Origin of the sequence: Tenggerimyces flavus, assembly GCF_016907715.1 — a bacterium.
Classification (GTDB): domain Bacteria; phylum Actinomycetota; class Actinomycetes; order Propionibacteriales; family Actinopolymorphaceae; genus Tenggerimyces; species Tenggerimyces flavus.
The window spans coordinates 2,042,299-2,156,921 of record NZ_JAFBCM010000001.1 but is presented as its reverse complement, the minus strand read 5'-3'; the positions used below and the strand labels follow the sequence as shown (position 1 = coordinate 2,156,921).

Below are 114,623 nucleotides of genomic sequence, written 5' to 3'. Positions count from 1 at the left end.
GCCGCGAAGATCCCGCTGTGGACGTACCAGGGGCAGTATCCGGGCTACATGGTCTCGGTGTTCTGGCCGATGGTGCAGAAGCTCGGCGGCAACGAGGTCCTGAAGAACGTCGACAACCTCGAGGACGGCGCCTGGTCGCAGGACGCGGTGAAGGTCGTCGCGGAGAAGTTCTTCGAGCTGAAGACCAAGGGCTACATCCTGCCGGGCACCGCCGGTCTCACCCACATCCAGTCGCAGGCGGCGTGGGCGCAGCACAAGGCCGCGATGATCCCCTGTGGCTCGTGGTTGAAGAGCGAGCTCGGGTCGCAGCTTCCGGCGGACTTCAAGATGGCGATCCAGCCGACGCCGTCGGTCGACGCGAGCGACAAGCTGCCGTACGACGCGGTGCCGTGGAGCCCGGGTGAGACGTTCATCGTTCCCTCCAAGGCGAAGAACGGTCCCGGTGGTCTGGAGTACCTGCGGATCATGCTCTCCAAGGAGGGCGCGCAGAAGTTCGCCGAGCTGACGTACACGCTCACCGTGGTGAACGGCGCGCACGACGACCAGGAGCTCGACAGCGTGCTCAAGTCGTCGCTCGAGGTGCACCAGGCGGCGCTGAAGGTCGAGCGGATCGACCCGGTGAAGTACTCCGGTTGGTACGTCTCGCTCAAGGACGAGGTCGAGGGCGCGATGGGCCAGCTGCTCACGGGCAACCTCGACGCGGCCGGCTTCATCGCGCGGGCGCAGAAGAAGGCCGACGCGGTCAAGAAGGACCCGAAGATCAAGAAGTTCCAACGCTGAAACACAATGAGGCCGTGGGCGACGTAAGGCTGCACCGGGCGGGACCGCAGGGACATCCCTGCGGTCCGCTCTGGCGCTTGGAGCAGACTTCGCCCACGGGCTGTCCATCGAACGGGAGTTGGGGGACATGAGCGAGGACCAGGTGTCGAGCCGGCTCGGTCGCAGGGGATTTCTCGGGTCGGCGGCGACACTAGGCGCGGTGGCAGGCAGCCCAGCGCTGCTGGCCGCGTGCGCGACCGGAGGTGGCGGTACGCCAACGGGCACGGAGAACAAGCCGACGCCAGCGGTGTCGGAGAGCGCGGACAACCCGTTCGGTGTCGACCCGAAGGCGCCCCTCGACGTGGTCATCTTCAAGGGTGGCTTCAGCGACGAGTACGCCAAGTACCACCAGACGATGTACAAGAAGCGCTTCCCCGACGCCGCGGTCAAGCACACCGGGACGCAGGACATCACCCCGCAGCTGCAGCCGCGCTTCGTGCAGGGCAGCCCACCGGACGTCGTCGACAACTCCGGTGCCCAGGCGCTCGACACCACGACGCTCGCCACGACGGGCCAGCTCACCGTCATCGACGACCGCTTCCTCGACGCGCCGTCCCTGGACTTCGAGGGCAAGAAGATCCGCGACACCCTGGTCGACGGGGCTCTGGACCAGCTCACCATCGAGGGCAAGGTGTACGGCCTTCCGTACGCCCTGAACATCAACGGCATCTGGCACAACGCCGCGCTGTTCGAGAAGAACGGCTGGGAACCGGCGAAGACCTGGGACGACCTGATGGCGCTCGGCGTCAAGACCAAGGCGGCCGACCTGCCGCTGTGGACGTACCAGGGTCAGTACCCCAACTACATGGTCACCGTGTTCGCCGCGATGGTCACCAAGCACGGCGGCAACGACGTGATGAAGAACATCGACAACCTCGAGGACGGGGCCTGGTCGCAGGACGCGGTGAAGGCGGTCGCGGAGGCGTTCTTCGAGCTGAAGTCCAAGGGCTACATCATGCGTGGCACCGCCAGCCTGACGCATGTCCAGGCACAGGCGCAGTGGGCGAGCGGCAAGGCCGCGATCATCCCCTGCGGCTCGTGGCTGAAGAGCGAGCTCGGGTCGCAGCTCCCGGCGGACTTCAAGATGGCGATCACGCCGACGCCGTCGCTCGATGCGGGCGACAAGCTCGGCTACGAGGCGATCCCGTACGGCACGACCGAGTCGTTCGTCGTTCCCAGCAAGGGAAAGAACGTCAATGGCGGCCTGGAGTACCTCCGCACCATGCTCTCCAAAGAGGCCGCGCAGAAGTTCGCCGAGCTCACCTACACGCTGACCGTGGTCAAGGGTGCGCACGACGACCAGGACGTCGACACCGTGCTGAAATCCTCGCTGGACGCGTACGACGCCGCGCAGGCAGCCGAACGCATCCAGCCCTGGAGATACACGGGCTGGTACGTGCCGATGAAGGACGACATCGAGGGCGCGATGGGCCAGCTGCTCACCGGCAATCTCGACGCCAACGGGTTCGTCGCGCGGGCGCAGAAGGTCGCGGACCGCGTCAAGAAAGACCCGAAGATCAAGAAGCTCTCGAGGTAAGGACGGTCGACGATGCGTAAGGGACGATGGCCGTTCATCATCACGTTCCTGACTCCGCCACTCGCCCTGTATCTGGTGTTCGTGCTTTCGCCGTTCATCCAGGGCGTGCAGATTTCTTTGACGGACTGGACGGGGTTGACTCCGACGTTCAACTACGTCGGCCTGCAGAACTACATCAGCCTTTTCCAGGACGCCGAGTGGTGGCACGCGGTCTCCAACAACGTGAAGTTGTTGATTGTCATTCCGATCGTGACACTCACGTTCTCGTTGGTCCTTGCCGCCTTGCTCACACGAGGCGGAACGGGCGGCGCCCGGTCCGGCCTGGCGGGTTCGAAGTTCTACCGAGTGGTCTATTTCTTCCCACAGGTGCTGCCGGTCGTGATCATCGCGATCATGTTCCAGTTCATCTACGCACCGCAGGGCGGACTGCTGGAGAAGTTCCTGAGCTGGATCGGGATCGACATGCTGTCGATCATCCCGAACGGACCACTCGGCAACCAGGGCATCATCTTGTGGGCGATCGCCTTCGTGGCGATCTGGGCCGGCGTCGGTTTCTTCATGGTGCTGTTCATCGCCGGCATGCAGCAGATCCCTCGGGAGCTGTTCGAGGCCGCGGCGATCGACGGCGCGAGCCGGACTCGGATGTTCTTCCATCTGACGTTGCCGTTGCTCTGGGGGCACGTACAGACGGCGATCGTCTTCATCGGCATCGGCACGCTGGACATGTTCGGTCTGCTGTCGGTCATGGCGCGGAACGGCCTGTCCGCCGACAGCGGCGCGGACGTGATGGCGACGCAGCTCTATCGCACCGCGTTCCAGGGCAACTCGCTGTTCGGCTACGCGTCGGCGATGGCGACGATGCTGTTGATCTTCTCCTTGATTCTCGCGGTCGTGACGTTCCGGATCACGCGACGCGAGAAGATCGAGTACTGAGTGACGGACGGAGATAGCCAATGACCACCATGCCGACCGCCGCTCCTCCGACGGAGCCGTCCGGCGAGCCACCGTCCGAGCCCGGTCTCGAGGCCGTGGGTACGCGCCGCTTCGGCGGCGCCCGCATCCTGTCCGACGGCGTTCCGCAGATCTTCCTGGTGGCTTGGGCGTTGCTCGTCCTGCTGCCGATGCTGTGGGTGCTGCTGTCGTCGTTCAAGAACAACACCGAGATCTTCTCGTCCCCGTTCGCGTTGCCGGCGAAGTGGCAGTTCGGCACGTACGCGCGGGCCTGGGAGACGGCGAACATCGACCAGTTCTTCCTCAACACCGTGATCGTCGTGGTGTTCGGTGTGCTGTTCACGTTGCTATTCTCGTCGATGGCGGCGTACGTTCTGGCGCGGTACGAGTTCCCGGGCAGCCGGATCGTCTACTACGTCTTCCTTGCTGGCATGACGTTCCCGCTGTTCCTGGCGATCGTTCCGCTGTTCAAGGTGACGCAGTCGCTAGGGCTGTTCCAGAACCTGCAGGGTCTGATCGTCGTGTACGTGGCGTTCTCGCTGCCGTTCTCGGTGTTCTTCCTGACGGCGTTCTTCCAGTCGTTGCCGAAGGAGCTGGCGGAGTCGGCGTTCATCGACGGGGCGGGACACTTCCGGACGTTCTTCCAGATCATGCTGCCTTTGGCCAAGCCTGGTTTGATTTCCATTGGTGTGTTCAACTTCCTCGGGCAGTGGAACCAGTACCTGCTCCCGGTGGTGTTGAACCCGCAGAAGGACGATCAGGGCTCCAACCTGCTGCTGACACAGGGGTTGGCGGACCTGGCGTTGAAGATGCGGTACGAGTCCAGCCCAACGTCGGTGGCGGAGATGTTCGCGGGCCTGATCATCGCGATGATCCCGGTACTCGCGGTCTACATCGTCTTCCAGCGCCGCGTGGAGGAAGGCCTCACCGCGGGCGCGCTGAAGTAGCTAGAGCTTCTTGACGTAGCGGTTGCAGGGCACCGGGAAGGTGCCCTGCTCCGTGACGGCGGGGTAGTCGAACGGGCCTTCGTCCTTCCAGCCTTGACGTTCGTAGAACCGCCGCGCTCTCGCGTTGCCGCCGGCGACGGCGAGCCAGGCCCGGTCGTGGCCGTTCGCTTTGACCTGGCGTTCGGCCTCTTCGAGCAGAGCGCTTGCGACGCCGGAGCCGCGGTGGGTGGTGTCGACGTACACCTGCTCGACCTCGTCTTGGACCACCATCACGAAGCCCGCTACGTTGCCGTCGACGGTCGCGACGGTGGTGTCGCCGACGCGGTCGGCGGCGCGGGTGTGGAACGTCTCCTCGGTACGGATCGCGACCAGCTCGTCGGGAACGTTGCCGAGGTGGCCGTCCTGCCAGCCGCGGTACCAGATGTCGGCCACTTCCTCGGCGTCGCCGTTGGTGGCTGGGCGCAGGTCCATGGCAGGGGAGCCTATTCGAAGGCGGACGGGTCGACGGTGATCCAGACGTGCTTGGCCCTTCCGAGCACGCGGCCGGTCTCGTCGTACAACGTCGACGCGGTGAAGAGCTTCCTGCCGTCCTCGTTCAGCATGCGGCCCATCACCACGCAGCGCTCGCCGGTGACGGGGAGCGCGTCGATCTGGGCGGTCATCCGGCCGAGGACGCACGGGCGGCCGGTGACGTCCGCGGTCCAGCCGCCGGAGCAGTCGAGCGCGGCCCAGACGACGGGCACCGACGGGCTGTCGCCTCGCGCGAACGCCTGGTGCGGCACCCACGTACACGCCGCGCGGCCGTCGCCAATCGGACCGGGCCGCAGGCACAGGCCGTCGCCGTCGGTGCGGCTCGTTCCGCAGCCGAAGCAGTAGGGGAACGGGTGCCCGGCGAGGCCGCCGTACCTCGCCTCCGCCTGCTTGGCCTCGACGAACGACACCGGGTCGATCGGGTCGTCCTCGAACGTCACCTGCCTCGACGTCGCGATCGTCGCCCCTGCCTCGGCTTCTGCCGATCTGAGCTCGCCGTCGACGACGTTCAGCGGGGTCTCCAGCGGCGGCGGCTGCCGCAGCGTCACCTCGACGGCCGCGCCCTCGGGGTGGGCGGTGGACGCGAGCAGGCCTGCCGAGTAGCCACCGTTCCCGCTCCGGCTGGGCCCGCGGAAGGTCGACTCGATCACCACGACGTTCATCTGCTCGATGCTGTCATTTCTCCCTCGCGCCTGGCCACCTCTGCGCGCCGTGGAGTTGTGGGATCTCCACAACTGGCCGGGTTTTCGTCCCCAGGCAGCTCTTTCGGGAAGTTCTCCACAGGTTGGCGCCGGCCCTCGCGGTGGCGTCGCTGACCAGCGAAGATCGAGGCATCGCGTTTTGCGATACCGGTTGGATAGGCGGGGGCGGGACCTCCAACCCGGGGTAGGGGGGCGGGTACCCACCTCGGTGGGCCGGCCGTTCGCGGAAGGGTCGCAGAGGTCGGCGTGGGGGGTGGGAGCGACGAGTTCGAGGGTGCGCTCTCACTTCACTGGAGGTGGGAGCGTCGACCGTTGCCGCCTATGCGAGCAGTTCCTGCAGGCAGGCTTGGGCCGCGGCCCGTCGGGTGGCTTGCCACTCTGCGCTCTTCTGCCAGTAGTAGTGGCTCTGCGTCTCGGGTGCCAGCGCAACGATGTCGAACGCGGTCAGTGCCAGGTGGACCTGGTTCCAGCTCGGCAGCGGCGCCGACCTGCGTTCGGCGTACGCCGTCCAGAGGTGCCGACGGAGGTCACCGTAGGAACGTTCGGCGGCCCAACTCGCGCTGTCCCACTGGCAGCACGTGAAGTCGACCAGGGGAGACAGCACACCTCCGAACCCCCAGTCGAGAATCCCGGCCAACGTCCCGGAGGCGTCGAGCAGCAGGTGGCGCTCGTAGAGGTCGCTGTGGGCAAGGACCGGGTCCATCGCGTCGACAGTTTCGAGGGCGTCGAGCAACGTCGTTCGCGCCGCCGGGCCGACGAGAGGTGCGACCTGCTCCGCAACGCCCAGGTCGCGGAGAGGGGTGTAGCACTCGGCTGCGGTCGGCGGCGCCGCCGGCGGTTCCGACCAGGGGTTGGCCCACAGGCGCGGTGGAACGCGCTCGAGACTGATGTCATGGCACGCCGCAAGGGCCGCGCCGAGCTGTCCCGCCACTGCTTCTAGACGTTCGGGCGACAGGTCGCCCGGCACGGAACCCCGGAGCCGAGTCACGGCAAAGAACGGGTACGGCGAGATCGCCGGGTCGTCCCAGCGGCCGAGCAGCCTCGAGACGAGCGGGTGGTCGACAGTCGCGTAGACGTCGCATTCGCGCTCGAGCTGCCCGACGATCGTGTGGTTGCGAGGAAACAGAAAGGCACGATCGTCGGCGAGCAGAACGTGCTTGGTGGCACCGTCGAACCGCGGCTCGATCGGCCCGGCTACCTCGCAGACCTCCCTGAATCGCTTGAGTTGCGTCGCAACGAGGACAGCGCCGACGGCTGTTTCGTCATCCATGTGCTGTCGTCTCCTGTCGACTGCCTGCGATGCGCGTCGATCGACAGCGTAGGCCCCTCGAATCGCGGGTCAGGCGAGGTAGGGAGCGACGAGCGCGAGGTAGCGCTCGCACATCGTGGACACCACCCGAGACGGATCGGCCGCCCAGACGTCGGCGTTGAAGATCTCCACCTCGACGTCCCCCGCGTACCCCGTCGCGGCCACGGCGGCGGTCATCGGGGCGAAGTCGATCACGCCGTCGCCCATCATGCCGCGGGCGAGCAGGTTGTCGGCCGGCATCGGGACGAGGAAGTCGCACACCTGGTACGTCAGGATCCGCTCCCCCGCTCGCGCGATCTCGGCCGCGACGTTCGGGTCCCACCACAGGTGGAACGTGTCGACGGCGACACCGACGTCGGGGAACGTCAGGGCCAGGTCGAGTGCCTGGGTGAGCGTCGAGAGGACGGCGCGGTCGGCGCAGTACATCGGGTGCAGCGGCTCGAGCGCGAGCCGCACCCCGCGCGACGCCGCGTACGGGACGAGCTCCGCCACCGCGTCGGCGACCCGCTGGCGCGCGCCGGCGAGGTCCTTCGACCCGGCGGGCAAACCTCCGACCACCAGCACCAGACAGGGTGCTCCCAGCTCCGCCGCTTCGTCGATCGCGAGCCGGTTGTCCGCGACCGCCGCCGTCCGTTCGTCGGGGTCGGAGGCGGTCAGGAAGCCGCCCCGGCAGAGCGACGAGACCCGCAGGCCGGCGTCCCGTACGAGCTTCGCCGCGGCTGCCACGCCGACGGCCTGGACGGGCTCGCGCCAGAGCCCGATCGCGGGGATGCCGGCACGGACGCAGCCGTCTACGGCCTCGGCGACCGACCAGCTGTTCGTGGTCTTCTGGTTGAGCGACAGCCGTTCCAACCCCTGCGTCACAGGGAAACCTCGGGAACGACCACGCGCCGCCCTTCGGCGTTCGACTGGATGCCGAGCTCGGCGAGCTGCACGCCGCGCGACGCGGCCAGGAAGTCGTGCTGGTACGGCGTGTCCTCGGCCACGTGCAGCAGGAACTCCTCCCACTGCGTCTTGAAGCCGTTGTCGAAGACCTGGTTGTCCGGAACGTCGAGCCACTGGTCGCGGAACCGCTCGGTCGCCGGCAGGTCCGGGTTCCAGACGGGCTTCGGCGTCGCTCCGCGATGCTGGATCCTGCAGTTGCGCAGGCCGGCGACCGCCGAGCCCTCGGTCCCGTCGACCTGGAACTCGACGAGCTCGTCGCGGTAGACGCGGACGGTCCACGACGAGTTGAATTGCGCGACCGCGCCGCCGGCGAGCTCGAAGATCGCGTACGCGGCGTCCTCGGCGGTGGCCTCGTACGGCTGACCGTTCTCGTCCCAGCGCCGCGGGTGGTGGACGAACGACCGGTTCGTCACGGCTTCGACGCGTCCGGCCAGGTGCTCGAGCACGTAGTTCCAGTGGCTGAACATGTCCAGAACGATGCCGCCGCCGTCTTCCGCGCGGTAGTTCCAGCTCGGCCGCTGCGCGGGCTGCCAGTCGCCCTCGTACACCCAGTAGCCGAACTCGCAGCGCACAGTGAGAATGCGGCCGAAGAAGCCGCCGTCCACCAGCCGCTTCAGCTTCCGCAAGCCAGGCAGGTAGATCTTGTCCATCACGGCGCCGTTCTTCACACCGGCCTCGCGCGCGGCGCGGGCGAGCTCGAGCGCGCCGGCGAACGAGTCCGACGTCGGCTTCTCGCAGTAGACGTGCTTGCCGGCGGCGATCGCCTTGAGCACGGCCTTCTCGCGGGCCTGCGTGGTCTGGGCGTCGAAGTAGATCTCCGCGGACGAGTCGGACAGAGCGTTGTCCAGGTCGGTCGTCCACGCGGTGAGCCCATGCCGGGCGGCGATGTCGGCGAGCTTCTGCTCCGAGCGGCCGACCAGGACGGGCTCGGGAACGAGCCGCGAACCGTCCTTCAGCTCCAAGCCGCCCTGCTCGCGGATGGCCAGAATGGAACGGACCAGATGCTGGTTGTAGCCCATCCGCCCGGTCACGCCGTTCATGACGACCCCGATGTGCCGCGTGGTCATGAATTCCCCTCTAGCCGCCGTCACCCCTGACGTGGGATGGAAAACGCTTTCCAGCCTAGCGGCGGGGTTTGCGACTAGCAAGCCGGCCTCCGGCGGCGGCCAAGGTGGTCAGATGTTTCCGCCGCGTTGCCTCAGCGGTCCTCCGCAAAGCGACAGCTGGCCGACGCCGAGTTCCGGTAATGATCCGATAACCGTGCCGGATCTGGCCGATCCTCTCGGCCGACGTCCTGAAAGTTTCGGAGCCTGAGCCTCTCTAGCCTCGATCTTTCGTCCGCGGCTGGTTCGCCCTGTCCGGCCCCGCCCTGGGGCCAATGATCATGTAAACATGATCAGCGGCCGCTTTACGTGGGGTGGGCGCCAGGTAAAGAGGCCATTGGCCGTGTAAGGCGCGCACCAACACCTGAAACCCCGAGGCTAGGCGCCCAGTACTCCGAGTAGGCGGGTGACCTCGGTGGCCACGGCGTCGCGGCCGGGCGCCAGGTACTTCCTGGTGTCGACGACCTTGGGGTTCGCGTCGAGATACGCGCGGACCGCTCCGGTGAACGCCTGGTTCAACGCCGTCGCGATGTTGACCTTCGTCATGCCCGCTTTCACAGCTCGCGTCAGATCCTCGTCGGGCACTCCCGACGAGCCGTGCAGCACGAGCGGTACGGAGACGGTCTCGCGATGACGGGTGATGAGGTCGAGATCCAGCGCCGCGGTCTTCTCCAGCATCGCGTGCGACGTCCCGACCGCGATCGCCAACGCGTCGATGCCCGTGGCCTGGACGAACGCCTCGGCCTCGTCCGGGTCCGTACGTGCTCCGGGCGCGTGAACGCCGTCCTTGCCGCCGACCTCGCCGAGCTCGGCCTCGACGAAAACTCCACGCTCGTGGCAGAAACTCACCACTTCGCGCGTCAAGGCCACATTGTCGTCGTACGGCAACGCCGAGCCGTCGAACATGACCGAACCGAAGCCGAGCTCCGCGGCTTCGTGTACGAGCTCGACCTTCGTCGCATGGTCGAGGTGCACGGCGACAGGAACGGAGCCGCGACGCGCGACGGCCAAGGTGGCAAGGGCGATCGGCTCCAACGTGCCGTGATACTTCACCGCGTTCTCGCTGACCTGCAGGATGACGGGCGCACCGGCAGCCTCGGCGCCGGCGACGAGCGCGGTGGCGTGCTCGAGCTGGATCACGTTGAACGCACCGACGCCGCGGCCGGCCGCCGCGGCCGAGCGCACGATGTCCCCGGTGGGCGTGAGCGGCATCTCAGCGCAGCCCTTCCTCGTAGACGAACTCCCCACGCTGCATGACCGCGACCCGGTTCAGCGCCGGGTCGAGGATCACCAGGTCCGCGCGCAGCCCGTCGCGCAACGCACCCACGTCGGAGAACCCGAAGACCCGCGCGGGCGTCGTCGCCGCGCACTTCGCGGCGTCGACCAGGGACAGACCGACCTTCTGCACCGCGAACCGGAACGCCGCGTCCATCGTCAGCGTGCTGCCCGCGATCGTGTTCTGCTCCGGCAGCATCACCAGCCCGCCCTCGACGACCACCGTGCGACCGCCGAGGTCGTACGTGCCGTCACTCATCCCCGCCGCGGTCATCGCGTCGGTCACCAGCGCGACGCGATCCGGGCCGGCAGCGTTGACCGCGACCGCGATCACGCCGTGGTGCAGGTGGTGCCCGTCGGCGATCAGCTCGACCGTCGCGCGCGGGTCCTCCAGCAGCGCGACGACCGGACCGGGCTTGCGGTGGTGGACGGGCGGCATCCCGTTGAACAGGTGCGTCGCCACCGTCGCGCCCGCGTCGATCGCCTCGCGGACGACCTCGTACGAGGCGTCGCTGTGCCCGACCGCCACGACCGCGTCGGCATCGATCACCTGGCGCACGGCGTCCATCCCGCCGGGCAGCTCGGGCGCGAGTGTGACCATGCGTACGTGGCCGCCGCCGAGCTTCAACATCCGGCCGACCTCGTCGCGGGTCGGCGGGCGCACGATGTTGGGGTCATGCGCGCCGCGGCGTTCGACCGAGATCCACGGGCCCTCGAGGTGGATGCCGGCGACGAGCCCGTCCTTCGCGACGTCGACCAGCGCGCCGAGCTGCCGTTCGAGCACATCGCCGGGTGCGGTGACGAGGCTCGCGATCGTGGTCGTGGTGCCGTGCGAACGATGGAACAGAGCGGCCCGCGCGGCCTTCTCCGGGTCGCCGTCCGGGTACGACGTACCGCCGCCGCCGTGGGTGTGGATGTCGACGAAGCCGGGCACGACGACCTTGCCCGCGAGGTCGACGTCAACGGCGCCTTGCGGCTGCCCTTCGCCGAGCCCGGTGATGCGGTCTCCGGACACCTCGATCCAGCCCGGCTCGAGCACGCCGTCCGGCGTGACGATCTTGCCGTTCGCGAACACAGTCATGCTCCCCCCGATCGTGATACTGCCACCGTTCGCCACGCCAGCAGCGCGGCTCCGAGGCAGCCCGCCTGGTCGCCGAGCGATGCCCGGACGACGCGCGGACGCCGTTGAAACGAGAGGGACTTGTCCAAGGCGGTGCGGACCGGATCCATCAGCAGGTCCTGCGCTTCGGCGAGCCCGCCGCCGAGTACGACGATCTCCGGACCGAGCATCGTCACGCACATGGTGAGGACGCGAACGAGAGCGTCGACGCCCTCGTCCCAGACCTGGATGGCGATCTCGTCGCCCGCGCGTACGCGGTCGGCCACCTCCGCGGCGCCGGCGACCTGCGTGCCGGAGCGCTGCGAGTACCTGCGCGCGATCGCGGCGGCCGAGGCGACCCGTTCGAGGCAGCCTCGCTGGCCACACGGGCACTGTTCGCCGCCGGGCTCAACGACGACATGCCCGGCCTCGCCCGCGTACCCACCGGCCGACAGCGTGTTGCCGTCGACGATGCAGCAGGCGGCGATGCCGGTGCCGAGCGCGAGGAACAGCGAGTTCCGCGCACCCGCCGCCGCGCCCATCGTGCTCTCGGCGAGCCCGCCGCCGCGGACGTCGTGGCTGAGCGCGACCGGCACGCCGAGCCGCTCCGACACGATCTGGACGAGCGGCGCGTCGTGCCACCCGATGTTCGCCGCGTTGACGGCGACACCGCGTACCTCGTCGACCACGCCGGGCACGACGAGACCGGCCGCCACCGGCGTGTTCAGGCCGAGTCCGGTGGCCTGCGCCGAGACCTCTTCGAGCGCGTCTCCGATGGCCCGGACGACCGCGTCGGGCCCGTCGGGCACCGGCGTGGGGTACGTGCGCTGGAACCGTACGGTGCGCGAGGCATCGACCAGCGCACCCTTCATCGACGTACCGCCGACGTCGAGGGCGACGACGCAGTCAGCCACTGGCGATCCTTGTCAGCTTGGCAGGATGACGGAGCGGGAGAGGTTGCGCGGCTGGTCGGGGTCGAGCCCCTTCGCCGCGCCGATCTCGATCGCGAGCCGCTGGATGCGGACGAGCTCGGCCATCGGGTCGCGGTCCGGAACGTGAACGACGAGCGCGCCGATGCGCTCGACGTCCTCGGCGAGACCGGTCGGCGGCTCCCCCAGGAACCAGACGACGGAACTCTCGTCGGTGATGCTCATAGGGCCATGACGGTACTCCATCGCGGGGTACGCCTCGGTCCACGACAGCGAGGCCTCGCGCATCTTCAGCGCGGCCTCGTTGGCGAGCCCGATCGTCCAGCCGGAGCCGAGATAGGTGAACTGCTGCTTGCCCGTCGCGCCGTCCGGCAAGGGCTCCTTGACAGTCTGCTCGACGTCGGCGAGCGCGTTGGTGAGGTCCTCGCCGAGGTGCGTACGCAGCAGCGCGAGCGCGGACGTGGCGAACCTCGTCTGCACGACCGAACGCTCGTCGGCGAAGTCGAGCACGACGTTCTGGTCGGCGAGCTCCATCACCGGAGTCGTCGGGTCGGCGGTGATGCCGAGCGTCTTGACGGTGCCCTTGAGATCGCGCAGGACACCGAGCACCTCGGTCGTCGTGCCGGATCTGGTCAGCGCGACGACCCGGTCGTACGCGCGACCGCGCGGGAACTCGGAAGCGGCGAACGCGTCGGTCTCACCCAGGCCGGCGCGCTCGCGGAGCGTGGCGTACGCCTGGGCCATGAACCACGAGGTGCCGCAGCCGACGACGGCGACGCGTTCCCCCTTCCGCGGGAGGGCCTCGGCGCTGGCGGCGGCCAGGTCGATGGCCTGGCGCCAACTGGTCGGCTGGCTGGCGATCTCCTCGGTGGCGAACTCCACGGGATCCCTCCCCCTCGGTGGGCTGGCGCTTGATGGGGCCGAGCATAGTGCACCCGAGAGTTCGTTAGTGATTGGTCTAGTCGAAGTTTGAGCATAGATGTGCACTTACGGGCAGATCTCCCGCAGGCGTGGCCGGTTCGGTCCAGTGCGCGGCGAGTTCGGATGGTGCAGAATGCGCACACTCTATGATCGGTTCTCCAGCTGCATGCGCAGCTTCGAGCAGTACGTGGGCCGGGACGGTGACGGATGAATCGGTACGAACGGCTGAACGCCATCCTGGAGCTCGTCGCCGAACGCGGTCGGATCGACGTCGACACACTCGCCTCGGAGCTCGAGGTCTCGACCGCGACGATCCGGCGCGACCTCGACCACCTCGCCCAGCAGCAGTTCCTCACCCGTACCCGAGGCGGCGCGGTCGCCCACAGTGTGGCGTACGACCTCCCGCTTCGCTACAAGACCGCGCGGCAGGCGACCGAGAAGCAGCGGATCGGCAAGGCGGCGGCGGATCTGGTCGGCACCGGCATGGTGGTCGGCCTCAACGGCGGCACGACCGCGACCGAGGTGGCGCGCGCGATCGCGACCCGGACCGACCTGCGCACCGGCCCCGGCGGGCGGCGCGCGGTGACGCTGGTGACGAACGCGGTGAACATCGCGAACGAGCTGACGGTGCGCCCGCACGTGAAGATCGTCGTGACCGGCGGAGTGGCGCGGCCGCAGTCGTACGAGCTCGCCGGCCCGCTCGCGACGCACATCCTCGAGGGCGTCTCGCTGGACCTCGCGATCCTCGGCGTGGACGCGATCGACCCGGTCATGGGCGCATCGGCCCACCACGAGGGCGAGGCGAACATCAACCAGCTGATGGCCTCGCGCGCCCGTTCGGTCGTGGTGGTGGCGGACTCCTCGAAGATCGGCGGCCAGGCGTTCGCCCGCATCCGGCGGACGGAGGAGATCGACGTGCTGATCACCGACGCCGGCATCCCCGACGACGCTGCGCGCAAGTTCGAGGAAGCCGGCGTGAAGGTGATGATCGTCTAGCTCACGTGCGAGGGCTAGGACTGGTCGATCGTGCTGCGCACGTCCACGGGCTGGAGGCGGATGAGGACGCGCTGGCGGCTGCGGTCCCGGTAGTCGGTGCCGAGGTAGCGGTTGGACAGCCGGTCGATGCTCGCCTCGCCGCCCGGGTCGTCGGTCTCGATCAGCGTCGCCCGTACGACCACCCGGCGCCACATGTTGGTCGGGTCGACGAAGAGCAGCTCGGCCTTGCCGTCGCGCTCGATGTGGCCGAGCCAGTCCGAGCCGCGCCAGCTGTTCAGCCAGAACTCGCCGTCTCGATACTCGTACCAGGCCGTCGTGAGCTTCGCGGTCCCGTCCTTGCGGGTCGTGCCCACGGTGACCGGGATCTTCTCCGCGAGGAACGCGACCGTGGCCGCGGAGATCTCTGAAGTAGCTGACATGCATAAAGAATGCATGCATAATAAATGCATGTCCAACAACACGTCTCAGTCCTCGGACACTGTCCCGAGCGCACTGGTGACGGTGGAGTACGTGATGTTCGCGGCGCACTACCTGCGGACCACGTTGAATGCTCAGCTGGCGGAGGCGCGTACGTCCGTGCCCCGGACCCGGCTGCTCACGGCCCTCCGCGGCGACGAGCCCCGCCGGATGGGCGACGTCGCGGCCATGCTCGGCGTCACGGGCCGGACGCTGACCGTTCTGACCGACGCGCTCGAGCAGGAGGGCCTGCTGACCAGGCTGGCCGATCCCAACGATCGCCGCGCCACCCTGCTCGCGCTCACCGGCGCCGGCCGCGAGCAGCTGACGTGCTCGCACCAGGTGCGGATGGACCAGAGCGAACGGGCAGTCGAGAACCTCACCGAGAAGGAACGCCAGACCCTCGTACGTCTCGTGGGCAAGCTCACCGGAGGCCGCACCCCCGACTGCTGCTGACCTCGTGCTCGGCGCGTTCGGCCAAGAGCAGGCCAAGACCAGAAATTCTCGTTGCCGCGTTTGCCACCTCCCAGTAAGTTTCAAGTACACGTGAAAGGAGGTGGTCCAGCAGATGCATAGCTCTGGGACTCGTGAGGTGGCTACCCGTTAGCTGCCGTCCTTGCAAAGGGACCGACTGCCGGACCACCGGCTCCGCCCTCCACGCGTCGCGAGGCGTGTGACAGGACAGCGGCCGGCGAATACCTGGTAGCCACCGGACCCGCGGGCGCTGGAAACTTGTCCCTCCAGCACACAAAAGCCCGCGGGTTTTCCCATGCCCGGATTCCGGACGCGTCGCCGTCAGAGCCACGTCAGACGGATCTGCTCGAATCGGACTGCCAGCTACCTCGGGCTGGCCACGTGCTCCTACGAGCCGCGCTTCTCCTGGACCGTCCGCTACTGGTGAGCTACGGCGCCAGGCGTTCGATCATCCACTCGCCCGACTCGAGGCGGTAGCGCAGGCGGTCGTGCAGGCGGCCGTGGCGGCCCTGCCAGAACTCCACGGCCGCTGGTCGCACCCGGTAGCCGCCCCAGAACGGGGGCAACGGGACGTCGGAGCCCTCGGGGAAGCGCGACTCGATCGACGCGTACGAGGCGTCCAGCTCCCGCCGCCCCGACACCACGGTCGACTGCGGGCTCGCCCAGGCCGAGAGCTGGCTGTCCCGCGGCCGGGTGCGGAAGTACGCGAGCGACTCCTCCTCCGACAGCTGCAGAACCGAACCCGTCACCCGGACCTGGCGTTCCATCGCGTGCCACGGAAACACCAACGCCGCTTGCGGGTTCGACGACAGGTCGGACGCCTTGCCGGACTCGTAGTTCGTGAAGAACGCGAACCCGTCCGCCGTGACACCCTTCAGCAGCACAGTTCGCGCCGACGGGACGGCGGAGGCGGACGCGGTGGCCAGGACCATCGCGTTCGGCTCCGGTACGCCGAAGATCAGCGCGTCGTGCAGCCAGCGGCGGAACTGGTCCAGCGGGTCCGGCGCGACGGCCTCTTCGGACAGCGCGCCGCGCTCGTAGCTGCGGCGCAGGCCGGCGAGGTCGGGATCGGGCCAGCGGTGCGGTTCTTCCACGCCACCTGACCCTACGGGTCAACCCACCAACTCTGCGACGGAGTCGATCTCCCAGCTCCACGAGTCGTGCCGCTCGACCGCCGAGCAGGTCAGCGCCCGGGGCTCGTTGCCGTCGTCGCGGCACCGTACGCGGACCCGCGTCACCGCGCCGCGCACCGACAGGTCCACGTCGAACACGTCCTCCGACACCTCGACCGACCCGACGAAGCCCACGGCATCGACGTCCAGCAGCCCGAGACGCGACCGCAGCAGGAAGTCCGCCGCCTGTCCCTCCTCCGGCGTCCCGGATCGCCCACGCAGGAACGGCATCGCCAGCTCGCACCGCTCGTACGCCTCGACGACGCCCAGCGCGTCAGCGGGGCCGACGTGCCCATAGAAGAGGCTGTGCGGCAGGCAGACGAGGTTCGGCGCGAACCTGTCGCCGCCGACATGCGAGCACTCCCACGTCTCCTCCGGGCGAAGGGCGGCGAGCGCCGAGGCCAGCGGACGGCCACGCACCGCGCAGCAGGTGTCCTTGCTGCCGTGCGTGCAGACGAGATACAGCGGCCAACGATGCCGAACGCCCAACCCTGGTGGGGAATCCGCCAACGCCACCGAGGGATCGAGCGACTCCAACGCGGAGAACGGAACCCGCTCCACCCATCCCGCGGACGACGACACGACGAACGCGGCACGCTCGTCCCCGGGCGCAGCGCGACCGTGCCGACGGATCGCCGTGACCTTCACCGGCCACTCGCGGGCACGTTCGAGCAGGTCGAGGCCGACGGGGAACTTCGCGAAGGCGTTCGGACCCCACGGCCCGGGCTGCTCGACCAGGATCCAGCCGCGCGTCATCCCGGCCTTGCCGAACCGCTGCTCCCCAGCCGACTGGGAGACCGCAGCGCATCCGAAGTACGTCACGCCAGCGTGCCCAACATCCGATCGAAGGCGTCGAGCAGCGTGAACGCCGTGCCGGGCGAGGACGTGCCGTACGGGATCGGGAACACGCGCCCGGCCCGCACCGCCGGCAGCCGCTTCCACATCGCGGTCTTGGTCAGCTCGGCGTTCTCCGGCGCGATCTTTCCGTCCGGCCCCGACGTCACGAGCAGCACGTCGGCGTCCGCGAGCAGGTCGAGCCGCTCGAACGAGTACTCCTGCGTCTGCTTCATCAGCGCGGCCGCGGCCGGCATCAGCTGCGCACCCGCCGCCCGCAGCGCGGTCAGGTCCGTCCACTCCGGCCCGTACAGCCACCACCCGCCGGAACCCGTCGGCGACGCGAACGCGAACCGTAGCTTCGCCAGCGCGGCGGCGTGCCGCTCCCGGATCCCCGCGGCCTTCGTGTCGTAGGTCCGCAGCAGGTCTCGAGCCTGCGGCGACCGGCCGAGCACGGTGCCGATCTTCGTCGTCACGTCCTTCAGCGACAGCCCCTCGAACGAGATCACCACGGTCGGCGCGATCGCGGTGAGCTTGTCGTACATCGGCCGCTCGGTGTCGATCGTGCGCAGGATCAGGTCCGGGTTGGCGGCGGCGACCTGCTCCGGGTTCGGGTCGATGTAGTCGCCGATGCTCGGCACCTTGGCGAGCTTGTCGGCGTACGGGGCGCCCGCTCCGGCGTACGACGTTCCGGAGATGCCGACCGGGCGCAGGCCCAGATCGACGACGAGGAACGCGCCGTAGAAGTCCCCGCAGACGATGCGCGAGGGGGCGGCCGGCACCTTGACCGGCCCGAGGTCGGTCGCCGCCGTACGTTCCGCCGGCGGCGCGGGTGCGGCCGGCGCGGCGGCGCATCCGGCGGTGAGAACGAGGCCGCCCGCGAGCAGCTGTCGCCTGGACAGCGCCGCGACGATATCGACTGTGGCCTGCACCGGCCCCTCCCTGGGTTGCGTTAGTCAATGATGGTGAGGCTAGCCTAACCTGGGAACGTTTGCGCAAGTGTTGTCATGGGCGGGGAGATGAGCTCGAAAGAGAACAAGGCGCTGCTGCGCTGGAGCGTTCGCCAGGAGGGCCGGCGGATCGCGGTCGGCCTGGCCGCCTCGGTGGCACTGCAGACGGCGTACATCGCGATCCCGTGGTGCGTGGCGAAGGCGCTCGACGAGGGCATCACCCAGGGCGACTGGCAGACGACGCTGCGTTGGGCGCTGGTCGTGGTCGCGTTCGGCGTGCTGCTGATGGTCGGCGAGATCATCCGCGGCATCACGATGCGCATCGCCGCGGACAGTGTCGGCAACAAGCTGCGGATGCGCATCCTCGGGCACGCGCTCCGGCTCGACGCGCAGGCGCTGGACAAGTTCGGCCACGGCGACCTGTCCATGCGGGCGACGCGCGACGCCGACCTGCTGCACTTCTGGATCTACGGGCTGTCGCTTTGGGCGCAGGTGATCACGACGTTCGTGCTGGTCGGTGCCGCGATCGGGACGCTCGAGCCCATGCTGCTGCTTGTCGCCGGGGCCGCCGTCCCGTTCCTCGTGGTGCTCAACCTCGTGTACCCGAAGCAGTTCGGCATCGCGACCGGTGAGCTCGCGAACGCGCACAGCGCAAGGGCGAACGCGGTCGAGGAGCTGCTCTCCGCGACGGTCGCCGTCCGCGGCATCGGCGGCGAGACGGCGCTCGTACGCCGGCACGACGAGCACAGCGCGGTCGTGACCGACAAGACCCACAACACCGCGCGGATCGCGGCGAACTGGGCGTCGCAGGTCCCGATGATCCCCCGCCTCGCGATCGCGGCCGGCGTCGGTGTCGGCGGCATGGCGGTGCTCAACGGGTCGATGACGATCGGCGGGCTGGTCGCGTTCATCTCCTGGATGACGACGGTGACGATCGCGGTCGCGGTGCTCGTCCAGCGGCTCGACCAGCGCGCGCAGGCGCTCGTGTCGGCGGGTCGGATCGTCGAAATCCTCAACCTACGAACGGAACTCGCGCCGGACGCCGTCGACGACATCCCGCCCGGCGGCCGCATCGAGGCGCACGGCGTCTCGGTCACCGCGGACGGCCGGCGCATCCTCGACCCGGTCAGCCTCTCTGCCGGGCCGGGCGAGCTCGTCGCTGTCACGGGGCCGACTGGCTCGGGCAAGTCGACGTTGCTCCGCGTTCTCTCCTGGGCGCTGCGGCCTTCTGTCGGGCGCGCGACGTACGCCGGGATCGATCTGGCGTCGGTGACGCCGGATGCCGCGAGGCGACGGATCACGCTCGTTCCTCAACGCCCGTTGCTGTTGTCCGGCACGATCGCGGAGAACCTCCGCCTCGGCCGCACGCTCGGCGACGAGGAACTCCAATGGGCGTGCGAGATCACCACGATCGCCGAGGACATCGCCGAGTTCCCCGACGGGTACGAGACCGAGGTGGGCGAACGTGGCACGACGCTGTCCGGCGGCCAGGTGCAGCGGCTCGCGCTCGCGCGCAGCCTGCTGCAGAAATGCGACGTGCTGCTGCTCGACGACGCGACCTCCGCGGTCGACGTGACGACCGAACGCAAGATCCTCGAACGACTCCGCGCCCACGCTCAAGACACGGCGATCGTGTTCGCGACCCACCGTCAAGCTGTGCTTGACGTGGCGGATCGCGTTGTCACGTTGACGCTTCCCGACGAGGTCGGACCTGCACGCGAGGAGGCGGCTCAGCATGCCTGACAACTCGACGGTACAGACGCTCGAGCCGAAGCCGTCGACCGCGGGCACGTTCCGCGCGGCTTGGCCTTACCTGCGGGCACATCGCGGCATCGTCACCGCGGCTGTCCTGCTCAGCCTGGTGTCCACGTTCGCGGTCGTGATGATGGCGCCCGCGGTCGGGTTCGCGACCGACGCGCTCGTCGACAGGGACGGGCAGCGGCTGTGGGTCGGCGTCGGGTTGTTCGCCGGGCTGGTGGTCGTGCGGATGTTGCTGCTCCGCAACGCGGAGATCGCGTTGACCCGCGCGGGCGAACGGTTCGTCCGCGACCTGCGCGAGCGCGCGATCCGGCATCTCGCGGCGGCGCCGCTACGGTTCATCGAGGCTCACCGTTCCGGCGACCTGCTGCGTCGTACGACGGGCGAGATCACCGACATGGCGGGCTTCATCCGCCAGGACCTGCCCGACCTCGTGGGCGCGGTCGCGACGAGCGTGCTGACGGCGATCGTGCTGTGCACGTACTCGCCGCTGCTTGCTTTGGTGGTGATCGGGGTCTTCACGGTACCGATGGTGGTGATCTCGCGGTGGTTCAGTAAAGACGCGGGCGACGCGTACGGTGGCGAGGCCGCGGCGGAGGCGACCGTGGTGGCGACGTTCACCGAAGGCCTTGCCGCACGGGAGATGCTGCTGCAGACGGGCTCGACGGACAGCTGGATCAAGCGCGCGCAGCGGGACTCGGACTCGTTCCTCGACTCGGTCCGCAACCTCGTGCGCGTCGAGAACCGGCTCCACCTCGTCGCGCTGATCGAGGGCCTGACCATGGCAGCGCTGCTGCTGTTCGCGGGCTGGCTCGCGGTGCGCGGCGAGATCACCGTCGGGACCGTGGTGGTCTTCGTGCTCGCGAGCCGGAATTTGTTCGAGTCGCTGACGCAGGTGGTCGAGCTGGTGAGCCGGATGCAGAGCACGCGGGTCAACCTGGCCCGGCTGCTGAACCTGCTGAACGTCACCCGTACAGGCCTGCCGTCGGCCCGCGCGGAGGGCTCGGCCGTCCCGTTGCGCGGTGAGCTCGTCGCTCACGGGGTGAGCTACTCGTACGTGCCGAACGTCGAGGTGCTGCACGACATCTCGGTCCGCTTCACGCCGGGGACGCGGACCGGGCTCGCCGGGCGTACGGGGTCGGGGAAGAGCACGCTCGCGAAGATCCTCACCGGGTTGTATGTGCCGGATCGCGGGACCGTTCGCTTTGCCGGGCTCGACGTGACGGACATCCCGGTGTCGGTGCTGCGGCGTCGGATCGTGCTCGTCCCGCAGCAGGTGCACGTGGTCGCGGGCACGCTGGCCGACAACCTCGCGCTGGTGCCGGACGACCCCGGCCGCTCCGACGTCGCGCGGGCAGTGTCCGCGCTCTCGCTGGACGGTTGGGTCGCGCGGCTGCCGAACGGCCTCGACACCGAGCTCGGCTCCCGCGGCGAATCGCTGTCCGCCGGGGAGCGCCAGCTGATCGGCCTGATCCGCGCCGCCCTCGTCGACCCCGCGGTGCTGATCCTGGACGAGGCGACGGCCGACATCGACCCCGAGACCGCGGCGCGGATCGAGATCGCGCTCGACCGGCTGCGGTCGGACCGGGTGCTGATCGTGATCGCGCACCGCGAGGCGACGATCGAACGGCTCCCGACGTTGGTTCGGTTGAACGAGGGGCGCGTGGTTTAGGGCCGGCGCTCGCGCACTTTGCCTATGGAGGGGGCGTTCGGAGGGTGGTCGCGGGGGGTTGGGAACGGCCCTTTGGTGGGCAGCCGCACCCCTCGCGACCACGCCCCGGGCGGCGGATTGTGGAGGTGCTTTGGATGAAGGGCACCTTCATCCAAACCTATTGGATGAAGGTGCCCTTCATCCAAGGTCCCCGGGGGGTGTCGAGTGGCTCGACCTCTTGGCGAAGCCCTTCTGGTTCTGGTGCTGTTTTGGTGCGGTGTTCGCTGGGATCTCTCCGGGGGTTGGTGCTCTCGGGGACTGTGGCGGCGGTCGAGTGTGGTGGCCGGTCCGGGGCGCGTCAAGGGCGCCGTTCGGGGGCGCTTCGCGGACGGCGAACGACGTCGCTTCGCGACCGCGGAGCGGCCCTTGACTCGCACCGGACCGGCCACCTGTTTTCACGCGCCGCCCCCGCCCCCGGAACAGGTGTCCCGGGGCAGGCCTGCTTGCCGTTCTGGTCTGCTGCCGTGCTTGGGTCGCTTGTGGAGCCCCCGGTCTCTTGTGGCTCGGATGAAGCCGGGTGGTCCCGTCCCCGCTGTTTTGAATGAAGGGCACCTTCATTCAATAGGTTCGAATGAAGGGACCCTTCATGCGAACCTGCCCGGGCTGCAACGGGCGCCTAGGGTGCTGACCGCAGGTCGCGAAGCAGCAACTGTTCCGGGAGGTCGAGGCCCTCGCACAACGCCTGGGCCTCCCGCCAGCGCTCCGCCGCGGCGATCCGGTCGCCGGCCCCGCGCAGCGCCTGCCCGAGGACGATCAGCGCACGGACCTGGCCGATCCGGTAGCCCGTTGCCGTGTGCAGCTGCGACGCCAGCTCGCCGTGCGCGATCGCGTGCTCGTGTTCGCCGGCCTCCAGCCGGATCCCGCCGAGGACGACATGCGCGTCGCCCTCGAGGATCGCAAATCCGAAGTGATGCGCGCTTGTCGTTGCCTGCAAGCCGAAAGCGAGCCCCTCCTTCAGATCACCAAGTCGCTGGTACGCGAGAGCGAGACCCAACTGGCTCGAGGTCTCCGGATAGCGGGCCGACGTCTCGGCAGCAAGATGCCGTGCCGCGAGGTGCTGGCTGAGCGCCTCCCGCGCCGCGTCCATACGCAGCCGTACGGTGCCGAGAACGTTCAGCAGACCCGCCTCTGTATAGCGATCGCTCGTCCCCTTGACGAGCGCGACCGCTCGTTCGGCATGCTCGAGCGCGCTGTCATGCACGCCGAGATCGGACAACAGCAGAGCCAGCAGCCCGAGCGCGCCACCTTCCCCGTTGACGTTACCCACCTGACGATGGAGGTCGATCGCCTCCTCGAACGCCGACCGAGCCGAACCGAGCGAGCCCAGCCGGTGATGCAGCTCACCGAGGTGCGTGTGGTCGGCCGCCCGCCCGTGCAGATCGTCGATCTTCTCGTGGTGTCGCAACGCCTGCTCGAGATGCTCCCGCGCCTGCGACAGCTCGCCGCGGACGAGCGCGATGTGGCCGAGGTTCTTGAGGTTGAAGCCCTCACCGCGGACAGACCCCAGCCGTCGGTTGATCGACAGTGCCTGGACGTGGTGCGCCGCGGCGACGTCGAGGTCGCCGCGCTCGAAGTGCACGAGACCGAGGTTGGTGAGCGCGTTCACCTGTCCTGCTTGCCAGTTCGCCTTGCGGCTGAGACCGAACGCGCGTTGCTGGTGCTCGATCGCCTCGGCGTACTGGTTCAACGACAGGTACGCCATGCCGAGGCTGAAGTGCGCTGCGGCCTGGGCGTGGAAGTCGCCTGCCTCCTCGGCGAGCGCCTGCGCGGCCTGCGCGACCGCGAGCCAGTCGACGCTGTGCCGGCGCAGCCAGAAGTAGCCGCGGATCGCATCGGCGAGCAGCCACGCGGACGCCGGCCGTACGCCGCGGGCGGAGGCGTGCACGACCGCCGCGACGAGGTTCGTACGTTCGGCGTCCAGCCAACTCAACGCCGCGGTCGCATCGGCGTGCGTGGAACGGGGCGACTCCCGCACCTGAAGACGAAGGACCAACGGATACAGCAGATTCGCGGCGGCGCCCACCGCGTCGAGGTACCAGCCGTAGAGGCGCTCGACCGCCGCGGCACGTTCCTCCGCCGAATCCTCAACCACAGCGCGAGACTCGGCGTACAACCGAAGCAGGTCGTGGAACGAGTAGCGCCCAAGATCCACCTGGCCGACCAGATGCGCGGTGGCGAGCTGCGCCATCAACGCCCGCGCCTCAGAAGGCTTGCGGTCGAGGAGCGCGGCGGCTGCCTCGACCGTGACGTCCGGGCCGGGGACCAGGCCCAGCAGCCGAAACAGCTTGCGGGCTTGCGGATCCAGGCCCTCGTACGACAGGTCGAACGCACCACGGACCGCCACGTCCTCGTCGTCGCCGAGTCGCAGCGCGTCCAACCGACCGCTCGACTGCAGATGGTCGACGTACGACGCGATGGTCTGTTCCGGATGGACGGCGAGGCCGGCGGCGGAGATGCGCAACGCCAGTGGCAGCTTCGCGCAGAGCTGGACGAGCTCGGCCGCGGACGCAGGCTCGACGGCCAACCGTTCCGGTCCTAGCAACTCGGCCAGCAGCTCCTGGGCCTCGTCCGAGCTCAACACGTCCAGGGACACCAAATGCCCACCCTCACGGGCGATCAGGCCGCCGAGCCGCTGCCGGCTGGTCACGACCACCGCACACCCTGGGTTGCCGGGGAGCAGCGGCCGCACCTGCTCCGCGCTACGGGCGTTGTCGAGCACGACCAACACGCGCTTACCCGCGAGCAGGGAGCGGTAGAGCGCGGCCGCCTGGTCGACGTCGACCGGCACCTGGTTGGGACGCACTCCGAGCGCGCGGAGGAAGCCCGCGAGCGCGTCGATCGGGCGGAGCGGCGGCGCGGTCTCGAACCCGCGCAGGTTGACGTAGAGCTGCCCGTCCTGGAAGCGGTCGCGCACGCGATGCGCCCAGTGCACGGCCAGCGTGGTCTTGCCGACGCCAGGCGTCCCGGAGATCACGCCGATCGCGACCGCGTCGTCGGTGTCGGAGAGCAGTTCATCCAACGTACGCAGGGCATCCGAGCGGCCAGTGAACGCGCTCGTCGGCGCCGGCAGCTGGGCGGGAACGGTGCCGCGCGGCTGCTCGTCGCGGCGCGGCCGCGCGGCCGCGGTCGCCGGCGGCCCGGCGAGGAGCTGCCGGTGCAGCTCCTGCACCGTGGCGGACGGCTCCATGCCGAGCTCGTCGACGAGGTTCTCACGCAGCTCTGCGTACGCGGCCAGCGCGTCGGCCTGCCGACCGGCGGCCGCGAGCGCCCGGATCAGCAGCGCCCAGAACCGTTCGCGCAACGGGTGCGTGCGTACGTGCCCGCGCAGCTCTCCGATCAACGCCGCATGGCGGTCGAGGCGCAGGTCGACCTCGATGCGTTCCTCCAACGCGGCGAGCCTGCGCTCCTCGAGGTGGGCACCCTCGACACGTACCGGGTCGAGGTTGATGCCGTCGACGACCGGCCCACGCCAGAGCTCCAATGCCCGCGTCAGCAGTGCCGAACGTTCTTCCAAGCCCGCAACGGAATCGTCGGCGACGGCGGCCGCCTTCGCGACGAGCTCCTCGAAGCTGACCAGGTCGAGCTCACCGGCGCGGACCTCGATCAGGTAGCCAGGTGCTCGGCTGACCAACGGCTGCCGAGCGCCGAACGCGTCGGTCGTCTTGAGGACGCGGCGTAGCCCAGCGACGCAGCCCTGCAGGAGACCACGGGCGGTTTGTGGTGGTTGTTCGCCCCAGAGGTACTCGACGAGACGTTCCGCGGACACGACTCGGTTGGCGTTGAGCAGAAGGACCGCGAGCAATCCTCGTTGCTGCGGTCCCCCGATCGACACCTGCCGCTCGTTCTCGTCCACTTCGAGCGGTCCAAGAATGCGAAACCGCATGAGCCCCCCAGATCAGAGCCAACCTCAAGCATAGGGCGGCTCCGACCTCATCAGCGCGAGCGCCTCGGCCTGCTCCGGGACGCCCAGCGCGCCGGACGCCTCGTGGGCCAGCTGCCAGGCATCGGCCGCCTCGCCGTGCCGGCCGAGCCGGCGCAGCGCGTAGCCCCGCAGGAGCAGCGCCCGTGCCGCTCCGAGCCGGTGGCCGGTCGCGGTGTGCAGGGCGCTCGCCCGGTCGGCGGCCACGAGCGCGTCCTCGCCACGATCGGCGCGAAGGCAGGCCGCGGCGAGCGAGAGCGAGGCGTTGCCCTCGAGGATCCGGTAGCCGATCCGTCCCGCGAGAGTGCTCGCCTCGCTCGCCCGTTCGGCCGCCGCGGCCGGGTCGCCGTGCTCGCGGAGGGCGTCCGCAAGGCAGATCAGGCTGTCGGCCTCGTGGAAGCGCGCGGAGATGTCGCGAGCTAGTCGTACCGCCCGCCTGTGCAGCCGCAGCGCCTCGTCCACCTTGCCAAGCCGCCGCTTGACCTCGCCGAGCCTGTTCCGCGCGAACGCCTCGGTGCCGCGGTCGCCGGCGCCGCCGAGGAACGTCAAGGCACGCTTGGCATGGTCGTACGCGGCGTCGAGATCTCCCGTGTCGCAGTACACCGCCGCGGTCGAACCGTGCGCGATGCCCTGACCGTAGTCGTTGCCGAGCTCACCCCAGAGAGCGAGCGAGTCGTCGAGCGCGTCCAGCGCCGCATCGAACCGGCCGAGGTAGCGGTACGCGTCGCCGAGCCTGTTCGCTCCCAACGCCCGGTTGCGAAAGCTGTTGACGTCGGACGGCCGGCGACTCGCGGTCTCGAGCCACTCGACGGCCTCGTGCAGCCGCCCTCGCAGGGTGTTGAGCTGGCCGAGGTTGTAGAGGTTCATGGTCGCGGCGTGCCCGGCACCGTTCTCGGTGTTGATCGCGAGGGCCTGTTCGTGACGTTCGACGGCGTGCTCGAGCTCGCCGAGCTCCTGCTGGACGACGGCGAGGTTGGTGAGCGCGTGTGCCTTGCCCGCGGGCCAGCCCGCCTGCTCACACAGGTCGAGCGCGATGCGTTGATGGGACAGGGCCTGCCAGTAGTTGTTGGCGCAGAGCTGGGCGAGACCGATGCTCCCGTGACCGGCGGCGCGGCCGATCAGGCTGCCGGCGGCGTCCGCGGCGGCCAGGCCCAGCTCGGCGACCTTCAGCCACTCGACGACGATGCGGCGGGTGTAGAAGTAGCCCCGCAGGGAGTCGGCGAGCAGCCAGGCTGGCTCGTAGAGCTCCAGCTCGTAGGCACGTTCGACCGCCGCGATGAGCGCGGCGCGTTCGGAGTCCAACCAGCCCCACGCCTCGGCCCGGTCGGCGTGCTCGTACGCGGCCTCGGGCGGGTGGTGCAGCCGGAGGATCTGCGGGTACAGGGCTCTCGCGGCACCGTCGACCGCGTCGAGGTACCACCGCAGCAGACGCTCGATCGCCTGTCTGCGTTGGCCAACCGTCTCCTCGTCGTGGGCGCGGTCCTTCGCGTACGCCCGGAGCAGGTCGTGCGCCGCGTACCGTCCGGGCGCCGTCTCCTCGACCAGGCTGGCGTTGGCGAGCCGGTCCAGCAATGCGCTCGCGTGGCCCTCGGAGATCCCAGCGAGCGCGGCCGCCGAACCAGCCGTGACCTCCGCGCCGGGCGCGAGGCCGAGGTGGCGAAACAGCATGCGGGCCTGAGAGTCCAGCGTGTCGTAGGAGAGGTCGAACGCTCCGCGTACCGCTGCGGACTCGTCGTCGCCGGTCTGCAGAACGTCCAGCCGGTTGTCGGCGGCAAGGTTGGCGACCTGGTGGGTGATGGACGCGACGCTGGCCGAGCAGAGGTTGGCGGCGGCGATGCGCAACGCCAGCGGCAACATCGCGCACTGCCGCGCCAGCTCGGCGGCCGCCTTCGGCTCGGCGGCGATCCGATCGGGGCCGAGCAGCTTGGCGAGCAGTTCGTTCGCCTCGGCCGGCTGGAACACGTCGAGCTTGAGCTGGTGGGCGCCTTCGCGGGTGACGAGGCCGGTGAGCCGGTCGCGGCTCGTGACGAGGACGAGGCAGCCTTGGCTGTCGGGACCTTCGGGTAGCAGCGGGCGGACCTGCTCGGCCGTCCGCGCGTTGTCGAGCACGATCAGCAGGCGCCGGCCAGCGAGCGCGGCGTGGTAGCGGGCGGTCGCCGCCTCAACACCGGTAGGGATCTGTTCGCCCGGAACGCCCAACGCCTGCAGGAAACCGGACAGTGCGTCGATGACGCGAACGGGAGGCTCGACCGCGTATCCACGCAGGTTGAGGTAGAGCTGGCCGTCGGGAAACCTGGCCCGGACGCGGTGCGCCCAGCGGATCGAGAGCGTGGTCTTGCCGACGCCGGCGGTGCCGGAGAGCACGCCGATCGTCGGTCCCTCGTTGGCGCTCGAGCTCAGCAGACCTTCGAGCCAGGCGAACGCCTCGGCGCGGCCGGTGAACGCGCCGGTCGCGGCGGGCAGCTGGGCCGGCGTCGTGTGGCTCCTCGCGGCCGATGCCCTTCCCGTTGCCCTGGTGGCCTTCAGCGTCTGCGACGCGACGCCGGCGGAGGCCAGGTCGCCGGTGAGGATGCGTTGGTGGATCTGCTGGACGGCGTGGGACGGCTCGGTGCCGAGCTGGTCCACGAACGTCCTGCGCAGCTCGCGGTACGCGGCGAGGGCGTCGGCCGTACGCCCGGCGCCGGCGAGCGCGACGAGCAGCTGGCCCCACAGCCGTTCCCGGAGCGGGTGCTGGTGCGTGTGCGCCTGCAGCTCGCCGACGAGGATCGCGTGCCTGCCCAGCGCGAGATCGAGCTCGACGCGTTGCTCGAGAACGTCGACGCGGCGTTCCTCCAGGTGGGCGAGCTCGGCCCGCCAGGTGTCCATCGCGACGCCGTCGAGCACCGGACCGCGCCACAGGGCGAGGGCCTCGTTGAGCCGTTCGGACCTGGTGGCTGCGTGGTCGGCGGCGTTGGTCGCCGCCTGGACGAGCTCGTCGAACGTGTCGAGATCGCGTTCACCCGGGCGTACGTCGAGCTGGTAGCCGGTCCCGCGGGTGGTGAGCGGCTGCCTGTCGTGCTGCTGGATCGCCCTTCTCAGGTGGGCGATCCGGCCTTGCAGGAGGCCTCGAGCCGTGGTGGGCGAGTCGCCTCCCCAGACGTGCTCGACGAGGCGGTCGGTGGAGACCACCCTGTTCGGACGCAGCAGAAAGACGCCGAGCAAACCGCGTAGTTGTGGACCCCCGATGGTGATGAGTCGACCGTCGTCGTCCTCGACCTCGAGCGGTCCGAGAATTCGAAACCGCATGTTCCCCCCTGGCTGAACCTTGGCGCCTTGTCAGGTTAGCAAGGGAAAACGACATCTTGCGTGGACGTCTCGTTCGTACCCAGAGCTTTCCCAGAATCCGTCCATCACCGGGCTCGACAGTGGTGAGACAACTTTCTCTAGGGGGGAATGCAATGAGAACGAGAAGGGCGATTCCTGCTGCCCTGGCCGCTGTCGCGGCACTCACGGTCACCGGGCTCGGACTACCTGCCGCCGCTGCTCCCACGCAGGTGGGGACGGTCGCGAACGCGGACCTCGTCCCGTTCACGCTCGTCGTGACGGCCGCGCCAGGAAAGGCCAACAACATTCGCGTGGAACAGGTCCGCGTGGGGCAAACCGACCGGTTCATCGTCAGCGACACCGCGGATGTCGTCGTTCCGCGGGGATCGTGCAAATCGATTCCGAACAACAGTCACGCGGTGGACTGCCCGGCGTTCTTCCCGCAGCTCCACGGCGGGGATGGTAACGACATCGTGACCTTCGACAACGACATCGTTCCGGTGGGCGGCACGCAGATTCCCGCTCTGTTGTTCGGTGAGGCGGGGAACGATCTGGTCCAGGCCACTCCGAACTCGTGGACCGTGAGCCTGCACGGCGGACCGGGCAACGACTCGCATCGCGGCGGCCGGGGCAACGACGACCTCGACGGCGGCCCGGGGCCGGACGGGTTCTACGGAGGAGGCGGCCGGGACGTGGTCGACTACTCGTCCCGTACGACGAAGGTGTCGGCGGATCTCGACGGCGTCCAGGACGACGGCGAGCTCAACGAGCGCGACGTCATCAAGACCGATGTCGAGGGCTTCCGCGGCGGTAGCGCGGGCGACACGCTGATCGGCAACGAGTCCGCGAACTCGATCTTCGGAGGGCCTGGCAACGACACGATCTTCGGCTTCGGCGGCGCGGACTTCCTGATCGGCAACGCGTTCGGCAACGACGGAGACGACACGATCTTCGGTGGCAACGGCCCGGACGAGATCCAGGGCGGCGCGGGTAACGACGGCCTGGACGGTGGCGCCGGCAACGACCACGTCAGCGACCAGTCCGGTATCGACCGCCTGCTGGGTGGTGCCGGGGCGGACCGACTGGAGGCCGAGGACGGTTCCGTGGGCGACTTCCTCGAGGGCGGCGCCGACACGACAGACACGTGTGACATCGACATCATCGGCACGCTTCGCGACGGTGTCGGGGCTGGCTGCGAAATCGTCTTCTGAGCAAGGCTTCCCAGCCTTTGCCCACCGGTTGTCAAGGTGGGGTTGGCAGGGTGGTCGACGTAGTGATCAACAGGCTGCCGTCGAGGTGGGGACGATCTGGCCGGCCGCGACAATTCCCTGGGGGGAATGCATGAACAAAGCAGTCAGGAGCACCGTCGGGTTGGCGGTCGCCGTCCCCGCCTTCTTCGCCTTCGCCGGCGTAGCGGGCACCGCCTCGGCGGCGGACTACGCGGACTACAAGGGCACCGTCGTCGAGACGTACGACGACCAGCTCTACGTCACCGCGGCGGACTATCGCAAGAACGACATCACCGTCAAGCAGGTGCGGAAGGGCTACTACGACTACTTCCGCGTGACGGACAAGGGCGACAAGCTCATCGACAAGTCCGACGAGTGCTACTGGGAGGACAAGAACTACAAGGCGCTGCTCTGCCCGGTGTACAAGCCGATCGTCAAGGCAGGCGACAAGGACGACCAGGTCGTCTATGACAACAGCGCCGACAAGTCGTACTACCCGACGCCGGTGTGGATCTACGGGGGCGACGGGAACGACAAGCTCGAGGTGACCGAGTACTCCGCCGGCCAGGGATGGATCTTCGGCGCGGACGGTGACGACAAGTACCACTCCGCGTACGACAACGACATCATCCGTGGCGGCAAGGGCGACGACTACCTCTACGGCGAGGAAGGCAACGACAAGATCTGGGGTCGCGGTGGCGACGACCTGATCGACGGAGGCAAGGGCAACGACGGCCTCTGGGGCGAGGCGCCCCCGCAGTCGTACGACGACAAGAAGCCGTGGGGTGGCGACTACATCGTCGGCGGCTACGGCAACGACACCGCGTTCGGCGGCAAGGGCGACGACAAGCTGGTCGACAGGTATGGCTACGACAAGCTCTACGGCGAGGCGGGCAACGACAAGCTCGACGTCTACGACTACTACGGCGGCGACAGCGCCGACGGTGGCAAGGGGTACGACGGGTGTGCGACCGACAAGGGTGACTTCCGGTTCACCTGCGAGTACGTCTGGAAGTACGTCGCGTCGTAAGGACTGACCCGGTCCACGTTTGGCACGAGGTGCCGCGGCCTGCCGGCCGCGGCGCCTCGTCACGTTCGGCGCACGATGGCCGATTTCTTCAAGAGCGCCCGCTCCCGCGCTCGGTAGCGTCGCCTTCCACCAGGAAGGAGACACGCATGGCCAAGGTCTTGTCGGGCATCTCGATGTCGCTCGACGGTTTCGTCACCGGCCCGAACCCCACCCACGAGGAGCAGCTGGGAGAGGGCGGCGGCGTGCTGTTCGGCTGGCTCGACGGCAACCCCGACTCCGCGCGCCTGCTCGACGAGATGGTCGCCGAGGTCGGCGCGGTCATCATGGGACGCGTCGGGTACGACCTCGCGCGCTGGACCGACGGCGGGCCGGTGGGCAAGGCGCCGTGCTTCGTCCTCACCCACGAGCCGCCGGCAGACCAGTCATCGCATCCGCCCGGGCTGTTCACGTTCGTCACCGACGGGATCGAGAGCGCGGTCGCCCAGGCGGAGAAGGCCGCCGACGGCAAGACGGTCGGCCTGCACGGCGCGAGCGCCGTCCAACAGTGCATCGCCGCCGGGCTGCTCGACGAGATCTGGATCCACCTCGCGCCCGTCCTGCTGAACGGCGGAACGAGGCTGTTCGAGCACCTCGGCGGCCAGGTCCAGCTCGAGCGCAAGCGCGTGATCGAGGCCCCGACCACCACCCACCTGCTGTTCGCCGTCGTGAAGTGAGGCCTCGCCCATGACCCACCTGTCCGAAGACGTCGTTCGTCTCCTGAAGGCCCCGAGCCGCGCCCACCTCGCCACCGTGCTGCCCGACGGCGCACCGCACAGCGTGCCGGTGTGGGTCGACCTGGTCGACGGGTACGTCGCGTTCCAGAGCTCGGCGAGCTCGGTCAAGGGCAAGAACGTCGCCCGCGACCCCCGGGTGGCGATCTCGCTCACCGACGCCGACGCGCCGAACGACAGCGCGTACCTGCGCGGCCGCGTCGTCAAGGTCGTCGACGGCGACGAGGGCTGGGCGATCGTCGACCAGCTGTCGACGAAGTACCTCGGCATTCCGTACCCGGTCCGCGAGGATCGCGTCGCCTTCCTCGTCGAGGTCGAGTCGGCGGGGGTGTTCTTCCCGCGATGATCCTCGTGACTGGCGGCCTCGGCTCGATCGGGTCGCACACGGCGCGGGCACTGTTGGACCTGGGCGAGTCGGTCGTGCTGACCGCGTACCGGTCCACCGACCTGCCCTCGTATCTTGCCGGCGAGGCCGACGGCCGCGTGGTCGTCGAAGCGCTGGACGTCACCGACGAGGCTGCGTTCCTCGACCTCGGGAAGCGGCACGAGATCACCGGCATCGTGCATCTGGCGGCGGCCCGCTTCGACGAGCCCGACCCGGTCACCTACCTCCGCGCCGACGCGCTCGGCCTGTTGAACGCGCTCGAGGCGGCGGCTTCCTGGGGCGTGCGGCGGTTCTCGTACGCCAGCACGATCGGGGCGTACGCCGGGGTTTCCGAGGTTCCGTTGCGCGAGGAGTTCCCGCTGCCGGTGCTGGCTGTGCACCAGATCCCGGTGTTCAAGCGGACCGCGGAGCTGTGGGCCGCGTTGGCTGGTGACGCCGCTGGGTTCGAGACGGTGGGCCTGCGGATCGGGACGATCTTCGGTCCGCTCAACGAGCCGGACAACCCGTTCACGCCGCTGCCCCGGCTGATCGCGGCGGCGGCCTGGGGCGAGGATCCCGACCTGGCGGCGCCGCACCGCCCGCCGGCTTACGCCGACGACGCGGCCGACGTGCTGTATGTGAAGGACTGTGGCCGGGCGATCGCGCTGCTGATGGTCGCGGAGCGGCTGAACCACCGCATCTACAACGTCTCCGGTGGCGCCCTGGTGCGTTTCGGTGACGTCGTCGACGCGATCAACGCCGCCGTTCCTTCGGCTCAGCTCACGCTGCCGTCCGGCCGCAATCCTGGCGCGCCGCCGGCGAACTACCAGGACATCGCCCGGCTGCGGACCGACACCGGGTTCGTGCCGGAGTACGACGTCGAGCGCGCCGTGCCGGACTACGTCGAGTGGCTGCGGACGCACGACCGCTAGCGTCGTCGGCATGATCCTCGTGACGGGTGGCCTCGGGTTCATCGGTGCGCACACAGCCCGGGCGCTGCTCGACCTCGGCGAGTCGTGCTTGCTGATCAGCCGGCGGCCGTCTTCGCTGCCCTCGTTCCTGGCCTCCTCGGGCGTGGTCGTCGATGCTGTGGACGCCGGTGACCGGTCCGCGCTGCTTGCCCTGGGCGCGCGGCACGAGATCACCGGCATCGTGCATCTCGCATCGTCGCAGCCGCCCGAGGCTCTGGACTTCCTCGAGGCGAATACTCAACTGTTGTTCAACGTTCTCGCCGCCGGGCTTGCGTGGGGTGTGCGGCGGGTGAGTCTGGCGAGCTCGATCGGCGTGTACGTCGGAGTGCCGTCGCTGCCGTTCGGCGAGGACGTTCCGCTGCCGCCTGGGACGCGGGGCGGGCCGCTCGGGACGTTCAAGCGGGTTTCGGAGCTGGTCTCGTCGGTGGTCGCGGACGCCTCCTCCCTGGACGTGGTGCAGCTGCGGATCTCCACCGCTTGGGGGCCGCTCGTCGACCCGGCGTCGCCGTACTTCGCCCTGCCGCGTCTCGTGCACGCCGCGGTGCGCGGGACCCCGGCCGGCGAGCCGCCGTACGCCGAGGACGGCACCGACCTGTGCTACGTGAAGGACCTGGCCCGCGGCATCGCGCTGCTGCAGGTCGCGGACGGCTTGAAGCACCGTACGTACAACGTCGGCTCCGGTCGCGTGACGACGAACGCCGAGGTCGCGGCAGCCCTCTCCGGCGCGGTCCCCGGTGCCGACGTCCCGCTGACTCCGGGCCGCAAGGTGCGGCGCAACACCTACCTCGACGTCACCCGCATCGCCGAGGACGTCGGCTACGCCCCGGCGTACGACACCGACCGCGGCATCGCCGACTACGTGGCTTGGCTCCGCGCGGGCAACGACCGCTAACCGACGCGCTCTGCCCGGGAGCGCAGGATCGGCACGTACGACGCCGAGTGGTCGTGCCCGCAGGCGCAGGCCGACTCCACCGCGCCGAGGTAGGCGCGCGCGGGCAGGCCGGCCAGGCGGACGCACTCGCGGTGCAGGTGCGACTGGTCGGCGTACCCCAGGTCGTCCGCGACCCGGGCCAGCCAGTCCTCGCCCGGCACGCCGCCCTCGGCGACGGCCTGCTGCGCGACCGCGAGGAACCCCTGGAAGCGCAACATCATGTGCAGAGTCTTCGGCGCGAACCCGGTGGCCGCGAGGCAGCGGCGGCGCAGCTGCCGCTCGGAGACGTACAGCACCTCGCGCAGCGCACCCACGGTCCCGTCCTGCCAGGGCTGCAGGTGGTGGAGGAGCGGGCCGATCAACGGGTCCCGCGCCGGGGTGTCCGCGAGCCTTCCGACCAGCTCGTGCTGGAGGTTGTCGAGGGCTGCCTCGGGCGAGGGGGCGAGGGCGAGGCGTTCGCCAAGGTGGTCGGGGTTCCACTCGACCTGGCGGTCGACGAGCTCGGGTGCGCTGAGGCCGAGCAGGGCGGCCGTGCCGGGGCGCAGACGTACGCCGACGAGGGTGGCTCCCGGCGCCAGGATCTCGAGGGAGAGCATGCTCAGCGGTCCGGTCAGCCGCGGGCGCTCGCCGAGCACGCAGGTGAGCTCCATGCCGCCGTGCGGGAGGTTGCGCTGCACGTACGGTGCCGCCGCCGGCCCGATCTGCTGGGTCCAGACGACGGACACCCACCCCGTGAGCAACGGAACCGGAGGCCGCTCCACGTAGCTCTGGCCGCCGTTCACAGAGCGCATTGTGCCAACCGATGGACGCTAGGGCGAGGTGTTGCCGTGGCCCGGCAGACTGCAAGGGTGACCAGCGAACTCGAGACCCCGCTCGTCGCCCGGCCGGCTCTGACCGAGCGGCATCGGCGGCGCGGGACCGTGCTGATCCTGGTCGCGTCGGTCTGCTTCGGGACGTCGGGCCCGTTCGCGAAGGCGATCATGGGCGCGGGCGTCTCGGCTCAACACGTGGCGAGCGCGCGGATCACCACGGCAGCGGTACTGCTGCTGGTGGGCGTCGCGATCTTTCGTCCTTCGGTGTTGCGGATTCCGCGCAAGAGCTGGCCTCTGGTCGGCGCGTACGGGCTGTTCGGGGTGGGGATCGTGCAGCTGCTGTACTTCGCGGCCGTCGCGCGGATCCCGATCGGGATCGCGATGCTGCTGGAGTTCACGGCGCCGATCCTGGTGGCGCTGTGGGTGCGGTTCGTTCGCCGTACGGTGTTGCCCTGGCGTGCGTGGCTGGGAACGGCGCTGGCGCTGACCGGGCTCGTGCTGGTGGCGCAGGTGTGGCAGGGGTTGGCGTTCGATGCGCTGGGGTTGCTGTTCGGCGTGGGCACGGCGTTCACCGCGGCGGCGTACTTCCTGCTGGGCGAACGCGGCGTGAGCTCGACGTCACCGCTCGGCCTCGTGACGTGGGGCATGATCGTCGGCGCTGCCGCGATCTGGCTGCTGGCGCCGCCGTGGACGTTTCCCCTTGAGGCGTTGGGATCTACGACGGCCTTCGGTGGATGGATGCTGCCCGTCTGGCTGCTGCTGGTGCTGATGGCCGTGGTCAGCACGGTGTTGGCGTACCTGCTGAGCATCGCCGCGATGCAGTACCTGCCGTCGAACGTGGTGAGCGTGCTCGCCCTCTGCGAACCAGTGGTGGCGACGGTCGCGGCCTGGGTGCTGCTCGGCCAAGCCCTGACGTCGATCCAGATCCTCGGCGCGGTCGTGCTGTTGACGGGTGCGACGGTGGTGCAGCTGAGTACGGCCAAGCCCAAGCCGCGATCGGACTAGGCTAGGTGTGTTGCGAACGTGGCTGGAGCGACACAGTGGCGTCTCGGCACCGCTGACGAGCAGGCCGCCCCGGGTACTCCTGGACGACCCTCCGCGACCCCCGAGCGACTCCCCGGTGACGGCAAATGATCATGTTTACATGATCATTCGCCGCTCTACGTGGGATACACCCCGCGTCAAGCACCCACTCGCCAGGTAAAGCAGCATCCGTGCCCATCCGCTGCCAGGTGAACGTCTCCAGCGCCGGCATCCACCCGCAGCGTGATCATCGCGAGGTCAGCCGGTGTAGTCGGGGTCGGTGAAGCCCATGCCCGCAAGGGGATGCGGCGTCGCGTCGGGCCAGCGGGAGGCGAACTGCTCGGCGTCGTCAAGCGGGGCGTAGCCGATCTCCGACCAGCCGTCCTCGGTGTAGAAGCGGCGCTGGTTACGCGAGACGCCGTACAACGTGACGAAGCGAATGTCCGGCGCGGTCAGGGCCGCCGTGGCGAGGCGGACGGTGTCGCCGGGACTGAGCCAGCCCCAGAGGAACGCGGGGTCGTCCGGTTCGACCGCGAAGCCGATGATGCGCAGGTTCACCACCGAGATGCCATAGCGGTCCGCGTACATGCTGCCGAGGTTCTCGCCGTACACCTTGCTGAGCGCGTAGAACGTGTCCGGCCGGGGCCGATCCGCCGGCGAGGTCATCCGACCCCAGGGGTAGAAGCCCGTCACGTGCACGCTCGAGGCGAACACCACCCGCCGCACGCCTTCGAGCCGCGCCGCCTCGTAGACCGAGTACGTGGTGACGACGTTGCTCTGGTGGATCTCCTCGAAGCTCTTCTCGTCGGCGTACGCGGCGAGGTGCAGCACGGCGTCGACGCCCCGCAACGCGCGTCGGGTCGCCGGGAGCGAGCGCAGGTCGAACACCCGGACCTCGTCCCGCGGGTCGGGATCGGCGGGCGCGACCTGGTCGAGCAGCCGAAGCGAGAACCGCGACCGATCCAAGCCGGACCGTACGGTGGTGCCGATCCCACCGGCCGCACCGGTGATCGCGACAGTCCAGGACACCCGACAGACCCTACGCGGATTGACTTCAAGCCGCCTCCAAGTGGGAACGTGGTCCCCATGAGCGAGAACGCACCGAAGTCGTGGCTGTTGGACCGCCCGCTCACCGGGTTCGCCCTGCCGACCGGGCGGTGGGCGAAGCTGATGGGCTGGTTCATGGGCCGCGGCAACCTGGCCGAGCAGCGCGAGGTGTTCGACACCGTGGCCATCCGCACGGACGAGCGCGTGCTCGAGGTCGGGTACGGACCCGGCATTCTCGTCGAGTACTTCCTCCGCGCGGGCGCGACGGTGTCCGGCGTCGACCCGTCGCCGGACATGCGCGAGATGGCGACGGCGAGAGCGCGCAAGGTCGTCCACAGCGCCGACGTCGACCTGCGCGTCGGAACGGCGGAGGCCACGACGTTCCCCGACGAGACGTTCGACGCCGTCGTCTCGGTGAACAACGTGCCGATGTGGTCGTCGCTCGAGGCCGGGTTCGCCGAGCTGCACCGCGTCCTGCGCCCGGGCGGCCGCCTCGTCGTCGCCTGGCACGGCGGCACCCAGCCGACCCGCCTCGCGAAGGGACTCGCGCTCCCCGAGGACGTCCTCGACCGCATCGTCGACGCGATGCGGGACGTCTTCGGTGACGGCGAACGGCAAAGACTCGGCCAGGTCGAAGTGTTCCGGGCGACCCGGACCGCCGGAGGGTGATCGCGGGTTGCGACAATGGCGAGGCTGACATCGTCGTCGGAATCCGCCTGCCGCCACCTCCAGTCGAAGGCCGTGTCGTGACCGAAAAGCTCACCATCCCCGCTGACCTGCTGCCTGCCGACGGCCGGTTCGGGTCGGGGCCGTCCAAGGTCCGTCCCGAAGCCGTGGCCGCGCTCACCGCCGCGGGCCGTACGTTGCTCGGTACGTCGCACCGCCAGGCACCCGTCAAGAACCTGGTCGGGCGGATCCGTTCCGGGCTCTCCGACTTCTTCTCGCTGCCAGACGGCTACGAGGTCGTGCTCGGCAACGGCGGCTCGACGGCGTTCTGGGACATCGCGGCGCACAACATCGTCCGGTCGAAGTCGCTGCACCTGTCGTTCGGCGAGTTCTCCGCGAAGTTCGCCGCGGCGACGAAGTCGGCGCCGTTCCTGGACGAGCCGACGGTGATCAACGCCGAGCCCGGCGCGCTCCCGTCGGCGTTCGCCGAGGCCGGCGTGGACGCGTACGCCTGGCCGCACAACGAGACCTCGACCGGCGTGATGGCACCTATCCGCCGGGTGTCGGGCGCGGACGACGACGCGCTCGTGCTGATCGACGCCACGTCCGGCGCGGGCGGGCTGCCGGTCGACCTCACCGAGACCGACGTCTACTACTTCGCGCCGCAGAAGAACTTCGGCTCCGACGGCGGCCTGTGGATCGCGCTGATGTCGCCGGCGGCGATCGCGCGGGTCGACGAGGTCGCGGCGACGGACCGGTACGTGCCCGCGTTCCTCGACCTGCCGACCGCGATCGACAACTCGCGGAAGAACCAGACGTACAACACCCCCGCGCTCGCGACGCTCGTACTGATGGCCGAGCAGCTCGACTGGCTGCAGTCGATCGGCGGGCTGCGCGGCGCGGTCGAGCGGACCACCGACTCCTCGTCGCGGCTGTACACGTGGGCGGAGAAGTCGTCGTACGCGACGCCGTACGTCGTCGAGCCGTCCGCGCGCTCGCTGGTCGTCGGCACGGTCGACTTCGACGACGCGATCGACGCCGCGGCGCTGGCGAAGGTGCTGCGGGCGAACGGGATCGTCGACGTCGAGCCGTACCGCAAGCTCGGCCGCAACCAGCTCCGCGTCGCGATGTTCCCCGCCGTGGACCCCGACGACGTCGAGGCCCTGACGGCCTGCGTGGACTACGTGGTGGAGAAGCTCTAACTAATAGTCGTCGCGCCGGTAAGGGTCGCGCTCGTAGGTGTCGTCGCGCCGGCGATGCTCACGGGGCTCGCGGATCGGCGGCTCGACGCGCCAGGGGTCGGACTCCGGCTCGGGGTCGCGGCGGTACGGATCCGGCGGGAAGGGGTCCTGCTCCCGGTCGTACGGGTCCTGCTGCCGGCGCTGGTACGGGTCGGGCTGCCGGTACGGGTCGGTGAGCGGCGGCGGATCGTCGTCGACGTCCTCGTCCCGGAACAGCGGCCGCCGAACCCGCGGGGGCGGAGGCGGCGCCTCCTGCGCCGGCTCGTACCGGCGCACCACGTCGTCCGCGTCGTCGCGGTAGAGGGGCCGCGCGACCGGAGCGGGAGCGGCGTCCGGCATTGCCGAATGGTCCCGATACAACGGCCGGGCCAGCGGCGGCGGCTCGTCGTCCCAGTCCGGATCGCGGCGCTCCACAGGGACCGCCACCGGGCCGGCCGGCAGCCGCGCCGGCGCCCGCTTGGCCGGGAACGCGGCAACGGCCGCCGCCAGAGCCACGACGAGCACCAGGACCGGCACCCACCACGGAACTCCGGCGAGCAGCGACTTGTCCGCCCCCTTGTCCGCGGCCGCACCCGGCTTGGCGGTCGCGGATGCGCTCGGCTTCGGCGTGGGCTTCGGTGTGGGCTTGGCGACGGCGGCGAGCGAGACCGCGAAGACCTGGCTCCCCTCCCCCTCCGACCCGACCAGGATCTGCTTGCCGTCCGAGCTGACCGCGAGCGACTCGCCCTGCTTCTGCGTCGGGAGCGCGATCTTGCGGTCGAGCTTCGGATTGTCGTTGCCCCAGGAGTACAGCCAGGCGGCGCCGTACGTACGCAGGACCACCTTCGAGCCGTCCGGTACGAACGCGCCGTCGGTGACCGCGGCAGGTGCGTCGGCGTACCGCTCGAGCTCGTTGTTGCCGTCCTCGGTCAGTTCCTCGGGCGCCGCGTAGATCGCGGTGCCGGCGAGGCCCTTGGTGACGACGTACAGACGCCCGGTCTTGGGGTGAACGAGCAGCGCCTCGGCGTCGTGCGGACCGTCGGGGTACTCCAGGCTGTAGCTCACGTACCGCATCCGCTGGTCCTCGAGCTGCGCCGGCTCGCGGAACCGATAGACGGTGATCGACTCCTGGTTGCGCTCGTTGTCGCCGATGTCGCCGATCCAGATCCGGCCCTCGGGACCGGGCGCGATGGCCTCCCAGTCACGGTTCTCGATCTGCCGGAATCGCAACGCGGCCTGGACCTCGCCGGTCTTGCCGTCGATGGCGAAGACGTACGCCTGGTTGTCGGAGTCGTTGATCGTGTAGTACGTGCCCTTGTGCACGCTGCTCGCGGCGAGCCCGCTGGACTCGGTGATGCGCTCGTCGTCCAGCGTGAACGCGTTGCTGGTCGGCGACGGATCGGGCGCGGGGTCGGCGAGCGCGACGCCAGGGCCGGCGACCAGCGCGGCCAGGCCGGCGGCCACGAGAGCCGCGGCGAACGTTCGAACGTTCACGGCCGTAGGACCTTCCCGAGCTCAGGCTCCAGGAGTCGGGCGAGGGCGGGACGCACCCCCCACGCCGCGGTGAGCTCACCGTAGTCGCGAACGGTCTCCGGCGCCGGGTCGGCGTTGGTCCGGACGGCGCGAAGCAGCAGGTTGCGCGGAGTGTGGGCGGAGTCGACGAACTCCACGACGTCGACGCGGTAGCCGAGCAGCCGCAGGACCGCGGCGCGCAGAGCGTCCGTGAGCATGTCGGCCAGCCTCTCACGAAGGATGGGATTACGCGCGACGAGGGCGTATGGGGCGGGCGGCTCGCCCTGCTTGAGCTGGCGCTGCAGGTCGTGGTGGCAGCAGGGCGCGGCGAGCACGAGCGCCGCCTGCCAGCGGACGGCCCGCGCGAGCGCGTCGTCCGTCGCGGTGTCGCAGGCGTGCAGCGCGAGCACGATGTCCGGCCGCTCGTCGAGCTCAGCGGTGGCGATCTCGCCCTGCTCGAACCGCATCGCGCCCGACCAGCCCAGGTCGGCGGCGAGCTTGGTGTTGCGTTCGCGGGCTTGTTCCTTGACGTCGATGCCGATCAGCTCGATCGGATACCGCTTGCTGAGGTGGCTGTAGGCGGCGAACGTGAGGTACGCGTTGCCGCAGCCGAGGTCGACGACCCGCCACGGCTCGTCGTCGGACGGGGTGCGGAGCTGGCCGGTCGCTCGGGCGTCCTCCAGTGCCTGGTCGAGGTTGCGGACGAACTCCTCGACCTGCCGGTACTTGTCCTGCCGGGTGGGCTTGACCCGGCCCTGCGCGTCGGTGATGCCGATCGCGTGCAGGAACGGCTCGGTCGGCTGGATGACCCGGTCCTTCTGCCGGTCGTGCTCCCGCGTCGCGGTCGACTGAGCGGCCGCGGTGTGCACCTGGGCCTCGCCCTTCTTCGTGACGCGGAGCTGGACGGTCTGCTCGGTGGTCTCGACGTGCCAGTTGCCGAACGGCTCGCTCAGCAGCGCGTCGACCGCCTGCTCCTGGTCGCCGGTGGCGACGTTGGTCGCGAACGCCTGGGTCTGGTCGTACGTCGTCAGCTGCAGGTGCCGGCCGGACTTCAGCTCGACGTACCTCAGCTCGGCCCGGCGCCAGCTCGGCTGCTCGCCCTTCCGCCGGCCGGCGGCGACGGCACGAACGAGCCGCTCGTCGTCGAGGACGAGCGACTTGATCCGGTCCAGCGCCGGCGCGAGGGCTTCAGGCATGCCCTCCATTGTCCGTCATCGGACTGCGGCCGCCATCGTCAGCTCGGTGGCACGCACTCGAACCGGCCCGTCGCGTCGAGCTCGTCGAGCTGGCGCTCGATGGTCTCGTAGTGGGCGATCTTGTAGTCCAGGTTCTCCAGGTTCTCGGTCAGCGCCTCGAGCTGGGAGCGGATCACCGAGCGGTGCTCGAGCAGGATCTCCTTGCGGGCGCGGGCGGTCGCCGTACCGCCGGCGCGTAGGGCGGCGTACTCCTGGATGCGCCGGACCGGCATGCCCGTCGACCGCAGCCTGGTCACGAAGATCAGCCACTCGACATCGTTGGCCGAGTACACCCGCCGGCCACCCGCGTCCCGCGGCGGCGGCTCGACGAGGCCGGCCTTCTCGTAGTAGCGAAGCGTGTCGATCGACAGCCCCGTCCGAGCCGAGGCTTCCGCGATCGCGAGTCCAGCCGTCATGCTCCCGACCGTACGACCTGGAGTCCACTCCAGGTCAATTGGCTGCGCTCATGGCGACCGCTCGCAGCGGTCGGCCGTGGCCGGCCTCCCGCGCATCGGGATCGCGGTGCTCGGCGGCGTCGGGTGGCCCTGCGGCGACGAGGCGGCCTTCGGCCGGAGGGGTCGTCCTCGGCCCCCGGAAGCCGACGCCGCCGAGCCTGTGGGCTGAGGGAGTCCTCTCCCTTTCAATTGGCTGCGCTCATGGCGACCGCTCGCAGCGGTCGGCCGTGGCCGGCCTCCCGCGCATCGGGATCGCGGTGCTCGGCGGCGTCGAGTGGCCCTGCGGCGACGAGGCGGCCTTCGGCCGGAGGGGTCGTCCTCGGCCCCCGGAAGCCGACGCCGCCGAGCCTGTGGGCTGAGGGAGTCCTCTCCCTTTCAATTGGCTATAGCCAACGGCCTCGCAACGCGGGAAGGATCGCCGAGAACGAAGGGAGCCCGCATGCCCACCGTCGCACTCGTCGGCACGCTCGACACGAAGGGCACCGAGTACGAGTTCGTCCGCGACCGGCTGCATCAGGCCGGCGTCGACACGATCGTCGTCGACACCGGAGTGCTCGGCGAGCCGGGGTTCGCGGCCGACATCACCCGGCGGGAGGTCGCCAAGCAGGCCGGCGAGGACGTCTGGCAGCTCGCCGACGCGAACGACCGGGGCAGGGCCGTCACCGCGATGGCGAACGGAGCCGCCAAGGTCCTCCAGCAACTCGACCGAGACGGCAAGATCGACGGCGCCCTCGCACTCGGCGGCACGGGCGGTACGTCGATCGCCGCCCAGGCGTTCCGGCAACTGCCACTCGGCATGCCCAAGCTGATCGTCTCCACCGCCGCGTCCGGCGATACCCGCGCGTACGTCGGCGAGACCGACCTCGTGCTCATGCCCAGCATCACCGACGTCGCCGGCGTCAACCGGCTCTCGGCGCGGATCCTCGCGAACGCCGCGGCCGCCATCGCCGGCATGGTGTCGACGCCCGCGCCGCAGACGAACGACGACCGCCAGCTCCTCGCCGCCAGCATGTTCGGCGTCACCACCCCCGCCGTCACCACCGCCAAGGCGCACCTGGAAACGCTCGACTACGAGGTCCTCGTCTTCCATATGACCGGCGTCGGCGGCCGCACGCTCGAGTCGCTCGCCAACGACGGCTGGCTGGCCGGCGTTCTCGACCTCACCACCACCGAGCTGGCCGACGAGCTCGTCGGCGGCGTCTTCTCCGCCGGACCCGAACGGCTCACCGCCGCTGCCAGCAGGGGAATCCCGCAGGTCGTCTCGGTCGGCGCGCTCGACATGGTCAACTTCGGGCCGCGCGAGACCGTCCCGGCGGAGTTCGAGGGTCGCAACCTCTACGTCCACAACCCGAGCGTCACGCTCATGCGCACCACCCCCGAGGAGTGCGCTGAGCTGGGCAAGCGCCTCGCGACCCGCGTGTCCACGACCACTGGCAAGGCCACCGTCTTCCTGCCGTTGGCCGGTGTCTCCGCGATCGCCACCGAGGGCGGCCCGTTCTACGACAAGGCGGCCGACGACGCGCTGTTCGACGCGATCCGCGCGAACCTCGACCGTGACAAGGTGGAGCTGATAGAGCTCGACCTCGCCATCAACGACCCGCAGTTCGCCATCGCGATGGCCGACAGACTGCACGAGTACGTCACCGCAGGAGTCACCGCATGAGCCGCATCGAACGAGCCGAGATTCTCCAACGCCTGAAGGAGAAAGTCGCCACTGGAAGACCCATCGTCGGGGGAGGTGCCGGCACCGGGCTGTCCGCCAAGTGCGAGGAGGCCGGCGGCATCGACCTCATCGTGCTCTACAACTCCGGCCGCTACCGGATGGCCGGCCGCGGGTCGCTCGCCGGCCTGCTCGCGTACGGGAACGCGAACGAGATCGTCGTCGAGATGGCGAGCGAGGTGCTCCCGGTCGTCAAGCACACGCCGGTTCTCGCCGGAGTGAACGGCACGGACCCGTTCTACGACCCGGACGTGTTCCTGCCGGAGCTGAAGCGGCTCGGCTTCTCCGGCGTGCAGAACTTCCCGACCGTCGGCCTCATCGACGGCACGTTCCGCGCGAACCTCGAAGAGACCGGCATGGGCTACGCGCACGAGGTCGACCTGATCAGGAGGTCCCGCGCGCACGACCTGCTGACCACGCCGTACGTGTTCTCCGAGGACGAAGCGGTCGCGATGACCGAGGCCGGCGCCGACATCATCGTCTGCCACTTCGGCCTCACCACCGGCGGCGCGATCGGCGCCGAGACCGCCCGTACCCTCGACGACTGCGTCGAGCTCGCCACCGCCTGGTCGGCGGCGGCGCGCGGGGTACGCGACGACGTGCTCGTGATCTGTCACGGCGGTCCCGTCGCCGAGCCGGCGGACGCGAAGTACGTGCTCGAACGGGCCAAGGGCGTGCACGGCTTCTACGGCGCATCGTCGATGGAACGCCTCCCCGTCGAGCGCGCGATCACCGAGCAGGTGCGTGCGTTCGTCGAGCTGTAGCGCCGGGCTCAGTGGCCGCGGAAGGCTTCTTCGAGCCACCAGGACGGGGCTTGGACGATCTTCGCGTCCACGAGCAGCGGGGCTGAGCGATTGCCGTCCAGCCAGGTCTTGACCGCGCCGAGGTCGTCGACCGTGCGTACGGTCACGGACTCGAACCCGTAGCCGCGCCCGACGGCAGCGAGGTCGGTGGGCGGGAAGGTCACGGTGTCGAGCGGGTGCCCGCCCGGCCCGAAATGGTGCACCTCCGCGCCGTACGCCTCGTCGTTGTAGGCGACCACCACCATCGGCCGGCCGAGCCTTCGTACGGTGTCGAGCTCCGCGGCGCTCATCAACAGCCCGCCGTCGCCCACCGCCGCGACGGGGAGGCGGTCCGGCTGCGCCAACGCGGCGCCGATCGCGGTCGCGAGACCCAGGCCGATCGACTGGAACGCCTGGGTGAAGCAGAAGCCGTTCTCGTCGGGCACCGACAGGTACGCGCTCGGAAAACCCATGAAATTTCCGGAGTCGACGGCCACCACGCGCTCGGCTGGGAGCAGGTCGTCGAGCGCGATGCTCAATGTCCGTGGGTCGATCCGCTCCGTCGTACTCGTGTCGGCGAACGGCACGTCCCGCCACCGCACGCTCCCGACCTCGACCATCCGATAGCCCGGCGTCGCGTCGCCGAAGGTTTCGTAGGCCTTCTCGGCAGTGAGCGCGACGTCGCCGGTGACGCCCAGCGCCACCTCGCGATGCGCCCCGAGCGCGGAAGTTTCGTCGTCGACCTGCACCACGTTCGCGTCGGGGCCGATCAGCTGACCGTGCCGCATCGTCCACATGTTCAGTGCGCAGCCCCAGCCGACGATGAGGTCGGCGCCGCGGATGAGCTCGGCCGTACGAGGCGACGCGAAGCCGCCCGAGATGCCCAGCGACCACGGGTTGTCGTGGAACAATCCGTGCGCGACGGCCGACGTCGCGAGCAGAGCGCCGCAACTTTCGGCCAACCGCTCGAGGGCGTGCCGAGCCCGGCGCGCTCCCCTGCCGGCGACGAACACCGGGCGCTCGGCGTCTTGCAGCAGCCGTACGAGCGCGGCCAGCTCGGCGTCGTCCGGAACTTGCGGGACCCGTTCCGGAACACCTGGAACAACCGGCTCAGCGGCCGGAACTTCCAACGCCTGTTCGCGAAGCGGCAGGTTCAGCAGCACCGTTCGCCGCTCCCGGACGGCCAGCGCCACCGCTTCGACGGCCGACTCCGCCGACGTGACCCGCACCGGCACCGCACCCACCGCGACGGCGAGCGCCGACTGGTCGACGTAGAAGTTCGACTTCGGCTCCGAAACTTCCGCCGCCACGACGACCAGCGGCGTACGGCTCTTCGCCGCCTCCGCGATCCCGGTCATCGCGTTCGTCAACCCGCAACCCTGGTGGACCGACAGCGCCGCAACCGTGCCACTCATCCGCGCATACGCGTCGGCCATCGTCGCCGCGCCACCCTCGTGCCGTGCCGCCACGAAGCGCGCGCCAGCGGCCACCATCGCGTTCGTCACGTGGAAGTTGCCCGACCCGATCACGCCGAACACCTGCCGGACGCCCGCCGCGACCAGGGCACGACCCACGGCCGACGCGACGTCCATCAGCGCTCGACCAGCGCCAGCACCCGCGCCGGCGACCCGGACCCGTTGACGATCGGCAGCGGTCCCGCGATGACCACGGCACCCGTCGGCGGCAGCTTCGAGAGGTTCTGCAGCTGCGTCAACCCGTACTTGTCACTGCCCATCAGGTACGAGTGGCACGGGAACGGCGGATCGAACGAGTGCGCCCGCCCCGCGTCCGTACCCACCGTCTCGACGCCGAGCCCGAGCACCGGCGACTCCTGTGCGACCCACCGGGCGCACTCCGGCGACATCCCCGGCGTGTGCGGCCCGGTCTCGTCGGCGTTGAGGAACTCCTCCTGCGAACTGGAACGCGCGTCCCAGCCCGTACGCACCAGCAACCAACCGCCGGCAGGAAGCGGGACGTTCGCCGCCTCCCACGTCCGGATGTGGTCGACATCGACGAGGAAGTCGGGGTCCTTCGCGACCTCGGCGGTGAAGTCGAGCACGACGGCCGGCGCGATCAGCCGGCTGGCTGGAACCGATGCCACGTCGGCGAGATCCTTGCCGGTGACCCAGTGGTTCGGCGCGTCGAAGTGCGTGCCGGTGTGCTCACCGCTGGTGAAGTTGTTCCAGTACCAGGCGGGTCCGCGGTCGTCGTACCGGCTGATCTCCGCCAGCGCGAACGGCGCCGTCTGCCCGAACTCCGGCGGCAGCTGGATCACCGGCGTCGACGCGGACAGCGGCGAGGTCAGGTCCACCACCTCGACGGATCCGTCGGCCAGCGCCGCGACGAGAACGGACAAGGGCGACGGACCGGTCATGCGGACCTCCAGCGGACGTTGCGGCGGAAGTTGCGGCGAGAGTTACGGCGAGATCCCGAAACTAGGCGTCAACCAGCCACCCCGCAATGGCCCGGTTGACGCCAAGGAGAGGATGGTGCGCAAGGACGTGCACGTGGGAAGGGACCGGATGAACCGCTTGACGCGACCGTTCGAGGCGATCCTCGCCATCGGCGTGGCGGGGCTGCTGTGGGCGCTCGCCTGCATCCCGATCATCACGATCGTCCCAGCGACGACCGCGATGTACGCCGTGATGACGAGCTGGACCCTCGACGGCCCGCCGCCGGTGTGGTCGACGTTCTGGGGCGCCTTCAAGAAGCACTTCTGGCAGGCGCTCGGGATCGGCGTGATCCTCGAGGTGGTCGCGGTCATCCTCGCGGTCGACGTCACGTTCGGCTTCCGTGCGGAGAACGCGCCGCTGCGGACCGTCGTGCTCGTGGTCGCCGTCGTGCTCACCATCGGGCTCGCCGGCATGATGGTGTTCCTGTTCCCGGTGATGACGACGTACCCCTCCCCGTGGCGGCGGACCCTGCGCAACTCCGCCCTGTTCGCCGCGGGATACGTCGGCACCACGCTGCTCGGCCTCGGCGTCTTCGCCCTCGCGGTCGTCGCGATCTACTTCGCGCCCGCCTCGCTGCCGGTCACCGCCGGGCTGGCCGCGTATGTCATCACGATCCTGACCAAGCGCGCGTTCGCCAAGTACGCCGCGCGCCAAGAGGCCGCAGAGCCGGCGACGGCCTAGCCCGCCCGTCACGCTCCCCAGCGACGGCAAATGATCATGTTTACATGATCATTTGCCGCTCTACGTGGGATACACCCCACGTAGAGCACCCACTCGCCAGGTAAAGCGGCATCGGCGCCCATCCGCCAGCAACCCCCGACACACCAAACCCCGGCCTAGAGACCTTCGAGGATCGACGGGCGGGTCGGGCGCCAGCCCAGGTCGCGCGCGGCCCGTTCGCCCGAGGCCACCTGGTCGAGCAGGAGCGCCTCGACCATCGGACCCCACACCTGCTCAGCCTCGGCCGGATCCCAGCTCTCGACGCGCGCTCCCGCCCTCGTGGCGACAGCAGCGGCGATGTCTCGCACCTGCTCCGACCGGTCCGCCGCCCCGCCCAGGTATACCGAGCCGGCGGGCGCAGCCTCCAGCGCGCGGACGTACAGGTCGCCGAGGTCGTCGGCATGAACGGTCGCCCACCGGTTCGTCCCCTCGCCGAGGTAGCGCACCACCGCGTCGTTGGGCGTGAGGAGCGCGGCCGGATAGCCCCGCCCGTACCCGTACACGAGCGCCGGCCGGATCCGCACCGTCCGTACGCCGCGGTCGACGGCCGCGCCGACCAGCTTGTCCAGCTCGGGTCGCCACGACACCACCAGCGGCGGCGCGAGCGGCGAGTCCTCGGTCGCGGGCTCGGCACCGGTGTCGCCGTGCAGCCACAGCCCGCTCGTGTAGACGACCGGCCGGTCGCTCCCCGCGAACGCGTCGAAGACAGTCGACAGCACGGTCCGGTCCAGCTCGCCCGCCCGCGCGTCGTTGCTCGACGCCGCGTGCACCGCGCCGTCCACGCCCTCGAGCAGCGGGGCGAGCGCGGCCGGATCGAACAGGTCGGCCCGCATCCGGTCCACGCCGACGACGGTGTGGCCGTGCCGTTCCAACGCCCCCGCGACCGCGCTGCCGACCGTTCCGGCCACGCCTGTGACAAGTACGCGCATGACTCCGCTCCCTGATTTCTACCAACGTTAGATTTCGACCGTAGCACGGTTGTCTACTCTTGGTAGAAATCGACGGGACGGAACGAGATGCCACGGATCAAGGGCGATGACCACCAACGCGCCGCCGCCCGCTCCCAGCTGCGGGCCGACATCCTGACCGCCGCGCGCGAGCTGGCCGAGCAGGCCGGCGGCTACGAGCCGGTGACGATGCGCCAGGTGGCGGAGCGCGTGGGCTACACCGCGCCGGTCGTGTACGAGTACTTCGCCAGCAAGCGCGAGCTCCTGGTCGGCGTCCTCACCGAGGGGTTCGAGCGGCTCGCCAGCCAGCTCGCCGAGGCCGGCCCGACCAAGCGCGCGGCCGCCGGCGCGCTGTGGGACTTCGCGAACGCCCACCCGCGGCTCTACCTGCTCATGCACAACCTCGTCGACATCCCGTTCGGCACCCCCGAGACCCCCGAACCCGCCCGCCGCTGCTTCGACCTCCTCCGCGAGGCTGTCGCCGCGGCCTCACCAGCTCACGCCGACCTCGACGACGCCACCGACCTCTTCTGGGCCCAAACCCACGGCCTCATCGTCCTGTCCCTGGCCGGCCGCATCAAAGGCGGCCGAGACCGCGCGCGAGCCCTCCTCGATGAGGTTGGGCGCTAGGTTCCGGCACGCGGCCCGTTTGGATGAAGGACACCTTCATCCAATAGCCCGGCCCATCCACCAGGTCCCATCAAACTGTGGGGTTCTGGTCGCGACACGCCAGCGTGTCGCAACCAGAACCCCACAGTTTCGCGAAGGGCGGAGGGTCCCCTCGCTCGAGGAGGTTTGGATGAAGGTGCCCTTCATCCAAACGACCGGAGCGCTCAGGGGCGAGCGGGTCCCGCACCGGCGCCGGTCGCGCCGATGGCCGCCGCGATCTCGTCCACGTCCGCCGCGGTCAGCTCCAACGCGGCAGCCGAGATCCAGCCGTCCACCTGCTCGGCGTTCCGTGCCCCGACGATCGCGCCCGTGACGCCCGGCCAGGCGAGCACCCAGCCGACCGCGGCCGCGGGCACGGACACGCCGTGCCGCTCAGCCACCGGGCCGAACGCGGCCGCCAGCGTCAGGTTGGCCTGGAGCTTGTCGCCGGTGAACTCGGCGTGCCGCGATCGCCAGTCGTTCGCCGGGAGCGACGCCACGCGCTCCGCCGAGAAGCGCCCGGTCAGCAGCCCTGCCTGCATGGGGCTGTAGACGATCACCCCCGTCTCGTGCGACGCGCACCACGGCAGTTCCTTCTCGCCGACCTCGCGCCGGATCGCGGAGAACGGCGGCTGCAGCGTGTCCACGTGCCCGACCTTCTCCGCGAGCTCCAGCTGGTCCGCGTTGTGGTTCGACAGGCCAACGGCCCGGAACTTCCCCTCCGCCTTCAGGTCCAGCAGCGTCTGCCAGTACTCCTCCAGCGGCGTCCCGTCCTGCGAAGGCCAGTGCAGCTGCATCAGGTCGATCTGCTCCACGCCGAGCCGCCGCAACGACGCCTCGGTGTCGCGCCGCAGGCTGTCCGCCGCACCGATCCGCGCGGCCGTCTTCTGCCGGTCCGACTCGTCCCACACCAGGCCACACTTGGTGAAGACGTACGGGCGGTCAGCGTCGGAGAACGGCTCCAGGGCACGGCGGACGACCTCCTCGGAGTGCCCGAGCCCGTACACCGCGGCGGTGTCGACCCAGTTCACGCCGGCCTCGACCGCGTGCCGGATCGCGGCGATCGACTCGTTGTCGTCCTGGTCGCCCCAGGCGAACGACCAGTCCCCTCCGCCGATCGCCCAGGCGCCGAACCCGACGCGGGTGATGTCCATGCCGGTACGGCCGAACCGAACAGTGGGCAGACTCGTCAATGGCATGCGCATCCCTTCGCGAAAGACTCAGGCGGTAACACCGCGAAGAGTACCGGAAAGCGGTTACCTACTGGGTTCCAGCTGCAGGCCACGTGCGGTGGGAGACCAGTCGGAGAACTGCGGCTCGGACGAACGCAGCAGCCGATCCATCGCCGCCTCCGACTCCTCGTCGAGCGGCGCGTACGAGATCAGCCGGGTCCCCGTCATCGGCGCGAGCCAGAACGGCGTCGTCATCAGCCGCACCAACCCGACCTCGGGATGCAGGAACGACTTCACCCGGCTGGTCGGCACCGCCACGTTGTGCGCCGCCCACTGCTTTCGGAAGTCCTCCGAAACTTCCGACAACTCGTCGACGATCTCCTCCCACTGTGGCTCGCCGGCGTGCTCCGCCATCGCGCCGCGGAACAGCGCGATCGACAACGAGGCCTCGCGTTCCCAGTCGATCATGAGCTTCTGCCAGTACGGCTCGGTGAAGAACAGCCAGAGCGTGTTGCGCCGCTCCGGCGGCAGCACCGTGATGTCGCCAAGCAGCTTGAGCGAGGACTCGTTCGACGCCACCACCGTCGCGCAGGGCGAGATCACGCAGGCCGGCATCGGCGCGAGCGCATCGACGACGCGTCGCACGGCGGGGTCGAGCGGCGCCTGGCGCCGGGTCCCCCGCGAACGGGTAGCCAACCCGGCCAGGTTGAGCAGGTGCGCCTCCTCGTTCGGATCGAGTTGCAGCGCGCGCGAGATCGCCCCGAGCACCGACAGCGACGCGTTCACCTGCCGGCCCTGCTCGAGCCACGTGTACCAGGTCACCCCGACGCCGGCGAGCTGCGCGACCTCCTCGCGGCGCAGGCCAGGCGTACGTCGCCGGCCGCCGCCGGGCAGGCCGACGACCTCCGGACGCAGCCGTTCCCGTCGCGACCGCAGGAACGCCGCGATCTCCTCGTGACGGGACTCCCACATCGTCATGCTTCCAGCATGACGCGCATGCGGTCCGGGTGCCAGGTAGCAGAAATACCAGGATAAGTACGCTCTGGTACCAGGCTATGACGCGACAGATCGTGGCGAGGTGACCTCGACTCCAAGTCTGGCAACGGCCCAGACCTCAGCGACGAGCCTGGATCGCGCGGCGCCCTGGCTGGCGCTGCCGGTGATCCTGCTCGGCACCTTCATGGCAGTCTCCAACTTCTTCGTTGTCAACATAGCCTTGCCCGCGATCGGGCACTCGCTGCAGACGAACAACGCGATGCTGCAGCTCATCACCGCCGCCTACAGCGTCACGTACGCGGCGACGCTCGTCGCCGGCGGCCGGCTCGGCGACCGGTTCGGACGGCGGCGGCTCTTCGCGATCGGCGCGATCGCGTTCGCGCTCGCCTCGGCCGCCTGCGGGTTCGCGTTCGACGGCTGGACGCTCGCGATTGGGCGGCTGGTCCAGGGCATCGCGGCGGGTCTGATGGCACCGCAGGTGCTCGGGTCCGTGCAGGCGATCTTCACCGGCGAGCACCGGCAACGCGCGCTGGGCTACTACGGCGCTGCTATCGGACTTGCTTGTGTGCTTGGCCAAATGCTCGGCGGCGGCGCGGTGGCGCTGGACGAGGCGTTCGGCTGGCGCGCTGTTTTCGAGCTGTACGCGGTGCTCGGTCTGCTCGTCGCGCTCATGGCCGTGCGGTTCGTACCGGAGACTCGCGGCGTCGCGCGTCCGGTCGACGGTCGAGGCGCGTTGTTGTTGACGCTGACGCTCGCGCTCTTGCTCGTTCCGCTGTCGGTGGGTCCGGGCGCCGGCTGGCCCTTGTGGTGCGTCGTCGCGCTCGTCGCGATGCCGTTCGTCGGTGTGTGGTTCGTGCTGGATCAGCGCGGGCGGGAGCGGCGTGGCGGACATCCGTTGCTGCCGCCGTCACTGTTCGAACTGGTCGCGTTCCGGCGCGGGCTGGCGACGTTGCTGATGTTCTGCGTCGGCGTCGGCGGCTTCTTCCTGACCATCGGTTTGTCCTTGCAGGACGGGCTGGGTTTCACCGCGTTGTCCGCGGCGGGCGCGTTGGGTCCGTACGCCGTGGGCTTCCTCATCGCGTCGCTCGCCGCTCCCCGTCTGGTCGCGCGATACGGCGGTCGCGCGATCGTCGCCGGCGCGCTGCTCACGGCGGTCACATTCGCGGCCGTGACGGTGCAGGCGTTGCTCGGGTACGGGGAGCTCAGCTGGCTGACGCTCGCGCCGACGTTGGTGCCGCTCGGCCTCGGCCAGGGTCTGGCGATGGTGCCGATCATCGGTGCCGTGCTGGCGCAGATCCCGGTCGACCGGGCCGGCTTCGCGAGCGGCGTGCTGGCAACGACCCAGCAGGCCGGCTTCGCGGTCGGAGTCGGCCTGCTGGGCTTGCTGTTCTTCCAGTTCGCTTCGGGTCCGGTCGGCGCGCCGGGCTGGAAGACGGCGACCGTCGCGGTGCTCGCGGCCGAAGCAGTGCTGGGGTTGGCGACCGCGGCGTTCGCCTACTTCGCGACCGTACGCCGATCGCGATAGGCCAACCTGCGCAGGAGAATCTCCGCAGGGCCTCGGTAGTTCGCCTTGCGCATCAGCTCGGCGAGGAGGATCGAGGCGACCCACGTCGCGAGCGCGACGCCAGTGGCTCCGGCCATGCCGAGGTCGTCCTGAAGTCCCAACCCGTACGGGAAGAACACCGCGACGTACACGACGGACTGGAACAGGTACAGGCTCATCGAGCGCTGACCGAGCGCCTGGATCGCGGTCGTCAGGCGGCCTTGCCGCCGGGCGGCCGCGATCGCGACCAGGGCGATGGCACCGGCCAGGGCCATCCCGCCGAAGTAGCCGGTGAGCGGCTGGACGAATGCCACGACCCACAAGGCGATTCCGGTCGGGCTCCAGATCCCGAGGTCCACCAGGACGAGCGGCAGCGAGCCCGCGAGCGAGACGGCACCGGTGACGATGGTCGCCCGGACGAGGAACGAACGGTGCCGCTCCGGCTCGTCGAGCACGCGGCGTCGCGCCGCCCACATGCCGAGCAGGACGCCGGGGATGACCAGGATGACACCGGCGATCAGGGAAGGAGGGAACACCATGACCCGTGAGACGAACAGCTCCACGAATCCTGCCGAGCCCGCGGCGACGCTGCCCTTGGCGTACGTCGAGGCGCCCTCGTTCAGGGCGAACCAGGTGATCCAGCCCACCGAGAACGTCGCGGGCACGAGCGCGACGCCGGCCACCCACAACAACGTGGAGTCCTTGGCGCGCAGGAATCCGACGAGCAGAACGGCGGACAGTCCGTACGCGGCGAGGATGTCGATCGGGACGAGGATCGCGAGGTGCACGAAGCCGATCGCGATCAACCAGAAGCCTCGGCGGCGCAGCAGCTTTCGCGTCGGGACCCAGTCGTTACCCTTGGCCAGTTGACGATTCATCAGCTGGACCAGCGCGTACCCGAACAGGAACGCGAACATCGGGCGCGCGTGGTTGTTGACGAACAGCATGTGGAACGAGGTGATGAAGTCGTTCAGCCAGGCCGGTCCGCGGTCGACGTTCGTCACGAACAGCGGCGCGTGGGCGAACGCGATCGCGAGGAGCATGCCGCCGCGGGCGAGGTCGGGAGCCAGGGCCCGCCCGGTGGTGGCGGTGCCGGCTGAGGGCACAGGTGTCTGAAGCGATGTCGCCATGGTGGGTTCTCCCTCGTGAGTACGGGTGCGTCAGCCGCCGCCGGAGTTGGCGGCCTGGTGGCTCTCGATCGCCTTGCGCAGTGCGGGAACGGCGGGACCAGCGCGGTCGGCGAACTCGACGAGGCGCTGCTTGTACTGCCGCCGTTCCGCGCTGGACAAGATGGTGGGAAGCGAGGCTGTGGCGGCGAGCGCGAGGAGCGCGGCCTGGCGCTTGTCGGTACGGGCGACCAGCTGGCCGTTGCGGAGGGGGTGCAGGGCCTCCGTCAGCAGCTTCGCGACCAGGTGCTCCTGGCGGAGGCCGATCTCGTCGGCGGGGAAGATGCCGAGGATGCGGCGTGGCTCGATCTTCAGCCAGCCCGCGCGTTCGAGCTGGTCACGTACGGCGCGCGGCGCCTTCCCGACGGACTTGGTGACCCAGTGCTGCCAGGTGCGCGGTTTGGACTCGCTGACCTCCTCGAGGACGGTCTTCAGGAGTGGTTCGGTGGGCGTCGGTCCGATCGCCGTGTGGACCTTGCCGTTCTCGTCGACCAGGCGGCCGGCGATGTAGAGGTCGGCGAGGGCGGCCGCGCGGAGGGCGTAGCCGAAGAACCCGCCGCCACGGACCCGGCGCTTCTGCCGGTCGTACGCCAGCAGGTAGAGCCTTCCGGGGAGAGTCTTGGGAAGTTCCATGGCCATCAGTCCTCCTTTCGCGGTCGTCCGCGGGGTCGCATCTGCCCGACCTCGCCGGGCAGGCGCCCGGCGTCGGCGAGCGCACGTCGTAACAGGAACTCGATCTGGGCGTTAGCGCTCCGCAGGTCGTCAGCGGCCCAGCGTGCTAGTGCGTCGTACACCGCGGGGTCGAGACGGAGCAGGAGCTTCTTGCGTTCACGTTCGGCCGGCATCGGCTCGCTGGCTCACTGGTAGAGCGTGCCGGTGTTGACGACGGGCTGAGTGTCGCGATCACCGCACAGGACGACGAGCAGATTGCTGACCATGGCTGCCTTGCGTTCCTCGTCGAGGTCGACGACGTTGTGCTCGGCGAGCCGGTTGAGGGCGAGCTCGACCATGCCGACGGCGCCCTCGACGATGCGCGTTCTGGCGGCGACGACCGCGCTGGCCTGCTGGCGACGGAGCATCGCGTGGGCGATCTCCTGCGCGTAGGCGAGGTGGGTGATGCGGGACTCGATCACCTTTACCCCGGCGGACGCGACCCTCGCCGCGATCTCCTCGGAGAGCTTCTCGGTGATCTCGTCGGCGTTGTCCCTCAGGGAGAGCTGGTTCTCGCCGTGCGCGTCGTAGGGGTAGCTGTTGGAGATGTGCCGTACGGCGGTCTCGCTCTGCATCGCGACGAACGCGACGAAGTCGTCGACCTCGAACACAGCCTGCGCGGTGTCTTCGACCTGCCAGACCACGACGGCGGCGATCTCGATCGGGTTGCCGTCGGCGTCGTTGACCTTGGTGACGCCGGTCTCGTGGTTGCGGATCCTGGTGCTGACCTTCCGCCTTCTGGTGAGGGGGTTGACCCATCTCAAACCGTCGGTTCTTACTGTGCCGACGTACCGTCCCAGCAACTGGACGACGCGCGCCTCACCGGGTGCGACGGCGGTCAGCCCGATGCCCAGAAAGGTGCCCACCACCACGGCTACGGGACCGAGGATGATCCAGGCGGCGCTGGACTGGACGAGGCCGACGATGAAGAGGATCAGGCCGCCGATGATCAGGATGAGCATGGCGAGGAACATCGGCCACCCGGTCATCCCGTGCGCGACCCGCTCCCTGACCTGCGGCTTTGGCATATCGACGTTGGTCATTGTGCTGCCTCTCTCTGAGTCGATGTCAGGAGAGTAGCATAGTGATATCACTTTTTGACAAGCCCTCAGACCAGGAGCTGGCGGGCGCTTGTCAACAGCTGGGACGCACTTCACCTCCCGAAACGGGGTTCGCGAGGCGGTTGCCACGTTGCAGAACCCCGACCCGATGGGTGAAGTCGCGAGACCCCCCGGCCACCGCCACGCCGGCCGCGCCCGAGCGTGCTCATCCACCGGGTCGGCTGACCTACAGCACTTCGCGGATGCGGCGGGTCGCGAGCTCGATGGCCTGGTCCAGGTTCTCGAGCTTGCGGCCGCCCGCGATCGCCAGGTGGCCATGGCCGCCCGCCCCGCCACCGATGAGCCGGCCCGCCTCGGTCAGCAGATCACGCGCTGTCAGGTCGGTGTTGACGCCGAGTACGAGCTGCGCCTTGCCGTCACCCACCGCGCCGAGCAGAACCGCGCCGGGCTGCGGAAGCAGCCGCAGGACGTGGTCGACCAGGCCGCGCAGCGCGTCGAGCGGCTGCGCGACGCGCGCCACCACGAGGCCACCGACCGCGGTCGACGCCAGGCCGCGCGCGACCTCGACCAACTGGCGTTCGCGCAGTTCTCGCAGCGAACGCTCCGCCGTCGCCAGCGCCGAGAGGCGTTCGCTCAGCCGGTCGAGCACCTGGTCCGAACGTACGCCACCCAGCAGCGACGCCACCGACGACAGCAACTGGCGCTCGTGGTCCGCGTGCCGCAACGCGTCCAACCCGGTCAGCGCCTCCAGCCGCCGCAGCCCGGAGCCGATCGACGACTCCGACACCAGCCGCACCGGACCCGCCTGGCTGCCGTGGCCGACGTGCGTGCCGCCGCACAGCTCGCGGGAGAAGTCGCCGATGTCGACGATCCGCACGACCTCGCCGTACTTCTCGCCGAACAAGGCCATCGCGCCCGCCGCCTGCGCCTCGGAGCGGGACGCCTCCCAGACCCGGACCTCCGGATCCGCGAGCAACCGCGCGTTGACGACGGACTCCACGTGCGCGAGCTGCTCGGGCGACACCGCGTCGAAGCTGCTGAAGTCGAACCGCAGCCGGCCCGGCGCGACCAGCGAGCCGTGCTGCCGTACGTGTTCGCCCAGCGTCTCCCGCAGGGTCGCGTGCAGTACGTGCGTCGAGCTGTGCGAACGCGCCGTCGCCGCACGCCGATCGCCGTCCACGAACACCTCGACGGAGTCGCCCGGATGCACCTCGCCTTGCACGACCTCCGCCACGTGGACGTACAGACCGTCAACGCCATAACGGGTATCGGTCACCCGCAGCTCGCTGCCGTCCGTCGTCCGCACCAGTCCGGTGTCGCCGACCTGGCCGCCCGACTCCGCGTACATCGGGGTTCGGTCGAGCACCAGTTCCACCCGACCGTCCTCGCCGGGCAGCACCGACACGACGTTGCCGTCGCCGACCAGCGAGTCGTACCCCACGAACGTCGTGCGCCCGTGTTCCATCAGCAGCTCCGCATACGCCTTACGTCGTTGCGAATCCGACGAGGTCGCCCGAGCCGACTGCCCGCGTCGCCGCTGCTCCTCGATGAGCTCCTCGACGCGCTCGGTGTCGACCGACAGCCCCGCCTCGCGCGCGATCTCCATCGTCAGGTCCAGCGGGAACCCAAACGTGTCGTGCAGCTGGAACACCGTGCCGCCGGGCAAAGACGTGCCCGACTCCGACCGGGTCCGGCTCACGGTCGTCTCCAGCAGCCGCGAACCCTGCCGCAACGTACGGTCGAACGCCTCCTCCTCGTGCGCCATCGCCTGCGCGACGAGCTCCGCGTTCGTCCGCAGCTCCGGCCACTGCTCGCCCACGTTGTCCACGACCGTCGACGCGAGCTCCGCGAGGAACGGCGTCGCCCGGCCGAGCAACCGACCGCGGTGTACCGCCCGCCTCAGCAGCCGGCGCAGGACGTACCCGCGACCCTCGTTCGATGGCAGCACCCCGTCGCCGATCAGCAACGTGCCCGCGCGAACGTGGTCCGCGATCACCCGAAGCGACGCCCGCGTACGCTTGTCGCCGGTCGCATAATCGCAGCCAGTCAAAGTTTGGACCCGCTCCAAAGTTGGCGCGAGTAGATCTACCTCGTGAACGTTGTCGACGCCCTGCAGGACGACCGCGAGCCGGTCGACGCCGAGCCCCGACTCCACGCAGCGCACAGGCAGGTCACCGACGATCGGGAAGTCGTCGTCCGTTCCGCCCTCGCCGCGAATGTGCCGCATGAACACGAGGTTCCACACCTCGAGGTAGCGCTCGGGGTTGACCGCCGGCCCACCTTCGGGTCCGTACTTCTCCCCACGGTCGTAGAAGATCTCCGAGTCCGGGCCGCACGGACCGACCCCGCCGGTCGACCAGTAGTTGTCCGCCATCCCCAGCCGCTGGATCCGCGACAACGGGATGCCGATCTCCTGCCACAGCCCGACCGACTCCTCGTCGTCGAGGTAGACCGTCGCCCACAACCGGGTCGGATCGAGCCCGTAGTGCGAGGTCAACAGCTCGTACGCCCACGGCATCACGTCCGGCTTGTCGTAGTCGCCGAACGAGAAGTTGCCGAGCATCTCGAAGAACGTCGTATGTCGGTCGGTCTCGCCGATGTTGTCGATGTCGACCGTCCGGATGCACTTCTGCAGCGTGGTCAGCCGCGAGTGCGGTGGCTTGTCCTCGCCGAGGAAGTACGGCTTGAACTGCACCATGCCGGCTGTCGTAAGCAGCATGGTGGGGTCGTCGGTGACGAGCGACGACGAGGGCAGGAGCCGGTGGCCCTTGCTCTGGAAGTAGGACAGGAACGTACGGCGAATCTCGACGGAACGCACGGGAGCCTCACAGGACGAAACTTCAACAGTGAAGGACGCAGGCACACGCCGAGCCGGACCGAGGGGCTGACTAGCCCAGCTCGGCGCAGATAGCTCGCTGTCCGTGAGACATGGGGCTCAGTATGCACGGCTTTGCCGAAACCTGCCAACCTGGTTGGGGCCACGACCTTGCAGAAACCGCATTCCCGCAGGAGGGTCGGAAGACATGGAGTACACGCATCTGGGCCGCACCGGCCTGCTCGTCAGCAAGCTCTGTCTCGGCACCATGAACTTCGGCCCGGTCACGCCGGAAGAGGAGTCGCACGCGATCCTCGACGCGGCGCTCGACGCGGGCGTCAACTTCGCCGACACCGCGAACGTGTACGGCTGGGAGAACCGAGGCCTCACCGAGGAGATCATCGGCCGCTGGTTCGCCGCCGACAAGTCGCGCCGCGACCGTACGGTGATCGCCACCAAAGTCTACGGCGCCATGAACGACCGCCCCGACGCGAAGGGCGTGTCCGCGTACAACATCGTCCGCCACGCCGAGGACTCGCTCCGCCGGCTGCAGACCGACCGGATCGACCTGTACCAGATGCACCACATCGACCGGGATACTCCCTGGGACGAGGTCTGGCAGGCGATGGAAACGCTCGTGACGCAGGGCAAGGTGCTCTACGTCGGGTCGAGCAACTTCGCCGGCTGGAACCTGGCGCAGGCCTCGGAGACCGCGAAGCGGCGCAACTTCCTCGGCCTGGTGTCGGAGCAGTCGCTCTACAACCTGGTCGAACGGTCCATCGAGCTCGAGGTGCTGCCCGCGGCCCGCGAGTATGGGATCGGTGTCATCCCGTGGTCCCCGCTGCACGGCGGCGTGCTCGGCGGCATCCTCGCGAAGGCGGACAAGAGCCGCTCGACCGGCGGCCGCGCGGCGACGTACGTCGAGGAGCACCGCGACCAGATCCAGTCGTTCGAGGACCTCGCCGCGGAGCTGGGCGAGACCGCCGCGAACCTCGCCCTGGCGTGGCTGCTGCACCAGCCCGGCGTGACCGCGCCGATCATCGGGCCGCGCACGATGGAGCAGCTCACGACCGCGCTCCGCGTTCCGGAGATCAAGCTCGACGACAAGGTGCTCGAGCGGCTGGACGAGCTGTTCCCCGGCCCGGGCGGACAGGCGCCCGAGGCCTACGCCTGGTAGAGGAGAACCGACACATGCGAGTGCGTCCGGACGACGTGGCGACGATGACGTTCGACTGGGGATCGACCAAGTGGTTCGTCACCCCACGGCTGATTCCGGGCGCCTCGCAGTCTCTCGGCGAGGTGATCGTCAACCCCGGCCGCGGGCACGCGCGGCACAACCATCCGACGGCGGAGGAGGTCATCTACGTGATCTCCGGTGAGGGCCTGCAGATGGTCGACGACGGCGAGCCGTTCCCGATCAAGGAGGGCGACGCCGTCCACGTTCCGATGGCGGCGTTCCACTCCACGCTCAACACGACCTGGCGCCCGCTCCGGCTGATCGTCACGTACGTGCCCGGCGGCGAGGAGGCAGCGCTCGAGCAGACGCCCGACTTCCGGCTGATCGAGGCGGCGTCGGTCCAGGAGTGGGAACGCGCTCAGTGATGGATGAGCGTCCGGTGCGCCTGCCGAGTGCCCTCCGGTAGGTCCGACGGGTCGAACCACTTCGCGTCGACGATCTCGAACGGGTCCAGCTTCAGCGTGCCGCCGACGACGTGGGCCTCGTACGCGACCTCGACGCGGAACTTGAAGCCGCTCCGGACCCGGATCAGCGAGCCCGTCCGTACTTCGAGGCCGGTCTCCTCGCGTACCTCGCGTACGACCGTGTCCTCCAGCCGTTCGCGCCTCTTGGCGTAGCCCGTCGGCACGCCCCAGTCACCGCCGCGCGCCGCCCAGAGACGGTGCTTGAGCAGCAGGACCTGGCCCTGCTCGTTGCGGATCACGCCGGAGACGCCGACCATGAAGGTCGCGTTCATGATCCACAGGATGCGCCACTGGAACGGACGGAGTCGTCTCCACATCCAGACCAGCGCGCGCTTCACCCACGCAGGCTACCGGGGGTCGCGACCGGCGATCGCCACGGCCGTCTCGAGCGTCGAGGCGCCTTCTTTCAGCGTGACGGGCTCGCCGAACAGGCCCTGCGTACGTCCCTCGGGAGCCATGCCGGCGTTGAGCTCGAGCACGGCGGCGGCCAGTTCGTCCGAGACTCGCAGCGTCTGGCCGGTCGCGCGGGCGAGGTCCCAGCCGTGGGTGACGAGCTCGCTCAGGAACATCCCGGCCAACGCCTCGGCGGGGTACGGCGGGCCGTGCATCGCGAACTCCCCCTCGGTCGCCCCGGGTAGCGCCCAGGCCGCGGCCGCCTTGTCGACCTGGACCGCGTAGTCCTTGGCCCAGTCGCCGGTCATGAAGTCGGTCTCCATCAACGCGGCGAGATCGACGGGTTGCTTGCGGGCGACGAGCTCCGACATGTGCCCCGACGTGGTGAGCAGGTGGTTGATGAGCGCGCGGACGTCCCAGTCGGCGCACGGCGTGGGCAACGACAGCTGGTCAGGGCGAACGCCTTGTACGACGTCGTTCGCCGCCTCGGCGGCCGTTCGCATCAGCTCGGGCAAACTCATGTCCCCCATTGCAGCAGGCCCGACTCCGCCCGTCTTGAACAAACGCGACACGTAGTATCGGAGGATGGTCAACCTCGGCCGTGGGATTCTCCAACCGCACAAGGCCGAACAAAGCTTCTCGGTCGAGCGCCGCGACCCGAGCGCACCGCTCGTGGGCGTCGTCGAGCGGTACTGGATCACGACCTGGGACCTGCGGGGCGAGCAGCCGCACCGGCAGAACGTGCTGCCTCATCCGCGCATCAACGTCACGTTCCTCCCAGGCCGCGCGCGGATCGCCGGCGTCGTCCGGGGCCTGTTCACCGAGCAGCTCGCCGAGTCCGGCCGGGTGATCGGCGTGATGTTCCGCCCGGGTGCCTTCCGCGGCTACCTCGGAGCGGCGGTGTCGACTCTCACCGACAGGTTCGTCGACATTGACGACCACTTCGGGCCGGCCGGTGTCGAGCTGGCTGATCGAGTGATCGCCGCGGAGACCGGCGCGGCCATCGCCGAGATCGAGACGTTCCTGCTGGAACGTCAACCGCCGGCTGACCCGTCCGTCGAGCTCGCGGCCAAGGCGGTCGACACCGTCGCCAGCGCACCCGACCTGCTCCGCGTCGACGACCTGGCCGCGGCGCTGGCCCTGCCGATGCGCGGGCTGCAGCGGCTGTTCCACGAGTACGTCGGGGTCGGGCCAAAGTGGGTGATCCGACAGTACCGCATGCACGAGGCGACCGACGTCGCCGCGACCGGCGCGGCAGTGGACTGGGCGGCGCTCGCGCACCGGCTGGGCTACAGCGACCAGGCGCACTTCGTCCGCGACTTCACCAGCCGGGTAGGGATGTCGCCGACCGCGTACGCCCGCCTCTGCGCCCGGTGACGCCCGGCCACCCGGTTTGGGTCGGGGGCACCCTCGTCCCATAGGTTCGGACTAGGGTGCCCCCGACCCAGCCAGATCTCGCCAACCGGCACTCCGTCGCGTTTCGACGGCGCCGTTGACGACCGTGATCATGATGGTGATCGTGAAGCCGAACTGGTCGTATACGACGGGTTTGCCTTCATGATCGCGTTCATGATCACGGACAGGGTGGGCCGGGGTTCGGGTGAGGGGTTGGATGAAGGGCACCTTCATCCAAGGTCTGTTCGGATGCGGGCTCGGGCTGTTCTTGGCGAAGCTCATCTGGTTCTGGTGCTGTCTTGGTGCGGTGTTCTTTTGCGGACTGTCCTGGGGTTGGTGCTCTCGGGGACTGTGGCGGCGGTCGATTGTGGTGGCCGGTCCGGGGCGCGTCAAGGGCGCCTCCCTAGGGGCGCTTCGCGCAGTTGGAGAGAGGCGTCGCTTCGCGATCTTCGACCCTTGACTCGCCCCGGCCCGGCCACCTGTTTTCACGCGCCGCCCCCGGCCCCCGGAACAGGTGTCCCGGGGGAGGTTCCTTGTTGCGTGGGTTTGTTGCCGTGCTTGCGTTGCTTGTGGGGGTTCCACCGGTCTCTTGTGGCTCGGATGAAGCCGGGGGTTCCGTCTCCGCTGTTTTGAATGAAGGGCACCTTCATTCAATAGGTTCGTATGAAGGTGCCCTTCATACAAGCGGTGACCGCTAGGCCGTGAGGCGGGGCTCTCCTGCTGACTCGAGGGCGTAGAGCTGGCCCAGGCGGTCGAGCGGAACGTCCAGCACGTTCGCCAGCGCTACCACGGTGAAGAACGCCGGGGTCGGGACGCGGCCGTGCTCGATCTTGCGCAGCGTCTCGACCGAGACACCGGCGCGCGCGGCGACTTCGACCATGCTGCGGTCGCCGCGGGCGAGGCGGAGCGCTTCGCCGAGGCGGGCTCCCCTGGCGTGGTCCTCTGGGCCGAGCGGCTGTCGCACCATGAACGCGATGATACCGGTATAACTATTGGTATGAGGAGTGCGCCATGGTCGACCTGAAGTCTGCCGCCCAGATCGCCAAGATGCGCGAGTCCGGCCGGGTCGTGGCGACCGCGCTCCAGGCGTGCAAGGACGCGGCGAAGGTCGGCGTCTCCCTCCGCGAGCTCGACGAGGTCGCGCGGCGGGTCCTCAAGGACGCCGGGGCGACGTCGAGCTTCCTCGACTACCACCCACGCTGGGCACCGACCCCGTTCCCCGGCGTGATCTGCGCGTCGGTCAACGACGTCGTCGTGCACGGGATTCCCGGCGAGTACGAACTGCGCGACGGCGACCTGCTCGGCATCGACTTCGGTGCCGAGTTGGCCGGGTACCACGGCGACTCGGCGATCAGCTTCGTCGTCGGCGCGGCCGCACAAGCCGACCTCGAGCTGATCGCGAAGGCCGAAGAGGCACTCGCCGCCGGCATCGCAAGAGCAAAGCCAGGCGGACGGCTTGGCGACATCTCGCACGCGATCGGCACGATCGGGCGGGCGGCCGGGTACGGGCTGCCGGCTGGCTTTGGCGGCCACGGCATCGGGCGCGCGATGCACGAGGATCCGTCCGTACCGAACGAAGGCCGCGCCGGCCGCGGCCTCAAGCTCAAGCCAGGCTTGGTGATCGCGATCGAGCCGATGTTCATGGCCGGCGGCCGAGACCACTTCCGGATGGCCGACGACGGCTGGTCGATGGTGACCGGCGACGGCTCTCGCGCCGCCCACGTCGAGCACACCGTGGCGATCACCGCCGACGGCCCACAGATCCTGACGCTGCCATAGCCGCGAGCGCGTACGCGGCGAGCACGGTGAGCCCGGCCCACCACGGGAGCGGGAAGTACCCGGACGACGGCGCGTAGTGCGCGGTCACCTGCGGATACTCCACCGCCGTTTGCAGAACGGCGAAGCCCGCGGCCGGCGTGAGGCGCAGCAGCCAGTCGGCGACAACGTCGGGCAGCAGCGGGAAGGCAGTCAGGACGTACGGCACCGCCACCAGCAGCACCGCGACGACGATCGCCAGCCAACGCCGGCGCAGCCACGCGCTGAGCCCGTTCGCGAAGACGGCACCCAGCCCGAGCACCACCGCGGCACCGACGACCACCCGGACGCCAGTCAGCAACGGCAGGGGCGGTACGGGTACACCGTTCGCCGCCAGAATCGCCATGCCCACAGGGAGAATCACCCCCACGCCGACCAGGCCAGTGACGAACGCCGCCGCCCCGACGAGCACCGGCGCGTACGTCGCGCGAGCACCCACCACGAGCACGATGACCAGCGCCACCACCAGACCGAGCAGCAGGAACTTCACCATGGGCGCAAGCCCGTCACTCACCGGACCGATGTCACCCGAGCCGCTCACGGTGATCACGCCGTCCTTCTGCACCGCCCCGGACGGGTTGTGGTACTTCTCCCAGTCGGTGTGGTTCATCTCGCCGCCCACCGGATCGCTCTGCCAGCCACCCGCCGACCCCTCGACGGTGACGTGGTCGAAGACACCGACGGCCTGGGTGAACCGGACCTCCTCGATCGCGCCACCCAGACCGACCTCGCGGAGCGTGAGATCGCCGGGAGACGTGGCGAACAAGCCGACCTGCACGGTGTCCGGCAGCCCCTCGAACTTCGCGGTCCCGACCCTCTGCCACTGCTGACCGTCCGTCGACGAGAACCCGGTGATCGTGTCGCCCGAACGGGTCAGCCGCAGCCAGTCGCCCGTTCTGCCCGCGACGTCCTGGTCGTAGTCGTACTGGAATCGCACGCCATGGTTGCCGGTTAGCATGACCGCCGCGTACGGCGAACCCTCGCGCAAGCCGTCCTTGACGATGAGCCCGACCTTCGCCCACGGCACCAGGCCGGAGACGATCTCGTCGTGGTTCGGGGGCGGGTACGTGATCGTCCCGGTCATCGACGCCAGCCGGACCGTGATGCTGCCCTCCGGCCCGAGGTCGCGATGCAGGAACCAGAACTTGTCACTCACGGGCGACGCGGGCGGGCAGGGGCCAGGGTCGCACGACGCCCGCATGCCGAAGCTGTACAGCAGGCCGAACGCGATGATGGCGAGGGCGGCGATGATCAGCGCGATCACGCGGCCGGGCCGCAGGAAGGTCGACATGTCGTGAGTTCTAGAGCTCGACGCCTAACACGGCCCGAACCAGCCGTGTCATGCCGTTGTTAGGTCAACGCGGGCATGCTGTACGCATGATCAGCCTGCGCCGCGGGACCGTCGGAGTTCGGTTCACGATCCTGTACGCGGCCGTGTTCCTCATCTCTGGCATCGGGCTCCTGGGCCTGACGTTCCTGATCTTCGACGGCAGCATCAGCCGGACCTCCCCGGCGGGCAACCAGCCGCCGCAGGGCGGCGTCGACGCCACCCAGCAACGCATCCGCGCGCTGGAGGAGCAGCTCGACACCATCCACACGCAGCAGTCCCGCCAGCTGCTGGTCGGGTCGCTCGTCGCGCTGGTCGTCCTCGCCGGAGTCTCCTTGCTGGTCGGCCGAATCCTCGCGCGGCGCGTCCTACGGCCGCTGCGGCTGATCACCGGCGCCACCCAGCGCATCTCCGCCGACAACCTTGACCAGCGGCTGGCCGTCACCGGTCCGGACGACGAGGTCAAGGACCTCGCCGACACCATCGACGAGCTGCTCGCCCGGCTGGAGGCCTCGTTCGCCGCTCAGCGCCGGTTCGTCGCGAACGCCTCGCACGAGTTGCGTACACCGCTGGCGACGATGCGGGCGTCGCTGGACGTGGCCGTCGCCAAACCCGACCCGGCCGCCTCGACGGTCGCGCTCGCGACCCGGATGCGTACCCAGCTCGACCGGGTCGACCACCTGCTCGACGGCCTCCTCGTGCTGGCGCGGGCGCAGCACGGCGCGTTCGCGGACGCCGCCGCGGTCGACCTCGGCGACCTCGTCGGCGCGGCGCTGCGCGAACGGTCGGCCGACGTGGAACGGAAGGCGCTGCGCGTCACGGTGGACCTCCCGCGCCTGCCGGCATCCGGCAGCCCGACACTGCTGGCTCGATTGGTCGGCAACGTCGTGGACAATGCCGTGACCCACAACGAGAACGGCGGCTGGATCGCGATCACGGGCTCGGCCGGGAAAGAGACTGTGCTGATCGTCGAGACAGGTGGGCGGGTGTTCGACCAGCGCGAGGTCGACCGGCTCACGCAACCGTTCGAGCGGCTCGGCGACGAACGTACCGGCTCCTCGGGACTCGGTCTGTCCATCGTCGCCGCTGTTGCTGCCGCGCACGGTGGAAGGGTCGCGCTGCTCGCCCGTCCCGAGGGCGGCCTGCGGGTGGAGGTCGCGGTATGAGGATCCTGCTCGTCGAGGACGACCACGCGCTCGCGGAGGTCATCGCCGAAGGCCTCGGCGACCAGGGCATGGCCGTCGACCTCGCGTACGACGGGCTGGCCGCCGCGGCGAAGCTGGAGCTCGCGACGCACGACGTCGTTGTCCTGGACCGCGACCTGCCCGGGCTGCACGGCGACCTGCTCTGCCAGCTGATCACCGACCGGGCCGAGCGGCCGATGGTGCTGATGCTGACCGCGGCGAGCGCGCCCGGTGACCGGGTCAGCGGACTGACGTTGGGTGCGGACGACTATCTGGGCAAGCCGTTCCACTTCCCGGAGCTGGTGCTGCGCATCCGCGCGCTGGCCCGCCGCAAGCCGGACGCGCGCCCTCGGACGCTGCACGCGGCGGGGATCGAGCTGGATCCGGTACGCCGGACCGCCGTACGCGATGGGCGCCTGCTCGACCTGTCCGTCAAGGAGTTCGCGGTGCTCGAGGCACTCCTGCGAGCCAGCCCCGGCTTCCTGTCCGCCGAGGCGCTGCTGGAGCAGGTGTGGGACGAGTACGCCGACCCGTTCACCAACACCGTCGCCGTGACCGTCGGCCGGTTGCGGCGCAAGCTCGGCGGACCGCCAGTCATAGCGACGACGCCCGGCGTGGGGTACAGAATCGCCTAACGCAGGTGGGACGCGCCGTTCAGGTCGAGGATCGCGCCGGACGCGTACTCCGCCTCAGCCGACGCGAGGTAGACGACCGCCGCCGCGACCTCCTCTGGCGTCGAGACGCGGCCGAGTGGGCTCTGGGCGCGGATGTCCTCGGCCTCCGGGCCGTGGATGACGTCGGCGGCCATGTCGGTGTCGATGTAGCCGGGCGCGACGGTCGCCACCGCGATGCCGCGCGGGCCGAGCGCGCGGGCCATGGACTGTCCGAGCGAGTTGAGACCGGCCTTGCTCGCACCGTACGCCGGTTGGCGGGGCTCGCCGCGGAACGCGCCGCGCGAGGACACGTTGACGATCCGCCCACCTCGCGGGAGATAGCGGGCGGCGCACCAGATGAGGTTCGCCGGGCCGAGCAGGTTGACGGCCAACGTCCGTTGCCAGGCGGCCTGCCACTCGTCGTACGAGACTTCCTCGATCTTGTGCAACTCGTAGATGCCGGCGTTGTTGACGAGAACATCCAAGCCACCAAGGGCTTTCACCGCCTCGTCGACCAGCGTCTGGACGGCGTCCGGCGAGGCGAGGTCGGCCTGCAGCGCGACGTGGCCCGTTCCCGGCAACGATTCCAGCACCGCTTCGGCCGCGGCCTGCGAACCGCCGTAGTGCACGACGACCCGGTCGCCCAGCGCGGCGAAAGTCCGCGCCACGGCCGCGCCGACACCCCTGGACGCGCCTGTCACGAGTACACCGCGATCGCTCACTCCTGCGAGCCTACAAGCGGATCGAGATGCAGCGACACCGCCACCGTCGCCGGCCCGCGAGTCGCCAGGACCCGCACGCGTACGTCCGTCGCCGCCACCGGTTCGCTCAACGGGAGCAGGCGGCGGTAGCCGATCGTCGTTCCCGTGGCGAGCTCGCGCCATTCGTCGTCGATGAGCGCGTCGACGGCGAACGCCTCGACCTGTTGGCCGTTCGCGATGTCCTCGGACAGCCCGACCACGTTGAAGATCGCCGGCCTGAGATCGTTCTCATAGACGGCCCGTACGTTCGCGCCGAACTCCGCCAACCGCGCCACGTCCGGCTCCGCGAACAGCCCGCGACGGTCCGGCGGAATATTCAACAACAGAAGGGCATTCCGCCCGACCGAGCAGCGGTAGATCTCCATCAGCGTGGCGAGCGACTTGACCTCCGCGTCCTCCTCGGCGTGGTAGAACCAGCCCGGCCGGATCGACACGTCGACCTCGGCGGGGTACCAGCGCAGCTCGTCGGCGTCGCGCAGCTGCTCCGCTCCGGCGACCTCGGCGGCCGTCTCCTCGGCCACCATGCGCCCGCCGGCGAACGGGATCACGCTCCACTCGGTCTCCCGCGCGTACCCGTCCTCGTTGCCGACCCAGCGCACGTCCGGTCCGCCGATCGCGATCGTCGCGTCCGGGGCGAGCCGCCGCACGAGGTCGAACCACGCGTCGTACGCGTAAGACTGGCTCGCTTTGGTGGGGTTCGCGCCGTCCAGCCAGACCTCGGCGATCGGGCCGTACTCGGTGAGCAGCTCGTACAGCTGGTTCAGGTAGTAGCGGTTGTAGTCGTCGACGGTGTAGGTGAAGCTGGGCGCGATCTCCGACTCGACCGCCGGGCTGCCGTTGCCATAACAGCCGCGCTCGGCCTGGTAGAGGTCGGCGGGCGACAGGTAGACGCCGAACGCGAGGCCGTGCGCACGCGCGGCGTCGGCCGCCTCCCGTACGACATCGCCGGACGTGAGCTTGTGGTCGACCCACTTGCTCGGCCACAGGCAGAAGCCGTCGTGGTGCTTGGCGGTCAGGATCACGCCCTTGAACCCGCCGTCGCGTAACGCGCGCATCCATTGCGAACAGTCCAGCTCAGAAGGGGCGAAGACGGACGGATCCTCCAGCCCGGTGCCCCATTCGAGCCCGGTGAACGTGTTCGGCCCGAAATGTACGAACGCCAACAGGTCCTGCCGCTGCCACACCAGCTGCCGTTCGGACGGTCGTACCCGCGAGGCCTGCTCCAGATCGCTCATCGACGCCACGTTATCGAGGGGTAATCGTCGCGGCGACGGGCTAGGCGGGGTTGATCACGTCGGCCCAGACCTCGGTCATGTCGATGATGAGGTCGTCGCGAACGGTGAGGAACGTGGCGACCTCGAAGTGCTGGAGCTCCCCGTCGGTCATGCCGGTGACGTGGGCGCGGCCGACGGCCCTGTCCTCGGTGCCGACGCAGTCCTCGAGGACGAAGCGTTGGAAGCCTGGGTACTCGGCGTTGAACCGGACCCAGCTCGGCGCGTCGAACCGTTGGCCGGTGTGGACGTACCTGCAGGTGAAGTCCTCGTGCAGGAGGCTTGGCAGCTCGTGCCAGGCGTGTTCGTCGATCACCGTGGCGAGTTTGTGCATGACGTCGGATGCGTGCATGGGCGTGACCATGCCAGAGGCCTACGACAGGGCGATGAGAGCGATGGCGACGCCCGCGGCCAGCAGGCCGAGCAGCTGGATTCGGGCGACGCGTTCGTGCAGGAAGCCGGCGGCGAGGCCGATCGTGACCGCGGGGTAGAGCGAGGTCAGAACGGCGACGATCGAGAGCATGCCCTGCCTGGTGGCGAGAAGGAAGAGCAGGTCGGCGGCCAGGTTGACGAGTCCGAGCCCGATCAGGGTCGGCAGCATGGCGCGCTCGGGCTTGGGTGGGAGGCGGAGGACTGCGACGATCGCCACGAGGAGGACGACCAGCGCGACGCGGGTGCCGAGCATCGGCCAGAGGCCGGAGTCGGCTGGGGAGCGTTGGAGCAGGACGTAGAACGTACCGAAGCCGAGGCCGGCACCGAGGGCGCAGAGGACGGACTGCTTCGAGCTCTTCGCTGTCGTCTGGTCCGGCGACCTGGTGATGACGACGACGGCGACGAGCCCGAGCGCCATCCCGGCGAGGGCCAGTGGGGCGGGCTGCTCGCCGATCGCGAGCCCGAACGCCACGGGGACGCCGGCGCCGACCACCCCGGTGATGGGCGCGACGACGCTCATCCGCCCGATCGCGAGGCCCTGGTAGAGCAGCGACGTGCCGATCACCCCGGCCACCCCCGCGGCCGCGCCCCACGCGACGCCGGCCACCGAGAACGCGTCCCACAGCACGGCTACGGCGACGAGGAGTACGGCGAGGCCGACGACCTGGGAGATCAGGAAGACGACGAAGACGTGCATCCGCTTGGAGAGCACGCCCCCACCGAAGTCCGACACGCCGTACGCGACAGCCGACGCGATGGCCAGCACGATCTCCACTGTCCGGACCCTAGTGGCGCCGCGCCCTGTGTGCTGCCGCCATGCGGTTTGTCGCGGTGCGGGGCAGTCGGGGCTGCCACAGACTTGTCACAAGGTCTCGGCTTCTAGCCCGAGTTCCCCGTGGCAAGTCCGAGTTGCTCCGGGTCGACGCTGGCCGGGCGGAAGTGGCTCGGTTCGTCTCGGCGAAGCTTCGCTTGGCGATCGAGCTCTCTCGGTGCGGTGTTCGCTGAGAGCTCTCCGGGCGATTGGTGCTGCCGTGGGCTCTTGCGGCGGTCGATGGTGGTGGCCGGTCCGGGGCGCGTCAAGGGCGCCTCCCTAGGGGCGCTTCGCGCAGGGAGAGAGGCGTCGCTTCGCGACCGGTTTGCGGCCCTTGACTCGCCCCGGCCCGGCCACCTGTCTTTAACGCGCCGCCCCCTCCCCCGGGAACGGGTGCCCGGGCCAGGTTCCTTCTTGCTCGGGTTTGTTGCCGTGCTGAGGTCGCCTGTTGGCCCCCGGCCTCTTGTCGTGCAGATGAAGCCGGGCCTTCCGTTCCCCCCCGGTTTGAATGAAGGGCACCTTCATTCAATAGGTTCGTATGAAGGTGCCCTTCATTAAAACCGGGTGGGCAGGGCGGGTATGGTCACGACAGTGAGCTCGGCTGATCTCCTTGCACTGTGGGAAGGACACGCGTTCGATCCGGCACCTGCCCTGGACGAGCTGTACCGCTATCACGTTCCGTTCGACGAGCTCGTCGGCCAGCCCATCTGCGAAAAGCCACTGGGACAGGCGATTCGGCGCGGTGAGCAGGTCGCGCTCGTCGGGGGCAGCGGCAGTGGGAAGTCCAGCGTCATCGGCCACGTGCTCGGTCCGCTCGTCGAAGGCCTTGCCCCGTTGCCGATTCCCGTCGCGGTCGAACGGCCCGAGGTCGCGCGCGATCCGGTCGAGTTCGCCGGCCATGTCGTCCGTACGGTCGCAAGGTACGTCCAGCACGCCCACCCGCGCGACGCGTCCAAGACCAAGGAGTTCGTCGACCACTCCACGCCCATTGCCGGTGCCGAGCATCGGTTCCGGCGCATCGGCGGCGGCATCGGCTGGCTGGAGGCGAAGGTCGAGCTGGCTGTCGAGCTGGGTACGGTCACGCAGCCGCTGCCCCGCCCGAGCAGCGAGGTCCTCGACCAGGCCCGCTCGATCCTGGACCTGATCAGCGCGCACGACCTGATGCCGGTGCTTGTGTTCGACGACACCGACAAGTGGTTCGGCGCCGCGTTCCCGAACGTGGACGACCTGATCGACGGCTTCTTCGGCCGCGTCGTACGCCTGCTCGCCGAGGATCTGGCCGCGCCCACCGTTCTCGCGGTGCACAACAGCTACCTGAACCATCCCGCGTACCAGCCGACCGCCGGGTTCATCGAGACCACGATCCGGATCCCGCGCGTCCCGGACGCCGCCGCGCTCGCCAAGCTGCTCGCACATCGGGCCGGCGAGCACGGCATCGGCCCCGACGTGCCGCTGCTCGACGACGACGCCCTTGCCGCCCTGTTCCGGCACTACACGCGCGGAGGGACGTCGGACATCCGCCGGCGGGTGCTGTTCGTCGTCCACACCGCGCTCGCCCAGGCCTGGGACGAGGGCGCGGAGACCATCGACCTCGGACACCTCGAGCTCGCGATCGCCGAGACCTCGCCCGAGGAACCGAAGGCCTAGCCTGGTGCGGCTGTTCGCGGCGCTCGTCCCTCCCGAGCCCGTTCTCATCTCGTTGGCGAACGCCGTCGCGCCGCTGCGCGATCTCCCCTACCGCTGGACGGCGCCGGAGCACTGGCACGTGACGCTCGCGTTCTTCGGCGAGGTCGACGACGCGACCCGGCTGGAGCTGGAACGCCGCCTCGCCCGCGCCGCCGCGCGCCACGCACCCGTCACGCTCGCGCTCACCGGAGGCGGTGGCTTCGGGTCGGCGAAGAACGCTCGGGTGCTGTGGACCGGCGTACGCGGAGACTTCCAGCCCCTCCGCGACCTGGCCCGATCGGTCACCGCCGCGGCGAGGCGGGCGGGGATCGAGCTCACGGAGAACCGATACAAGCCCCACCTCACCCTTGCGCGGCTGCGGACGCCGACGGACGTACGGCCGGCGGTCGAGGCGCTCACGGAGTACGCCAGCCCGACCTGGACGGCGACCGAGGTGGAACTCGTCCGGTCCCATCTCGCCCAGGGCGCAGGCGGCCGGGCGAGGTACGAGACGATCGCCTCCTGGCCCCTCGCAGGTAAGGTCTAGGCCGTGTCACTCGACTATCGCCTGACGCGCGACACCCCGCATCCCGCCTGGCCGCGGTCCAGTTCGTCACCCAGAGGACGGACTATGAGTTCCTCCTGCACCACGCCCAGCCGGGCGCGGTGCGCCGCGCGCCACCGCGCTGCGCGCGATGACCGACGCTACTCGAGCGACACGGCCTGCCCGTGAACCCGAAGCATCGCCGGCTGATCATCCCCGGCGTGCTCGGCATCCTGCTGCTGATCGTGGTGCTCGCCGCCGTGTTGTGACGGTCCGATGACGTCTGCCGGCGGGAGTGTGCGCTCGCCGGCATTCCGAGCGAGGATTCCAGATGTGACCCCCACGCTTCCCCGGTCCGCGCTGGCTGGCGTCCTCGCCGCCGGCGCCGGCCTCGGCGCCGCCGAGCTCGTCGCCGGGCTGTTCAGCGTCCGGGAGACCCCGGTCGAGGCCGTCGGCGCGGCGTTCATCGACCTCGTCCCGCCGTGGATGAAGGATCTGGCGATCCAGTTGTTCGGGACGAACGACAAGCTGTTCCTGGTCATCCTCATCGTCGTGCTGCTCGGCGCCCTCTCCGTCGCCGCCGGCATCATCGCGGCGTTCCGGCGCGGCCTCGGGCTCGTCCTACTGGTCGTCCTCGCCGCCGTAGCGACCCTCGCCGCGGCGACGAGGCCAGGAGCAGGGGTCACGAACGCGCTGCCGTCGCTCGCGGCCGGCCTGGTCGCGGTGGTGCTGCTGCCGTTCCTGCTCGACCGGTTCGTCCCCAAGCGCGAGTCGGACAACGGCCGCCGCGAGCTGCTGCTGAACGCCGGTGCCGTCGCGCTCGGCTCGCTCCTCGCGGCGGGCGCCGGGCGGCTCTGGCTCGGGCGGCGGCTCGGTCTCGAGGACGCCCGTTCGGCGCTCAACCTGCCCAGCCCGCCGACGCCCCAGCCGCCCGCGATCGCCGAGCTCGGCCTCAAGGGCCTGTCGACCTGGCAGACGCCGAACGACACGTTCTACCGGATCGACACCGCGCTCTCGGTCCCGCTCGTCGACCCGAACGAATGGCGCCTGAAGGTGCACGGCATGGTCGAGAAGCCGATCGAGCTGTCGCTCGCCGACCTGCTGAAGCGGCCAGTCGTGCACAGCTGGGCCACGCTCGCGTGCGTCTCGAACGAGGTCGGCGGCGACCTGATCGGCAACGCACAGTGGTCCGGCGTACGGATCGCCGAGGTGCTCCGCGAAGCCGGTCCGCTCGCCGGCGCGGACGCGGTGAAGTCGACGTCGGTGGACGGCTGGACCTGCGGGACGCCGCTGTCGGTGCTGACGGACGCGCGGGACTCCCTGTTGGCGTTCGCGATGAACGGCGCGCCGCTGCCGTTGGAGCACGGCTTCCCGGTGCGGATGGTGGTGCCGGGGCTGTACGGGTACGTGTCGGCGACGAAGTGGGTCGTGGACATCGAGGTGACGCGGTTCGACCGGTTCGACGCGTACTGGACACCGCGCGGGTGGGACGAGCAGGCGCCGATCAAGACCCAGTCGCGCATCGACGTACCCCGGTCCAACGCCACCGTGCCCGCCGGCGACGTCGTCGTCGCGGGCGTGGCGTGGGCGCAGCACCGCGGCATCGACAAGGTCGAGGTGCGCGTCGACGAGGGCCCGTGGCAGGCCGCGCGGCTGGCCGGCGAACCTACGGTGGACTCGTGGCGCCAGTGGACCTGGCAGTGGACCGGCGCGACGGCCGGCTCGTACAAGCTCCAGGTCCGCGCGACCGACGCCGAGGGCGACACCCAGACCGACCAGCTCGCCCCTCCCGCCCCGAACGGCGCCTCCGGCTGGCACACCGTGTCGGTGAAGGTCAACTAACCCGGGCACGCGAAAGCGCCCCGGCCCAACAGGCCGGGGCGCTTCCGTTGATGCGTTCCCCTAGCTCACGCGCTTGATACCGAAGGCGCGCAGGATGGTGAGGTCAGCCGTCGACGTGGGGTCGCCGCCGGTGGCCTTGATGCGGAGCGAGGCGAAGCCCGAGGCCACGTTCGGCAACGGCGCTGTCGTCTTGAACCCGTCCGGGTCGGGCATGACCGTGAGCGCACGCCAGGTCGCGCCGTCGTCGTACGAGATCGACAGCTCGACCTTGCTCAGCCAAGGCGTCCCCGGGTCGGACTGGATCGTCAACGGCAAGCTCGACCCCGCCGGGGCATCGCCCGACGGCGAGAAGTCACCGCTGACGCGCGGCGCCACCAGGTTGTACTGCTGCGCATCCCCCGCACCCGGCTTCGTCGCCTTGAACGTCCACGACCCCGAGACCTGCCGCCCGTAGTTCAGCCACGACAGCTGGTGCCCCGTCTGCAGCTCGAGCGCGTACGTGGCCGTCCCCGTCGCCGAGCCCAGGGCCTCGACGGAGTACGGGTTGTTGGACGACCCAATCACAGTCCCGTTCCGCTTCAGCTGCAGCTGACCGCCGATCGAGTCCTCGAACGCGAACACCGGACCGTTCGCGCTGTTCACAGGCTCCGTGAACAGCACCATCCCGCCGTCGCCGAAGTGCAGGCCGAACGCCGACGACCCGTACGCCGGCGTCAGGAACTCCCGCTTCCGGAACTCCGCCGTGCCCGAGTACGCCCGCTCCCGAGCCTCCTGCACGAACAGCGCGTTCCCGCTCGTGGAGTCGAAGCCGTACAGATACCCGCTCCACAGCGCCTCGACGCTGCCGTTGACCTCCGTCGTCACCAGGTGCTTGCGCGTGGACGGAAGGTCGACCGGACGCTCGTAGCCGAAGTTGAAGAGCAGCCCGTTCGCGTCGTACGCCAGCCCGTGTCCCAACGCACCGGGCAGCGCCTTGCCACCCGAGCCGATCGAGAACGTGACCTCCGACAGCGACGAGTCCTTCACCGTGTACGTCGGGTCGGCCGGCAGCCGCTGCGACGTCGCCGACACGGTCTCGTACGTCGTGTCACCCGCCTCGGCCTCCTGGTAGTACGTGAACTGGTACTTCCGCCCAGCGACCGGAGCGGTCGCCAGCACGTACGCGTCCGGCGGCGACGGGAAGCCCAGCGAGTAGCTGTGCCACTGGGTGTCCGGGATCGCCTCCATCACCGACAGCTGCCAGAACTCGGTCTGCGCGTTCTGGTCGAGCTTGACCGAGACCTTCTTGGCCTGCCGCGCATCCAGGCTGACCGTCGTGTTGGCGGTCACCGCGAACGACGGCTTGGAGATCACCGTGATCGACGGAGCGACCTCGTCCTTGCCCGGCGTGATGAGGTTCTCCGTCACCGCGAACGTCGTGCCCTTCGGCACCCGCGCGACGAGCTTGCCGCCCTTCGCCCGCACGTCCCAGAAGTTGCCCGTGTACGGGTTCAGCACGACCGGCAGTTGCGCGAACCGGTCCAGGCTGGTGACCTTCTGGCCGTTGCGGTCGGTGTAGTCGAGCGTCACGTCGTACGACTCGGGCTCCACGTGCACCGAGACCGCGTTGCGGATCGTGATCCCCGCGGCGGAGGCGATGATCGTGCCGACGTAGAACTTGTTCGGCTTGCTCTTCGTCGGGTCGATCTTGACCGGCACCGCGACCGTTCCACCGGCCGGGACCGTGACGGTCTTCGGCACCCCGGAGAAGACGCCCGCCGGGATCGGAGCGCCAGCCACATCGGCCGGGTGGAACGCGACGTTCAGCTTGATCGCCTTGGTACTGCGGTTGACGTAGTGCACCGACGTGGAGTCGACCTTCGTGTGCGGCCACTTGTAGAACCGCGAGATGCTGCCCTCGTACGACCACACGTTCGCCTTGACCGCGCGCTCGACGTTGAGGAAGCCGGCGCCCTGCTCCCACGGACGGCCCTTCGGCGCGTTCGCGGTGCTCATCAGAGCCGTCTTGAGCTGGTCGGACTTCCACTTCGGGGAACGCTGAGCCAGGATCGCGGCCGCGCCCGCAACGTGCGGCGTCGCCATCGAGGTGCCGGAAAGCCTTGTGTAGAAGGCATCCAGGTTGTCGCCGATGTTCGTGCCAGCGGCACGGGCGGCGGCGATGTCGACCCCCGGTGCGGAGATGTCAGGCTTCAGCGCGAAGTCGCCGACCCGCGGACCCTTGCTCGAGAAGTCAGCGGTGGTGAGGTCGCGCTCGGTGGCGGCGACGGTGAGCGCCTTGTCGGCCGCACCCGGCGTCCCCACCGAGAAGTTGTCGTACGCGTTTCCCGCCGCGATCACGAACAGCGCGCCGGTGGACGCCGTCAGGGTGTTGACGGCCTGCGACATCGGGTCGGTGCCGTCGGTCGGGTCGCCGCCGAGACTCATGTTGACGACCTTGGCCTTCGCCGTACGCGTGGCCCAGTCCATGCCGGCGATGATCCCCGACTCCGAACCGAAGCCCTCGTTGTCGAGCACCTTGCCGTTGACCAGCGCGACGTCGGGCGCGACACCCTTCAACTTGCCGGCCGACTTCGCGCCGTTGCCGGTGATGATCGAGGCGACGTGCGTGCCGTGGCCGAACAGGTCGGCCGTGTCACCCGTACCGGAGAAGTCCTGCCGCGCGACGACCGCGCCCTTCAGGTCCTGGTGGTTCTCGTCGATGCCGGTGTCGAGAACGGCGACGCGGACGCCCTTGCCGGTGAAGCCGGCCTTCCACGCCTGCGGTGCGCGGACCTGCGGGACGCTCCGCTCCAGCGTGGCCTTGACCTTGCCGTCCAGCCAGACCTTGTCCACGGTGCCGTTCAGACTCGCGGACGTGCCGGGCTTGCGGTTGACCGAGCCGACCAGCCACCCCCAGAACTTCGTGCCGTCCTTCTTCGTCTGCTTCACCGCCGTCGCGCCGATCGACGGCAGCGAACGGTTGGGAATGATGCCCTTCGGCTTGCCCAGCTGCTTGCTGGGGCGCTGCCGGACGATCAGCGGCAGCGTCTTCGATTTGGCGTCGTCGTACCCCGCCGCGACGAGCCCAGCCACGTCGAACAGACGCTTGTCCAGCTTGCCCTGGGCCACCAGGCCCACGGCGTCGGACGGGTAGACCGCGATGACCTTCCCGTGTTCACGGACCCCGAAGGTGATGCCCTCCCGGCCCCTGGCTGCTCGCGGCAGAACGGTGGTGCGGCCGTTCTTCGCCTTGAGCAGGGTCACCTTGTCGCCCGTGATCAGGGTGACGGTGGCGACGGACTTGCCGGCCTTCGGTTCGGCCGACGCGCGCTGCGTCTCGCCCGCTTGCGCGGGGAGCGCTGCCACAGTGCTGACAGCCACCGCGCCCGCGATGATCGCGAGCGCAAGACTGCGTGCGGAATGACGCACAACTTGCACGAGTGATCCCCCACTTCGTAACGGTCTCGTCCCGATGCGAGACCCGTTGACTGCTTGACGCCACAAGTGCGCGGAGAGTTGTGCGATTTCTCAGTTTTCTTTCAGGAACGCGGATCCAGTCAGGGCAGGGCGAGTCGGTAGACCTTGCGCGGGCGCCCGGCCCCGTTCCCACGGACCGACTCGGCGATGAGGATGCCCGCCTCAGCCAGGGCACCGAGCACCTGAACGGCACGGGCCCTGGTCCAGCCCAACGCCGCCAGCAGGTCGGGATCGGACGCGCTCGCGGCGCCGCCGACCGACTCGAGGGCGCGGATCGCCTCCCGTTCGGGACGGCTGAGCTTGCCGACGGCCGTGTCGCGTTGCTTGCGGGCCTCCTTGAGCTCCGGCCAGCTCGCCCCGGTCAGCAACTGCCTGGCCGCGTCGAGAACGCGGCGCGGCTCGTCGTCGGCGGTGAGCTCGTCCAGCACGGAGTCGGGCAGCGCGCCCGCGGGGAGCCGACGGTCGAGCATGGTGCGGAGCTCGCCGGGAGCGAGGGGGTCGATCTCCAGCCGTACCTCGAAGAACGCGTCGATCGGCGCCTTCGCCAGTACCGTGGCCGCCGGCGGCTCGACGGCGACGATCCAGGTGAACGGGAGCTGCCACAGCTCGTCACGGAGGCGCCCGAAGAGGTTGGTCGCGAGGTCGAGCTCGGGCTCGTCGAGCAGCACGACCTGGGTGGCGTCGGCGCGGAGCTGCTCGAGCTGGTCGAGGACGTCCTGCACGCCGGTTAGCCTTCCGGCGGTGAGGTGGTGCACGGCCTGCCCGTTGCCGCGGAGCCGGTACGCGAGCTGGCGGAGCAGCGAGGTCTTGCCCACGCCCGCGGTGCCGACCACGAGCGCATTGAGGCCCAGCTCAACCGCCCGCGTGAGGCGGTTGAGCTCGAGCTCCCGCCCCACGAAGAGATCGGCATCGGTACGCGTATCAAGCAACGGCCGATTACTCACCTGCGGACGTCTCCTGGTGACCACGCCCTAACTTTACTTACAGTAATTAAAGTAAGCAACCCTCCGGCGCCCCGCCTCACCATGATCATGTACGTGATCATGAAGGCAAACCCGTCGTATATGACCGTTCGGCTTCATGATCACGTACATGATCACCGCGAAACAGTGCGACCTGGCACGCGCTTCCACGTCCACACCACCGCCCACCTCAGCAAGCGGTTGCCAGAATTTTCCTTAGCCAAGCTAATGAGGTAGGCTAAAGACATGTCTCCGATGCTCGTGCGGTCCGACCCTGGGCTGGCGAGCACCCTGAGACTCTCGGTGATGCGACTGGCCCGCCGCCTTCGTAACCAGGTGGCCGATGACAACCAGCTCTCCGCCAACCAACTGGCTGTTATGTCGACGCTCAATCGACATAACCTGTTGACGATTGGCGAGCTGGCCGCGTACGAGAAGGTTCAACCGCCCTCGATGACGCGGACGGTGTCGCACCTCGAGACCATCGGCCTGGTTGTGCGCGAGCCGCACCCGACCGATGGCCGGCAGGTCGTCGTGCGGCTCGCAGATGAGGGCCGCCGCCTGCTCGCCGAGGACCGCAAGCGCCGCGATGCTTGGTTGGCGAAGCGCCTGCGCGAGCTCACACCACAAGAGAAAGAGATCCTGCGCGCTGCCGCACCGATCCTGGAGAGGTTGGCTTCATCGTGAGTGCGACGTTCCGTTCACTTCGGAACCGCAACTATCGTCTATACGCAGCAGGGTCGGCAGCAAGCAACGTAGGTACGTGGCTCCAAAGAGTCGCCCAGGACTGGCTCGTCCTTCAGCTCTCCGGTAGTGGCACGGCGGTGGGTATCACTACCGGCCTGCAGTTCCTCCCCTTCCTCATCCTCGCCCCCTGGGCCGGGCTGATCGCGGACCGCTTCTCCAAGCGCAAGGTCCTGCAGATCACCCAGGCCGGCATGGGATCGACCGCGGTCGTGCTGGCCGTGCTGTCGCTGACCGGCGTCGCGGAGGTGTGGCACGTGTACGTGCTCTCCTTCCTGCTCGGCGTTTTCAGCGCGATCGACAACCCGGCAAGGCAGTCGTTCGTCATCGAGATGGTCGGCAAGGACGACGTGACGAACGCCGTCGGCCTCAACTCCGCCAGCTTCAACGCCGCCCGTATCGTCGGCCCGGCGATCGCCGGCTTCATGCTGATCGCGTTCGACCCGGGCGTCGTGATCGCGATCAACGCGGTCACCTACCTCGGACCGATCTGGGCGCTCTCCCGGATGCGCGCCAGCGAGCTCAGCACCCCCGAGCCGGCACCGCGCAAGAAGGGCATGGTGCGCGACGGCCTGCAGTACGTCCGGGGCCGCCCAGACCTGATGCTGATCCTCGCGGTCGTGTTCTTCGTCGGCTGCTTCGGCCTCAACTTCCAGCTCACCAGCCTGCTGATGGCGACCGACGTGTTCGGCAAGGGCTCGGCCGAGTACGGCATCCTCGGCTCGATCATGGCGGTCGGCTCACTCGCCGGCGCCCTGCTCGCGGCTCGCCGCGGCGGGAGGCCACGGCAGCGGATGATCATCGGCGCCGCCGTGCTGTTCGGTCTCCTCGAGATGATGTCCGGCCTGATGCCGACCTACCTGCTGTTCGCGGTCACGCTGCCGCTCGTCGGCATCGCCTCGATGACGATGATCACCGCGGCCAACGCGACCATGCAGCTGTCGGTGACTCCGGAGATGCGCGGCCGGGTGATGGCGCTGTACGCGATGGTCTTCATCGGCAGCACCCCGCTCGGCGCCCCGATCGTGGGCTGGGTCGCCGAGGCGTTCGGCGCACGCTGGACGCTGATCGGCGGCGGCGCGCTCTCCGTGCTCGGCACGCTGCTGGCCGCCTGGCTGCTCAAGCGGCACCAGGGCCTCCGCGTCCGGGCGCACATGCTGCCGCGGCCGCACTTCCACGTCTTCGAGCCCGAGGACGGCGAGCCCACGCCGCCGAACGGTGCCGTGCCCACTCCGCGCGGTCCCGAGGCCGCCCCGGACCCCACGCCCCAAGCCTTGTCGGTGGAGCCTGACAAGGTACGGCCATGGAGTTCAACCGGTACCTCGAGACCCTCGCGGCCGACGCCGACCGCCTCGCGACCGTGGCGCGAGAAGGGCCTGCTGCCGCGGTTCCGTCGTGCCCGGACTGGACGGTCCGCGACGTTGTAGAGCACGTGACGTTCGTCTACCTGCACAAGATCGAGTGCATGCGCCAGCAGGCGCGGCCCGACCCGTGGCCACCGGAGCTGCCTGAGCGCGACCCGCTCGAGGCGTTCACCGAGGCGTACGAGGCGATGCGGACGGAGTTCCTCACCCGAGGCCCGGCCGCACCCTCGTACACCTGGTACGCACCCGATCAGACCGTCGGCTTCTGGTTCCGCCGGATGGCGCAGGAGACCGCGATCCACCGCGTCGACGTCGAGCTGGCCGCCGACCAGGTGACCCCGATCGACGCCGAGCTGGCGGCCGACGGCGTCGACGAGGCGCTGCGGGTGATGCTCGCCGGCGACTGGTCCGACGAGCCGCTGTCCAAGCCACTTGCCGGCAAGACGGTCGAGCTCGCGGCGAACGAGCGATCCTGGCTGGTCGCGTTCGAGGAGACGTCGATCGCCGTTCTCCCAGGCGGACGTACGCCCGACGCCCAGGTCTCGGGCGACCCGTCCGACCTGGTGCGCTGGATCTGGGGCCGCGGCCCGCTCGAGCCTCTCACCGTCCAGGGGGACGAGGAGGTGGTGCCGGCGTTCCGCGACCAGGTCAAGCTCGCGACGGGTTGATGCTAGGCCGTGTCTGTCGAAGATCGCCTGACGCGCGACACCCCACATCCCGCCTGGACGCGGTGCACCTCGTCACCCATATAACCAATATGAATTCCTCCTGCACCACGCCCAGCCGGGCGCGGGGCGCCGCGCGCCATCGCGCTACGCGCGATGACCGGCGCTATTTGCCAGACACGACCTAGTAGACCGAGAAGCCTCCGTCGACGAAGATCGCCTGCCCGGTGACGTACGCGCTCGCGTCGCTGGCCAGGAAGATCGCCGCGCCGACGAAGTCCTCGGCGAGCCCGTTCCTGCCCATCATCGTGCGTGCCGCCAGGCGGGCGACGCGCTCGGGGTCGGCGAACGTCTCCTGCGTCAACGGCGTCTTGACGAAGCCTGGCACGATCGCGTTGCAGCACACCCCAGACGACGACCATGCCTCGGCCTGCGAACGCGTCAGCCCCAGCGTCGCGGCCTTCGAGACGCCGTACGCGCCACTGTTGCCGAACGCGCGGACCGACTGCTGCGAGCCGATGTTGATGATGCGTCCCCAGCCGCGTTCGGCCATGCCCGGACCAAGGGCCTGTCCGAGCAGGTACGCCGCGTCCAGGTTGATCGCCATCGTTTGGTCCCACTGCTCGACCGGCTGCTCGGCGAACGGCGGGCGCAGGTTCAGCCCGGCCGCGTGCACGAGGATGTCCGGCGGCCCGAACGGCTCGACGATCGCCTCGCACGCGGCCGCCAGCGCCGAGCGTGAGGCCAGGTCGGCGACCACGTACGCGCCCTTCGGCAGCTCGTCGACAGTCGACCGCAGCGCGTCCTCCTGCCGTGCGACCACGACCACCGACGCGCCCGCCTGACCCAAGCCCAGAGCGATCGCCCGACCGATGCCCGACGAGCCACCGGTGACGACCGCCACCCGGCCGGACAGCGAGAACAGGTCAGACAGGAAGTCGTTCACGCTCGGAACCCTACGACACCCCGAGCAGCTGCTTGATCGGGTCGATCGCGAAGTAGACGAGGAAGAGCACCGCCACTGCCCACAGCAGCGGGTGCACCTCGCGCGCCTTGCCGCGGACAGCGCGCAGGATCACGTACGACACGAAGCCGGCCCCGATGCCGACCGTGATCGAGTACGTGAACGGCATCAGCACGATCGTGAGGAACGCCGGCAGCGCGACCTCGATGCGATCCCACGGGATGTCCTTGACCTGCGTCATCATCAAGAACCCGACCACGATCAGCGCTGGCGTCGCGGCCTCGTACGGAATGATCTCGACGATCGGCGCGAACACCGTTGCCAGCAAGAAACACAGCCCGGTCACGACCGACGCGAGACCGGTCCGCGCACCCTCGCCGACACCGGACGCGGACTCGATGTAGGAGGTGTTCGACGACACCGAAGCCGCACCGCCAGCAGCAGCGGCGACCGAGTCGACGATGAGAATCCGCTGTGTGTTCGGCGGATTCCCGCCCTTGTCGAGCAGCCCGGCCTCGGCGCCGATCGCGGTCATCGTGCCCATCGTGTCGAAGAAGTCCGCGAGCATCAGCGTGAACACGATCAGCAGAGCGGAGACGACGCCGATCCGTTCGAACGAGCCGAGCAGGCTGAAATGCCCCACCAGCGAGAAATCCGGCAGCTCGATCCAGCGGTCCGGCAGCGCGGGAACGTTCAGTCCCCAGCCCTTCGGGTTGACCTGGTCGCCGGACACCGACGGGCCGATCTTCGCGATCGCCTCGATGATGATCGCGAGCGCGGTGGCACCGAGGATGCCGATCAGCAGCGCGCCCTTGACGCGCAGCACCAGCATGATCGCGATCGCGATCAGCCCGACCACGAACACGAGGACCGGCCAACCACCGAGGAACCCGTCGACCCCGAACTGCACCGGCACCGGCGGCGCCGCGGCGCGACGGACGAAGCCCGCGTCGACGAACCCGATGAACGCGATGAACAACCCGATGCCGACCGAGATCGCGATCTTCAGCTCCCGCGGCACCGCGCGGAAGACCGCCGTTCGGAACCCGGTGAGCACGAGCACGAGGATGATCAAGCCCTCGATCACGACCAGGCCCATCGCGTCGGCCCAGGTCATCTGGGTCGCGATGCTGAACGCAACGAACGCGTTCAGGCCCAGGCCGGTCGCGAGCGCCAGCGGGAAGTTCGCGACGACGCCCATGAGGATCGTCAGCAGGCCCGCGACGAGCGCGGTGACGGCCGCGACCTGCGCGAGGTTCGGCGCCGCACCGCCGCCGAGGAACGCGCCGGTGACGTCCTTGCCGGTGCCGATGATGAGGGGGTTCAGCACGATGATGTACGCCATCGTGAAGAACGTCACGAGACCACCGCGGACCTCGCGGCCGACCGTCGAGCCGCGCTCGGTGATCTTGAAGTACCGGTCGAGCGCGCCGCCCCGCGGGCGGGACTCGGTGGCGGCTTTCCGGGTGCCTGACTCGGCCATCTCGGTCCCTTCATGGGTCCGTGCCCTCGATCCCCAGCGGATCTCGTGCGCAGAATGCCAGACCATGGGGTGACCTGGACAGATATGCTCGATGTGTGTCGGAGAAGTCGCCCCCTCGTTTGCTCGAACAGGCACACGTGGAGCCGCTGGACGTAGACGGCGTCCGGACGCTGGGAGTGGGAGCAGTCGTCTGGCTGGTCGCGTTCCTCGCGCTGCTGCCGTTCTACGGTCGGCTGCAGGAGCAGGGCAACGGCTGGTGGCTGTGGACCTGCCTGTCGGGCTTCGGCCTGGGCGTCATCGGCTTCGAGTACTGCCGCCGCCGCGCCGCGCACCTCCGCCGCGCCCGTGAGCGTACGCAGGCGGCGGACACACCCCCACCGCCGGACACCCCCACCGCTGCCTGATCTACAGAGGTCGGCTAACGAAGCCGGCGATGCGTGCTTACAAGCGCTCGATGTCGTCGAAGCCGAGCGTGTCCAACACGTGGCTGGGCAGGTCGACCGGCTGTCGTGGTTCCTCGTACGGCACCGCCTCGGAGTGCGCGCCGCAGCCGTGGTCGAGGGAGACGACCTTGCCGTCGCTCGGGGCGTACTCGTTCGCGCAGACGCCGAAGACCGTTCCCAGCTCGCCGGCCATCCGCACGATGAAACCGCAGGTCGAGCAGTGTCCGGGCGCCGCCTGGGCGATCGGCGACTCGGGCCCGTTGTCCCCGGCGTACCAGCGGAACACCGCGTCGTCCTTGCCCACCGGCGACAGCACGCGGATACGGCCGAGGCCGAGCTCGTCGGCGACCCGCTTCACCTCGTCCGGGTCGGCCGGAGCCTCGGCGTAGCCGGGTACGAGGCGGGGGTCGTCGCCGGTCGTGGGCAGCAGGTCGCCGGGACCGAGGTCGCCGGGACGTACGCGCTCCGACCACGGCACCCACGCCGGGGCCAGCACCGACTCGTCACCGGGAAGCAGCACGACCTCGTCGACCGTGACGTGCTTCTGCCGCGGCGCACGGGCGACCGTGACCGCCCAGCGCCAGCCCTGGTAGGCGGCGTTCTGGTTGGCGAAGTAGTGCGTGACGACGCGTTCACCGTCGGCGACGCAGCCCAGGTGAGCGCCCAACTCGTCCTTGCCTGCCATCTCGAGGGCGGCGTCACGAGCCAGCTCAACCGCTTCCGCGCAGGCAGCATCGAGCCTCAGGGACTTGGCGGTGCGCCGGACTGCGGTACTCACGGGGAGTGATTCTGTCACGCGTCCGCAAGACACGTGACAGCAACGGGGGACCTCCCTGAAGACAGCGGGCCGCACAGTAGGCAGGATTGAAGGGTGGAACCCAGCAGCGAGCCGCGCAGACACGGCCAGCCTCTGGGTCCGCCCGGCCGCAGAGCCGCCCGGCGGGCGGGCGGAAGTGCGCCACCCACGCCTCCTCCCCAGCCGCCGCGCGAGCTGCCACCGCCGCCCAAGCAGCCGCCTGAGCAGCCCAAGGCGGAGGAGGAGGCAGCCGAGTCGAACGGGACCACCGGCCGCTTCGGCAACGCGACCCGGGCGATGAAGACCGCCGGCAGCAGGATCGCCGGCGCCTCGACCGGAGCGGCCAAGGGCACCGCCCGCATGGTCCGCAAGGTCACCCACGCCCAGGGCATGGGCGAGACCGGCCTCGCGAAGCTGATCGAGATGCACGCGGTCAACATGGCCGGCGACGCGTGCGTGATGGTTGGGCTCGCCGGCACGCTGTTCTTCACCGTTCCGTCGGCCGAGGCCCGCGGCCGGGTCGCGCTCTACCTGCTGATCACGATGGCGCCGTTCGCGATCGTCGCGCCGCTGATCGGCCCGTTCCTCGACCGGTTCCGCCGCGGCCGGCGCTGGGCGATCGGCTCCACGATGGCGGCGCGTGGCTTCTTCTGCTGGGTGCTCGCGGGCGCGGTGATCACCGAAGAGCCGTACATGTACGCGCTCGCGCTGGGCTGCCTGGTCGGGTCGAAGGCGTACGGCGTGACACGCGCGGCCGCGTTACCCCGATTACTCCCCGATCAGGTCGAGCTCGTCACGGCGAACTCGCGGATCTCCCTCGCCGGCACGATCGGCACCGGCATCGGCGCCGGCATCGCCGCCGCACTGTCCGCGGTCGGGCCGGACTGGGCGCTGCGCTTCGGCTTCGTGGTGTTCATCATCGGCACCGTGCTCGCGATCCGGCTGCCCGCCCGGGTCGACTCCTCCGAGGGCGAGGAGGGCGTCGGCGTCGCCGACATCGGCCGGACGTTGCGCGGGGTTCCGACGTCGGTCGTGCTCGCGCTGCGTGCGAACGCGGCGTTCCGCGCGTTCGCCGGTTTCCTGATCATGTTCATGGCGTTCCTGCTGCGCGAGCACCCGCTGTCGACGATCCCGACCGCGCTGCAGGTCGGCGTGGTCGCGGGTGCGGCCGGCATCGGCGCGCTGGCAGGAACGACGGCTGGTGCGTTGACGCGAGCGCGCAGCCCCGAGGTCGTCGTCCGTGCGTTGCTCGCCGCCACTTGCGGGCTCGCCGTACTCGCGGCCGCGTTCTACGGCCTGATCACGATCGCGCTGGTGGCGTTGGCGGCCGGGCTCGCGCAGCAGATGGGCAAGCTGTCGCTGGACGCGTTGATCCAACGGGACGTACCGGAGCACGTACGCACCAGCGTTTTCGCGCGGTCGGAAACCCTGCTCCAGCTGGCCTGGGTCATCGGCGGCGGCATCGGGATCGTGCTCCCGCTGATCCCCCAGCTCGGTCTCGGCCTGTTCGCCGCGGTCCTGCTCGGCGCGCTGGTGTGGGTCGTGAGACCTAGGACTCGAGTTCGTTCGCCAAAGCCCGCAGGACCGTCGACACCTGCTTCCCCGTCCGGCTCTCCGGATGGCGGTTCCGCCGGTACGTCGACTCCAGGTCGTCAAGAAGCTTGATCAGGTCCTCGACGATCACGATCATCTCGTCCGGCGTCTTCCGCATCGCCTTGGCCACGCTCGGGGGCGCGTCCAGCACTCGCACCGACAAGGCCTGGTCGCCCTTGCGGCCCGCGACGATGCCGAACTCCACGCGCTGACCGGCCTTCAGCGCAGTCACTCCCGCCGGCAACGCGGCAGCCCGAACGTAGACGTCGCCTCCCTCATCCTTGGTGAGGAAGCCGAAACCCTTGTCCGTGTCGTACCACTTGACCTTGCCTGCCGGCACAGAAACCTCGCTCGATCGAACCTGACGCAATGCGACCCCCGAGGACGGGGGCCGTTCCCAGCCTAGACGTCCGGGCGCTGGACCTCTACCGATAACGTTCTGGATCGGTCAGCATCTCGTTCATCGAACCCGACCGGAACCCGCGCGGATCGACCTCAACGGTGTCGAACCCTGCCGCGAGGACCGCTTCGAGGACAGTGTCCGATTCGGTCACGCGCTCGACGAGCTCCTTGTCGATCTCGACCCGAGCGGTGTCGCCGACGTCGCGGACGCGCAGGTTGGTGACGTGGACGCCCTCGTCGTGCAGGGCGGCGCGGAGTGCGGCTTCGGCCTGGTCGACGCGGGCGAGGCGCGCGGGCGTGATCTGCAGGCCGTACGCGATGCGGCTGGACAGGCAGGCCGCGGCGGGCTTGTCCCAGGTGGCGAGGCCCCATCGCCTCGAGGCTTCGCGGATCTGCTGCTTGGTGAGGCCGGCGTCCTTGAGTGGCGTGGTCGCCCCGCGCTCGTGCGCCGCGCGGATGCCCGGCCGGAACCCAGCTCTTGCGTCGTCGGCGTTGGTCCCGGTCGCGACGTACGCGAGGCCGAGCTGCGTGGCCAGCGGCCCCAAGGTGTCCAGCAGCTCGGCCTTGCAGAAGTAGCAACGGTCGCCGGCGTTCGCGCGGTAGCCCTCGCTCGACATTTCGTCGGTGTCGGGCGTGAAGTGCTGGACGCCGAGGTCCTCGGCGAACTGCTTGGCGGGGGCCAGCTCGGCCTCGGCCAGGCTGGCGGAGATCGCGGTGGCGGCGGCGACTCTTTCGTTTCCGAGCGCTCGTACGGCCGCGGCGAGCAGGAACGCGGAGTCGGCCCCGCCGGAGAAGGCGACGAGGACCGAGCCGGCGTCCTGCAGGCTCTTCTCGAGGGCTTCCAGCCTGCTGGTGAGGATGTGTTCGTCCAGCCAGAACGGGAAGTCGGCCAGGTCCGCGAGCACGACGTCGGCGCCGGCGGCGCGGAGCTCGTCCATGCCGATGGGGCCGCTGGGGACAGCGACGGAGATCGCGTGGGCCGTCTTCGCTCCGACGATGTCACCGAGGTGGTCGCCGACGAAGATGCTGGCGTTGCGCGCCTTGAGGGCTTCGCCCTTCTGCTCGGCCCAGGCGTCGCCGACGACCTCGTCCGCGTGCAGGCCGAGGTGCTCGAGGTGCCTGCGAGCGTGCGGTTCGTTCTTGGCCGTGACGACGATGACCTTCCCGCCGTGCTTGCGTACGGCCTCGAACGCCTCCTGCGCACCGGGGATCAGCGCGACCTTGTCGATCGCGTGGTCGGGGTAGAGGGCCCGGTACCGCGCGACGACGTCCGGGATCTCGTGCTCCGGAAACCAGTGCGCGGCCTCGACGGCGAGGGGTGGACCGAGGCGGGAGACGACGAGCTGGCTGTCGATGAACACACCGGTCTCCTGCGAGACCGCCTCCCACACCGCGGCTATACCGGGGCGGGAGTCGATCAACGTCATGTCCAGGTCGAACCCGACGACAAGCTCAGCAGCCACACCCCCGAGCCTACGTGGCTCACGCTACGCACCAGTCCGCTCACTCTTGGCCACCAACAGCCTCTTGCCCCATCCGCTGGCGCGCCCTCGGATCCTCCTGCAATGGAGGCGCCACCTCCTCGCCCACCTCCTCGCCAGCGACGCGGTTCATCTCGCGCTCACTCGATTCATCTGATGATCAATCCATCAGACCCATCTCACGCACCCGCACCCCGCCCAGGGGGCGGGCTGTCCCCAACAGTCGCTCCGCCGGGCGAGAGGCCTGTCCCCCACCTGTACCCACCGGGCTCGCATCGGGCGACCAGACTGCCTTCCGGGCAGGGCCGAGCCGGCGGCTGGCTGGAGCGCCCCAAGGCCTGCCGCTGAAAATGCGACTGACTCCAGGATTCGCCTTCCCCACCGCTAACGGAGACGCCAGCGCGGATCTGTGGACAACCTCGCCAATTCGGCTTCTGTGGAAGGAAACCTGGCACCTACGCCTCCGCGGTGACGGCGTCGACGGGGCGGGTCCGTAGGGCGAGGCGAGCGGGGATCGTCATCGACATCAGGCCGAAGACGACAGCCGCGAGGACGATGGCCGCATAGCCGAGCGGCGGGACGTACGGGATCGGCGACCCGGTCGTCGCCAGCGAGATCCCGACCAGCGGCGGCACCGTGATCAACGAGCCGACCACCACTGCGATCAGCACCACCACGGACGCCTCCGTCCGGATCATCCGCGCCACCTGGCGCCGCGACGCGCCGACGAGCCGCAGCAGTGCGAACTCGCGCGCCCGGTCGGCGGTCGCCAGCACCAACGTGTTCGCGATCGCGATCGCCAGGTACCCGAGGACCACCGCGGTGCCGAGCAGGTTGCCCCACGACTGCGCCTTCAGGTTCTGCTGCAGATTCGCCTGCAGGGCTTCCTGATCCGCGACGGCAAGGCCCGGGTACGTCGAGGCCAACTCGCCGAGCGCCGCGCCAACAGTTGTACGAGAAGCCCCCGGCGTCACGCGAACCAGGACGGCCGAGTCACGCCCCGACGTGACATGCGGGAGGACGGCGTCGCGAGCCATCGTGAAGTCGCCGAACCCCAAACCCCGTTGATAGATCGCCACTACTCGCGGCGCGAACGGTGTACCGTCGCCCAGCGTCAGGTCCAGCTTGTCGCCGATACTGGCACCGAGCGTCCCGGCTGCCCACTCGCTCAGCGCCACCGTGCCTTCGCCCAGGGCGGACAGCCGCCCGGACGTCACCGACAGGTCGAGCGTGTCCGACAGCTGCCGGGGGTCGACTCCCTGCGCGCCGAACGGCTGGATCTCCACGCTGTCGGCGAAGTCGTACTTCGCAATCACCTGCGTCGTGACCATAGGCGTCACCGCACGCACGCCCTCAACCTCTCGCACCGACGAGACCACGTCCGGCGAAAGGTCGGCAGCACCGCTGACCACGAAGTCCGCCACCGTTCCCTCTCGTGCCTGAGCGACCGCTGCCGCGGCGGTGGTGGTCTGCATGAAGATCTGCACCGAGACGAACGAGATCGCCAACACCAGTGGGGTGATCGACGCACCCAATCGACGAGAGTTAGTCGAAACTTGTACTGACGCCAAATATCCACTCGCTCCAGAGAACGTCCGGACGATGGGTCCGAGCATGCTCGTCGACGCCGACGCGATCTTCGGCCCGAGCACGATCACCGCGACGACCAGCAGCAGGATCGTGCTGCCCACGCCACCGGCCGCCGCCTCGCCCTTGATCAGCAGCGGCAGCGCGGATGCGGCCACGCCGACGAAGCCGAGTACCAGCCCGATCACGAGCCGCTTGCGACTGAACGTACGAGGCTCGACCGCCGCCTCGCCGAACGCGTCGACCGGCCGCAACCGCGCCGGGCGCCGCCCTGCGATGAGGCCGGAGAGCTGCGCGGTCACGACCATCATCAGCACCGCGGCCAGCATGGGCAGCGGACTCCACGCCACCTGGAAGTCCGGCGGAATGAGCCCACCCGCGGCGAACCCGTTCCGCAGCAGGTAGCCCACCGCGATCCCCGGAACGCTCCCCAGTACCCCGGCGAGCAACGACACCAGCCACAGCTCGGAGGCGATCATCCGCCGCACCTGGAGCGGCGTCGCCCCGATCGCCCGCAGCAGCGCGAACTCCCTACGGCGTTGCTGAATCGCCAACGTCAGGGTGCTCGCGACCACCAACATCGCGATCATCGGCACCGAGCCGGCGAACGAGATGGCCAGCATCGTGAGTTCCGAACGGGACTGGCCCGCGTCGAGGAACTCCACGTCACCGCGCCGATGCCCGGTGTACGTCACGACCTGCTCGCCGAGAGCGCGTTCGATCCGTTCCGCCAGCTCCCGGGGCGACGTGCCCGACGCTCCGACAACGCCGATCGCGTCGACCTGCGTCGGTCGACCGGTGAGCTGCCGAGCCGTCGCGTCGGTGAGCCAAACGTTCGACTGCCGGTTCTCCTGCTCGACCTGGTCGGCGATGCCCACGACCTCGTACGACTTCGGCTTCGAGCCGGCGGCGAGCTGGACCACGTCGCCGACGGTCGCGCCCGCCGCCTTCGCCGTCGCGAGGTCGAGGACCACCTCGTTGGAGGCTCGCGCCTTCGTCCCGGCCTGCAGCCCATACCGCCCGAGCGGCAACGAGTCCTGACCGTGAGCCACGATCGGACGGATGGCCGGAACGAGCTTCCCTCCGGCCACCATCGTGATCGGGATGCTGACGTCGCCGATCGCCCGTTCGACGCCGGCGACCTCGTCGACCTTCTCGACCAGGCTCGCCGGCAGGGGCACCCGCTCGGCGAGATAACGGTCAGCGTCCTCCTGCACCGGGACGCTCTGCTTCGCGCCGACCACGACGGTCGCGGCGACGTACCGTTCCGGCGGAACCCCTCCGCGCAGGGCGGACTCGAAGAGCATGCCGCACGCCGTCACCAGCGCGGCACCACAGAACAAGGCGATGAACGTGGCGGCAAAGCCACCCTTGCGAGCGCGGATCGTCTGCTTGGCGAGATCGAACATCGGTTACCACTCCCCGAGATGCGTCAGGCGTTCGGCGATGAGCTCAGCGCTCGGCGCGCGTTCCTCGCCGGCGATACGCCCGTCGGCAAGGAAGACCACGGAGTCGGCGTAGGAGGCTGCGACCGGATCGTGGGTCACCATCAGGACCGTTTGCCCAAGCCTGTCGACAACCTCGCGCAATAGCTGCAGGATCTGCCGGGCGGTTCTGGTGTCGAGCGCGCCGGTCGGTTCGTCGGCGAACACGGCGTTCGGGCGGGTCACGAGCGCCCGCGCGATCGCGACTCGCTGCTGCTGGCCGCCGGACAGCTGGCTCGGCCGCCGGTCGAGATGCTCCGTCAACCCGACGTTGGCAGCGACCTCCGCCAGCCAGACTCGGTCCACGCGTGCGTTTGCTAGTCGGAGCGGGAGCGTGATGTTCTGCTCGACGGTCAGCGCCTGCAACAGGTTGTAAGCCTGGAAGACGAACCCGATCCGTTCGCGGCGGATCTTGGTGAGCGCGCCCTCGCGCAGTCCGGCGAGCTGCTGGTCGCCGAGCCAGACCTCGCCGTTCGTCGGACGGTCGAGCCCGGCGGCGCAGTGCAGGAACGTACTCTTGCCCGATCCGGACGGACCCATCACGGCGGTGAAGCTGCCGACCGGCAGGCCGATGCTGACGTCGCGGAGTGCGGTGACCGCGCTCGCGCCCGTTCCGTACACCTTGGTCACCGCGTCCAGCCGGACCGCGAGGCCGGTCGCCCGCTCGGTCGTGCTCATCAGGTTCGCCATGCCTGAAAGCCTCGTCCGATCCGCCCGCGTGAACGATCCTGCCGGCCGCTCCATCGGAGGTATAGGCAGCTGTACCGCCTCGCGCGCCGCGCTAGCGGAGAATGGGCGTGTGGATCTTCGTCGATGGGTCGTGCCGCGCCGCGAGTGGCTGCGCGCCCTCGGCTACCTGGCGAGCTCGATCGTCAGCGGGTTCGGCTACATGTTCGTGTTCGTGGTCACGCTGTTCGTCCTGCTGACCTCGTTCGTGGGATTCGGCGTGCTGGGGCTTCCGGCGGTGATGGGTCTCGTACGTCGGCTGATGCGGCGCGACCGGGTGAAATGGGGCAGGTACCTCGGGACCCCGATCAACGAGGCGTACCGGCCGGTGGAGGGATCGCTGGTCACGCGGGCGGGGACGATCCTGGCCGATCCGGCGACGCGACGCGACCTCGGCTGGATCGGCGCGCACCTGTCCGTCGGGCTCGCGATGTCGATCGTCGGCATCGGGCTGCTGCTCGGGGCGCTGAACTCGCTGACGCTCCCGTTCTACTGGTGGGCGCTTCCGGCGAACGAGCCGGCGGACTCGTTCTTCCCGATCACCTCGTGGCCGCGCGCGTTGGCGATGGTCCCGATCGGGCTCGCGTACCTGGCTCTCGCTCTGGTGCTCGTTCCCAAGCTGGCGAATTGGCACGCCCGCTTGGCGAAACTCCTCCTGTCGCCGGCGAAGGGAGCCCAGCTGTCGGCGCGGGTCGCGGAGCTGACCGCGACCCGGGCGGCGGCGTTGGAGGCGCACGGGAACGAGCTGCGGCGGATCGAACGCGACCTGCACGACGGTACGCAGAACCGGATCGTCGCGGTCGTCATGCAGCTCGGCATCGCCGAACGCGCGCTGCGCCGCGACCCGGAGAACGCGTTGCCGATGGTGCTGCGCGCGCAGGACGCGGCGACGGACGCGTTGGCGGAACTGCGCGGGGTGGTGCGGAGCATCTACCCGCCGATCCTGACCGAGCGCGGGTTGGACGGAGCCGCCGCGGCGCTGGTGGCACGCTGCCCGATCCCGTGCACGCTCGAGGAGAGCCTGGTCCCGCGGGCACCGGCTGCGGTGGAGTCGGCCGCGTACTTCGTGATCGCGGAGGCGTTGACGAACGTGGCCAAGCACAGCGGCGCTTCGCAGGCTTCGGTGCGGTTGGACAGCTCGGACGTGGGGATGCTGATCACGGTTTTGGACGATGGGCACGGTGGTGCGGTGGAGTCGGCGGGGTCGGGGCTGGCCGGAATTCGCCGTCGTGTGGAGGCGTTCGACGGCTCGTTCTCGCTAGTCTCGCCCTCGGGTGGACCGACGACGTTGACGGTGGAGCTGCCATGCGGGTCGTGATCGCGGAGGATTACGCGCTGCTGCGCGAGGGCCTGAAGCTGCTGTTGGCGAGCGAAGGCATCGAGGTGGTGGCTTCGGTCGACAACCCTTTGGACTTCCTCGCGGCCGTCTCCGCGGATCGGCCGGACGCGGCGATCGTCGACGTACGGATGCCGCCTTCGTTCCGGGACGAGGGGTTGCGCGCCGCGATCGAGGCGCGGTCGCTGCATCCGGGCCTGCCGATCCTGGTGCTGTCGGCTTACGTCGAGGACCGGTACGCGTCGGAGCTCCTGGCCAGTGGTGCGGGGGCGGTGGGGTATCTGCTGAAGGAGCGGGTGGGGAAGGTCGAGAAGTTCCTCGACGCGTTGCGGCGCGTGGTGGACGGCGGGACGGTGATGGATCCTGAGGTGGTGTCGCAGCTGATGGTGCGTCGCCGAGCCTCCGACCCGCTGCGTACGTTGACGCCCCGCGAGCGGGAGGTGCTGTCCCTGATGGCGGAGGGGCAGGGGAACTCGGCCATCGCCGCACAACTGGTGGTGACGGAGACGGCGGTGAGCAAGCACATCCGCAACATCTTCACCAAGCTCGACCTCCACCCCGACGACTCCGGCCACCGCCGCGTCCTCGCCGTGCTGCGCTATCTCAACGCCTGACCACCGAACCGCCTTGCCCATCAAAGGGGCGTTCGGAGGGTGCTCGTGGGGTCCGCGAACGCCCCTTCGGTGGGCAAAGTCACGATGCGGGATGGCCCGAGGATGGCGGCCGGCCCATCCCCTTGGGGCCTCTGAAACGCGCCTGGTCCGCATGGGTCGGGGGCACCCTGGTCCCATAGGTTCGGACCAAGGTGCCCCCGACCCAACCAGACCCCGCCACGTTTCGAATCAGAGCGTCCCTCTATCGAATAGATCGCTACAGGGACGCCCTCATTCGAAACCTCCCAGCGGATCACCTCCAGCAGACCCTCGTGCCGGTTCCTCCACCTGTCGGACCCCTCGCCGAAGCCACTCGCTACCACGCCTCCAGATGCCAACACTCAAGCCCGTTGGCCGATCCGGACCCGCCCCACATCGCCAGCCCACGTTGGCAAGTCGACCTTGACAACTCACCCCGAGCCTCTCGAGATCACGCTGTCAATCTCACCTTGACGCTCGCGCTAACCCTCCGCTCCCCCCTAGACTCAGCCGTACAATCGCCGGCCCGCCGCCCGCCAGGGGCGGGCTGTCCCCAACAGTCGCTCCGCCGGGCGAGAGGCCTGTCCCCCACCTGTACCCACCGGGCTCGCATCGGGCGACCAGACTGCCTTCCGGGCAGGGCCGAGCCGGCGGCTGGCTGGAGCGACCCGAGGCCTGCCGCTGAAAATGCGACTGACCCCAGCATCCGGCTTCCGCGGGGTGAGCGGGCAGCGCCAGCCAGATCTGTGGAGAACTTCCCGAAATCGCCGACTGTGGAAGAAGTCGCGGCCGATCCGATGTTCATGCGAGCATGAAGCTCACGCAACAGCTCGAGCCGGCTGATCGGCGGCGGGTCGAAGATCGGCTCAGGCACAACCTGATGGCTTGGCTCACCACCGTCCGTCCCGATGGGCAGCCGGTCAGCGTCCCGCTCTGGTTCCTGCTTCGCGACGACGAGACCATCCTCATCTACAGCCGCCCGAGCAAGCAGAAGCTGAGCAACCTCGAGGCCAATCCGAGGGTGAGCTTCACGCTCGACGTCACCGACATCGGCCGCAACATCGTGCGCATCGAGGGCACCGCGGCCCAGGTTCACGACGTGCCGCCTGCTCACGAGCAGGACGCCTACCTGGCCAAGTACACCGAGCGCATCGGCGCCCTCTTCGACACGCCCGAGCAGTTCGGCAAGCTCTTCTCCGCGGCGATCGTCCTCACCCCGGACAAGCTGCACATCTAGCCGTCGGCCGCCGTCAGCGCATCCAGCGCGCTGTGCTGACGGGCGCCGTCGGTTTTGTCGAACGGGCCAGCCCAGCGCAGGCCGTACTGGTTCAGCGATGTCCGGTTGTTCGCGAACATCGAGTCGGCTTGCCGGTCCAGGTACGTCCCGTACGGATTCCCCGACACATAACGGTTCAGCTCGCCCAGGTTCCGCGCGAACACGCCCTTGAACGACGGCCCGTCCCCGCCACAGTCACCAGCCTCGCACGGCTCCCGCAGCACCCCGCCAGGAGAGAGCCGCGTGCTCGCCACCGTCGCGTCGGCGATCGTGCGGGCCTGTGTCAACAGCGCGTTGTCACCGGTCGCGCGATGCAGTTCGGCCAACGCACCAAGGATGATCCCCTGGTTGTACGTCCACGTCTCCTGCCCGTTGTTCCGGCAGGTCGAGTTGTCCAAGCCGTCATTCACCAACTGAGACGAGTTGATCATCCCCGAAGCCTTGAACCACGACCAGATCTCGTTCGCCCGTGACAGATACACCGTGTCGCCCGGTAGGCGGTTGTGTAATGACGCTGCCAGCTTGATGAAAAGCTCGTTCGTCACCGCGTTCTTGTAGTTGTGGTCGTCCCGCCACCACACGCCACCGCCGCAGTGCGAGTCCTTGTGCGACCACATGTAGTCGGCGTCGATCTTCGCCATGTCAAGGTAGCGTTGCTCACCCGTCAGGTCGTACGCACGCACCCACGCGAGACCCCACCAACCGGTGTCATCCATGTACTCGTTGGTGAAGTTGTTGCCGCGGTTCTTGTCGAACGTGTTGGCGATCGCGTACCGATAAGTCGTCGACCCGGTCTGCTTGCTGTAATCCAGCAACGCCGTAAGGGCATTCGCCGAGTTCCACCACCCGGTCGTCCGCCACAAGCCGTTCGAGACGTTGTAGTCCATCATCAACGCCGTCGCTCCGGCGTCCAGCCGGTTGCTCGCGTTGATCGTCGAACGATGCCACGTCGTGCAGGCGATGTCGGCCCGGTTCCCCGCCTTGCCGCACGCGCGCAGCGCGCCGACCTGGCGTCCGGACGGGTCGTCGACGTTGTACATCAACGTCCGCCATCCTCGCCGCCCGGTCGGGATCGTCGTGGCGCCGAGCTTGCTCCCGTCGGACCACGTACGCCCGCCGTCCCACGAACGGTCCAGCCACACCTCGTCGCCGGGGTCGCCGTTGTCGATGCTCGCCCACGCCATGTTGTCCGCGTCGGACACGTGCAGCACGAGCTGCCGGCTGAACACCGTCGCCTGTGCGGCGACCCGATCGCCCTGCGCGACCGCGGGATCACGACGGTCACAGTGGAGGTTGCACACATCGGCAAGCGGTTGCGCGGCGGTCGCCTGCTGGTCGGAGGAGGCCATCGCCGAAGCGTACGGCGTGATCACCAACGCCCCGGTCACCACTCCAGCGAAGAGCACGCGTCGCAACATCGTGGGCACCCCGTTCTGCCGAAGACGAGTCGGTGCTCGACGCTAGCCGCTGGCTTGCATCGCTGTAAACGCTAGTCACATGATCGCAGCCCCGGCACGCTCAGTTTCGCCGCACGCCACCGTCTGTCAGGCGGGTTCGGTCGCTCCTTTGGGGCTTCTTCGACGAGCCGGACTGCGACTAGACCACTTGTAGCCCGCGCTTACCCGCCTCGACGACGAACGACGCACCCGTCACCGCGTCGCCAGATGGAGTGGTCACGACGGGGACGACGCGCAGGTCGGTACGCCACTCCTGCTGGGAGATTCGCGCCCGCACGTACCCGCGCTGCTCCCATGCGTACTTGATGTGCGGGTTCTCGGCGAGGATCCGCGTCACCCAGGTGCTCCCGGCGTTGCCGTTCCCGCCCGAGGCGACCGACGTCGCGACGAACTCCGACGCGACCGGCGGCGCCGCTGGGTCGTCCCAGGTCGCCTTGATGTCGGCGGCGAGGTGCCGGTGGATCTCGCCGCCGATCACGATCGCGTTCAGGTCCGGACGCGCGACGAGCTCGTCGACGATGCGCTGGCGGGCGGCCGGGAAGTAGTTCCAGTTGTCCTTCCCGTACTGGAACCCTGGCCCGGCGGCCTCGTCCAGCTGGGTGAACGGAACCTGCTGCACCAGCACGTCCCACCGCGTCGCCGACGAGCGGAGCCCGCTCTTCAACCAGGCCTCCTGCTCCGGTCCGAGCAACGTCCGCGCCGGCGCGAGACGGTCCGGGCAGGCCATCGGGTCGGTGCACGGGAGCTGCGGGTCGCGGAACTGCCGGCCGTCGAGAACGTGGAATGTCGCGAGGTCGCCGTACCGGAACCGCCGGTGGATCGCGATGTCCGGACCGTGCGGCGCGCGGTCGGGGCGGAGCGGGAGATGCTCGTAGTACGCCTGGAAGGCGGCGGCGCGGCGGCGCAGGAACTCCTCCTTGCCGACCGTCGGGTAGTGCTCGGAGATGTCGCCCGCCCAGTTGTTGTCGACCTCGTGGTCGTCGTAGGTGAAGATCCACGGCAGCAGCCGGTGCGCCTCGGCGAGGTCGGCGTCGGTGCGGTACTGGGCGTACCGCAGCCGGTACTCGCGCAGGTCGAACGGCTCGCGGACCACGTGCTTGCGCGGCTGGACGGCGAGGCCGGACGGCGACTCGTAGATGTAGTCGCCGCAGTGCGCGACGAGGTCCGGGTCGTCGGCCAGCAGGTGGCGGTACGCCGAGAAGTAGCCCTCCTCGAAGTGCTGGCAGGAGGTGAACGCGAACGTCATCTCCCGCGTCGCCGCACCCGGCGCCGGCGCGGTCTTCGTCCGGCCGACCGGGCTGAGCTCGCGGCCGGCGCGGAAGCGGTAGAAGTACTCGCGGCCCGGCTGGAGCCCTTGGACGTCGACGTGCACGGAGTGCGCGAGCTCCGGCGTCGCGGCGGCCTGGCCGCGGCGTACGACGTCGCGGAACCGTTCGTCGCGCGCGACCTCGTACCGAACGGCGACAGCGCGCTGCGGCATCCCGCCGAGCCCGTCCTCGGCGAGCGGCTCGGGGGCGAGGCGGGTCCAGAGCACCACGCTGTCGGGGAGCGGGTCGCCTGATGCGACGCCGAGCTGGAACGGGTACGGGCCGACCGCCAGCGCATCGGTGGCGCGGCCGACGCCGTACAGACCGGTGCCGAGCAGGATCGCCGCCCCGCTGACCCCGCCGAGCCCGAGCAGTCGTCGCCGCCCGATGCCGTGCTCGTGTCGCTCCACCACAGTCCCTCCCGAGGATCGCCGCACCCGATCCGACCTGGTCCTAGTGAACGATGGGCGACGTAGACGTGGGACGTGGGAGAACTGACCGAACCTGGCCGGAGCTAGAACCGAGTCGGATCGAGCTGTGGACAACGTCAGCATCGCTCCGCCCTCGCCATATCGTCGAACCACATGACCGTGCATGCCTTCGTCGACGAGTCCGTGCGGACCCGCTACGTGATGGCGGCTGCACTGATCTCGCCGCGCGATCTCGCGGCGGCGCGGAGATCCATCAGCTCCTTGATCCTCCCAGGACAGCGACGCCTGCATTTCTGCAAGGAGCGCGAGGACGACTCGTTGATGACGAGCGACCGGCACACGTTGTACGACCGGCTGAGAGCGGTGCAAGCCGATCAGGTCGAGTACGTCCATCAACGAGCTCGCGAGGAGTGCTTGCTTGCGATTCCGGACACCCTCGCCTGGTGCTGGACGCGCGGCGGGCACTGGCGCAAGGCGCTGCCCGCGGGCACGCGAGTCGATCGGCTGACAGCTCCGTAGACGCGCGAAACCCGGCTCACCCACCGTCCGGAAGGCTGCCGGGCTCACTTCACGGCGCTAGTGCACCGCGCAGAGTCATTCTCGCGCCAATCGTCTGGTTCGGCAACCGAGAATGCACAGGGCCGGGGCACTCAAAGCCAGCCGGCGCGGGAGGCGTGCCAGCCGAGCTGCAGGCGGGTGCGGGCGCCGGCGAGGTCCATCAGCTGGCGGATGCGGCGCTGGATGGTGCGGGCCGAGAGGTCCAGCTGCTTCGCCACGGCTTCGTCGGTCATCCCGGTCAGCAGCAGCGACAGAATCTTCACGTCCATGTCCGTCACCAACGACGCCTCGTCATCGGACGAGCCGGGCGAACCCGAAGAAGAACGGAACCGCAGCGGGATGGCCCGCTCCCAGCAGGCGTCGAACAGAGCCACCAACGCGTCCAGCAGCATGCTCGTGTGCACCACCACCGCACCCTCGGCGGCGTTCGGGCGCAGCGGCACCAAGGCCATCGTGCGGTCGGCCAGCACGAGCTTGATCGGCAGCGACTCCGCGATCCGGATCTCCTCGCCGGCCGCCATCGACCGCTCGGCGTCGTCCATCGCGCCCGGCTCCTCGAGCAGCTCCCGCTCGACGATCAGCCGCATCCGCACCCCACGCCGCGCGGCTTCGCGCTCGGCGGGGTTGTCCGACCAGTGCACCAGCCGAGTCGGCGCGGTCACGAACGCCAGCAGCTCCGACTCCGCCGCCTGCTGCAGCTGGGTGAACCGGTGCCGTACGGCGTCCGGCCCGCTCACCACCTCGACCAGATCGCCGACCGTACGAGCCGCCGAGGCCGCCCGGTACTGCTCGGACAGCGCCGCCGTCCCCTGCTCGGCCCGCCACAGCGAGTCCCGCGCCAGCGTCAGCAAGGCCCCGAGCGCCACCGTCGGTGGTGCCGCGACGTAGCGGCCGCTCGTTCCGGAACGTGCCGCCAACCCGTGCGACTCGATCCGCTTCAGCAGCCGCTCGGCGTCCCCGACCGACAAGCCCAGCTCCACCGAAAGTTCCGAAGCCGTCGCGCCGGGTACCGGAACGAGCGCGAGATAGACCCGCTCCTCGTCGGCGTCGAGGCCGAGCGCCTCGAACAAGCCCCCACCTCCCGGTCAGAACGAGCTGGTCACAGAGTCGAAACCTGTCTGACGAGTATCGGCCATGTCGCATAACCGACCCACACCGGACGTATCCATGCACCGTACGCATCTGTGAGGGTGACTTCCATGCGTGCCGTGACATCGGCGGTCGCCTCGGTCCTGCTGCTCTCCGTGGCGACCGTTGTGCCATCCGCCGCCGCCGGAGCCCCGGCCAAGACCCCCGCCCTCATCGGAGCGAACGCCCCCGTCGCCACCACCGTCACGTTGGTGACCGGCGACCGGGTGGCGGTCAGCACCGATCCCGACGGACGCAAGTCCACCGTGGTCGTCTCCGCCCATCCCGACCCCGGTGGCTACCTCACCCGCCGGTTCAAGGACGACGTCTACGTCGTTCCCGCCTCCGCCGCCCCGCTGCTCGCGAAAGGCCGGCTTGACGAACGTTTGTTCAACGTCACCGGCCTGATCGAGCAGGGGTACGACGACCGCACCACTCCGCGCATCCCGCTGATCGCCACCGACCCCGGCACGACTCCCCGTGCCGCGCGGCGGACCGCGACCTTGACGACGATCGGCGCGGCAGTGCTGACTGTCGACAAGAAGAGCGCGACGGAGTTCTGGCAGGAGTTCAGCAAGCCCCGCAACCGCGACGCGGCGATCGGCAAGCTGTGGCTGGACGGCAAGGTCCGAGGCAGCCTGGACCGCAGCACCAAGCAGATCGGTGCGACGAAGGCCTGGGCCGCCGGCTACACCGGCAAGGGCGCCCGCGTGGCGGTCCTGGACGGCGGCTACGACGAGAAGCACGCGGACCTGGTCGGCCGCGTGACGGCGAGCAAGAACTTCACCGACCAACCGAACACTCACGACGAGGACGGTCATGGCACCCATGTCGCCTCGATCGTTGGCGGGAGCGGCCGTGCCGGGCGCAAGGGGGTAGCGCCCGGCGCGGAGCTCCTGATCGGTCGGGTGCTCTCCTACGGCGGCGGCCAGGAGTCCTGGATCGCAGCAGGCATGGAGTGGGCGATCGCCCAGCAGGCCGACGTCGTCAACATGAGCCTCGGCACGCGCGACCCCAGCGACTGCAGCGACCCGCTCTCAGAGACGACGAAGCTCCTTGCGGCACAGGGCAAAACGCTCTTCGTCGTCGCCGCGGGCAACACCTACGTCGACGAGGGGATCACCTCACCGGGCTGCGTTCCGGGCGTTCTCACCGTCGGCGCGGTCGACCGGGACGGTCGTACGGCGGACTTCTCCGCCAAGGGACCAGCGCCCGGAAGCCACGTCCTCAAGCCGGAGATCGCCGCGCCCGGCGTCGGCATCATGGCCGCCAACTACGACAGCTACGGCGACATCCCGTACGCGCCGATGAGCGGCACGTCGATGGCCAGCCCGCACGTCGCGGGCGCCGCCGCGATCCTCGCGGCCCGCCGGCCGGAGCTCAATGCCCAACAGCTCAAGGCGATGCTGATCTCGACGGCCCAGCCCGGACCGGGCGGACTGCCGTTCCAGCAGGGCGCGGGCATCGTGGACGTGTCCCGCGCGATCAAGGCGACGGTGTACGGACCCGGCTCGGTCGACGTCGCTGCGTTCAGCTGGCCGCACACCTCGACCAAGCCGGCAACGAAGAACGTCACGTACCGCAACTTCGGGAGCAAGCCGGTCCAGCTGCGGCTCTCGCTCTCGATGACAGGAAACGACGATCGCCCAGCACGGCAGGGCATGGCGAGCCTCGGCAAGCCGTGGTTGACAGTGCCCGCGAACGGCTCTGCGAGCGTCCCCGTCACGATCAACCCACGGATTCCCGTCAGCGCGAGGGCGTACGGCAAGTTCGGCGGCCGCCTGATCGCTCGCGGTTCGGATGGCTCGACGGTCACGACGCCGGTGGCGTTCTGGCTCGAGCCGAAGACCGTCGACCTCACCGTCAAGCGGATCGACCGGAACGGAGGGCAGCCCGCGGAGGGGATGGGCTTCCTCGACGTCTTCGGACTCGACAACCTCTCGGGGTGGCGGGCGTACTCCTCGGAGGACCAAACCTTCCGCGTCCGTGCGGGTTCGTACGCGATCGCGTCGATGATCCCAACGACCGATCCGGACGGCACCATGATCCACTCGGTCACCTACGCCGGCGCGCCGGAGATCCGGATCGACCGCGATCAGACCGTTGTGCTGGACGCCCGCCAGGGTCGTCAAGTCACCGTTGACGCGGACCGAGCACTCGAGCAACAGGGCGCGAGCCTGGCGTACGGCCGCTGGGACAAGGGCTGGGCGATCAGCGGCAGCTACATCGGCACGGAGTACATCGACGAGTACTTCGCGGTCCCGGACCGGCAGCGGGCCAGGCGTGGGCACTTCGAGCTCGGCAAGTACCTGCGGATGTTGGCGCCCTCGTTGGCGATGCGGGTCGCCGGCGGGCCGGCGATCTCGCCCGAGATCATGCGCGGGGACGACCTGTTCGATGGCAAGAAGACGGCGCCGCTCGTCGACGCCAAGGGCGGCACGCCGGACGACTTCGCCAACGCGGGTGTACGCGGAAAGCTCGCGCTCGTGCACGTTCCCGACCCGTCGGACGCCGATCGCGAACGCATGAACGCCCTGCTCGCCGACGCGGCCGAGGCCGGTGCCGTCGGTGTTCTCGTCAGCCGGGACGCGCCCGGACGGTGGACCTGGAGCGCCGGTAGGCGCTGGAACTCCGGGATCGAGGAGATCAAGCAGGCTCCCGGTCTGACGCTGAACCCGGCCGACGCGGCGATGCTGCGCAAGCAGCTCGCCGCCGGCGCTGTCAACCTGAGCTGGACAGCGGTCGCCGACAGCCCGTACGTCTACAACCTGGCGTTCTTCGACCGCGAACGAGCGGAGTGGTCGCAGCAGCATCGCGTGCGTACGAGCGACCTCGGCCGGATGGACGAGACGTGGTTTGCCCCGCGCCTGAAGGCGAACGGCTATGCCGACTTCGTGGCCGCGTTCCGTCCGTGGGATCCGCTCTCGACGTTCTACCCCGGCGTCGGCAACTTCGTCCGGGTGCCGCAGCAGCGGACGTCGTACTACTCGCCGGGCGACACCGAGTGGAAGCAGTTCGCCGACGCGAATCCCAACTGGGGCGCGATCATGCAGGACCGCGTGCGCTCGTACCGACCCGGGCAGAAGGACGAGACGACCTGGTACAAGCACCCGATGCAGACCGGGATCCGCCAGGACGCGTACGGCCAGAAGCTGCATGTGGCCGAGCGGCAGGCCAACCTGATGGGCTTCGAGTTCCCGAACTGGCAGGACGCCGAGCCCGACCACTTCGGCTGGCCGGCAGGGTTCGGTGACGTCGGCGGCTTCCATCTGTACCGGGACGGCAAGGAGATCGGCTGGTCGCCGGTGGCCTTCGGTCAGGTGCCGGTGCCCGCGACGCCGGGGCGGTACGAGCTCGACCTGCTGACCGAGCGCTACTTCGCCGGCTCCGAGACGTACCCGAACTGGCGGTTGTCGCTCGCGACGCGGACGAAGTTCTCGTTCACGTCCGGCAATCCGGGCGGCGAGAAGCTCGCCGCGCTGCCGTTGCTGCTGCCGGACTACGACGTGGACGTCGACGCGTTCAACCTGACGCCAGCGGTGGCCTCGTACCCGGTGAGGCTGACGTTCGCGGGACAGCCGGACTACGCGCCGGGACCGCTGCGATCCGTGCAGGCGTGGGCGTCGAAGGACGACGGCGAGACGTTCGTCTCCGTGCCCGTAAGCAAGGACGGCAAGGGCTGGATCGCCTCGGTCGACAACCGCATCGCCAAGGGTGGGTACGTGACGCTGAAGGTCGCGGCGACCGACAGCAAGGGCAACGCCGTGGAGCAGATCGTCAAGCGGGCTTACGGAGTCCGCTAGCGATTGAATGAAGGGCACCTTCATTCAATAGGTTCGAATGAAGGTGCCCTTCATGAGAAACCCGGTGGCCTACTGGGCGGTGCCGGTGAGGCCGAGCCCGTTCGCACCCTTCGGGTGGTTGAGCGTCAGCGCGCTCGAGTCGATGCTGAACGGCACCGTGCCCTCCAGCGCGAGAAGCACCGACTTCTCGACCTGCATGAGCGGATCGGCGCAACCCATCTTCGTCGTCGCGATCGGCCCGAACGTGATCTCCGAGCCGGAGATCGTCGCGGTCCCGTTCAGCCGGTTGCAGCCGGTCGAGCCGGTGACCTTGCCGTCGGCGAAGACCAGGAAGGCCTTGTCCATCCCCGCGGTGTTCGACGCCACGTCGCCGGTGTAGATCGTGCTGACAGCCCACTTCGTGCCCTCGATCGGCAGGTCCGGCTGGGCGACCTTCTTGTCCACCAACGTGAGCACGGTCTCGCCGGACGTCAACGTCAACGTGGCCTCGTTCAGCTTCCACGTCGGCCCGGCCTCGAGAACGCCGACGAGCCACTCGTCCTGCTTGTGCCGCGGAGCGTCGCAGCCCATCTCGGTCATCCCGAGCCCGGACGCCGAGAGCTTCCCGTCCGACAGCTGGACCTTCTCCCCGCCGATCGTGTTGCAGCCAGCGTTCGCCACCAGCCGTCCGTCCTCGGGGAACCACAACGAGATCTGAGTGCCGCTGACCAGCGGATACGGCTTGCCGTTCGACATCACCGACGACGACAGGAACGTACGACCCTCCAGTTGGGAGTCGTCCGAACCGGAGCCGCCGGGCGTGGTCTGAGCAGTCTGGTCTCCGCAGGCGGAGGCCGCCAGCGTCACGACACCGAGCGCGAGTGCGAGCAGTCCGATTCTCATATCCCTAGGACGGTAGGGCCGGGCTGGAGGTTGCCCGGCCCCGACCCCCGTTAGCGCGCCGGCCGACCGTACGAGCCGCGCAGCACCAGCCCGTTCTTGCCATCCTCCGTGGTCAGCGTGGCGCGGTCGGCGTCGATCACCACGGTCAGGGTCCCTTGCGTGATGACCTTGCCGAACGCCGTTCCGACCTCCGCACCGTCCGCGCAGGCCTTGAGCGTGCTCGTGATTTGGCCGAGCACGACCTTGCCGTCGGCGACCTTCGCCGGACCGCCGAGCTGGTTGCACCCGTCGAAGCCGCTCACCTTGCCGTCGCGGAACTCCAGGTACGCCTTCGACGCTCCGGCCGACGACGACGCGGTGTCGCCGGTGATGATCGACTCGAGGGTCCACCGCGAGTCCGCGAGGCCGATGTCCGGCATCGCCTGCTTCTTGTCCAGGAACGTGAGAACGGTCTGGTCCGCGGTGATCGTGAGCGTGCCGTCGTCGAACTTCCAAGCCGGCTTGGACGTCAGGAGCTTGGCGAACCATTCGCTCTGCTTCATCAGCTCCGGCGCGCAGGCCATCAGCGTCGACGGTCCGGGCGTCAGGTCGATGACACCGTTCCCGAGCTTGACGTCACCGCCCACCCCGTTGCAGCCGGCGAGAGCCGACAGCTTGGTCTTCTCGAACGACAACGAGATCCGGGTGCCTTCGACGAGCGCGTGATTCTTCCCGCCGACCGTCACCTTCGTGGACAGGAAGGTCTTCCCGTGCAGGTCGGCGGCGGGGTCCGTAGCTGGCGGCGAGGTGACCACGGCGTTCGCGCCGCAGGCACTCGCGATCGCGGCCACGGCTGCGACGAGCAGAATGTGCGTCTTCATGTACCTAGGACGGCGGGACCGGGCAAGAGGTTGCCCGGTCCCCGCCAGACGCGTTCGTGGCCCGGGGCGACCTACGACCACGAACGCGCGTTCGTCGGCTACGCGTCTCCGCGCAGCGCGTGGGTGAACTCTCGTACGTCCGCGAGCTGCTCGAACCGCCACACCAGCGCCGCTACGTCGCGTGCGCGGGACGGTGAGAGCACGCCCGACGCGAGATCGAGGAACTTCTCCGTCAGCTCGTCGTCGCTCATCGGGTTGTCCGGCGTTCCGCGGTTGTAGTCGGCGACCTGGAGCAGCACCCGGCCGTCGCGCAACCTCAGCTTGACAAGGGCGGAGTCCTTGTCCCAACCCGGTTCCACCGTTACCGAAACGCGGTCCCGGACCAACGCCACATCGGCGGCAGCCACGCGCTCGTCGGTGAACTGCGACAGTCTCGCAGCACCGTCGAGCAGGGCGACCGCGACGCAGTGGTTGATGCTGAACCGGCCCTCGAGCCCGTTCTTCGGCCGGGCGTTGCCGGTCGTCGAGATCACGTAGTCGTGCGCCTTGATGTCGACGCGCTCGACGTCGTCCGAGCTGATCTCGTACCGGCGCCGCAGCTGCAGCAGCGCGTCGATCACGGGGTGCGTCAGCGTGCCGCACGCGTACGCCTTGAAGCCGTCCTCGAGCAGCAGCCACCGCGACCCGAGCTCGGTGATCACCCGCGAGGGGTCGGCACCGTGCGCGAGAACGTCGAGGAAGCCTCGATGCGCTTCGAGAATGTCCTCCGACGAGGTGTAGCCGTGCTCGGCGAGGTGCGCCGCCAGCAGCCCGTCCATCGCGGCCTTGCCGGGGTGCAGCGCCTTGCCCATCGTTCCGTAGACGGCCTTCAGGCCGGACGCCTGCGTGCCCGCGCTGCCGAGCGCCGCCACGACGCCGGCGGTGTCGAGCCCGAGCGCCCGCGCGGTGGCAGCCGCGGCACCGAGGTGCCCGACCGTTCCGGTGGCGTGCCAGCCGAGCGCGTCGTGCAGAACGCCGGCCGCGAGCGCGACTCGGATCTCGACCTCGAACCCGGCGACGAACGCGAGCAGTGTCTCGATTCCGGCCAGCGATCGCGCGTGTCCGGTCGCGAGCACTGCCGGCCACACCGGCGCGCTGCCGTGCACCGCGGTCCGGTCGGGGTCGAACGTGTCGTCGTAGTCCAACGCGTGCGACGCCACCCCGTTGGCTAGGGCGGCGAACGGTCGGGTCAGCTCGCCAGCGCGGCCGACCACAGGGCTGTCGCCGGGTCCGGCGAGGGAGAGGCCCACGTCGTACGCGATCCGCGCCGCCTCGGTCCGGCTGCCAGCCAGCGCGACGCCGGCCCAGTCGAGCAGGGTGCGCTTGGCCTGGTGGACGACGGCGTGCGGCGTACTGACGGCGTCGAGGTGGGACACGAAGTCGGCCAGGCGTCGGGTCGCGTTGATACCCGACCTCGCTCCCGCTCCTGGTACGACGACCAGGTGGGGGACGGCCGATCCTGCTGTTGCTCCTGCTGCGTTGCGGGTCATTTCTCTGTCCTCAACTCGCCTTTGATGCTGAGTCCACTACCCATCGTGCGCTTGTTGGCGCACCGACGCGAGCACATTCCCCTGCGCGTGGCGTTCCCGATATGCGGGAAGCCTTGCTGCATTGTGAACAGAGTAAGAATTCTTCGCCTGTGAGCGCAAGTGCGGCGGACGATCACGCCCGAATCAGGACAAAGATCAGCCGGCCCGGTCGCACCGCGACCGGGCCGGCTGGTGAAACGGGGGCTACTTCAGCTGATTCAGGAGTGCGGAGACGAACGCGGGCAGGTCGGCAGGCGTCCGGGACGTGATCAGGTTGCCGTCCTCGACGACCTCCTCGTCGACCCAGGTCGCGCCGGCGTTCTTCAGGTCGGTCTTGATCGACTTGAACGAGGTCACGGTCCGACCGCGCACGATGTCCGCCTCGACGAGCATCCAGCCCGCGTGGCAGATCGCAGCGATCGGCTTGTTCGCCTCGTGCACCGCTCGGGTGAGCGCGACGAGCTTCTCGTCCGTCCGTACCTTGTCCGGGGAATAGCCGCCGGGAACGACGATCGCGTCGAACTCGTCCGCGGAGACCTCGCTCGAGCCCTGGTCGACCGAGGCCTTGGTGCCGTTCTTGCCGGTGAGCTCCTTGCCGGCTTCCATGCCGACGATCACGGCCTCGTGCCCGGCCTCGCGCATCTTGTCGTACGGGACCTGGAACTCGCTGTCCTCGAAGATGTTGTCCATGATGAAGGCGACCTTCGCCATCGTCGTCCTCCTCGGGTCCGGGTTGTCGACACTCGTCGCCCTACCCCCGAACCGGGCAGGTACGCAAGACCCCAGAGGTCTCTCGGACCGTCATCTTTGGGCGCAGCCGACCCTGAAGCCGGTTCAGGGTCGGCGCGCCAAGTCCGTGACTACAGCTGGCCCCGCCGCCGGAGGGTGGTGAGGCAGTACAGGCCCACCGGCAGCTGCAGCCACAGCGTCGCGAGCCGGAACAGACCGACGGCCGGGATCGCGACACCGAGGGAGACACCGGCCGCGCCGAGCGTCGCGACGAGCGCGGCGTCGACCGTTCCCAGTCCGCCCGGGATCGGGATCGCGTTGCCGGCCGTGCTTCCGATCAGCAGCACACACGCGGCACCGAGCAGCGGGAGCTCGCCGCCGAACGCGTGCACTGAGGACCACAGCGCGCCGACCAGGCCGACCGTGATGACGATGGAGCCGGCCACGGACAGTGCCGCCTTGCGCGGGTTCTTCGCCATCGCGCGGATCGAGCGGGTGAGCTCGTTCCAGAACACCTTGACGCGCGCCTGCAGTACCGGCGAACGGCGAAGCACGATCGCACCGGCCAGGGCGAGCACGACGACCGCGCCGCCAACGATCATCGCGATCGGACCGCCCAGCCCGCCGAGCTCGAACAGGTCCTGACCAGCCAGGATCGCGATCGGCGGCAGCAGGATCAGGCCCATCACGAGCTGCACCGACTGCGCCACCGAGACGACGCCGACCGAGGCGACGTTGCCGACGCCGGCCTTGCGGAGGTACTGGACGTTTACCGCGGCCGCACCGACCGCCGCCGGCGAGATCAGCCGGGCGAGTGTCCCCGCGGTCTGGGCGCCGGTCGTGGGCCAGAAGCGCAGCTTGACCGGGCTGGCGCCGATCAGGTTCCAGGCGTTGCCGAACAGCGTGAGCGCCGAGCCGACCAGGGCGAGCAGCGCCCAGCCCCAGTGCAGCTGGCTCTTCCACACGTTCAGGTCGATCAGGTGCCTGTTCAGGTACGCGAGCACGCTCACCGCGCCGACCGCGACCACGAGCAGCAGCAGGTGCTGGAGCTTCCAGCCGAACTTGACCGAACGTTCCTGCTCGGGCGCTGCGACGACGGGCGCTTCGGGCGCTTCCTGGGTGCGCTCGCGCTCGATGGTGGCCGGCTTGGCGTTCGCGGCCTGGGCACGTTCGACCGGCGTGTACTGCGACAGCGTGGTCACCGGTCTCCCCCCATCGGGCTCTGCGCCGCCAGCACCGGCTGCGCTTTCATCTCTATCCCTTCCGAACCCGGCATGGTCGCAGGAAAATCCGTCGGCGCCCACTTGTTTGCCAGCTTCTTACCGAGGACCACCAACGCGATCCCCGCGAGTACGACGTATCCGATCAGCCCGAGGGATCCCTGGACCCGGTGCAACTGCGAACCGGCCAGCGCGCCCACGCCGACATAGACGATCGACCAGCCGACCGCCGCGACGAACGCCCACCTGATGAAGCGGCGGAACGGATAGCGCACGGATCCTGTAACGACTGGGACCAGCGCATGGATACCCGGCATAAATCTGGCGAGCACGATGGCGCGCGGTCCGAAGCGGTTCATGAAGGCTTCGGTGCGCCGCCAGAGCGGCTCCCCGACCTTGCGGCCGAGCCTGCTGCGCCGGATCCGGTGGCCGTACTTGTGGCCGACCCAGTACCCGACGGCCTCGCCGATCAGCGAGCCCACGATGCCCGCCGCGACGAGGCTGACGAGCCTCGCGGGCGTGGTCGCGGTGGTGCCTGCGACCAGCAGCATCAGGTCCCCGGGGATCAGCAGGCCGATGAACAACGAGGTCTCGATCGACACAGCGAGGCAGGCGAGCAGGGCGACCAGCACAGGCGAGAGCCCGAGCAGTGTCGCGTGGATCTCGGTCAGCGTGCCGGAGATCGGCATGCCCCCTCCTTCTCCTCTGGTGCCCTGTTTCGCGCTGGTACCAACCCTGCCGAGGCTGGACGTCCCGGCACATCCGGGAACTGCCCAGAGCGACCCTGGAGCGCCCTCAGGGGCGCGCCGGGGTCCTCCAGTTGCGCTTGGCACACTATTACAGATTGCGGAGTAGTCCGCATTCCCCTTGCCGGCCCGCCCTTCCCCTGTCGCCCTGGCCCGCTGGTGTCAGTTGCTTGGTACCAGAACTGCCCTGTGAGCTTGCTGAGTGGCGAGACGAGCCGGTTCGTCTCAAGGTAGTCGCGGTCCGCCTTCTTGGCAAGACGGATCGGGTCGTCTCGCGACCACGTGCGGTAGCGGTCGACCGGGCGCTCTACCGTTGAGGGGATGCCTCCCTCCCCACCGCGGCCGGCCAGCCTGGCCGACACGTTGCGCGCGCTCTCCGACGAGGAGCTCGTGGCCGTGTTCCAGGCCCGCCCGGACCTGGTGACGCCGTTGCCGCCCGACCTCGACCAGGTCGCGGCGCGTGCTGTCACGCGCAGCTCGGTGGTGCGCGTTCTCGACCGGCTGGACCGGCGTGCGCTGACCGCCGTGCTCGCGCTGGTCCTGCTCACCGGGCGGCGAGAGCCCACCTCGGTCGCGTCGCTCGACGCGCTGATGGGGACGACGGGAGTGCAGGTACGGGCGTTGCTCGCGTCGTTGCGTTCGCTCGCCCTGGCGTACGGGCCGGACTCCGACCTGGCGGTGCCGCCGGTGTTGGCGGAGATCTTCGGGCCGTACCCGGCCGGGCTCGGGCCGCCCGCCGCGGTCGCGCTCGCTTCGGCCGGGCCGGCACGGCTCGCGTTGGCAGAGAAGCTGGCCGATGGCGCCGTGATCGAAGGACTGCTCGACGAGGCTGGGCCGGAGGCGCGGCAGATCGCCGAACGGATGGCCGTCGGCCCTCCGGTCGCCGAGCTCGCGCGGGCCGATCGCGAGCTCACGGTCGAGACCGCACGCAACCCGGTCGAGGCGCTGCTCGCCCGCGGGCTGCTGGCGGCGATCGACGGGCGAACGGTGATCCTGCCGCGCGAGGTCGCGCTGCATCTGCGGGGCGGGCAGATCTCACCGGCCGCGGAGCTGGTGCCGCCGCCGCTCGAGGGAACGACGCGGGATCCAGCTCTGATCTCCCGTACGGCCGCCGGGACGACGCTCGAGGTGGTCCGCCGGGTCGAGGCGCTGTTGGACGACTGGGGTGCCGCGCCGCCCGCGGTGTTGAAGGCCGGCGGGCTGGGCGTTCGCGACCTGCGGCGGGCCGCTTCGCGGATCGGCGCCGAGGAGACCGAGGCGGCGCTGCTGCTCGAGTGCGCGTACGCGGCGGGGCTGGTCGGGCCGACGGAGGACGAGACGTGGCTGCCGACTCCCGCGTACGACGCGTGGTTGGTGCAGGATCCTTCGCGGCGGTGGGCCGTTCTGGCCGCGGCCTGGTTCGGGTCGACGCGGGTGGCGGCGCTGGCGGGAAGCCGGGACGAACGCGATCGGCTGCGCTCGGTGTTATCGCCGGAGCTGGATCGGAAGGTAGCGCCGGAGCTGCGTCAACTCGTACTTGACACGTTGGCTTCTGCCACGCCGGGGACGGGGTTGACGCCGGAGACGGTGCTCGCGGCGGTGCGGTGGCGGCGGCCGCGGCGGACGAACCCGTTCGTGGAGGACCTCGTCCGCTGGACGTTGGCCGAGGCTGCTCTGCTCGGTGTGACGGGATTGTCGTCGTTGAGCGCTCATGGCCGCGCGCTGGCCGCTGCTGGCGATGTGGCTCGCGCCCTGGCTCCGTTGCTGCCCGAGCCGGTCGACCACGTGCTCCTGCAGGCCGACCTGACGGCGGTCGCGCCGGGGCCGTTGCGGCCGGATCTCGCACGCTCGTTGGCAGAACTCGCCGACGCGGAGTCGCATGGCGGGGCGACTGTCTACCGGTTCACGCCCGAGTCGGTGCGGCGGGCGTTGGACACGGGGCGGTCGGCCTCGGACCTGCACGAGCTGTTGGCGCTGCACTCGACGACGCCCGTGCCGCAGCCGTTGACCTACCTCATCGACGACGTGGCGCGGCGGCACGGGCATCTGCGGGTGGGTACGGCTTCTTGCTACCTGCGGTGCGATGACGAGACGTTGCTGTCGACGTTGGTGGCCGACAGGCGAACGGCGCCGCTGCGACTCCGGCGACTGGCGCCGACCGTTCTCATCTCGCAGCAGCCGGTGAAGGTCGTGGTGGACGACCTGCGGGCGTTGGGCTATGCGCCGGTGCCGGAGACGCCGGACGGTGCGTTGTTGCTGTCGGCGCCTCGTTCGGGGCGTGCTCCGGAGCGGCGGCCTCGTACCGGCGTCACCCCGCCGGATCCCGCCGTCTTCGTCGCCGCTGTGCGTGCGTTGCGCGCTGGGGACAGGGCCCGGTCGGCGCGGCCCGAGGGGGCGGTGATCGGGCGGATGCCTCGTACGGCCTCGACGGAGGCTGTGGAGGTGTTGAAGGCCGCGGTGGCTGGCGGATTCTCGGTGTGGATGGGGTACGTGGACCAGCACGGCGGGGCTTCGGACCGGATCGTGGACCCGGTGCGGATCGACGGCGGGCAGCTGACGGCCTTCGACCATGCCGCCGGGTCGCCTCGAACGTTCGCCCTGCACCGGATCACCGGTGCGGCACCGGTGGACTGAGGCCTACTCCTCGCCGGAGAAGCGTTCCCAGGCGCTCTGCCGGCTGATACCGAACGCCTCGCCGATCCGCGTCCACGTGACGCCGCGCCCCCTGAGCGTCTTGACGTGCTGGTCGACGACACGGTCGACCTGCCTCCGCGACGTGTCGAGGCGGACCATGCTGTCGAGCAGCTCCTCGTCGGTCTTGTCGTCGATGGACGGCAACGGCTCACTGCCCAGCTCTTCGGCGATGATCCCCTCGGCGAGCACGATGCACTCGCCACAGATGAACACCCCCGGGCCGGCGACGAGCTTCTGCACCTGGTCCTGGTGTTTGCCGCAGAACGAGCACTGCAGGTAGCTCGGCTTCTTCTCGGTCTTCGTCTCGGTCACTGCCGCCTCCTCGTTCACCGGGTTCCGTCAGGGTTGCCCTGACGTCCCGTCAGGTTAGCCCTGACAGGGCGGCGCGTCAACTCAGCCCGTTGCGGAAACGTGACGCCGGCGCGGGCAACGGATTCGGGCGCGGCCGCATCTCTATGGGTGTGACGCACGAAGCGTCACTTCTCTTCTGGGGGAGGGGTCCCGATGCGCGTAAGCACTCGCATGCGTGCCACCGCCGCGGCCGTCGCCACGGCACTCGCAGTTCCGGTCATCAGCCTCGTCGCCATCGCCACGCCGGCGAACGCCGAGGTGTACAAGGGTGTGACGACCGCGTCGTTGAACGTTCGCTCGTTCCCGACACCCGCGGCCAGGTTGACGGGCACCTGGAAGAAGGACACCAAGGTCACCATCGCCTGCAAGATCCAAGGGCCGGACGTCGACGGCAACCGGTTCTGGTACCGCATCCAGACCGGCAAGAACACCTGGCGCTACGCCGCCGCCCGCTACATCGAGAACGTCGGCAAGGTGCCGCACTACTGCACCCTCGGCCCCGCCGACGGTCAGGTCACGGCCAAGCCTTCGGTCAAGCTCCGCACCGCGCCGAGCCTCGAGGCGAAGGCCGCCGGCAGCCTCAAGTACGGCGCCAAGCTCAACGCCATCTGCAAGGTCAACGGCGACGAGGTCGACGGCAACGAACGGTGGTACCAGCTCTACGACGGCCGTTGGGTCACCGCCCGCTACATCAAGAACCTCAACGGCCTGGTGCCGGAATTCTGCAAGTAGACAAAGCGAAACCCCGAGTCCCTCGACCAGTCCATGGTCGAGGGACTCGTGCTTTCTACCCCTTCGTGCACAGCGGGAAACTCCGTCCAACCTTTCTTCAGGGCGGTGCGTCTCAACAGGCGAAGTGCTCACCGCAGGGAGTGAGCCGGGGGGATCAGGAGCCCACAGAAATGTTCGAGCACCGTCGTTTCAAGGTCGCCGCACTCGCGATCGCGACCGCCATCGCCGTTCCCGCGGTCAGCATGATCGCCACCACCAGCGCGCAAGCAGGTGGCGGCGAGGCCAAGTACCCGGGCGAGGTGATCGCCAAGACGCTGACCGTTCGGAGCCACTCGACGACGCATGGAAAGA

The 114,623-nt window shown here is 69.4% G+C and carries 100 protein-coding genes and 1 pseudogene (2 of these 101 only partly in view); 44 read left to right on the top strand and 57 right to left on the bottom strand.

The features are described from left to right. The 4 genes from ngcE (JOD67_RS09940) to JOD67_RS09925 all read left to right on the top strand — a co-directional run. Window positions 1-780: the 3' portion of an N-acetylglucosamine/diacetylchitobiose ABC transporter substrate-binding protein gene (ngcE, locus tag JOD67_RS09940; RefSeq protein WP_205117141.1), read on the top strand. The gene continues 648 nt to the left of window position 1, outside the view; the window shows 780 of its 1,428 coding nt (coding positions 649-1,428); its start codon lies off the left edge, out of view; the stop codon is at window positions 778-780. 127 nt (window positions 781-907) lie between these two features. Next, window positions 908-2,356 (top strand): N-acetylglucosamine/diacetylchitobiose ABC transporter substrate-binding protein, encoded by a 1,449-nt coding sequence (gene ngcE / locus JOD67_RS09935; protein ID WP_205117140.1) that lies wholly within the window; start codon window positions 908-910, stop codon window positions 2,354-2,356. Between the two features lie 12 nt (window positions 2,357-2,368). Next, entirely contained in the window at window positions 2,369-3,289 is a 921-nt protein-coding gene (locus tag JOD67_RS09930) for a carbohydrate ABC transporter permease (protein WP_205117139.1), read from the top strand. Window positions 3,290-3,309: 20 nt separating this feature from the next. Then, window positions 3,310-4,254 (top strand): carbohydrate ABC transporter permease, encoded by a 945-nt coding sequence (locus tag JOD67_RS09925; protein ID WP_239553791.1) that lies wholly within the window; start codon window positions 3,310-3,312, stop codon window positions 4,252-4,254. Here the strand turns inward: JOD67_RS09925 and JOD67_RS09920 are convergent, their stop codons facing one another. The 9 genes from JOD67_RS09920 to JOD67_RS09880 all read right to left on the bottom strand — a co-directional run bounded on the left by JOD67_RS09920 (window position 4,255) and on the right by JOD67_RS09880 (window position 13,028). Continuing rightward, window positions 4,255-4,725 (bottom strand): GNAT family N-acetyltransferase, encoded by a 471-nt coding sequence (locus JOD67_RS09920; RefSeq protein ID WP_205117138.1) that lies wholly within the window; start codon window positions 4,723-4,725, stop codon window positions 4,255-4,257. 11 nt (window positions 4,726-4,736) lie between these two features. Continuing rightward, the gene (locus JOD67_RS09915; RefSeq protein WP_205117137.1) at window positions 4,737-5,447 is read right to left on the bottom strand and encodes a hypothetical protein; all 711 of its coding nucleotides are present in this window, start codon (window positions 5,445-5,447) and stop codon (window positions 4,737-4,739) included. Window positions 5,448-5,805: 358 nt separating this feature from the next. Then, window positions 5,806-6,756: a phosphotransferase family protein gene (locus JOD67_RS09910; protein WP_205117136.1), complete on the bottom strand. Its 951-nt coding sequence runs from the start codon at window positions 6,754-6,756 to the stop codon at window positions 5,806-5,808. 69 nt (window positions 6,757-6,825) lie between these two features. Beyond that, on the bottom strand, window positions 6,826-7,659 hold the full coding sequence (locus JOD67_RS09905; RefSeq protein WP_307782339.1) for a sugar phosphate isomerase/epimerase family protein: 834 nt from the start codon (window positions 7,657-7,659) through the stop codon (window positions 6,826-6,828). Beyond that, a complete protein-coding gene (locus JOD67_RS09900) occupies window positions 7,656-8,807 on the bottom strand; it encodes a Gfo/Idh/MocA family protein (RefSeq protein WP_205117135.1) in 1,152 nt (383 codons plus the stop codon). Before JOD67_RS09900 ends, JOD67_RS09905 begins: the two co-directional genes overlap by 4 nt. 414 nt (window positions 8,808-9,221) lie before the next feature. Next, the gene (locus JOD67_RS09895) at window positions 9,222-10,055 is read right to left on the bottom strand and encodes a class II fructose-bisphosphate aldolase (protein ID WP_205117134.1); all 834 of its coding nucleotides are present in this window, start codon (window positions 10,053-10,055) and stop codon (window positions 9,222-9,224) included. Window position 10,056: 1 nt separating this feature from the next. Next, complete coding sequence (gene nagA, locus JOD67_RS09890) at window positions 10,057-11,199, bottom strand: N-acetylglucosamine-6-phosphate deacetylase (protein ID WP_205117133.1); 1,143 nt, start codon at window positions 11,197-11,199, stop codon at window positions 10,057-10,059. Continuing rightward, window positions 11,196-12,131 carry an ROK family protein gene (locus tag JOD67_RS09885; RefSeq protein WP_307782338.1) on the bottom strand — a complete coding sequence of 312 codons (936 nt, stop codon included), beginning with the start codon at window positions 12,129-12,131 and terminating at the stop codon, window positions 11,196-11,198. The genes nagA and JOD67_RS09885 overlap by 4 nt, the downstream gene beginning before the upstream one ends. A gap of 12 nt (window positions 12,132-12,143) precedes the next feature. After that, window positions 12,144-13,028, bottom strand: coding sequence for an SIS domain-containing protein (locus JOD67_RS09880; RefSeq protein WP_205117132.1), 885 nt, complete (start codon window positions 13,026-13,028; stop codon window positions 12,144-12,146). Window positions 13,029-13,274: 246 nt separating this feature from the next. Here JOD67_RS09880 and JOD67_RS09875 point away from each other — a divergent pair, with 246 nt between their 5' ends. After that, a complete protein-coding gene (locus JOD67_RS09875) occupies window positions 13,275-14,063 on the top strand; it encodes a DeoR/GlpR family DNA-binding transcription regulator (protein WP_205117131.1) in 789 nt (262 codons plus the stop codon). Between the two features lie 14 nt (window positions 14,064-14,077). Here JOD67_RS09875 and JOD67_RS09870 read toward each other — a convergent pair whose 3' ends face one another. Further along, the gene (locus JOD67_RS09870) at window positions 14,078-14,482 is read right to left on the bottom strand and encodes a pyridoxamine 5'-phosphate oxidase family protein (protein WP_205117130.1); all 405 of its coding nucleotides are present in this window, start codon (window positions 14,480-14,482) and stop codon (window positions 14,078-14,080) included. A gap of 28 nt (window positions 14,483-14,510) precedes the next feature. Here JOD67_RS09870 and JOD67_RS09865 point away from each other — a divergent pair, with 28 nt between their 5' ends. Next, window positions 14,511-14,975 (top strand): MarR family winged helix-turn-helix transcriptional regulator, encoded by a 465-nt coding sequence (locus JOD67_RS09865; RefSeq protein ID WP_205117129.1) that lies wholly within the window; start codon window positions 14,511-14,513, stop codon window positions 14,973-14,975. A 446-nt stretch (window positions 14,976-15,421) separates the two neighbouring features. Here JOD67_RS09865 and pdxH read toward each other — a convergent pair whose 3' ends face one another. From pdxH to JOD67_RS09850, 3 genes are read right to left on the bottom strand one after another with little or no spacing between them, the layout of a single operon-like run. After that, complete coding sequence (gene pdxH / locus JOD67_RS09860; protein WP_307782337.1) at window positions 15,422-16,087, bottom strand: pyridoxamine 5'-phosphate oxidase; 666 nt, start codon at window positions 16,085-16,087, stop codon at window positions 15,422-15,424. A gap of 18 nt (window positions 16,088-16,105) precedes the next feature. Beyond that, window positions 16,106-16,987 carry a ferredoxin family protein gene (locus tag JOD67_RS09855; protein WP_205117128.1) on the bottom strand — a complete coding sequence of 294 codons (882 nt, stop codon included), beginning with the start codon at window positions 16,985-16,987 and terminating at the stop codon, window positions 16,106-16,108. Beyond that, window positions 16,984-17,931, bottom strand: coding sequence for an ABC transporter substrate-binding protein (locus tag JOD67_RS09850; RefSeq protein WP_205117127.1), 948 nt, complete (start codon window positions 17,929-17,931; stop codon window positions 16,984-16,986). The genes JOD67_RS09855 and JOD67_RS09850 overlap by 4 nt, the downstream gene beginning before the upstream one ends. A gap of 87 nt (window positions 17,932-18,018) precedes the next feature. Between JOD67_RS09850 and JOD67_RS09845 the strand changes: the two genes are divergently transcribed. Beyond that, complete coding sequence (locus JOD67_RS09845) at window positions 18,019-19,692, top strand: ABC transporter ATP-binding protein (protein ID WP_205117126.1); 1,674 nt, start codon at window positions 18,019-18,021, stop codon at window positions 19,690-19,692. Next, window positions 19,685-21,379 (top strand): ABC transporter ATP-binding protein, encoded by a 1,695-nt coding sequence (locus JOD67_RS09840; protein WP_205117125.1) that lies wholly within the window; start codon window positions 19,685-19,687, stop codon window positions 21,377-21,379. Before JOD67_RS09845 ends, JOD67_RS09840 begins: the two co-directional genes overlap by 8 nt. 655 nt (window positions 21,380-22,034) lie before the next feature. Here JOD67_RS09840 and JOD67_RS09835 read toward each other — a convergent pair. Further along, window positions 22,035-25,271, bottom strand: a complete 3,237-nt coding sequence (locus JOD67_RS09835) for an AfsR/SARP family transcriptional regulator (RefSeq protein ID WP_205117124.1) — start codon at window positions 25,269-25,271, stop codon at window positions 22,035-22,037. A gap of 54 nt (window positions 25,272-25,325) precedes the next feature. Continuing rightward, on the bottom strand, window positions 25,326-28,622 hold the full coding sequence (locus tag JOD67_RS09830; protein WP_205117123.1) for an AfsR/SARP family transcriptional regulator: 3,297 nt from the start codon (window positions 28,620-28,622) through the stop codon (window positions 25,326-25,328). Window positions 28,623-28,774: 152 nt separating this feature from the next. Between JOD67_RS09830 and JOD67_RS09825 the strand changes: the two genes are divergently transcribed. The 6 genes from JOD67_RS09825 (at window position 28,775) to JOD67_RS09800 (ending at window position 33,896) form a co-directional block, all read left to right on the top strand. Beyond that, window positions 28,775-29,851, top strand: a complete 1,077-nt coding sequence (locus JOD67_RS09825; RefSeq protein WP_205117122.1) for a calcium-binding protein — start codon at window positions 28,775-28,777, stop codon at window positions 29,849-29,851. A 130-nt stretch (window positions 29,852-29,981) separates the two neighbouring features. After that, window positions 29,982-30,899, top strand: coding sequence for a calcium-binding protein (locus JOD67_RS09820; protein WP_205117121.1), 918 nt, complete (start codon window positions 29,982-29,984; stop codon window positions 30,897-30,899). 146 nt (window positions 30,900-31,045) lie between these two features. Further along, complete coding sequence (locus JOD67_RS09815) at window positions 31,046-31,612, top strand: dihydrofolate reductase family protein (protein ID WP_205117120.1); 567 nt, start codon at window positions 31,046-31,048, stop codon at window positions 31,610-31,612. Between the two features lie 10 nt (window positions 31,613-31,622). Continuing rightward, window positions 31,623-32,015, top strand: coding sequence for a TIGR03618 family F420-dependent PPOX class oxidoreductase (locus JOD67_RS09810; RefSeq protein ID WP_205117119.1), 393 nt, complete (start codon window positions 31,623-31,625; stop codon window positions 32,013-32,015). Further along, a complete protein-coding gene (locus tag JOD67_RS09805) occupies window positions 32,012-32,965 on the top strand; it encodes an NAD-dependent epimerase/dehydratase family protein (RefSeq protein WP_205117118.1) in 954 nt (317 codons plus the stop codon). The genes JOD67_RS09810 and JOD67_RS09805 overlap by 4 nt, the downstream gene beginning before the upstream one ends. A 10-nt stretch (window positions 32,966-32,975) precedes the next feature. Then, window positions 32,976-33,896, top strand: coding sequence for an NAD-dependent epimerase/dehydratase family protein (locus tag JOD67_RS09800; RefSeq protein ID WP_205117117.1), 921 nt, complete (start codon window positions 32,976-32,978; stop codon window positions 33,894-33,896). Here the strand turns inward: JOD67_RS09800 and JOD67_RS41815 are convergent. Then, complete coding sequence (locus JOD67_RS41815) at window positions 33,893-34,717, bottom strand: DUF6597 domain-containing transcriptional factor (RefSeq protein ID WP_205117116.1); 825 nt, start codon at window positions 34,715-34,717, stop codon at window positions 33,893-33,895. The two genes, JOD67_RS09800 and JOD67_RS41815, sit on opposite strands and share 4 nt — an antisense overlap. Before the next feature lie 66 nt (window positions 34,718-34,783). On the opposite strand from JOD67_RS41815, the gene JOD67_RS41810 reads away from it, so the two are divergent. After that, on the top strand, window positions 34,784-35,752 hold the full coding sequence (locus JOD67_RS41810) for an EamA family transporter (RefSeq protein ID WP_205117115.1): 969 nt from the start codon (window positions 34,784-34,786) through the stop codon (window positions 35,750-35,752). A 276-nt stretch (window positions 35,753-36,028) separates the two neighbouring features. On the opposite strand, the gene JOD67_RS09785 is transcribed toward JOD67_RS41810, so the two are convergent. Then, the gene (locus JOD67_RS09785; protein ID WP_205117114.1) at window positions 36,029-36,799 is read right to left on the bottom strand and encodes an NAD-dependent epimerase/dehydratase family protein; all 771 of its coding nucleotides are present in this window, start codon (window positions 36,797-36,799) and stop codon (window positions 36,029-36,031) included. A 57-nt stretch (window positions 36,800-36,856) separates the two neighbouring features. On the opposite strand from JOD67_RS09785, the gene JOD67_RS09780 reads away from it, so the two are divergent. Together JOD67_RS09780 and serC are read left to right on the top strand one after the other, a co-directional pair. Continuing rightward, complete coding sequence (locus tag JOD67_RS09780) at window positions 36,857-37,486, top strand: class I SAM-dependent methyltransferase (RefSeq protein WP_205117113.1); 630 nt, start codon at window positions 36,857-36,859, stop codon at window positions 37,484-37,486. Between the two features lie 77 nt (window positions 37,487-37,563). Then, window positions 37,564-38,685, top strand: coding sequence for a phosphoserine transaminase (gene serC / locus JOD67_RS09775; RefSeq protein ID WP_205117112.1), 1,122 nt, complete (start codon window positions 37,564-37,566; stop codon window positions 38,683-38,685). Here serC and JOD67_RS09770 read toward each other — a convergent pair whose 3' ends face one another. The 3 genes from JOD67_RS09770 to JOD67_RS09760 are packed head-to-tail and all read right to left on the bottom strand — an operon-like array spanning window position 38,686 to window position 41,866. Continuing rightward, window positions 38,686-40,197, bottom strand: coding sequence for a hypothetical protein (locus tag JOD67_RS09770; protein WP_205117111.1), 1,512 nt, complete (start codon window positions 40,195-40,197; stop codon window positions 38,686-38,688). Next, on the bottom strand, window positions 40,194-41,411 hold the full coding sequence (locus JOD67_RS09765; RefSeq protein ID WP_239553788.1) for a class I SAM-dependent methyltransferase: 1,218 nt from the start codon (window positions 41,409-41,411) through the stop codon (window positions 40,194-40,196). The genes JOD67_RS09770 and JOD67_RS09765 overlap by 4 nt, the downstream gene beginning before the upstream one ends. 38 nt (window positions 41,412-41,449) lie before the next feature. Further along, window positions 41,450-41,866: a MerR family transcriptional regulator gene (locus tag JOD67_RS09760; RefSeq protein ID WP_205117109.1), complete on the bottom strand. Its 417-nt coding sequence runs from the start codon at window positions 41,864-41,866 to the stop codon at window positions 41,450-41,452. Window positions 41,867-42,344: 478 nt separating this feature from the next. Between JOD67_RS09760 and JOD67_RS09755 the strand changes: the two genes are divergently transcribed. Together JOD67_RS09755 and JOD67_RS09750 are read left to right on the top strand one after the other, a co-directional pair. Next, a complete protein-coding gene (locus JOD67_RS09755; RefSeq protein ID WP_205117108.1) occupies window positions 42,345-43,568 on the top strand; it encodes a Tm-1-like ATP-binding domain-containing protein in 1,224 nt (407 codons plus the stop codon). Beyond that, a complete protein-coding gene (locus tag JOD67_RS09750; RefSeq protein WP_239553787.1) occupies window positions 43,565-44,389 on the top strand; it encodes a phosphoenolpyruvate hydrolase family protein in 825 nt (274 codons plus the stop codon). The genes JOD67_RS09755 and JOD67_RS09750 overlap by 4 nt, the downstream gene beginning before the upstream one ends. Window positions 44,390-44,397: 8 nt before the next feature. Here the strand turns inward: JOD67_RS09750 and JOD67_RS09745 are convergent, their stop codons facing one another. Beyond that, window positions 44,398-45,999, bottom strand: coding sequence for a thiamine pyrophosphate-binding protein (locus JOD67_RS09745; protein WP_205117107.1), 1,602 nt, complete (start codon window positions 45,997-45,999; stop codon window positions 44,398-44,400). Beyond that, window positions 45,999-46,781, bottom strand: a complete 783-nt coding sequence (locus JOD67_RS09740) for a cyclase family protein (protein ID WP_205117106.1) — start codon at window positions 46,779-46,781, stop codon at window positions 45,999-46,001. Before JOD67_RS09740 ends, JOD67_RS09745 begins: the two co-directional genes overlap by 1 nt. A gap of 115 nt (window positions 46,782-46,896) precedes the next feature. On the opposite strand from JOD67_RS09740, the gene JOD67_RS09735 reads away from it, so the two are divergent. Next, window positions 46,897-47,541, top strand: a complete 645-nt coding sequence (locus JOD67_RS09735; RefSeq protein ID WP_205117105.1) for a YesL family protein — start codon at window positions 46,897-46,899, stop codon at window positions 47,539-47,541. A gap of 155 nt (window positions 47,542-47,696) precedes the next feature. On the opposite strand, the gene JOD67_RS09730 is transcribed toward JOD67_RS09735, so the two are convergent. Next, entirely contained in the window at window positions 47,697-48,509 is an 813-nt protein-coding gene (locus tag JOD67_RS09730; RefSeq protein WP_205117104.1) for an NAD-dependent epimerase/dehydratase family protein, read from the bottom strand. Between the two features lie 87 nt (window positions 48,510-48,596). On the opposite strand from JOD67_RS09730, the gene JOD67_RS09725 reads away from it, so the two are divergent. Further along, window positions 48,597-49,157: a TetR/AcrR family transcriptional regulator gene (locus JOD67_RS09725; RefSeq protein ID WP_205117103.1), complete on the top strand. Its 561-nt coding sequence runs from the start codon at window positions 48,597-48,599 to the stop codon at window positions 49,155-49,157. Between the two features lie 203 nt (window positions 49,158-49,360). On the opposite strand, the gene JOD67_RS09720 is transcribed toward JOD67_RS09725, so the two are convergent. Both JOD67_RS09720 and JOD67_RS09715 read right to left on the bottom strand, forming a co-directional pair. After that, on the bottom strand, window positions 49,361-50,374 hold the full coding sequence (locus JOD67_RS09720) for an aldo/keto reductase (protein WP_205117102.1): 1,014 nt from the start codon (window positions 50,372-50,374) through the stop codon (window positions 49,361-49,363). Between the two features lie 57 nt (window positions 50,375-50,431). Then, window positions 50,432-51,325, bottom strand: coding sequence for a helix-turn-helix transcriptional regulator (locus tag JOD67_RS09715; protein ID WP_205117101.1), 894 nt, complete (start codon window positions 51,323-51,325; stop codon window positions 50,432-50,434). A gap of 100 nt (window positions 51,326-51,425) precedes the next feature. On the opposite strand from JOD67_RS09715, the gene JOD67_RS09710 reads away from it, so the two are divergent. Further along, window positions 51,426-52,868 carry an MFS transporter gene (locus tag JOD67_RS09710; protein WP_205117100.1) on the top strand — a complete coding sequence of 481 codons (1,443 nt, stop codon included), beginning with the start codon at window positions 51,426-51,428 and terminating at the stop codon, window positions 52,866-52,868. Here JOD67_RS09710 and JOD67_RS09705 read toward each other — a convergent pair. The 5 genes from JOD67_RS09705 to alaS all read right to left on the bottom strand — a co-directional run bounded on the left by JOD67_RS09705 (window position 52,838) and on the right by alaS (window position 58,642). After that, entirely contained in the window at window positions 52,838-54,016 is a 1,179-nt protein-coding gene (locus tag JOD67_RS09705) for a DUF418 domain-containing protein (RefSeq protein WP_205117099.1), read from the bottom strand. The two genes, JOD67_RS09710 and JOD67_RS09705, sit on opposite strands and share 31 nt — an antisense overlap. Window positions 54,017-54,046: 30 nt before the next feature. Beyond that, window positions 54,047-54,685 (bottom strand): GOLPH3/VPS74 family protein, encoded by a 639-nt coding sequence (locus tag JOD67_RS09700; RefSeq protein WP_205117098.1) that lies wholly within the window; start codon window positions 54,683-54,685, stop codon window positions 54,047-54,049. Between the two features lie 5 nt (window positions 54,686-54,690). Then, on the bottom strand, window positions 54,691-54,897 hold the full coding sequence (locus JOD67_RS09695) for a type II toxin-antitoxin system antitoxin (protein ID WP_205117097.1): 207 nt from the start codon (window positions 54,895-54,897) through the stop codon (window positions 54,691-54,693). Window positions 54,898-54,909: 12 nt separating this feature from the next. Then, window positions 54,910-55,806 carry an SPFH domain-containing protein gene (locus JOD67_RS09690; RefSeq protein ID WP_205117096.1) on the bottom strand — a complete coding sequence of 299 codons (897 nt, stop codon included), beginning with the start codon at window positions 55,804-55,806 and terminating at the stop codon, window positions 54,910-54,912. Between the two features lie 244 nt (window positions 55,807-56,050). Beyond that, the gene (alaS, locus tag JOD67_RS09685) at window positions 56,051-58,642 is read right to left on the bottom strand and encodes an alanine--tRNA ligase (protein WP_205117095.1); all 2,592 of its coding nucleotides are present in this window, start codon (window positions 58,640-58,642) and stop codon (window positions 56,051-56,053) included. A gap of 205 nt (window positions 58,643-58,847) precedes the next feature. On the opposite strand from alaS, the gene JOD67_RS09680 reads away from it, so the two are divergent. Beyond that, complete coding sequence (locus JOD67_RS09680; RefSeq protein ID WP_205117094.1) at window positions 58,848-59,816, top strand: aldo/keto reductase; 969 nt, start codon at window positions 58,848-58,850, stop codon at window positions 59,814-59,816. A gap of 14 nt (window positions 59,817-59,830) precedes the next feature. Then, entirely contained in the window at window positions 59,831-60,241 is a 411-nt protein-coding gene (locus JOD67_RS09675) for a cupin domain-containing protein (protein ID WP_205117093.1), read from the top strand. Here JOD67_RS09675 and JOD67_RS09670 read toward each other — a convergent pair. Beyond that, the gene (locus tag JOD67_RS09670; protein WP_205117092.1) at window positions 60,235-60,678 is read right to left on the bottom strand and encodes an NUDIX domain-containing protein; all 444 of its coding nucleotides are present in this window, start codon (window positions 60,676-60,678) and stop codon (window positions 60,235-60,237) included. The two genes, JOD67_RS09675 and JOD67_RS09670, sit on opposite strands and share 7 nt — an antisense overlap. A gap of 9 nt (window positions 60,679-60,687) precedes the next feature. After that, window positions 60,688-61,254: a TIGR03086 family metal-binding protein gene (locus tag JOD67_RS09665; RefSeq protein WP_205117091.1), complete on the bottom strand. Its 567-nt coding sequence runs from the start codon at window positions 61,252-61,254 to the stop codon at window positions 60,688-60,690. Window positions 61,255-61,318: 64 nt separating this feature from the next. On the opposite strand from JOD67_RS09665, the gene JOD67_RS09660 reads away from it, so the two are divergent. Next, window positions 61,319-62,110 (top strand): helix-turn-helix domain-containing protein, encoded by a 792-nt coding sequence (locus JOD67_RS09660; RefSeq protein ID WP_205117090.1) that lies wholly within the window; start codon window positions 61,319-61,321, stop codon window positions 62,108-62,110. Between the two features lie 712 nt (window positions 62,111-62,822). Here the strand turns inward: JOD67_RS09660 and JOD67_RS09655 are convergent. Beyond that, entirely contained in the window at window positions 62,823-63,095 is a 273-nt protein-coding gene (locus JOD67_RS09655) for a helix-turn-helix domain-containing protein (protein WP_205117089.1), read from the bottom strand. A 44-nt stretch (window positions 63,096-63,139) separates the two neighbouring features. Here JOD67_RS09655 and map point away from each other — a divergent pair, with 44 nt between their 5' ends. Beyond that, window positions 63,140-63,907 (top strand): type I methionyl aminopeptidase, encoded by a 768-nt coding sequence (map, locus tag JOD67_RS09650; RefSeq protein WP_205117088.1) that lies wholly within the window; start codon window positions 63,140-63,142, stop codon window positions 63,905-63,907. On the opposite strand, the gene JOD67_RS09645 is transcribed toward map, so the two are convergent. Further along, window positions 63,870-65,234: a DUF1349 domain-containing protein gene (locus JOD67_RS09645; RefSeq protein WP_205117087.1), complete on the bottom strand. Its 1,365-nt coding sequence runs from the start codon at window positions 65,232-65,234 to the stop codon at window positions 63,870-63,872. The genes map and JOD67_RS09645 overlap by 38 nt on opposite strands. A gap of 86 nt (window positions 65,235-65,320) precedes the next feature. Between JOD67_RS09645 and JOD67_RS09640 the strand changes: the two genes are divergently transcribed. Continuing rightward, window positions 65,321-66,436: a sensor histidine kinase gene (locus tag JOD67_RS09640; protein ID WP_205117086.1), complete on the top strand. Its 1,116-nt coding sequence runs from the start codon at window positions 65,321-65,323 to the stop codon at window positions 66,434-66,436. Then, window positions 66,433-67,089 (top strand): response regulator transcription factor, encoded by a 657-nt coding sequence (locus JOD67_RS09635; protein WP_205117085.1) that lies wholly within the window; start codon window positions 66,433-66,435, stop codon window positions 67,087-67,089. Before JOD67_RS09640 ends, JOD67_RS09635 begins: the two co-directional genes overlap by 4 nt. Here the strand turns inward: JOD67_RS09635 and JOD67_RS09630 are convergent. Genes JOD67_RS09630 through JOD67_RS41805 form a run of 4 tightly spaced genes read right to left on the bottom strand, consistent with a single transcriptional unit; the run spans window position 67,086 to window position 70,346 of the window. After that, complete coding sequence (locus JOD67_RS09630; RefSeq protein ID WP_307782336.1) at window positions 67,086-67,829, bottom strand: SDR family NAD(P)-dependent oxidoreductase; 744 nt, start codon at window positions 67,827-67,829, stop codon at window positions 67,086-67,088. The two genes, JOD67_RS09635 and JOD67_RS09630, sit on opposite strands and share 4 nt — an antisense overlap. Continuing rightward, entirely contained in the window at window positions 67,826-69,103 is a 1,278-nt protein-coding gene (locus JOD67_RS39990) for an alpha-L-fucosidase (RefSeq protein WP_239553786.1), read from the bottom strand. Before JOD67_RS39990 ends, JOD67_RS09630 begins: the two co-directional genes overlap by 4 nt. Window positions 69,104-69,143: 40 nt before the next feature. Then, window positions 69,144-69,491, bottom strand: a complete 348-nt coding sequence (locus JOD67_RS09625; RefSeq protein WP_205117083.1) for a nuclear transport factor 2 family protein — start codon at window positions 69,489-69,491, stop codon at window positions 69,144-69,146. 21 nt (window positions 69,492-69,512) lie between these two features. Continuing rightward, entirely contained in the window at window positions 69,513-70,346 is an 834-nt protein-coding gene (locus JOD67_RS41805; RefSeq protein ID WP_205117082.1) for an EamA family transporter, read from the bottom strand. 627 nt (window positions 70,347-70,973) lie between these two features. Between JOD67_RS41805 and JOD67_RS09615 the strand changes: the two genes are divergently transcribed. From JOD67_RS09615 to JOD67_RS09605, 3 genes are all read left to right on the top strand, one after another. Continuing rightward, complete coding sequence (locus JOD67_RS09615) at window positions 70,974-72,029, top strand: hypothetical protein (protein WP_205117081.1); 1,056 nt, start codon at window positions 70,974-70,976, stop codon at window positions 72,027-72,029. A 4-nt stretch (window positions 72,030-72,033) separates the two neighbouring features. Next, on the top strand, window positions 72,034-72,594 hold the full coding sequence (gene thpR, locus JOD67_RS09610; RefSeq protein WP_205117080.1) for an RNA 2',3'-cyclic phosphodiesterase: 561 nt from the start codon (window positions 72,034-72,036) through the stop codon (window positions 72,592-72,594). Between the two features lie 330 nt (window positions 72,595-72,924). After that, window positions 72,925-74,433, top strand: a complete 1,509-nt coding sequence (locus JOD67_RS09605; protein ID WP_307782335.1) for a molybdopterin-dependent oxidoreductase — start codon at window positions 72,925-72,927, stop codon at window positions 74,431-74,433. Between the two features lie 60 nt (window positions 74,434-74,493). Here JOD67_RS09605 and JOD67_RS09600 read toward each other — a convergent pair whose 3' ends face one another. Further along, on the bottom strand, window positions 74,494-77,793 hold the full coding sequence (locus JOD67_RS09600) for a S8 family peptidase (RefSeq protein ID WP_205117078.1): 3,300 nt from the start codon (window positions 77,791-77,793) through the stop codon (window positions 74,494-74,496). Between the two features lie 176 nt (window positions 77,794-77,969). After that, entirely contained in the window at window positions 77,970-78,833 is an 864-nt protein-coding gene (locus JOD67_RS09595; RefSeq protein ID WP_205117077.1) for an ATP-binding protein, read from the bottom strand. A 264-nt stretch (window positions 78,834-79,097) separates the two neighbouring features. Between JOD67_RS09595 and JOD67_RS09590 the strand changes: the two genes are divergently transcribed. Genes JOD67_RS09590 through JOD67_RS39980 form a run of 3 tightly spaced genes read left to right on the top strand, consistent with a single transcriptional unit; the run spans window position 79,098 to window position 81,627 of the window. Beyond that, window positions 79,098-79,538, top strand: coding sequence for a MarR family winged helix-turn-helix transcriptional regulator (locus tag JOD67_RS09590; protein WP_275577064.1), 441 nt, complete (start codon window positions 79,098-79,100; stop codon window positions 79,536-79,538). After that, complete coding sequence (locus JOD67_RS09585; protein ID WP_205117076.1) at window positions 79,535-81,022, top strand: MFS transporter; 1,488 nt, start codon at window positions 79,535-79,537, stop codon at window positions 81,020-81,022. Before JOD67_RS09590 ends, JOD67_RS09585 begins: the two co-directional genes overlap by 4 nt. Next, a complete protein-coding gene (locus JOD67_RS39980) occupies window positions 80,956-81,627 on the top strand; it encodes a maleylpyruvate isomerase family mycothiol-dependent enzyme (protein ID WP_307782732.1) in 672 nt (223 codons plus the stop codon). The genes JOD67_RS09585 and JOD67_RS39980 overlap by 67 nt, the downstream gene beginning before the upstream one ends. A 181-nt stretch (window positions 81,628-81,808) precedes the next feature. On the opposite strand, the gene JOD67_RS09580 is transcribed toward JOD67_RS39980, so the two are convergent. Together JOD67_RS09580 and JOD67_RS09575 are read right to left on the bottom strand one after the other, a co-directional pair. Continuing rightward, window positions 81,809-82,570, bottom strand: coding sequence for an SDR family NAD(P)-dependent oxidoreductase (locus JOD67_RS09580; RefSeq protein ID WP_205117075.1), 762 nt, complete (start codon window positions 82,568-82,570; stop codon window positions 81,809-81,811). A 10-nt stretch (window positions 82,571-82,580) separates the two neighbouring features. After that, a complete protein-coding gene (locus tag JOD67_RS09575; RefSeq protein ID WP_205117074.1) occupies window positions 82,581-84,071 on the bottom strand; it encodes an NCS2 family permease in 1,491 nt (496 codons plus the stop codon). Between the two features lie 95 nt (window positions 84,072-84,166). Here JOD67_RS09575 and JOD67_RS09570 point away from each other — a divergent pair, with 95 nt between their 5' ends. Then, window positions 84,167-84,475 (top strand): DUF2530 domain-containing protein, encoded by a 309-nt coding sequence (locus tag JOD67_RS09570; protein ID WP_307782334.1) that lies wholly within the window; start codon window positions 84,167-84,169, stop codon window positions 84,473-84,475. A 37-nt stretch (window positions 84,476-84,512) separates the two neighbouring features. On the opposite strand, the gene JOD67_RS09565 is transcribed toward JOD67_RS09570, so the two are convergent. Further along, window positions 84,513-85,292: a DUF3027 domain-containing protein gene (locus JOD67_RS09565; protein WP_307782333.1), complete on the bottom strand. Its 780-nt coding sequence runs from the start codon at window positions 85,290-85,292 to the stop codon at window positions 84,513-84,515. A 93-nt stretch (window positions 85,293-85,385) separates the two neighbouring features. Between JOD67_RS09565 and JOD67_RS09560 the strand changes: the two genes are divergently transcribed. Continuing rightward, window positions 85,386-86,975: an MFS transporter gene (locus JOD67_RS09560; RefSeq protein WP_307782332.1), complete on the top strand. Its 1,590-nt coding sequence runs from the start codon at window positions 85,386-85,388 to the stop codon at window positions 86,973-86,975. On the opposite strand, the gene JOD67_RS09555 is transcribed toward JOD67_RS09560, so the two are convergent. The 4 genes from JOD67_RS09555 to JOD67_RS09540 all read right to left on the bottom strand — a co-directional run bounded on the left by JOD67_RS09555 (window position 86,860) and on the right by JOD67_RS09540 (window position 92,547). Continuing rightward, a complete protein-coding gene (locus JOD67_RS09555) occupies window positions 86,860-87,243 on the bottom strand; it encodes a cold-shock protein (protein WP_205117073.1) in 384 nt (127 codons plus the stop codon). The genes JOD67_RS09560 and JOD67_RS09555 overlap by 116 nt on opposite strands. Window positions 87,244-87,328: 85 nt before the next feature. Next, window positions 87,329-88,768 carry an ATP-dependent sacrificial sulfur transferase LarE gene (gene larE / locus JOD67_RS09550; RefSeq protein WP_307782331.1) on the bottom strand — a complete coding sequence of 480 codons (1,440 nt, stop codon included), beginning with the start codon at window positions 88,766-88,768 and terminating at the stop codon, window positions 87,329-87,331. A 473-nt stretch (window positions 88,769-89,241) separates the two neighbouring features. Beyond that, window positions 89,242-91,782 (bottom strand): ABC transporter permease, encoded by a 2,541-nt coding sequence (locus JOD67_RS09545; RefSeq protein ID WP_205117072.1) that lies wholly within the window; start codon window positions 91,780-91,782, stop codon window positions 89,242-89,244. Window positions 91,783-91,785: 3 nt separating this feature from the next. Further along, on the bottom strand, window positions 91,786-92,547 hold the full coding sequence (locus JOD67_RS09540) for an ABC transporter ATP-binding protein (RefSeq protein ID WP_239553783.1): 762 nt from the start codon (window positions 92,545-92,547) through the stop codon (window positions 91,786-91,788). Between the two features lie 109 nt (window positions 92,548-92,656). Between JOD67_RS09540 and JOD67_RS09535 the strand changes: the two genes are divergently transcribed. The 3 genes from JOD67_RS09535 to JOD67_RS09525 all read left to right on the top strand — a co-directional run bounded on the left by JOD67_RS09535 (window position 92,657) and on the right by JOD67_RS09525 (window position 95,788). Next, entirely contained in the window at window positions 92,657-93,901 is a 1,245-nt protein-coding gene (locus JOD67_RS09535) for a sensor histidine kinase (RefSeq protein ID WP_205117071.1), read from the top strand. Further along, the gene (locus tag JOD67_RS09530; protein ID WP_205117070.1) at window positions 93,889-94,533 is read left to right on the top strand and encodes a response regulator; all 645 of its coding nucleotides are present in this window, start codon (window positions 93,889-93,891) and stop codon (window positions 94,531-94,533) included. Before JOD67_RS09535 ends, JOD67_RS09530 begins: the two co-directional genes overlap by 13 nt. An 829-nt stretch (window positions 94,534-95,362) precedes the next feature. Further along, window positions 95,363-95,788: a TIGR03667 family PPOX class F420-dependent oxidoreductase gene (locus JOD67_RS09525; protein WP_205117069.1), complete on the top strand. Its 426-nt coding sequence runs from the start codon at window positions 95,363-95,365 to the stop codon at window positions 95,786-95,788. Here JOD67_RS09525 and JOD67_RS09520 read toward each other — a convergent pair. Both JOD67_RS09520 and JOD67_RS09515 read right to left on the bottom strand, forming a co-directional pair. Continuing rightward, entirely contained in the window at window positions 95,785-97,233 is a 1,449-nt protein-coding gene (locus tag JOD67_RS09520) for a glycoside hydrolase family 76 protein (RefSeq protein ID WP_307782330.1), read from the bottom strand. The genes JOD67_RS09525 and JOD67_RS09520 overlap by 4 nt on opposite strands. A gap of 190 nt (window positions 97,234-97,423) precedes the next feature. After that, window positions 97,424-99,001 (bottom strand): alkaline phosphatase D family protein, encoded by a 1,578-nt coding sequence (locus JOD67_RS09515; protein WP_307782329.1) that lies wholly within the window; start codon window positions 98,999-99,001, stop codon window positions 97,424-97,426. A gap of 174 nt (window positions 99,002-99,175) precedes the next feature. Between JOD67_RS09515 and JOD67_RS09510 the strand changes: the two genes are divergently transcribed. Next, a complete protein-coding gene (locus JOD67_RS09510; protein ID WP_205117067.1) occupies window positions 99,176-99,541 on the top strand; it encodes a hypothetical protein in 366 nt (121 codons plus the stop codon). Between the two features lie 131 nt (window positions 99,542-99,672). On the opposite strand, the gene JOD67_RS09505 is transcribed toward JOD67_RS09510, so the two are convergent. Next, window positions 99,673-100,650, bottom strand: coding sequence for a helix-turn-helix domain-containing protein (locus JOD67_RS09505; RefSeq protein WP_205117066.1), 978 nt, complete (start codon window positions 100,648-100,650; stop codon window positions 99,673-99,675). 129 nt (window positions 100,651-100,779) lie between these two features. Here JOD67_RS09505 and JOD67_RS09500 point away from each other — a divergent pair, with 129 nt between their 5' ends. After that, window positions 100,780-104,511 (top strand): S8 family serine peptidase, encoded by a 3,732-nt coding sequence (locus JOD67_RS09500; RefSeq protein WP_205117065.1) that lies wholly within the window; start codon window positions 100,780-100,782, stop codon window positions 104,509-104,511. Between the two features lie 69 nt (window positions 104,512-104,580). Here JOD67_RS09500 and JOD67_RS09495 read toward each other — a convergent pair whose 3' ends face one another. The 6 genes from JOD67_RS09495 to JOD67_RS09470 all read right to left on the bottom strand — a co-directional run bounded on the left by JOD67_RS09495 (window position 104,581) and on the right by JOD67_RS09470 (window position 110,459). After that, the gene (locus JOD67_RS09495) at window positions 104,581-105,393 is read right to left on the bottom strand and encodes an META domain-containing protein (RefSeq protein WP_205117064.1); all 813 of its coding nucleotides are present in this window, start codon (window positions 105,391-105,393) and stop codon (window positions 104,581-104,583) included. A 50-nt stretch (window positions 105,394-105,443) separates the two neighbouring features. Further along, window positions 105,444-106,253, bottom strand: coding sequence for an META domain-containing protein (locus JOD67_RS09490; protein ID WP_205117063.1), 810 nt, complete (start codon window positions 106,251-106,253; stop codon window positions 105,444-105,446). A gap of 98 nt (window positions 106,254-106,351) precedes the next feature. Further along, window positions 106,352-107,782, bottom strand: coding sequence for an MmgE/PrpD family protein (locus JOD67_RS09485; protein ID WP_205117062.1), 1,431 nt, complete (start codon window positions 107,780-107,782; stop codon window positions 106,352-106,354). A 243-nt stretch (window positions 107,783-108,025) separates the two neighbouring features. Next, window positions 108,026-108,532: a type 1 glutamine amidotransferase domain-containing protein gene (locus JOD67_RS09480; protein ID WP_205117061.1), complete on the bottom strand. Its 507-nt coding sequence runs from the start codon at window positions 108,530-108,532 to the stop codon at window positions 108,026-108,028. 149 nt (window positions 108,533-108,681) lie between these two features. After that, entirely contained in the window at window positions 108,682-109,752 is a 1,071-nt protein-coding gene (locus tag JOD67_RS09475; protein WP_205117060.1) for a lysylphosphatidylglycerol synthase transmembrane domain-containing protein, read from the bottom strand. Further along, window positions 109,749-110,459 (bottom strand): DedA family protein, encoded by a 711-nt coding sequence (locus JOD67_RS09470; RefSeq protein WP_205117059.1) that lies wholly within the window; start codon window positions 110,457-110,459, stop codon window positions 109,749-109,751. The genes JOD67_RS09475 and JOD67_RS09470 overlap by 4 nt, the downstream gene beginning before the upstream one ends. Window positions 110,460-110,837: 378 nt before the next feature. On the opposite strand from JOD67_RS09470, the gene JOD67_RS09465 reads away from it, so the two are divergent. Further along, window positions 110,838-113,129, top strand: coding sequence for a helicase-associated domain-containing protein (locus JOD67_RS09465; RefSeq protein WP_205117058.1), 2,292 nt, complete (start codon window positions 110,838-110,840; stop codon window positions 113,127-113,129). Between the two features lie 209 nt (window positions 113,130-113,338). On the opposite strand, the pseudogene JOD67_RS39975 reads toward JOD67_RS09465, so the two are convergent. After that, window positions 113,339-113,465 (bottom strand): annotated as a pseudogene (locus JOD67_RS39975) (ClpX C4-type zinc finger protein); the annotation flags it as partial. 228 nt (window positions 113,466-113,693) lie between these two features. On the opposite strand from JOD67_RS39975, the gene JOD67_RS09455 reads away from it, so the two are divergent. Both JOD67_RS09455 and JOD67_RS39970 read left to right on the top strand, forming a co-directional pair. After that, complete coding sequence (locus JOD67_RS09455; RefSeq protein ID WP_205117057.1) at window positions 113,694-114,272, top strand: SH3 domain-containing protein; 579 nt, start codon at window positions 113,694-113,696, stop codon at window positions 114,270-114,272. A gap of 170 nt (window positions 114,273-114,442) precedes the next feature. Next, a protein-coding gene (locus tag JOD67_RS39970; protein ID WP_239556678.1) for a hypothetical protein crosses the window boundary here: on the top strand, window positions 114,443-114,623 show its 5' end (the start). 230 nt of this gene lie beyond the right edge of the window; only the first 181 of its 411 coding nucleotides appear in the window; it begins with the start codon at window positions 114,443-114,445; the stop codon falls past the right edge of the window.

What these genes read in the sequence shown, in the direction of transcription:
- ngcE (WP_205117140.1), top strand. Translation starts at nt 908, where the DNA reads ATGAGCGAGGACCAGGTGTCGAGCCGGCTCGGTCGCAGGGGATTTCTC.
- JOD67_RS09930 (WP_205117139.1), top strand. Translation starts at nt 2,369, where the DNA reads ATGCGTAAGGGACGATGGCCGTTCATCATCACGTTCCTGACTCCGCCA.
- JOD67_RS09925 (WP_239553791.1), top strand. Translation starts at nt 3,310, where the DNA reads ATGACCACCATGCCGACCGCCGCTCCTCCGACGGAGCCGTCCGGCGAG.
- JOD67_RS09920 (WP_205117138.1), bottom strand. Translation starts at nt 4,725, where the DNA reads ATGGACCTGCGCCCAGCCACCAACGGCGACGCCGAGGAAGTGGCCGAC.
- JOD67_RS09915 (WP_205117137.1), bottom strand. Translation starts at nt 5,447, where the DNA reads ATGAACGTCGTGGTGATCGAGTCGACCTTCCGCGGGCCCAGCCGGAGC.
- JOD67_RS09910 (WP_205117136.1), bottom strand. Translation starts at nt 6,756, where the DNA reads ATGGATGACGAAACAGCCGTCGGCGCTGTCCTCGTTGCGACGCAACTC.
- JOD67_RS09900 (WP_205117135.1), bottom strand. Translation starts at nt 8,807, where the DNA reads ATGACCACGCGGCACATCGGGGTCGTCATGAACGGCGTGACCGGGCGG.
- JOD67_RS09895 (WP_205117134.1), bottom strand. Translation starts at nt 10,055, where the DNA reads ATGCCGCTCACGCCCACCGGGGACATCGTGCGCTCGGCCGCGGCGGCC.
- nagA (WP_205117133.1), bottom strand. Translation starts at nt 11,199, where the DNA reads ATGACTGTGTTCGCGAACGGCAAGATCGTCACGCCGGACGGCGTGCTC.
- JOD67_RS09875 (WP_205117131.1), top strand. Translation starts at nt 13,275, where the DNA reads ATGAATCGGTACGAACGGCTGAACGCCATCCTGGAGCTCGTCGCCGAA.
- JOD67_RS09870 (WP_205117130.1), bottom strand. Translation starts at nt 14,482, where the DNA reads ATGTCAGCTACTTCAGAGATCTCCGCGGCCACGGTCGCGTTCCTCGCG.
- JOD67_RS09865 (WP_205117129.1), top strand. Translation starts at nt 14,511, where the DNA reads ATGTCCAACAACACGTCTCAGTCCTCGGACACTGTCCCGAGCGCACTG.
- JOD67_RS09845 (WP_205117126.1), top strand. Translation starts at nt 18,019, where the DNA reads ATGAGCTCGAAAGAGAACAAGGCGCTGCTGCGCTGGAGCGTTCGCCAG.
- JOD67_RS09840 (WP_205117125.1), top strand. Translation starts at nt 19,685, where the DNA reads ATGCCTGACAACTCGACGGTACAGACGCTCGAGCCGAAGCCGTCGACC.
- JOD67_RS09830 (WP_205117123.1), bottom strand. Translation starts at nt 28,622, where the DNA reads ATGCGGTTTCGAATTCTCGGACCGCTCGAGGTCGAGGACGACGACGGT.
- JOD67_RS09825 (WP_205117122.1), top strand. Translation starts at nt 28,775, where the DNA reads ATGAGAACGAGAAGGGCGATTCCTGCTGCCCTGGCCGCTGTCGCGGCA.
- JOD67_RS09820 (WP_205117121.1), top strand. Translation starts at nt 29,982, where the DNA reads ATGAACAAAGCAGTCAGGAGCACCGTCGGGTTGGCGGTCGCCGTCCCC.
- JOD67_RS09815 (WP_205117120.1), top strand. Translation starts at nt 31,046, where the DNA reads ATGGCCAAGGTCTTGTCGGGCATCTCGATGTCGCTCGACGGTTTCGTC.
- JOD67_RS09810 (WP_205117119.1), top strand. Translation starts at nt 31,623, where the DNA reads ATGACCCACCTGTCCGAAGACGTCGTTCGTCTCCTGAAGGCCCCGAGC.
- JOD67_RS09805 (WP_205117118.1), top strand. Translation starts at nt 32,012, where the DNA reads ATGATCCTCGTGACTGGCGGCCTCGGCTCGATCGGGTCGCACACGGCG.
- JOD67_RS09800 (WP_205117117.1), top strand. Translation starts at nt 32,976, where the DNA reads ATGATCCTCGTGACGGGTGGCCTCGGGTTCATCGGTGCGCACACAGCC.
- JOD67_RS09780 (WP_205117113.1), top strand. Translation starts at nt 36,857, where the DNA reads ATGAGCGAGAACGCACCGAAGTCGTGGCTGTTGGACCGCCCGCTCACC.
- JOD67_RS09765 (WP_239553788.1), bottom strand. Translation starts at nt 41,411, where the DNA reads ATGCCTGAAGCCCTCGCGCCGGCGCTGGACCGGATCAAGTCGCTCGTC.
- JOD67_RS09760 (WP_205117109.1), bottom strand. Translation starts at nt 41,866, where the DNA reads ATGACGGCTGGACTCGCGATCGCGGAAGCCTCGGCTCGGACGGGGCTG.
- JOD67_RS09755 (WP_205117108.1), top strand. Translation starts at nt 42,345, where the DNA reads ATGCCCACCGTCGCACTCGTCGGCACGCTCGACACGAAGGGCACCGAG.
- JOD67_RS09750 (WP_239553787.1), top strand. Translation starts at nt 43,565, where the DNA reads ATGAGCCGCATCGAACGAGCCGAGATTCTCCAACGCCTGAAGGAGAAA.
- JOD67_RS09745 (WP_205117107.1), bottom strand. Translation starts at nt 45,999, where the DNA reads ATGGACGTCGCGTCGGCCGTGGGTCGTGCCCTGGTCGCGGCGGGCGTC.
- JOD67_RS09740 (WP_205117106.1), bottom strand. Translation starts at nt 46,781, where the DNA reads ATGACCGGTCCGTCGCCCTTGTCCGTTCTCGTCGCGGCGCTGGCCGAC.
- JOD67_RS09730 (WP_205117104.1), bottom strand. Translation starts at nt 48,509, where the DNA reads ATGCGCGTACTTGTCACAGGCGTGGCCGGAACGGTCGGCAGCGCGGTC.
- JOD67_RS09725 (WP_205117103.1), top strand. Translation starts at nt 48,597, where the DNA reads ATGCCACGGATCAAGGGCGATGACCACCAACGCGCCGCCGCCCGCTCC.
- JOD67_RS09720 (WP_205117102.1), bottom strand. Translation starts at nt 50,374, where the DNA reads ATGCCATTGACGAGTCTGCCCACTGTTCGGTTCGGCCGTACCGGCATG.
- JOD67_RS09715 (WP_205117101.1), bottom strand. Translation starts at nt 51,325, where the DNA reads ATGACGATGTGGGAGTCCCGTCACGAGGAGATCGCGGCGTTCCTGCGG.
- JOD67_RS09705 (WP_205117099.1), bottom strand. Translation starts at nt 54,016, where the DNA reads ATGGCGACATCGCTTCAGACACCTGTGCCCTCAGCCGGCACCGCCACC.
- JOD67_RS09700 (WP_205117098.1), bottom strand. Translation starts at nt 54,685, where the DNA reads ATGGAACTTCCCAAGACTCTCCCCGGAAGGCTCTACCTGCTGGCGTAC.
- JOD67_RS09695 (WP_205117097.1), bottom strand. Translation starts at nt 54,897, where the DNA reads ATGCCGGCCGAACGTGAACGCAAGAAGCTCCTGCTCCGTCTCGACCCC.
- JOD67_RS09690 (WP_205117096.1), bottom strand. Translation starts at nt 55,806, where the DNA reads ATGACCAACGTCGATATGCCAAAGCCGCAGGTCAGGGAGCGGGTCGCG.
- JOD67_RS09680 (WP_205117094.1), top strand. Translation starts at nt 58,848, where the DNA reads ATGGAGTACACGCATCTGGGCCGCACCGGCCTGCTCGTCAGCAAGCTC.
- JOD67_RS09675 (WP_205117093.1), top strand. Translation starts at nt 59,831, where the DNA reads ATGCGAGTGCGTCCGGACGACGTGGCGACGATGACGTTCGACTGGGGA.
- JOD67_RS09665 (WP_205117091.1), bottom strand. Translation starts at nt 61,254, where the DNA reads ATGAGTTTGCCCGAGCTGATGCGAACGGCCGCCGAGGCGGCGAACGAC.
- JOD67_RS09660 (WP_205117090.1), top strand. Translation starts at nt 61,319, where the DNA reads ATGGTCAACCTCGGCCGTGGGATTCTCCAACCGCACAAGGCCGAACAA.
- JOD67_RS09655 (WP_205117089.1), bottom strand. Translation starts at nt 63,095, where the DNA reads ATGGTGCGACAGCCGCTCGGCCCAGAGGACCACGCCAGGGGAGCCCGC.
- map (WP_205117088.1), top strand. Translation starts at nt 63,140, where the DNA reads ATGGTCGACCTGAAGTCTGCCGCCCAGATCGCCAAGATGCGCGAGTCC.
- JOD67_RS09645 (WP_205117087.1), bottom strand. Translation starts at nt 65,234, where the DNA reads ATGTCGACCTTCCTGCGGCCCGGCCGCGTGATCGCGCTGATCATCGCC.
- JOD67_RS09640 (WP_205117086.1), top strand. Translation starts at nt 65,321, where the DNA reads ATGATCAGCCTGCGCCGCGGGACCGTCGGAGTTCGGTTCACGATCCTG.
- JOD67_RS09635 (WP_205117085.1), top strand. Translation starts at nt 66,433, where the DNA reads ATGAGGATCCTGCTCGTCGAGGACGACCACGCGCTCGCGGAGGTCATC.
- JOD67_RS39990 (WP_239553786.1), bottom strand. Translation starts at nt 69,103, where the DNA reads ATGAGCGATCTGGAGCAGGCCTCGCGGGTACGACCGTCCGAACGGCAG.
- JOD67_RS09625 (WP_205117083.1), bottom strand. Translation starts at nt 69,491, where the DNA reads ATGCACGCATCCGACGTCATGCACAAACTCGCCACGGTGATCGACGAA.
- JOD67_RS09590 (WP_275577064.1), top strand. Translation starts at nt 79,098, where the DNA reads ATGTCTCCGATGCTCGTGCGGTCCGACCCTGGGCTGGCGAGCACCCTG.
- JOD67_RS09575 (WP_205117074.1), bottom strand. Translation starts at nt 84,071, where the DNA reads ATGGCCGAGTCAGGCACCCGGAAAGCCGCCACCGAGTCCCGCCCGCGG.
- JOD67_RS09545 (WP_205117072.1), bottom strand. Translation starts at nt 91,782, where the DNA reads ATGTTCGATCTCGCCAAGCAGACGATCCGCGCTCGCAAGGGTGGCTTT.
- JOD67_RS09540 (WP_239553783.1), bottom strand. Translation starts at nt 92,547, where the DNA reads ATGGCGAACCTGATGAGCACGACCGAGCGGGCGACCGGCCTCGCGGTC.
- JOD67_RS09530 (WP_205117070.1), top strand. Translation starts at nt 93,889, where the DNA reads ATGCGGGTCGTGATCGCGGAGGATTACGCGCTGCTGCGCGAGGGCCTG.
- JOD67_RS09525 (WP_205117069.1), top strand. Translation starts at nt 95,363, where the DNA reads ATGAAGCTCACGCAACAGCTCGAGCCGGCTGATCGGCGGCGGGTCGAA.
- JOD67_RS09510 (WP_205117067.1), top strand. Translation starts at nt 99,176, where the DNA reads ATGACCGTGCATGCCTTCGTCGACGAGTCCGTGCGGACCCGCTACGTG.
- JOD67_RS09500 (WP_205117065.1), top strand. Translation starts at nt 100,780, where the DNA reads ATGCGTGCCGTGACATCGGCGGTCGCCTCGGTCCTGCTGCTCTCCGTG.
- JOD67_RS09495 (WP_205117064.1), bottom strand. Translation starts at nt 105,393, where the DNA reads ATGAGAATCGGACTGCTCGCACTCGCGCTCGGTGTCGTGACGCTGGCG.
- JOD67_RS09490 (WP_205117063.1), bottom strand. Translation starts at nt 106,253, where the DNA reads ATGAAGACGCACATTCTGCTCGTCGCAGCCGTGGCCGCGATCGCGAGT.
- JOD67_RS09485 (WP_205117062.1), bottom strand. Translation starts at nt 107,782, where the DNA reads ATGACCCGCAACGCAGCAGGAGCAACAGCAGGATCGGCCGTCCCCCAC.
- JOD67_RS09480 (WP_205117061.1), bottom strand. Translation starts at nt 108,532, where the DNA reads ATGGCGAAGGTCGCCTTCATCATGGACAACATCTTCGAGGACAGCGAG.
- JOD67_RS09470 (WP_205117059.1), bottom strand. Translation starts at nt 110,459, where the DNA reads ATGCCGATCTCCGGCACGCTGACCGAGATCCACGCGACACTGCTCGGG.
- JOD67_RS09465 (WP_205117058.1), top strand. Translation starts at nt 110,838, where the DNA reads ATGCCTCCCTCCCCACCGCGGCCGGCCAGCCTGGCCGACACGTTGCGC.
- JOD67_RS09455 (WP_205117057.1), top strand. Translation starts at nt 113,694, where the DNA reads ATGCGCGTAAGCACTCGCATGCGTGCCACCGCCGCGGCCGTCGCCACG.